At 65.4% G+C, this 113795-nt stretch carries 101 protein-coding genes (2 of these 101 only partly in view); 55 read left to right on the forward strand and 46 right to left on the reverse strand.

The window, feature by feature from the left end:
• Positions 1-298: the 3' end of a universal stress protein gene (locus AC1DIN_RS11745; RefSeq protein ID WP_476809914.1), read on the forward strand. The gene continues 593 nt to the left of window position 1, outside the view; 298 of the gene's 891 nt are visible here — the last part of the coding sequence; its start codon lies beyond the left edge, outside the window; the stop codon is at positions 296-298.
• A gap of 52 nt (positions 299-350) precedes the next feature.
• Positions 351-1157 carry an ABC transporter ATP-binding protein gene (locus AC1DIN_RS11750; protein ID WP_476810051.1) on the forward strand — a complete coding sequence of 269 codons (807 nt, stop codon included), beginning with the start codon at positions 351-353 and terminating at the stop codon, positions 1155-1157.
• A 152-nt stretch (positions 1158-1309) separates the two neighbouring features.
• Here the strand turns inward: AC1DIN_RS11750 and AC1DIN_RS11755 are convergent, their stop codons facing one another.
• From AC1DIN_RS11755 to AC1DIN_RS11765, 3 genes are read right to left on the reverse strand one after another with little or no spacing between them, the layout of a single operon-like run.
• Entirely contained in the window at positions 1310-2380 is a 1071-nt protein-coding gene (locus AC1DIN_RS11755; RefSeq protein WP_476809915.1) for a neurotransmitter-gated ion-channel ligand-binding protein, read from the reverse strand.
• The gene (locus AC1DIN_RS11760) at positions 2377-3348 is read right to left on the reverse strand and encodes a cache domain-containing protein (protein WP_476809916.1); all 972 of its coding nucleotides are present in this window, start codon (positions 3346-3348) and stop codon (positions 2377-2379) included. The genes AC1DIN_RS11755 and AC1DIN_RS11760 overlap by 4 nt, the downstream gene beginning before the upstream one ends.
• Before the next feature lie 11 nt (positions 3349-3359).
• Positions 3360-6437, reverse strand: a complete 3078-nt coding sequence (locus tag AC1DIN_RS11765; RefSeq protein WP_476809917.1) for a S8 family serine peptidase — start codon at positions 6435-6437, stop codon at positions 3360-3362.
• Between the two features lie 229 nt (positions 6438-6666).
• On the opposite strand from AC1DIN_RS11765, the gene AC1DIN_RS11770 reads away from it, so the two are divergent.
• Positions 6667-7653, forward strand: a complete 987-nt coding sequence (locus tag AC1DIN_RS11770; protein ID WP_476809918.1) for an AraC-like ligand-binding domain-containing protein — start codon at positions 6667-6669, stop codon at positions 7651-7653.
• A 28-nt stretch (positions 7654-7681) separates the two neighbouring features.
• Here the strand turns inward: AC1DIN_RS11770 and AC1DIN_RS11775 are convergent, their stop codons facing one another.
• Complete coding sequence (locus tag AC1DIN_RS11775; protein ID WP_476809919.1) at positions 7682-8452, reverse strand: response regulator; 771 nt, start codon at positions 8450-8452, stop codon at positions 7682-7684.
• A 513-nt stretch (positions 8453-8965) separates the two neighbouring features.
• Between AC1DIN_RS11775 and AC1DIN_RS11780 the strand changes: the two genes are divergently transcribed.
• Together AC1DIN_RS11780 and AC1DIN_RS11785 are read left to right on the forward strand one after the other, a co-directional pair.
• Positions 8966-10012, forward strand: coding sequence for a DUF1254 domain-containing protein (locus AC1DIN_RS11780; protein ID WP_476809920.1), 1047 nt, complete (start codon positions 8966-8968; stop codon positions 10010-10012).
• A 208-nt stretch (positions 10013-10220) separates the two neighbouring features.
• Positions 10221-11498: a DUF1254 domain-containing protein gene (locus AC1DIN_RS11785; protein WP_476809921.1), complete on the forward strand. Its 1278-nt coding sequence runs from the start codon at positions 10221-10223 to the stop codon at positions 11496-11498.
• Between the two features lie 220 nt (positions 11499-11718).
• On the opposite strand, the gene AC1DIN_RS11790 is transcribed toward AC1DIN_RS11785, so the two are convergent.
• The 8 genes from AC1DIN_RS11790 to AC1DIN_RS11825 all read right to left on the reverse strand — a co-directional run bounded on the left by AC1DIN_RS11790 (position 11719) and on the right by AC1DIN_RS11825 (position 24959).
• Positions 11719-13302, reverse strand: coding sequence for a bifunctional aminoglycoside phosphotransferase/ATP-binding protein (locus tag AC1DIN_RS11790; RefSeq protein ID WP_476809922.1), 1584 nt, complete (start codon positions 13300-13302; stop codon positions 11719-11721).
• Between the two features lie 459 nt (positions 13303-13761).
• Positions 13762-14037: a c-type cytochrome gene (locus AC1DIN_RS11795; protein ID WP_476809923.1), complete on the reverse strand. Its 276-nt coding sequence runs from the start codon at positions 14035-14037 to the stop codon at positions 13762-13764.
• 268 nt (positions 14038-14305) lie between these two features.
• A complete protein-coding gene (locus AC1DIN_RS11800) occupies positions 14306-14635 on the reverse strand; it encodes a c-type cytochrome (protein ID WP_441470184.1) in 330 nt (109 codons plus the stop codon).
• Positions 14636-14944: 309 nt separating this feature from the next.
• Entirely contained in the window at positions 14945-15274 is a 330-nt protein-coding gene (locus AC1DIN_RS11805; protein ID WP_476809924.1) for a hypothetical protein, read from the reverse strand.
• 450 nt (positions 15275-15724) lie between these two features.
• Entirely contained in the window at positions 15725-17185 is a 1461-nt protein-coding gene (locus tag AC1DIN_RS11810) for an efflux transporter outer membrane subunit (RefSeq protein WP_476809925.1), read from the reverse strand.
• 135 nt (positions 17186-17320) lie between these two features.
• Positions 17321-20596 (reverse strand): efflux RND transporter permease subunit, encoded by a 3276-nt coding sequence (locus AC1DIN_RS11815; RefSeq protein WP_476809926.1) that lies wholly within the window; start codon positions 20594-20596, stop codon positions 17321-17323.
• A 2-nt stretch (positions 20597-20598) separates the two neighbouring features.
• On the reverse strand, positions 20599-23706 hold the full coding sequence (locus tag AC1DIN_RS11820) for an MdtB/MuxB family multidrug efflux RND transporter permease subunit (protein WP_476809927.1): 3108 nt from the start codon (positions 23704-23706) through the stop codon (positions 20599-20601).
• Positions 23703-24959 carry an MdtA/MuxA family multidrug efflux RND transporter periplasmic adaptor subunit gene (locus AC1DIN_RS11825; protein ID WP_476809928.1) on the reverse strand — a complete coding sequence of 419 codons (1257 nt, stop codon included), beginning with the start codon at positions 24957-24959 and terminating at the stop codon, positions 23703-23705. Before AC1DIN_RS11825 ends, AC1DIN_RS11820 begins: the two co-directional genes overlap by 4 nt.
• Positions 24960-25219: 260 nt before the next feature.
• Between AC1DIN_RS11825 and AC1DIN_RS11830 the strand changes: the two genes are divergently transcribed.
• On the forward strand, positions 25220-26821 hold the full coding sequence (locus tag AC1DIN_RS11830) for a SulP family inorganic anion transporter (protein WP_476809929.1): 1602 nt from the start codon (positions 25220-25222) through the stop codon (positions 26819-26821).
• Positions 26822-27079: 258 nt separating this feature from the next.
• Here the strand turns inward: AC1DIN_RS11830 and AC1DIN_RS11835 are convergent, their stop codons facing one another.
• Positions 27080-28087: a LacI family DNA-binding transcriptional regulator gene (locus tag AC1DIN_RS11835; RefSeq protein ID WP_476809930.1), complete on the reverse strand. Its 1008-nt coding sequence runs from the start codon at positions 28085-28087 to the stop codon at positions 27080-27082.
• A 211-nt stretch (positions 28088-28298) separates the two neighbouring features.
• On the opposite strand from AC1DIN_RS11835, the gene AC1DIN_RS11840 reads away from it, so the two are divergent.
• From AC1DIN_RS11840 to AC1DIN_RS11870, 7 genes are all read left to right on the forward strand, one after another.
• Complete coding sequence (locus AC1DIN_RS11840; RefSeq protein ID WP_476809931.1) at positions 28299-30212, forward strand: ABC transporter substrate-binding protein; 1914 nt, start codon at positions 28299-28301, stop codon at positions 30210-30212.
• A 73-nt stretch (positions 30213-30285) separates the two neighbouring features.
• The gene (locus AC1DIN_RS11845) at positions 30286-31272 is read left to right on the forward strand and encodes an ABC transporter permease (protein WP_476809932.1); all 987 of its coding nucleotides are present in this window, start codon (positions 30286-30288) and stop codon (positions 31270-31272) included.
• A 7-nt stretch (positions 31273-31279) separates the two neighbouring features.
• On the forward strand, positions 31280-32419 hold the full coding sequence (locus tag AC1DIN_RS11850; RefSeq protein WP_476809933.1) for an ABC transporter permease: 1140 nt from the start codon (positions 31280-31282) through the stop codon (positions 32417-32419).
• Positions 32412-33479, forward strand: a complete 1068-nt coding sequence (locus AC1DIN_RS11855) for an ABC transporter ATP-binding protein (protein WP_476809934.1) — start codon at positions 32412-32414, stop codon at positions 33477-33479. The genes AC1DIN_RS11850 and AC1DIN_RS11855 overlap by 8 nt, the downstream gene beginning before the upstream one ends.
• Positions 33472-34536 (forward strand): ABC transporter ATP-binding protein, encoded by a 1065-nt coding sequence (locus AC1DIN_RS11860; protein WP_476809935.1) that lies wholly within the window; start codon positions 33472-33474, stop codon positions 34534-34536. The genes AC1DIN_RS11855 and AC1DIN_RS11860 overlap by 8 nt, the downstream gene beginning before the upstream one ends.
• Positions 34529-35362 carry a 5-deoxy-glucuronate isomerase gene (locus AC1DIN_RS11865; protein WP_476809936.1) on the forward strand — a complete coding sequence of 278 codons (834 nt, stop codon included), beginning with the start codon at positions 34529-34531 and terminating at the stop codon, positions 35360-35362. Before AC1DIN_RS11860 ends, AC1DIN_RS11865 begins: the two co-directional genes overlap by 8 nt.
• 194 nt (positions 35363-35556) lie before the next feature.
• Positions 35557-37395 (forward strand): GH39 family glycosyl hydrolase, encoded by a 1839-nt coding sequence (locus AC1DIN_RS11870; RefSeq protein WP_476809937.1) that lies wholly within the window; start codon positions 35557-35559, stop codon positions 37393-37395.
• A 245-nt stretch (positions 37396-37640) separates the two neighbouring features.
• Here the strand turns inward: AC1DIN_RS11870 and AC1DIN_RS11875 are convergent, their stop codons facing one another.
• Complete coding sequence (locus tag AC1DIN_RS11875; protein WP_441470199.1) at positions 37641-38339, reverse strand: IclR family transcriptional regulator; 699 nt, start codon at positions 38337-38339, stop codon at positions 37641-37643.
• A gap of 173 nt (positions 38340-38512) precedes the next feature.
• Here AC1DIN_RS11875 and AC1DIN_RS11880 point away from each other — a divergent pair, with 173 nt between their 5' ends.
• The 6 genes from AC1DIN_RS11880 to AC1DIN_RS11905 all read left to right on the forward strand — a co-directional run bounded on the left by AC1DIN_RS11880 (position 38513) and on the right by AC1DIN_RS11905 (position 44327).
• Positions 38513-39298: an ABC transporter ATP-binding protein gene (locus tag AC1DIN_RS11880; protein ID WP_476809938.1), complete on the forward strand. Its 786-nt coding sequence runs from the start codon at positions 38513-38515 to the stop codon at positions 39296-39298.
• 88 nt (positions 39299-39386) lie between these two features.
• Positions 39387-40151 carry an ABC transporter permease gene (locus AC1DIN_RS11885; RefSeq protein WP_441470412.1) on the forward strand — a complete coding sequence of 255 codons (765 nt, stop codon included), beginning with the start codon at positions 39387-39389 and terminating at the stop codon, positions 40149-40151.
• A gap of 42 nt (positions 40152-40193) precedes the next feature.
• Entirely contained in the window at positions 40194-41222 is a 1029-nt protein-coding gene (locus tag AC1DIN_RS11890; RefSeq protein WP_441470201.1) for an ABC transporter substrate-binding protein, read from the forward strand.
• A 23-nt stretch (positions 41223-41245) separates the two neighbouring features.
• Positions 41246-42472, forward strand: a complete 1227-nt coding sequence (locus AC1DIN_RS11895; protein ID WP_441470202.1) for a CaiB/BaiF CoA transferase family protein — start codon at positions 41246-41248, stop codon at positions 42470-42472.
• Positions 42469-43311, forward strand: coding sequence for a citryl-CoA lyase (locus tag AC1DIN_RS11900; RefSeq protein WP_476809939.1), 843 nt, complete (start codon positions 42469-42471; stop codon positions 43309-43311). The genes AC1DIN_RS11895 and AC1DIN_RS11900 overlap by 4 nt, the downstream gene beginning before the upstream one ends.
• Positions 43308-44327: an amidohydrolase family protein gene (locus AC1DIN_RS11905; protein WP_476809940.1), complete on the forward strand. Its 1020-nt coding sequence runs from the start codon at positions 43308-43310 to the stop codon at positions 44325-44327. The genes AC1DIN_RS11900 and AC1DIN_RS11905 overlap by 4 nt, the downstream gene beginning before the upstream one ends.
• 237 nt (positions 44328-44564) lie before the next feature.
• On the opposite strand, the gene AC1DIN_RS11910 is transcribed toward AC1DIN_RS11905, so the two are convergent.
• From AC1DIN_RS11910 to AC1DIN_RS11940, 7 genes are all read right to left on the reverse strand, one after another.
• On the reverse strand, positions 44565-45359 hold the full coding sequence (locus tag AC1DIN_RS11910) for an ABC transporter permease (RefSeq protein WP_476809941.1): 795 nt from the start codon (positions 45357-45359) through the stop codon (positions 44565-44567).
• Positions 45353-46309: an ABC transporter permease gene (locus AC1DIN_RS11915; protein WP_476809942.1), complete on the reverse strand. Its 957-nt coding sequence runs from the start codon at positions 46307-46309 to the stop codon at positions 45353-45355. Before AC1DIN_RS11915 ends, AC1DIN_RS11910 begins: the two co-directional genes overlap by 7 nt.
• Positions 46310-47836: an ABC transporter substrate-binding protein gene (locus AC1DIN_RS11920; protein WP_476809943.1), complete on the reverse strand. Its 1527-nt coding sequence runs from the start codon at positions 47834-47836 to the stop codon at positions 46310-46312.
• Positions 47837-47931: 95 nt separating this feature from the next.
• Positions 47932-48369, reverse strand: a complete 438-nt coding sequence (nikR, locus tag AC1DIN_RS11925) for a nickel-responsive transcriptional regulator NikR (RefSeq protein WP_476809944.1) — start codon at positions 48367-48369, stop codon at positions 47932-47934.
• Positions 48370-48472: 103 nt separating this feature from the next.
• On the reverse strand, positions 48473-49168 hold the full coding sequence (locus AC1DIN_RS11930) for an urease accessory protein UreF (RefSeq protein WP_476809945.1): 696 nt from the start codon (positions 49166-49168) through the stop codon (positions 48473-48475).
• 3 nt (positions 49169-49171) lie between these two features.
• Positions 49172-49822, reverse strand: coding sequence for an urease accessory protein UreG (gene ureG, locus AC1DIN_RS11935; protein WP_476809946.1), 651 nt, complete (start codon positions 49820-49822; stop codon positions 49172-49174).
• A 42-nt stretch (positions 49823-49864) separates the two neighbouring features.
• The gene (locus AC1DIN_RS11940; protein ID WP_476809947.1) at positions 49865-50401 is read right to left on the reverse strand and encodes an urease accessory protein UreE; all 537 of its coding nucleotides are present in this window, start codon (positions 50399-50401) and stop codon (positions 49865-49867) included.
• 262 nt (positions 50402-50663) lie between these two features.
• Here AC1DIN_RS11940 and AC1DIN_RS11945 point away from each other — a divergent pair, with 262 nt between their 5' ends.
• The 9 genes from AC1DIN_RS11945 to AC1DIN_RS11985 all read left to right on the forward strand — a co-directional run bounded on the left by AC1DIN_RS11945 (position 50664) and on the right by AC1DIN_RS11985 (position 59962).
• Complete coding sequence (locus AC1DIN_RS11945) at positions 50664-51644, forward strand: urease accessory protein UreD (protein WP_476809948.1); 981 nt, start codon at positions 50664-50666, stop codon at positions 51642-51644.
• A 29-nt stretch (positions 51645-51673) separates the two neighbouring features.
• Positions 51674-51976, forward strand: coding sequence for an urease subunit gamma (gene ureA, locus AC1DIN_RS11950; RefSeq protein ID WP_441470213.1), 303 nt, complete (start codon positions 51674-51676; stop codon positions 51974-51976).
• Between the two features lie 9 nt (positions 51977-51985).
• On the forward strand, positions 51986-52297 hold the full coding sequence (locus AC1DIN_RS11955) for an urease subunit beta (RefSeq protein ID WP_441470214.1): 312 nt from the start codon (positions 51986-51988) through the stop codon (positions 52295-52297).
• Position 52298: 1 nt separating this feature from the next.
• Positions 52299-54002, forward strand: a complete 1704-nt coding sequence (ureC, locus tag AC1DIN_RS11960) for an urease subunit alpha (protein ID WP_476809949.1) — start codon at positions 52299-52301, stop codon at positions 54000-54002.
• A 487-nt stretch (positions 54003-54489) separates the two neighbouring features.
• The gene (locus AC1DIN_RS11965) at positions 54490-54687 is read left to right on the forward strand and encodes a hypothetical protein (RefSeq protein WP_476809950.1); all 198 of its coding nucleotides are present in this window, start codon (positions 54490-54492) and stop codon (positions 54685-54687) included.
• A 69-nt stretch (positions 54688-54756) separates the two neighbouring features.
• The gene (locus tag AC1DIN_RS11970) at positions 54757-56136 is read left to right on the forward strand and encodes an L-serine ammonia-lyase (RefSeq protein WP_476809951.1); all 1380 of its coding nucleotides are present in this window, start codon (positions 54757-54759) and stop codon (positions 56134-56136) included.
• Positions 56137-56210: 74 nt separating this feature from the next.
• Positions 56211-57257, forward strand: coding sequence for a low-specificity L-threonine aldolase (gene ltaE / locus AC1DIN_RS11975; RefSeq protein WP_476809952.1), 1047 nt, complete (start codon positions 56211-56213; stop codon positions 57255-57257).
• Between the two features lie 176 nt (positions 57258-57433).
• Entirely contained in the window at positions 57434-58873 is a 1440-nt protein-coding gene (locus tag AC1DIN_RS11980) for an FAD-binding oxidoreductase (RefSeq protein WP_476809953.1), read from the forward strand.
• A gap of 234 nt (positions 58874-59107) precedes the next feature.
• Positions 59108-59962: an amino acid ABC transporter substrate-binding protein gene (locus AC1DIN_RS11985; protein ID WP_476766635.1), complete on the forward strand. Its 855-nt coding sequence runs from the start codon at positions 59108-59110 to the stop codon at positions 59960-59962.
• Between the two features lie 121 nt (positions 59963-60083).
• Here the strand turns inward: AC1DIN_RS11985 and AC1DIN_RS11990 are convergent, their stop codons facing one another.
• The 4 genes from AC1DIN_RS11990 to AC1DIN_RS12005 all read right to left on the reverse strand — a co-directional run bounded on the left by AC1DIN_RS11990 (position 60084) and on the right by AC1DIN_RS12005 (position 63198).
• A complete protein-coding gene (locus AC1DIN_RS11990; protein ID WP_476809954.1) occupies positions 60084-60833 on the reverse strand; it encodes an SDR family NAD(P)-dependent oxidoreductase in 750 nt (249 codons plus the stop codon).
• Positions 60834-61110: 277 nt separating this feature from the next.
• Positions 61111-61377: a tautomerase family protein gene (locus AC1DIN_RS11995; protein ID WP_476809955.1), complete on the reverse strand. Its 267-nt coding sequence runs from the start codon at positions 61375-61377 to the stop codon at positions 61111-61113.
• Between the two features lie 29 nt (positions 61378-61406).
• On the reverse strand, positions 61407-62117 hold the full coding sequence (locus tag AC1DIN_RS12000) for an SDR family NAD(P)-dependent oxidoreductase (RefSeq protein ID WP_476809956.1): 711 nt from the start codon (positions 62115-62117) through the stop codon (positions 61407-61409).
• Between the two features lie 145 nt (positions 62118-62262).
• Positions 62263-63198 carry a LysR family transcriptional regulator gene (locus AC1DIN_RS12005; protein WP_476809957.1) on the reverse strand — a complete coding sequence of 312 codons (936 nt, stop codon included), beginning with the start codon at positions 63196-63198 and terminating at the stop codon, positions 62263-62265.
• 386 nt (positions 63199-63584) lie between these two features.
• Between AC1DIN_RS12005 and AC1DIN_RS12010 the strand changes: the two genes are divergently transcribed.
• The 8 genes from AC1DIN_RS12010 (at position 63585) to AC1DIN_RS12045 (ending at position 71199) form a co-directional block, all read left to right on the forward strand.
• Complete coding sequence (locus AC1DIN_RS12010; protein WP_476809958.1) at positions 63585-64640, forward strand: NAD(P)H-dependent flavin oxidoreductase; 1056 nt, start codon at positions 63585-63587, stop codon at positions 64638-64640.
• A gap of 298 nt (positions 64641-64938) precedes the next feature.
• Positions 64939-65586, forward strand: a complete 648-nt coding sequence (locus AC1DIN_RS12015; protein WP_476766633.1) for a VOC family protein — start codon at positions 64939-64941, stop codon at positions 65584-65586.
• A gap of 102 nt (positions 65587-65688) precedes the next feature.
• Complete coding sequence (locus AC1DIN_RS12020; protein WP_476809959.1) at positions 65689-67068, forward strand: FAD-containing oxidoreductase; 1380 nt, start codon at positions 65689-65691, stop codon at positions 67066-67068.
• A 110-nt stretch (positions 67069-67178) separates the two neighbouring features.
• Entirely contained in the window at positions 67179-67850 is a 672-nt protein-coding gene (locus AC1DIN_RS12025) for a DUF1684 domain-containing protein (protein WP_476809960.1), read from the forward strand.
• 119 nt (positions 67851-67969) lie between these two features.
• On the forward strand, positions 67970-68845 hold the full coding sequence (locus tag AC1DIN_RS12030; protein WP_441470229.1) for a glycine betaine ABC transporter substrate-binding protein: 876 nt from the start codon (positions 67970-67972) through the stop codon (positions 68843-68845).
• A 124-nt stretch (positions 68846-68969) separates the two neighbouring features.
• Positions 68970-69599 carry an ABC transporter permease gene (locus tag AC1DIN_RS12035; RefSeq protein ID WP_476809961.1) on the forward strand — a complete coding sequence of 210 codons (630 nt, stop codon included), beginning with the start codon at positions 68970-68972 and terminating at the stop codon, positions 69597-69599.
• A complete protein-coding gene (locus AC1DIN_RS12040) occupies positions 69599-70234 on the forward strand; it encodes an ABC transporter permease (RefSeq protein ID WP_476809962.1) in 636 nt (211 codons plus the stop codon). Before AC1DIN_RS12035 ends, AC1DIN_RS12040 begins: the two co-directional genes overlap by 1 nt.
• Positions 70231-71199 carry an ABC transporter ATP-binding protein gene (locus AC1DIN_RS12045; RefSeq protein ID WP_476809963.1) on the forward strand — a complete coding sequence of 323 codons (969 nt, stop codon included), beginning with the start codon at positions 70231-70233 and terminating at the stop codon, positions 71197-71199. The genes AC1DIN_RS12040 and AC1DIN_RS12045 overlap by 4 nt, the downstream gene beginning before the upstream one ends.
• 33 nt (positions 71200-71232) lie before the next feature.
• On the opposite strand, the gene AC1DIN_RS12050 is transcribed toward AC1DIN_RS12045, so the two are convergent.
• Both AC1DIN_RS12050 and AC1DIN_RS12055 read right to left on the reverse strand, forming a co-directional pair.
• Positions 71233-72858: a B12-binding domain-containing radical SAM protein gene (locus AC1DIN_RS12050; RefSeq protein ID WP_476809964.1), complete on the reverse strand. Its 1626-nt coding sequence runs from the start codon at positions 72856-72858 to the stop codon at positions 71233-71235.
• Between the two features lie 606 nt (positions 72859-73464).
• On the reverse strand, positions 73465-74691 hold the full coding sequence (locus AC1DIN_RS12055) for an MFS transporter (RefSeq protein ID WP_476809965.1): 1227 nt from the start codon (positions 74689-74691) through the stop codon (positions 73465-73467).
• Positions 74692-75023: 332 nt separating this feature from the next.
• On the opposite strand from AC1DIN_RS12055, the gene AC1DIN_RS12060 reads away from it, so the two are divergent.
• From AC1DIN_RS12060 to AC1DIN_RS12085, 6 genes are all read left to right on the forward strand, one after another.
• Positions 75024-76061 (forward strand): ABC transporter ATP-binding protein, encoded by a 1038-nt coding sequence (locus tag AC1DIN_RS12060; protein WP_476809966.1) that lies wholly within the window; start codon positions 75024-75026, stop codon positions 76059-76061.
• A gap of 54 nt (positions 76062-76115) precedes the next feature.
• A complete protein-coding gene (locus AC1DIN_RS12065; protein ID WP_476809967.1) occupies positions 76116-77405 on the forward strand; it encodes an ABC transporter substrate-binding protein in 1290 nt (429 codons plus the stop codon).
• A 124-nt stretch (positions 77406-77529) separates the two neighbouring features.
• A complete protein-coding gene (locus tag AC1DIN_RS12070; protein WP_476809968.1) occupies positions 77530-78408 on the forward strand; it encodes a carbohydrate ABC transporter permease in 879 nt (292 codons plus the stop codon).
• Entirely contained in the window at positions 78405-79247 is an 843-nt protein-coding gene (locus AC1DIN_RS12075; protein WP_476809969.1) for a carbohydrate ABC transporter permease, read from the forward strand. The genes AC1DIN_RS12070 and AC1DIN_RS12075 overlap by 4 nt, the downstream gene beginning before the upstream one ends.
• Positions 79248-79263: 16 nt before the next feature.
• Positions 79264-80106 carry an endonuclease/exonuclease/phosphatase family protein gene (locus AC1DIN_RS12080; RefSeq protein ID WP_476809970.1) on the forward strand — a complete coding sequence of 281 codons (843 nt, stop codon included), beginning with the start codon at positions 79264-79266 and terminating at the stop codon, positions 80104-80106.
• On the forward strand, positions 80103-80927 hold the full coding sequence (locus AC1DIN_RS12085) for an inositol monophosphatase family protein (RefSeq protein WP_476809971.1): 825 nt from the start codon (positions 80103-80105) through the stop codon (positions 80925-80927). The genes AC1DIN_RS12080 and AC1DIN_RS12085 overlap by 4 nt, the downstream gene beginning before the upstream one ends.
• Positions 80928-81001: 74 nt before the next feature.
• Here the strand turns inward: AC1DIN_RS12085 and AC1DIN_RS12090 are convergent, their stop codons facing one another.
• The 4 genes from AC1DIN_RS12090 to AC1DIN_RS12105 all read right to left on the reverse strand — a co-directional run bounded on the left by AC1DIN_RS12090 (position 81002) and on the right by AC1DIN_RS12105 (position 85412).
• The gene (locus AC1DIN_RS12090) at positions 81002-81901 is read right to left on the reverse strand and encodes a metallophosphoesterase family protein (RefSeq protein WP_476809972.1); all 900 of its coding nucleotides are present in this window, start codon (positions 81899-81901) and stop codon (positions 81002-81004) included.
• Between the two features lie 68 nt (positions 81902-81969).
• A complete protein-coding gene (locus AC1DIN_RS12095; protein ID WP_476809973.1) occupies positions 81970-83535 on the reverse strand; it encodes an ABC transporter substrate-binding protein in 1566 nt (521 codons plus the stop codon).
• A gap of 45 nt (positions 83536-83580) precedes the next feature.
• On the reverse strand, positions 83581-84483 hold the full coding sequence (locus tag AC1DIN_RS12100; RefSeq protein ID WP_476809974.1) for an ABC transporter permease: 903 nt from the start codon (positions 84481-84483) through the stop codon (positions 83581-83583).
• Between the two features lie 5 nt (positions 84484-84488).
• Complete coding sequence (locus AC1DIN_RS12105; RefSeq protein WP_476809975.1) at positions 84489-85412, reverse strand: ABC transporter permease; 924 nt, start codon at positions 85410-85412, stop codon at positions 84489-84491.
• Positions 85413-85583: 171 nt separating this feature from the next.
• On the opposite strand from AC1DIN_RS12105, the gene AC1DIN_RS12110 reads away from it, so the two are divergent.
• Both AC1DIN_RS12110 and AC1DIN_RS12115 read left to right on the forward strand, forming a co-directional pair.
• A complete protein-coding gene (locus AC1DIN_RS12110) occupies positions 85584-86342 on the forward strand; it encodes an HAD-IIA family hydrolase (protein ID WP_476809976.1) in 759 nt (252 codons plus the stop codon).
• Entirely contained in the window at positions 86339-87262 is a 924-nt protein-coding gene (locus AC1DIN_RS12115) for a MurR/RpiR family transcriptional regulator (protein ID WP_476809977.1), read from the forward strand. Before AC1DIN_RS12110 ends, AC1DIN_RS12115 begins: the two co-directional genes overlap by 4 nt.
• 83 nt (positions 87263-87345) lie before the next feature.
• On the opposite strand, the gene AC1DIN_RS12120 is transcribed toward AC1DIN_RS12115, so the two are convergent.
• From AC1DIN_RS12120 to AC1DIN_RS12130, 3 genes are read right to left on the reverse strand one after another with little or no spacing between them, the layout of a single operon-like run.
• Positions 87346-89067 (reverse strand): SUMF1/EgtB/PvdO family nonheme iron enzyme, encoded by a 1722-nt coding sequence (locus AC1DIN_RS12120; protein ID WP_476809978.1) that lies wholly within the window; start codon positions 89065-89067, stop codon positions 87346-87348.
• Positions 89068-89119: 52 nt separating this feature from the next.
• Entirely contained in the window at positions 89120-89575 is a 456-nt protein-coding gene (locus AC1DIN_RS12125) for a DUF4399 domain-containing protein (RefSeq protein ID WP_476809979.1), read from the reverse strand.
• Positions 89572-90744 carry a DUF4399 domain-containing protein gene (locus tag AC1DIN_RS12130; protein WP_476809980.1) on the reverse strand — a complete coding sequence of 391 codons (1173 nt, stop codon included), beginning with the start codon at positions 90742-90744 and terminating at the stop codon, positions 89572-89574. Before AC1DIN_RS12130 ends, AC1DIN_RS12125 begins: the two co-directional genes overlap by 4 nt.
• A gap of 258 nt (positions 90745-91002) precedes the next feature.
• Between AC1DIN_RS12130 and AC1DIN_RS12135 the strand changes: the two genes are divergently transcribed.
• The 6 genes from AC1DIN_RS12135 to AC1DIN_RS12160 all read left to right on the forward strand — a co-directional run bounded on the left by AC1DIN_RS12135 (position 91003) and on the right by AC1DIN_RS12160 (position 96442).
• Positions 91003-92460 carry a caspase family protein gene (locus AC1DIN_RS12135; RefSeq protein WP_476809981.1) on the forward strand — a complete coding sequence of 486 codons (1458 nt, stop codon included), beginning with the start codon at positions 91003-91005 and terminating at the stop codon, positions 92458-92460.
• A gap of 50 nt (positions 92461-92510) precedes the next feature.
• On the forward strand, positions 92511-93689 hold the full coding sequence (locus AC1DIN_RS12140; protein ID WP_476809982.1) for an OmpA family protein: 1179 nt from the start codon (positions 92511-92513) through the stop codon (positions 93687-93689).
• A 136-nt stretch (positions 93690-93825) separates the two neighbouring features.
• Entirely contained in the window at positions 93826-94464 is a 639-nt protein-coding gene (locus AC1DIN_RS12145) for a lysophospholipid acyltransferase family protein (protein ID WP_476809983.1), read from the forward strand.
• Positions 94461-95411: a phosphatidate cytidylyltransferase gene (locus tag AC1DIN_RS12150; RefSeq protein WP_476809984.1), complete on the forward strand. Its 951-nt coding sequence runs from the start codon at positions 94461-94463 to the stop codon at positions 95409-95411. Before AC1DIN_RS12145 ends, AC1DIN_RS12150 begins: the two co-directional genes overlap by 4 nt.
• Positions 95396-95797 carry a hypothetical protein gene (locus tag AC1DIN_RS12155; RefSeq protein WP_476809985.1) on the forward strand — a complete coding sequence of 134 codons (402 nt, stop codon included), beginning with the start codon at positions 95396-95398 and terminating at the stop codon, positions 95795-95797. The genes AC1DIN_RS12150 and AC1DIN_RS12155 overlap by 16 nt, the downstream gene beginning before the upstream one ends.
• A gap of 3 nt (positions 95798-95800) precedes the next feature.
• Positions 95801-96442, forward strand: coding sequence for a CDP-alcohol phosphatidyltransferase family protein (locus AC1DIN_RS12160; protein WP_476809986.1), 642 nt, complete (start codon positions 95801-95803; stop codon positions 96440-96442).
• A gap of 98 nt (positions 96443-96540) precedes the next feature.
• Here the strand turns inward: AC1DIN_RS12160 and acnA are convergent, their stop codons facing one another.
• The 6 genes from acnA to AC1DIN_RS12190 all read right to left on the reverse strand — a co-directional run bounded on the left by acnA (position 96541) and on the right by AC1DIN_RS12190 (position 104892).
• Positions 96541-99171, reverse strand: a complete 2631-nt coding sequence (gene acnA / locus AC1DIN_RS12165; protein ID WP_476809987.1) for an aconitate hydratase AcnA — start codon at positions 99169-99171, stop codon at positions 96541-96543.
• 122 nt (positions 99172-99293) lie between these two features.
• Positions 99294-99956 (reverse strand): aspartate/glutamate racemase family protein, encoded by a 663-nt coding sequence (locus AC1DIN_RS12170; protein ID WP_476809988.1) that lies wholly within the window; start codon positions 99954-99956, stop codon positions 99294-99296.
• 10 nt (positions 99957-99966) lie between these two features.
• The gene (locus AC1DIN_RS12175) at positions 99967-101034 is read right to left on the reverse strand and encodes an ABC transporter ATP-binding protein (protein WP_476809989.1); all 1068 of its coding nucleotides are present in this window, start codon (positions 101032-101034) and stop codon (positions 99967-99969) included.
• The gene (locus AC1DIN_RS12180) at positions 101027-102712 is read right to left on the reverse strand and encodes an ABC transporter permease (protein WP_476809990.1); all 1686 of its coding nucleotides are present in this window, start codon (positions 102710-102712) and stop codon (positions 101027-101029) included. Before AC1DIN_RS12180 ends, AC1DIN_RS12175 begins: the two co-directional genes overlap by 8 nt.
• 24 nt (positions 102713-102736) lie before the next feature.
• Complete coding sequence (locus AC1DIN_RS12185) at positions 102737-103837, reverse strand: ABC transporter substrate-binding protein (RefSeq protein ID WP_476809991.1); 1101 nt, start codon at positions 103835-103837, stop codon at positions 102737-102739.
• A 140-nt stretch (positions 103838-103977) separates the two neighbouring features.
• Entirely contained in the window at positions 103978-104892 is a 915-nt protein-coding gene (locus tag AC1DIN_RS12190) for a GntR family transcriptional regulator (RefSeq protein ID WP_476809992.1), read from the reverse strand.
• Between the two features lie 141 nt (positions 104893-105033).
• On the opposite strand from AC1DIN_RS12190, the gene AC1DIN_RS12195 reads away from it, so the two are divergent.
• The 4 genes from AC1DIN_RS12195 to AC1DIN_RS12210 are packed head-to-tail and all read left to right on the forward strand — an operon-like array spanning position 105034 to position 107525.
• Positions 105034-106110, forward strand: coding sequence for an isocitrate/isopropylmalate dehydrogenase family protein (locus tag AC1DIN_RS12195; RefSeq protein ID WP_476809993.1), 1077 nt, complete (start codon positions 105034-105036; stop codon positions 106108-106110).
• 2 nt (positions 106111-106112) lie between these two features.
• Positions 106113-106889, forward strand: coding sequence for a transporter substrate-binding domain-containing protein (locus AC1DIN_RS12200; RefSeq protein WP_476809994.1), 777 nt, complete (start codon positions 106113-106115; stop codon positions 106887-106889).
• Between the two features lie 16 nt (positions 106890-106905).
• Complete coding sequence (locus AC1DIN_RS12205) at positions 106906-107139, forward strand: hypothetical protein (protein WP_476809995.1); 234 nt, start codon at positions 106906-106908, stop codon at positions 107137-107139.
• A gap of 5 nt (positions 107140-107144) precedes the next feature.
• On the forward strand, positions 107145-107525 hold the full coding sequence (locus AC1DIN_RS12210) for a methylglyoxal synthase (protein ID WP_476809996.1): 381 nt from the start codon (positions 107145-107147) through the stop codon (positions 107523-107525).
• A gap of 108 nt (positions 107526-107633) precedes the next feature.
• On the opposite strand, the gene sorB is transcribed toward AC1DIN_RS12210, so the two are convergent.
• From sorB to AC1DIN_RS12240, 6 genes are all read right to left on the reverse strand, one after another.
• Positions 107634-107954: a SorB family sulfite dehydrogenase c-type cytochrome subunit gene (gene sorB / locus AC1DIN_RS12215; protein ID WP_441470413.1), complete on the reverse strand. Its 321-nt coding sequence runs from the start codon at positions 107952-107954 to the stop codon at positions 107634-107636.
• A gap of 17 nt (positions 107955-107971) precedes the next feature.
• On the reverse strand, positions 107972-109189 hold the full coding sequence (sorA, locus tag AC1DIN_RS12220) for a SorA family sulfite dehydrogenase catalytic subunit (protein ID WP_476809997.1): 1218 nt from the start codon (positions 109187-109189) through the stop codon (positions 107972-107974).
• Between the two features lie 83 nt (positions 109190-109272).
• Positions 109273-110073 (reverse strand): anti-sigma factor, encoded by an 801-nt coding sequence (locus AC1DIN_RS12225; protein WP_476809998.1) that lies wholly within the window; start codon positions 110071-110073, stop codon positions 109273-109275.
• Complete coding sequence (locus AC1DIN_RS12230; protein WP_476809999.1) at positions 110063-110581, reverse strand: RNA polymerase sigma factor; 519 nt, start codon at positions 110579-110581, stop codon at positions 110063-110065. The genes AC1DIN_RS12225 and AC1DIN_RS12230 overlap by 11 nt, the downstream gene beginning before the upstream one ends.
• Positions 110582-110661: 80 nt before the next feature.
• Entirely contained in the window at positions 110662-111732 is a 1071-nt protein-coding gene (locus tag AC1DIN_RS12235; RefSeq protein WP_476810052.1) for a YeiH family protein, read from the reverse strand.
• A 17-nt stretch (positions 111733-111749) separates the two neighbouring features.
• Entirely contained in the window at positions 111750-111905 is a 156-nt protein-coding gene (locus tag AC1DIN_RS12240; protein WP_476810053.1) for a hypothetical protein, read from the reverse strand.
• A 218-nt stretch (positions 111906-112123) separates the two neighbouring features.
• Between AC1DIN_RS12240 and AC1DIN_RS12245 the strand changes: the two genes are divergently transcribed.
• A protein-coding gene (locus AC1DIN_RS12245) for a PrkA family serine protein kinase (protein ID WP_476766037.1) crosses the window boundary here: on the forward strand, positions 112124-113795 show its 5' portion. The gene runs 278 nt beyond the window's last position; the window shows 1672 of its 1950 coding nt (coding positions 1-1672); the start codon lies at positions 112124-112126; its stop codon lies off the right edge, out of view.

Consider the following 113795-nt stretch of genomic DNA (forward strand, 5'->3'; position numbering starts at 1 on the left):
GGCGACGCAGGTGCAGATCATTACGGTCAGGGAAGCAACGCATGGACGGCTGGGGGGCGCCGAAGTCCTTGCGGATATCACCGCTCACCTCGCGCGCCACGGTGTCGAAGCAGCCGCAAGCGTGCTGAATTCGCGGGGGTTCATCCCGGATGCCATTCTCGCGGAAGCTGAGAGGATTTCGGCAGATCTGATCGTCGCAGGTGCCTACGGCCATTCGCGTTTCCGTGAATGGGTACTCGGCGGGGTTACCGAGGAGCTCCTCGCCAGCGCATCTGTCCCGCTATTGTTCGCGCACTAAAGCAGCCGGGGATATCCCTTGCCTCCTTCGAACAGCTCGCCAGGAGTGGTCGATGGATTCTGTTGATCCGGAAGACCCCGCACAAAAGAGCGAATTCGCGGTGCGTGTCCGGGAACTGCAGGTCGTGTTGGACGGCAAGACGATCCTGGACCACCTCGACCTCGACATCATGCGCGGCGAGATTCTCGGCGTTATCGGAGCGTCCGGCTCCGGCAAGTCGGTTCTGGCGCGCACCATACTGGGCCTCGTGCCCAAACGGAGCGGCGTCATCGAGCTCTTCGGCAAGAATCTCGATGACCTGAGAGAAAGCGAGAGACGAGCCCTCGAACAGCGCTGCGGCGTCATGTTTCAGCAGGGCGCCCTGTTCTCTTCGTTGACGATCGCCGAAGATATCCAGCTCCCGATGCGCGAGCTTCTGCATCTGTCGCCAAGTTTGCTGGCCGAGATGGCCATGCTGAAGATCGAGCTGGTCGGATTGCCGCTTGATGCAGCGAAAAAATACCCGGCAGAGCTCTCGGGCGGCATGACCAAGCGGGCGGCCCTGGCGCGAGCCCTCGCTCTCGATCCCGAGATCCTATTTCTCGACGAGCCGACCTCGGGGCTCGACCCGATCGCGGCCGATGCCTTCGATCAGCTCTTGCTGACCCTCAAGGCAAGCCTGAATCTGACTGTGATGATGATCACGCACGATCTGAGCAGCCTTCACGCGACCTGTGACAGGATCGCGGCAATTGCACGAGGCAAGATCATCGTCGTGGGAACGCTGCAGCACCTGCTGGCGCACGAGGACCCATGGCTCCGGCAGTACTTCGCAGGCGAGCGTGGCCGCACCATTTTCTCCGATGAAATCACCGCATGATGCTCGGCCGACCGTGGCGGGGCGAGACCGCATGGCTCCGAAACTGCCCGTAATCGCCGCCTGGAACCATGGCGGGACGTGTTCTGTGCGCGTCACCGACCTCCGTGTGGCAGCGCGCCGCCGCCAAAATGCTCGATGGCACAACCACCATGTCATCCGGGCAAGGCGCGGACCGCAGCCCCGACGCAAATGATCAACATCATCGCAGGTAGGGCCCAACGCAGATGCCAGCGCAGTTCTGCGGCATGGCCGCGCCAACGGAAGCCGGGGTGAGCGATGGCGACCGACAAGGCGATTTCGAACATCAGCACCGCGACGAGATAGAGGTAACCAAGCGATATCATCTCGGCGACGGGGGTATTGAGTGAGATCGACCCCGGAAACGAGGACTCGAAGGTGAAGCTGATCGCGGCCAGGGCCAGTAGCGAGGAGAAGATCAGGCCTCCCTTGTCCTGCTCCTTCAAGCCCGGAGACCACAGCACGAACAAGGAGACCGCCAGCACGGCTGCAATCGGAACGAACACACGCAGAAGATAGCGCTCCGCGTAGCGCGCGATCGTTACGGTCGCGTTGAGGCGCGAGTAGGAGCGCGCGTTCCAGCCGATCGCCAGATCGTTGGTGAAGCGCAAGCCGACAGGCCGCCAGTCGACGACCGAGAGCGTGTCTTCGACACCGGAGAACGGCCGGTCGGCCTCCGTTGTCAGAACGATCGCCTCCTGCTGCGCATAACGCGGCAGCGAGAGACCGATCGTCAGGTGCTGCCGGTCGAATGGAAAGGCGTCCATGTTTATTCGAAAGCGGAAATCGCTTTCGAAGCGCTCGATCACCACCACCTCACCATTGGCGTACACCGAGAGAGCGACCGTGCGGGCGTCCTTGTCGCCGATCTGGTTGTCGAGCGAGAGTCCGGGTGACCAGATGGCCTTCAGATAATTGTCGGCCTCCTCGCCCACCCTGTCCTCGCGGGCGAGGCCATGCTCGACGGCGTCGAAAGCAAGGCGCGGGTCGCGCCAGCGCTGTGTCAATTCGAGGTGCAGCCGTCCCTGCCCGGAGACCTCCTTGATCTCAAGGACGTTGAGCACGCGTAACGCGATGTGGACCCGCACCGGCAATCCCGCTGCCTCCGGCAGCGTGGTTCTGCCACTGCTCGCCCTTTCCTCTCCCGATGCGCCCTGAGGCATACCAAGAAGGATCAAGAGAAGGAGGAACAAGCGGCAAGTCATGAAGCGAGCCGCCGCAGGCGCGAGAGCACGAGGAAGCCAACGAAAGCGAGTATGCCGCCGCAAAGGGCGATGATCCATAGCTCCGTGCTCAGGCGGCGCCAGTCCGACCCGGCGTCCTCCTTGAGCATCAGGACGGTTCCGACCAGCTTGCCGGAAAAGTCGACCAGCGGCTGGCTCATGAATGTGTAGCCGCGTTCGCCGATCTGCCTTCGACCGAACTCCACGTCTCGCTGCGGCTGCGCCGCCCGGGCACGCAGGAGGCTCAGGAACAGCTGATAGTCGGTCGACGCCATGATGCTGAGGTCGCCGGCCGAAGGCAGCTTCGGGTCGAGCGCAACGCCAACGAGGGACGCTGCGGAGATCACGGCGATTTCGCTATTGGTCGCCGTTTTGACCAGCTCGATCAACGGCCGAAGGTCCAGCCCGACCTCCATGGTCCCGAAGAGCTCGGAACCACTTTGGACGAGTGCGACACCGCGAATGCCGATGCCGGCGATGCCGATCTCGATCCCGGTCTGGGCACGCCGAAGCCGGTTGGCGGCGACGATCATGGCGCGGAAGGCGGATATGTCGTCGCCATGCTGGTCGGGGCGGTGCATGCGCAGCAGGTAGCGCAGGTCCTTGCCGTGATAGCCGAAGATCTGCACGTTCGCCTGCCGGCTGAGGTATTGGTAGGCATCCTCAGACAGAGACTGCAGTCGACCGCGATCTTCAGCCGCCAGCGCTTCGCGGATCTCAGCGTTGCGCGCAAAAGCCTCGGCGAGCGAGAGCGAGAATTTTGCGGCCTGATCGAAACTGGAACTCAGCAAGAAGCCCACGAGCCGCATCTGCTCTTCCCGGCTACGGGATGCGACGTTCTCGAGGCTGCGATGCTGGTGCCACAGCATCGCCCCGAGAATGAAGGCGATGAGAAGAGCCGGCAGGCCGGCGCCCAGCAGGCGCCTTCTGAAGGTTGGGCCGATTGGCATCTCCCGGCAGCCTACCAACGGGTCATCGCCTGGAAGGCGAAGCGATGGGTCGTGGCACCCATGCGGAGGTCGCCATCGTAGGAGCCGGTCACCTCGATCTGCGGCGTGATGAAGCCCGACAGGCTGGCACCGATGACTGCGCCGTCCCGCGCGGCCTCGGGGCTTCGCGTCAGGAAGCTCGCCCCGAGCAGGCTGGTCTGCAGAACAGCGACATTGTCGGCCAGCTCGTGAGACCAGTAGGCCTTGATGTCGAGGCGCAGCTTCGCGTCGCTCGCCAGCGGCGTCGATAGCCGGGCGCCGAGCAGGGAGCGTGCAGAGGTCTGGCTTTGGCCGCGCAGGGTCAACGCAAAAGCGCCAGCCTGGGTCTCGGTCAGGCCGTCCTGCTGGAAGTAGTTCAGGCTGATGCCGGCTTCAGGCGACAGATCGAGACCGGCAAGCGAGGCAACACGATATCCGGCGATGACGTTGCCGAAGACACCGTAGCCTTCGCCCTCCCCATGCGCGAGACGCTGGACATTGCTGAGCTGGATCGTTCGGCGGACGTCCGTTTTGCCGTAGCTGGCTCCGATCGAACCGCGCAGCGTCACGGCACCGAAGTCGGCACGGCCATAGGTTGCGAGACTGTAGTTGTCGACCGCGTCGCGGCCGGCAGCATCGGTCTTCGAGTCTCCGTTCGAGCGTGAGTACCCCAGGGCGGCGCCGACCAATCCGGTCTCGAATGCGGTCCTTTCCGCGCCGACAAGGGCACCAGCTAGGCCGAAGCTCGAGCCCGCTCCATTCGCGTCTCGGCCTGTGCGCCCGAAACCGTAGAGCGCTTGCCCCCAGAGCGCACCGTCCGCGACCGGTTGCACCCGGCCAGGCTCAGCCACGGCACCGCCAAGGCTGGAATAACCGGCAGCTCCCAGACCGGCCACCGGGTTGGAGCKAGCAGCTCCGCCAGCGGTCAGGCGCTGATCGAGTGCCGTGCCCACCGTCCTCTGCGCGTTCATCATCGCCATGCGGGCATCGGCATAGCTCTGGCCGGATAGCGAACTCAGCGAATTTGAAAGTGCGCTGGGTGCCGTGGTGTAGAGCGCATCGAACACCTCCTGCCGCGCCGTATCCGGGCGGGTACCCGCGGCCGGCCGAACGGTGTCGAGCGCCCTCGCGACGGACCAGGCATTGCCGCTCAGGCCAGCGAGGGCGGCGTAGGAGCCGGGGGTCACGATCAGCGAAAGCCCCGAGGTACCATACAGGGCGTCAAAGCGGGCGTTTCCAGGCAGGCCGCTAGCCGGCTGGTCCAGTCCGCTGAAACTGCCGCTCAAGCCACCTTCGGCCACCAACACACGGAAGGCGGTTCCGAGCGAAGGCGTAAAGACATTGCTCGCATCGCCGGTGATACCACGCAGTACCGGGGCGATCCGCCCGTCTACCGTGACATGTCCCAACGTGGTCTGGGCGACGAGGCGGGAATAATTGCCCGCACCGTTGCCTGTGCCGGTTCCATCCATGTCGAGGACGAAGCGGTTCGTGCCGCCGAAGCTCACCGGCCCCTTGACGAACAGCGTTCCCGGGGAATTGCCGGGCATGACCGTGCCGGCGCTGAACAGGCCGGCCTCGATCGATCCGGTTCCGCGCAAGGTGCCCTGCCGACCGACGGACACGGCGGAGGCAACGGAGCCGTTCAGTGCGAGCGTACCCCCGACGACGGAGGTGCCTCCACCATAGGTATTGCGGCCGGTCAGCTCGAGGCGACCTTCGCCCCGCTTGATCAGCCCGCCCGCACCGGCAATGTCATTGCCGAACGTCGCCGAATAGCCTTTCGTGTCGACGTCGAAAGTCTGCACAAACTGGCCAGGGCCGCGCACCGCCTTGCCGACATTGAGCAAACCCCAGCCGTAGATTTCGGGAGAGCCGAGATCGGTCGCTGTGGTCAGGATCGACTGGACCACCTGCGGAGCGGTCATGAACGGGAAGGCTTCGCGGACGAGGGCCGCCGCACCCGCCACATGCGGGGCGGCCATCGAGGTCCCGCTCGAGAGATTGTACGGTTGCGTGGGAGAGATTCCCTTGTCCGGAGTCACGGTCGAGAGGATGTCGACTCCCGGAGCCGCGAGGCACCAAGCGGCCGCGATGCCGCAGTAGTTGCTGAATGATGCGATCTTGCGATCGCGATCCACCGCGACGACGGCGAGCGTGTACGGCTGGAGATCAGAGTAGTTCAGGTGGCTTGAGCCGACCTCGTCGCCGTTGTTGTCGAGAAAGACGTAGAGGTTCTTGCCGGCATTCTCCGGACGGATTGCCGGGTAGAATGCGGCCCCCGTCGGATTCTGGGCGATCACCGGCTGGTCCTCACGCTCGTTGCCGGCGGCAAAGACCATGACCATGTCCGCAGCGCCGGCCTGTCGAATGGCCGAGACTTCGGCGGAGGTGCCGTCGACATGGTAGGGCTGGATCGGGACGAGGCTGTAGTCCGGGTTTGGGCTGCCGTCCGGCAGGCTCAGCGAGGGATAGGACGGGCCGTAGCTGCCGTTCAGGACCTTTGCGCCCTGCTCGCTCGCGTAGCGGATGGCGGCGGCAACGTCACCGCCGGCCGGGACGATCGCGCGCAAGGCCAGAATCTCGGCATTGTAGGCAACGCCATGCATGCCGTTGCCGTCTCTCGCAGCGGCAATGGTTCCGGCGACATGTGTCCCGTGCGACGTCCTATCCCGATCGAGGAGGTCGGCTGGATCAGGTCGGTCGAAGCCGAAATTGCGGGACAGCGGCGAAAGCCTGCCGGCAAATTCGGAATGAGCCGGGTCGATGCCGCTGTCGACCACCGCCACGAGCACGCCCCTCCCGCTGAGCCCAAGCGAATAGGCGTCAGCGGCGTTGATCTGGGCGAGTCCATAGCTGGCATTGTAGTCGGGCGTCACAAAGTACGCGGGCGCCTGCATCGTGAGGGCCGGCGGGAGGCTGCGGGCCGGGCGGCCGTAGAAGGCATCCGGCAGAGGCGTCCCGTCCGACGCCATGGCGACGAGCGGCAGGAGAGCCGCAAGCAGAGGCGCCGCGGTCGAGATGAGGAAGGCAGAACGAAGGCCGGAACGGCGCGCGGCGGAGATCGGCATAGGCAAGGCTCGTGGGCGTCGTCCACCAAGCGTGGACCAGTCGTTCGGCGCGTATCATGAAACGAAAACCGAGGAGATGGCTCGCAGGCGACGTTGCGTCCCAATCATCCGGAACGGCGTATCAGGGGGCGTCTGAATGCCTCTTGACGGTGGGCAGATCTCCGGCATCTAGAAACCTCTCTGATGCGCGGCGACCGGCAGCGCGGCGTGGGCACGGGCGGGCTCGGCGATGAAGGAAGAAGGCAGCCACGCGCGCCGGATTTTCGGCGACTGGCGCGAGACCATCGCGCCGATCTTCGATGTCCGGCCGCTCGCAGCGGACTGGGATGCCGGGTTTCATGCCGAGCTCGACCGGCATCATCTGAGCACCGCGCTGGTCGGGCGCGTGGCGACGAGCGCTCAACACTACGAACGCTCAGAAGGCCTGATCGGCGCGGTCGGTGTCGATCATCTGCTGATCCAGCTCTACGAGGCCGGTCATACGACGCTCGACCTGGACGGGGAGGAAACGCACGCCGGTCCGGGCGACGTCCTGGTTTTCGACCTGTCCCGCCCGGTGCGTTCGCACGCCAGCGACATGCGGGCGGTCAGCCTGGTGCTGCCGCGCAGCCTTCTCGCGCTCGATGCCAGCAGCCTCGACCGCGTGCACGGCACTGTGCTCTCCTCGGCGAGCCCACTCGGCTCCCTGGCGGGAGATCATCTCCGCAGCCTGCTGAAGGCGGCGCCCACGCTCGAACCGACCGCGGCACCCGATATCGCCAAGGCAAGCGCGCAGTTGCTGTCGGCCTGCCTGTCGCCATCGCTGATGGGCGACCGCGAAGCCCCTGCCACGCTGACGGCGACCGTCGCCATGATCTGTCGCTTTATCGACCGCCATATCGGCGATCCCGCCTTGGACGCCAGAATGCTCTGCAGCGCATTTGGCATGTCGCGCTCGGCATTGTACCGGCTGTTCGCACCGATTGGCGGCGTTTCGGACTACATCCGCCAGCGCAGGCTTGCGCGTGCGCGCCTCGCACTCAATGCCGCGACGCGCGGGAGGGGTGGCGTCGGAAAGATTGCGCGCCAGTTCGGCTTTTCGAGCGATGACGCCTTCTCGCGGGCCTTCAAGGCACAGTTCGGCATCGCGCCCCGGGACGCCGCGCATCTGCGCATATCGCCGTCGATCGAACCGGACGTTGGCAGCCTGGCGAACTGGCTACGACAGTTGGCGTGATCGTTAGCCCCCGAAAGGCCTGCAAAGGTCATTCGCGATGCATCAGTCCACGGCCCAGGTCGTGCGGAGCTAATGACTGACCTGTGAAGACGTAGCCAACTCCTCGCACGGCTTTGATGAGCGGGAGCGCATTCTTGTCAGCCTCGATCTTCTTACGCAGGCGTGAGATCTGCGCGTCAATCGCTCGGTCAAACGCCTCGTAATTGCGGCCTCGTGTCAAATTCATCAATGTATCTCGTGAGAAGACGCGCCCGGGATGCTTAGCCATCACCAGCAGGATGTTGAACTCTCCCGTCGTGAGATCGACTTCCGCTCCCTCCGGCGTCACCAGTCGACGTTGCTGCGCGTCGAGCATCCATCCATTGAATCGGATCACCTCCCCTTCTTCGGTATCGATCGATTGAAGGGGCCGTGAATGGTGGCGGCGCAGCACAGTGCGTAACCTTGCCAGGACTTCCCGCAGATGAAACGGCTTTGCGATGTAATCGTCGGCCCCGATTTCCAGTCCGACGATCCGATCCACAACCTCGTCGCGCCCCGTCAGCATGATGATCGGCACATCCGACCTTGTGCGGACCTCGCGCGCCAGCGCCAATCCATCCTCGCCGCCAGGCAAGATCAGATCCAGCAGAATGATGTCGATCGCGAAGCGCTGCAACGCATCGCGCATCCCCCGCCCATCCGCCACCGCGCTGACGTGATAGCCTTCCTCTTCGAAGTAGCGGGCCAACATCTGGCGGATGCGCGGATCGTCGTCCACGACCAAAATATGGGCGTTGCGGGACGCCGGTTCGGCCATGGCGGAATGTTCCGGATAGGGCCACGGGGCGGATGTTACGATCGGTAACAATTTTATGCACACGCTAACACGCAGACCGTTGCAGCGCCATTCGGCGCGCTTTCTTCCCGCCGAGCAGTTCCGCCCTCAGTTCGCCAACTGGCTGTGCCGGGACATGGTCAACGCTCAAGCGATACCGGTGTTGTTCGCCCGCAGGAATGCCGAAAAGCGCGTGTGCAATCTGGTCTGATTGCGTTTGCCGGCAGAGGCCTTTCTGCCAGTCACATTGAAACGCCCCCTCGCGGACGTTGATAGGCCCGAGACGGGTGGAAAGCGCACCTTGCAGAAAAGGCCGTGTCATGTCCGGCGTCAGAGCGCTGGCTGACCTGTCGCACGCTGCATTGCCTCCCTCGAGTGCGTCTGATCAACTCAAGCCACGACACCAGCAGAATCCATCGTCAGCAGTCAAAAACGCCAAAACCGCGATCCCGCTGTGCCGGGTCGATCCGACGGTCTGTGTGAAAGGGCTATTCCATGAAGGCGACGCTCGTATTGCATGCCACGATCCTCGCCCTCGCCACGGCAGGGATGGCCTCGGCCCAACCGGCATCGCCGGGCGGGAATTCCGGCGGTGCCATCAAGGTCACTCCGGACAACTTCGTTCGGGCCGAGTCCGATCTCTACTTCAGCAATGTCGTCAAGGACGGCGGTTTGGGTAAGTTCGTGCATCGGCGCGAGCCTGCGGCGGTCAACAATCAAACCGTGATCCGCCTGAACCGCGACACGCTGTATTCTGCGGCGGTCTTCGATCTCGATGCCGGCCCTGTCACGATCACGATCCCGGATGTCGGCAAGCGCTTCGTGTCGATGCAGGTCATCAACGAGGACCAGTACACCCCGCAGGTCAGCTACGGCTCTGGCGCCCGCACCCTGACCCGCGAGAAGGTCGGCACGCGTTACGCGATCGTCGCAGTGCGCACCCTGGTTGATCCAGCAGATCCGAAGGATGTCCAGCAGGTGCATGCCCTGCAGGACGCGATCAAGGTCAAGCAGAATGGCCCGGGCACCTTCGTTGTGCCCGCCTGGGATCCAGCGAGCCAGAAGAAGGTGCGCGATGCGCTCCTCGTCCTGGCCTCGACGCTTCCCGATGCGAACCGCATGTTCGGCACGAAAGCGCAAGTCGACCCGGTTCGTCGACTGATCGGAGCCGCCTCGGCCTGGGGCGGCAATCCCGACAAGGAGGCCATCTACCTCAACGTGACGCCAGCCCGAAATGATGGAACGACGGTCTACAAGCTGAACGTCAAGGACGTGCCGGTGGATGGCTTCTGGTCGATCAGTCTCTACAATCCGGAAGGCTATTACGAAAAGAACCCGCTCGACGCCTATTCGCTGAACAACATCACGGCAAAGAAGAGCGACGACGGATCGATCACGGTTCAATTCGGCGGCTGCGACGGCAAAATCCCCAACTGCCTGCCGATCATGAAAGGCTGGAACTACATGGTTCGCCTTTACCGGCCGCGCGCCGAAATCCTGAGCGGCAAGTGGAAGTTCCCGGAGGCGCAAATCGTTCGGTAAGCGCGGTGCGTCGGCGGCGTTCATGCGAAACGCTCACTGCTTTCAAGCAGAGCCGCCGGCTGCAGGTTCGCCGAATGGACAAAGCTCCGGCAAATTTAATCTTCACTGAGATGAGGTCAGCATGTTCCGCGCTCTCAGCATTTTCCTGATATCGGTTGTCGCTGCTCTTCCTCTGAGTGCGGGAGCACAGACTCCCTCTGCGGAGCAGGTGCGCGCCATCGCGAAGGAGGCCTACATCTACGCCTATCCGATCCTGGAAGGCTATCAGACCTGGCGGAAGCAGGCGGTCGACGACAAGGCGCCTGAATATGTCGGGGGCTTCAACAAGTTCCGGCATTATTCGGAGCCTTTCACTCCGGACAACAAGGACATCGTCACGCCGAACAACGACACGCCCTATTCGTGGGCGTGGCTCGATCTGCGGGCCGAGCCGATCGTGGTCTCCGTTCCGGCCGTGGCCAAGGATCGCTACTACGTGATGCAGTGGATCGACCTGTTCACGCAGAACTTCGCTTATATCGGGGTGAGGTCGACCGGGTTCGGCGCCGGCAGCTACATGATCGCCGGCCCGAAATGGAAAGGCACCAAGCCCGCGGGCATCAAGCGGGTTTTCCGGGCCGAGACCGACATCGTCGGCACGCTGACGCGGACCTCGCTGTCGGGACCCGAGGATGTCGCGAACCTGAAAGCGCTGCAGGCGCAGTACAAGCTCCAGCCCCTGAGCGCATTCCTGGGCCATCCCGCACCTCCGCCGGCGCCCGCATTGTCATTCCCGGCCTATGACCCCGCCAAGGCGCGCACGCACGACTTCATCGGCTATCTCAACTTCATGCTGCAACTGGCTGAGCCGCCGGACCCCAGCGAAGTGGCCTTGCGCAAGCGCTTCGCAACGATCGGCATCGAGCCGGGCAAGGCGTGGGACCCGGCGAAGGTTGCTCCGGCGACGCTCGCCGCCATCGATGCTGGTGTGAAGGACGGCCAGACCGCGATCGACGCGCTCGCGGCGAAGACTTTCGATACGAACGGCCTCTTCGGCTCGCGCGCGCAGCTCAAGAACAACTACCTCAACCGCGCCGTTGCCGCGATGAAGGGGCTCTTCGGCAACTCGATCGAGGAAGCGTGGTATGGCGGCTATCTCTGCGACGGCACGAAGCCATCCGTCGTGCACTTCACGAAAGCCAGCCTTCCGCCGGGACGCTTCTTCTGGTCGATGACAATGTACACACTGCCGGACCGGCTGCTGTATGCCAATGCGATCAATCGATACTCGATCGGCGATCGAACCAAGGGGTTGGTCTACGGCAAGGACGGTTCGCTGGATATCTACGTCAGCAATACCTCGCCGGGGGCCGGCAAGGAGAGCAACTGGCTTCCGGCTCCTGCCGGGCGATGCAGCCTCGTTGCGCGCGTGTATGGCCCCAGCAGGGCCGCCATGACGGGGAAATGGAAGCTCCCGCCATTGCAGCCCCTCGGCGCCGCACAATGATGCAGCCCGCCGGGCGACTTTTCCCGAAGCCATGCACATCGAAGGAATTAGCGGTGCGTTTGCGTTTGCTCCTCGATCGGGAGTGCCTTCCGCGACAGAAACGATCTGAGGCAGCGTTCCGGCCCCCCAGTCTCTCGACTGACCGCCGGCTCCGCAACAGGGTAGCTTTGAGCGCGATCCCTCGTCACCTGCGAGACGGCCTGCGCTGCCGGCCTCCCGCCTATCCCATGCCATGGGTTTCCGGTCGCGTGCAGACCGGATTCGGCCAGATTGCCTGCACCGTCGTGTGAGAGCCGATCTCGGCAAGGGCTGCGGTTGCGACGACGTCGACGTCGCCCCGCGCCGGGATCCACGCCCATTCCGTCGCCGCACCATGCCGGGCGATCTGAGCCATAACGACGTCCGGCGTGGCATCGGAGGGATCGCCGTGGCGGGCAGCCACGCGCTGAACGAGCATCTGTTCGGGTGCCTGAAGCCAAAGGCCGCAGAATGGCACACCGGCGCGCCGGGCAACCTCCTCGATCCGCTCGCGTTCGGCACGACGGTCGAACACGGCATCGGCGACAGCCGCGTGGCCCTGTGCCAGCGCGCTCTCCGCGAGTTGCGTCATCGCGCGATAGGTCCGGGCAGAGATCTCGTCGCTATAGGCATCGGCGGATAGCCGCGTCTCGGCGGCGACACCGCAGAGCTTCTTTCGGATCCGATCGCTTGCCGAGATCCGAGCGCCAGGCGGCGGCCCGAGCGTCGGCGCGACTTGCGCAGCGAGCGTCGATTTTCCCGAACCCGAATAGCCGCCGATGGCGACGAACATGGGCCGCCTCCCCTTCAGAAGGTCGCGGCAAAGTTGGAGATAAGCTTGCGCCTCGGACGACCGCGAAGCCGACGGTTTGCCGCTATCGATGGCGGTGACATGTGCACGCACGGCAGCTCTCACCGCCATGAAGAAGGGCAGCAAGCGGATGCCGGTCTCATCGCCCGTGGCGTCGAGATAGCGATTGAACAGGATGTTCGCGAGCGGCGCGAGCTTGCGGTGCCAGAGATCCATCAGAACGAAGGCGAGGTCGTAGAGGACATCCACGGTCGCAAGGTCCTCGTCGAACTCCAGGCAATCGAAAAGCAGCGGCTTGCCCTCGACCAGGCAGATATTGCGCAGATGCAGATCGCCGTGCCCCCGTCGGACCTTCCCTTCCCGCGCTCTCCGGTCGAGCAGCCCCGCATGGCGCGCAAGCGCTTCGCGGCAAGCGGAGATGACGGGCTCCACCTCGCTCCGTGACAGTATATCGGCATGGGCGAAGGATCGTTCGTTGACGGTGAGCACGCGCTCCATTCGCTTCGCTCCGTCGCCATCGGTCGAGACGGGCGCCGTGCGGTGGAAACGTGCGACCGCTCCTGCGAGCTCGGCCATATCGTCTGCCGTGAGACGCCCGCGCTGCGCCATTCGGTCGAACAGGAAACTGTCGTCGAAGCGCTCCATCTCCAGCACGGCGTCAACCAACTCGCCCTGACCATTCAGCGCCAGATCGCCGTTCCGCTCACGCGTGATCCTATGAACCGCACGATACAGATCTGGCGCAGTCCGGCGGTTCAGCATCAGCTCGTGCTCGCACATCGCCAATCGCCGTTCCGGCGTCGACAGATCGACGTAAGGCAACTTGACCGGACGCTTCAGCTTGAGCGCGCGGGGGCCGATCAACAGCACAATCGAAATATGGGTGGAAACCATCTCGATCCAGTCGGCGCCACCACCGAAGCCGTCGGACGATCCCAGAAAGCAGATCGTTCCGTTCTGGCTGGCAATCTGCATAACGAGACTCCGTTCGAACGAACGATCATTCTCCCGTCGCGCAAAACGGCATTGATATTCGTCAAGTTCAGCCGTCTTAAATCTCTTTCTCTCGGAAGACGCCCGAACGCCCGAACGGCGCAAAACGAAAAAGTGCGTCGGCGCAGTTCTCCAATCAGCCCGCGTGCTTGTGCCAGATCAGGGACAGCGGACGGCTCACCGCCAATTTATAGGCCGAGCGCTTAGGAAGGCCGTCGCCATGCCCGAGCGAAGCGCGGTTCGCGAGCGAATGCTGCGATGTCAGGTTGCAACCGATGGAGCCTGCCTGACACCCGAGACGGACGACTGGACTCCCACGTCGCCGTGTCTTCAGCTTTGAGCGGGCGCGTTAGCGGCGCTGGTCTGCGTCGCCATCCATGCGGTCAGAGCGCGGCGCGAGTGGGCCTCTCCTGGCGCCACGTTGCAGAACGGCGCTGATCCCTATTTCACCCGGCGCTTGATGTAAGCGACGAGATCCGCAATCTCGGAACGCGTGAGCGACAGGTTCGGCATGCGCGTGTCATGCGGGTTCGCCAGGAAGGCTGCGAGCGTCGCTTCGTTGAAGCGCCCGGTCCTGCTGATCTGGGCAAAAGTCGGGACAGCGTCGGAGGCCCGCCGCTGCCCGGGCGCAACGACATGGCACTCGGCGCACCAGCGCTCGGCAATCCGCTGTCCTCTGGCGCTATCGGCGGCCGCTCCCTCACTCGCAGGTGCCACGAGCAGAGCCGCAACGACGCCCAAATATGCGCGGCGTCCACCTGCCATCCCCATAACCATACCCTCCCCCGAGTTCCCTTCGAGTGGTTCGCCGGCAACCCCGCGCCGGCGGCGACCCTCGCAGCAGCAGGCCGAGGAAGCATGCCTGGGCGCGGCTGCCGCGCGGTTCGGACAGATCGATGGGGCGGTTACACCAGGCCCGACGCGCGGGAGGCCGCCGGCAAATTCGCCGCGCTCCGCCGTTTGACCGAGTGCTTTCGACTGCCCGTCACTGTCCCCCCTTCAAGCTGAGGATGTAGGCAGCGACATTGGCGATTTCGTCTGCCTCCAAGATCAGGTTCGGCATTGTAGGGTGAGACGTCCGGAGGAACGCATACAACGCCATCCCGGTCATGCCGCGCGTGTTCGCGATCGCGCCGAACGGCGGCGCCTGGGCGTTCGGCGAAGAAGGCTGCCCGCGCTCCACCGCGTGACAAGCAGCACAAGCCTGCCGCGCGAACGCCAGCCCCTGTTGCGTGTCACCCGTCTGCTGCGCGCTCAGGCTTGCAGGCACAACCGAAAGGACCGCACCAACCGCAAAGCCCCGCAGGCGTCCCATGACCAGACCCTCGCTGTTAACGCAGTTTATTGAATAGAACAGCAGATGGCTATACCGTCGGCGTCGCGGTTACCTTGCGTTAGATCCCGCCCCTGGATCAGCGCGCGCTGGTCTGCAGCACGTTGACCGGCCCGTTCCGACCAGGGGCATTCAGCCCGATCGGATCCGGCTCCAGTCATCTTCGTACGCCGCAATTCGTTGGGGCGCGAGACCGGAGAAAGCGATCCCGACTTCGAAAACTCGGTCTGGGAACGAACGAATGGAGCGCTGCTTCACTCCCGAGAGGATGTGCGATGACCGCCGAAAACGTCAGTTCGTTGCACCGAGAGACAGTTTTATCTCCCTGACCATCGCCATGCAGCCTTTTACATCCTGCTTTTGCGCGAGGATACKGGCTTTGGCCAAGCGATCATCGAGCTCGTTCCAAGCCTCTTTGCTGGCCTGCGCCATCGATTGCGCAGTCGGCTGCCGGTGGAGCTTGGCCTGCGCCGTTTCGTCGTACTCAGGGGTCTCTTTCCGGCTCTGAACGAGCTGTTCAATCTGCGCGATCTCGCGCTGGCATTCTCCCGTTTGGCCAAAGGCCAAAGAGCTTTGAAGGCAGAGAACTATCGGCAGCGCCACACCTAACCGTTTCATCATGACGAAACCTTCGAGGCGTTGGACCTTCCCAAGCAATGAGCGCCCAAGCGCAGGGCTGGCACCTAACAATACGGATCGATCGCATCATGGCCGCGCTAGCCGCATCCGGGGTTCGGAGCTTTCAAGATCGAGCCGCCCGGTATGCTTCTCCGGTCTTCGGCGCGACCACGGTCATATCCACGGCTCGTCCGCGAGAACGCGCGCAGTGTAGCATGAACTCATCGAGAGATTCAGTGGCCACTTGAAGCGCCGGGTTATTGACTTGGAGCTTGCGGCGACGCCGCTGAGAACGGCGCCGATCTCGACCGCGCCAGATCCGCATGAGCGCGCCGGAGGCAGATCAAGGCCGAACGCAACTGGCGCATCGGTGGACAGGAACGCGTTCCAGATCCGGCTCGGGCCTCCGAGATGCCGGATACATGCGGGGTTGCGGCAGCCGTCTGAGCATCATCAAAGAGGTGGCAGATCGCGGGTCCATCCGCCGCCCAGCGCCTGAAACAGGCTCGTCGCGGCAAGAAAGCGGTTTAATCTGACCTGCGCCAGATTATCCTCGGCGGCAAAGAGCGTCTGCTGGCTCTGCAATACGCTGATGAGATTTGCCGTGCCGCCGCGCAACTGCGCTTCTGCGACTTCGAAGGCCCGGCGCGCACTGGTGACGACCTCTGACTGAAGCCTTTCCTGCCGGGTTATCTGGGTCAGCGCCACCAGTGCTTTCTCAACATCGGCAAAGGACGAGAGAACCGACTGACGGTAGGCCTGCAGGGCCTGCAGTTGTGCCCCCCTCGCTTGGTCGAGTTGGCTCTGCAGGAGCCATCCGTCGAAGATCGGCTGCGTCAAACCGGCGGCCAGCGTATAGTACCAAGCACCCGGCCCAAACAGCGAGGACAGCGCCTTGCTTTGGAAGCCGCCAATACCTGTAAGCTGGATCTGCGGAAAGAAGGCCGCCCGCGCTGACTCGACGCTGAAATTCGATGCGGCGAGCTGTGCCTCAGCCTCCAGCACATCGGGTCTGCGGTGCAATAGCTCCGACGGCAGGCCCGGCGTCACCCGCGGCACCGAAACCTTCGCCATACCACCGCTGATCACTCTGAAATTCGCAGACGCCCGGGCGAGCAAAAGGGCCAAGGTCACATTGTTCTGAGCCGCGGCTACCTCGAGTGGCGGGACCGTCGCCTTCTGCGTCGCGACGAGTGTCTCCTGTTGGGAGAGATCGAGCTGCGACACCGTTCCGGCGTTGAATTGCTGCCGCACCAGCGTCAGTATCCGCTCGGCCGCGGCGACGTTGCTGTAGGCGATCCGCAAGCGGTCGTTGGCCGTCAGGATCTGGAAGTAGGTATTGGCGACGCTGACGGTCGTACTGAGGGTGACGACGTCGCGATTGTACCTGGCCGCTATGGCATTCTCCTGCGCGGCATATAGGGTCGCGCGGTTCTTTCCCCAGAAGTCGATCATGTAGCTCGCCGTCAGCCCGACGCCGACCTGGGACCTCGTGCTGGACCCCGAACTGCCGCTGTTCGTCGGCAGCCGTATGCGCTCTGCGTTGCCAGTTCCAGTCACGGTCGGGAGCAACGGCGCACCGGCGATCCCGGCCTGCGCATCCGCCTGGATAATCTGTGCGACTGCGACCGCGATGTCGAGGTTCGCGGATTGCGCGGCTTCGATCAGGCTCGTGAGCTCTGCAGAGCGGAAGCCGCGCCACCAGTCGAGACCGGGCAGCGCCGCGTCGGGGCTTCGGTTTCCGCCTCGGTAGCTGGCGGGCACCTCCAAATCGGCAGCCGGATGCTCGCTGCCGAGAATGCAGCCCGACAGGCCGAGCGCAATGGCGACCAATGCGCCGATGCCGCGCCAGCGGAACGAAGGCGCGTGCCTTGCCGAGATGCAAGTCGAAGCGAACGCAACGCGGTCACGCATGCATGTACTCCCCCGCCGATTCTCGAAGTTCATCCGATCGCGCCGCGAAGCGATAGACTTGGTCGGGCAACGGGGAAAGTTTCGGCATGGGGAGCCGTCGCAGAGCAGGCTCCACGGCCTCGCCGTCTTTCCGCATCATGCCGTGGCATCAGGGGCGGGCGCAGGCCGACGCCTGCGCAGCTTCCCGCACCAGGCGCGAAAGCGGTCAGCGTGGAGATAAACGACCGGCGTCGTGTAGAGCGTCAGAATCTGGCTCAGGACCAACCCGCCGACGATGGCGATGCCAAGCGGGCGCCGCAGTTCTCCCCCTTCGCCGAAGCCGATCGCGAGCGGCATCGCGCCGAGCATGGCGGCCATCGTCGTCATCATGATGGGCCGGAACCGCAGCAGGCAGGCCTCCTGAATGGCTTCGAACGGGGGCAGGCCGCGCTGGCGCTGCGCCTCGAGCGCGAAGTCGATCATCATGATCGCATTCTTCTTAACGATGCCGATCAGCAGGATCACCCCGATCAACGCCATGATGCTGAATTCGACCCCGAAAGCCATCAGCGCGAGCAATGCGCCGACCCCGGCCGACGGCAGCGTCGAGAGGATCGTCAGTGGATGCACGAAGCTCTCGTAGAGCACCCCCAGGACAAGGTAGATCGTCACCAATGCCGCCAAGATCAGATAGGGCTGGCTGCCAAGAGCGTCCTGGAAGGCGCGGGCCGTTCCCTGATAGGTGCCGTGGATGGTGACGGGCACGCCTATCCGGTTCATGGCGGCCTCGATCGACTCGATTGCCGTACTCAGCGACACATCCGCCGGGAGGTTGAACGAGATGGTATTGGCGACGAGCAGCCCCTGATGGTTGACGGCGAGCGGCGTCGCGCCCTGCTCGAAGCGCGCGATCGCCGAGAGCGGTATCATCGTCTCCTGCACGGTGCTGACAGCCGAGCCCGTCGAGACCGCTCCCTTGCCGGTCGCGCCGATGGAGTTGGTGGCGAGATTGCGGGCCGCATCCGCCGCGACGCTGCTCGCCGGGGTCGATTTGCCCGCGGCCGCGACCGTGCCGGCGACCGCATTGGTTGCCTGAGATCCTCCAACCGACCCACCGGCGGTGCTGATGAAAACCTGCTTCAGCGTTTCCGGGTTCTGCCAGAAGCGCGGCGCCACCTCCATGATGACATGGTATTGGTTGCGCGCGACATAGATCGTCGACACCTGCCGCTGGCCGAAGGCGTCGTAAAGGGTGTTGTTCACCTGCGCCATGGTGAGGCCGAGGCGCGCGGCCGTATCGCGATCGACGATGACGTTGGATTCCAGCCCCTTGTTCTGCTGGTCGCTGTTGACGTCGGCGAGCGTCGGCAGCGCCTGCAGCGCGGCGGTGATCCTCGGCGTCCATTCCGCGAGATCCTCCAGGGTCGAGCCCTGCAGCGTATACTGGTACTGGGCATTGCCGACCCGGCCGCCTACCCGGATATCTTGAACCGCCTGCAGGAAGAGGCTCGCACCGGGCACGACTGCCAGATCCCGCCGCAGGCGCGCAATCACTTGGTCGGCAGAGACGACGCGTTCGGCGAGCGGCTTCAGCGCGATGAAGACGCTGCCGGAATTGGTCTGCCCGCCGCCGGTGAACCCGACGACGGTGTCGACGGCCGGGTCGGCCTTCACGATCGAGACGAAGCGCGAAAGCTTCTGCTGCATAAGCTGGAAGGAGATGCTCTGATCGGCCTGGATGGAACCGACGATGCGTCCCGTGTCCTGCTGGGGAAAGAAGCCCTTCGGAATGGCGCCGTAAAGATAGAAGTTGAGGCCCAGCACGGCTGCGAAGACCAGCATGATCGCCCCGGGATGGCCAAGCGCGACTGTCAGCGTTCGCCTGTAGCCGCCCAGCATCCAGGCGAAGACCCGCTCGCTGCCGCGATATAGTCGGCCATGCCGAAGCTCGGAATTCCTGCGCAGGAGCGCGGCGCACATCATCGGTGTCGTCGTCAGCGAGATCAGCAGCGAGATGATGATCGCCAGCGAGGTCGTCATGGCGAATTCGCGAAACAGCCGCCCGACGATGCCCCCCATCAGCAGGATCGGGATGAACACTGCGACCAGCGAGATGCTCATGGACAGGACCGTGAAGCCGACCTCCTGCGCTCCCTGAAGCGCGGCCTCGCGCGGCTCCATCCCGCCCTCGACATGGCGCGCGATGTTTTCGAGAACCACGATGCAATCGTCGACGACGAACCCCGTCGCGACGGTCAAGGCCATCAGCGACAGGTTGTTGAGGCTGTAGCCGAGCAGGTACATCGCCGCGAAGGTGGCGATCAGCGATACGGACACGGCCACGATCGGCACAAGCATGGTCCGCCAGTCGCGCAGGAACGCGAACACCACGGCGATCACCAGCAGGATCGCGATCAGCAGCGTGCGCTCGACATCGTTGAGCGAAGCCCGGATCGTCGTGGATCGGTCGACGGCCGGCGCGAGATCGATGGCCGGCGAAATGGAGGCCCGGAGCGTCGGCAGGAGGGCCTTCACCCGGTCGACCACGCCGATGATGTTCGCGTTGGGTTGCCGGAACAACACGAGGAGAACGCCGGGCTTGCCGTCGACGAGCCCGGCATTGCGCAGATTCTCGACTGAATCCGTCATCTCGCCGATATCGGACAGCCGGATGGGCGCGCCGTCGCGATAGGCGATGGTGAGGGAGCGATATTGTTGCGCCTTTTCTGCCTGGTCGTTGGCATAGATCTGGTAACGGCGATCGCCGACATCGATCCCGCCCTTGGGACTGTGGGCGTTGGCGCTGGCTATGGCGGCGCGGACGTCCTCCAGGCCGATGCCGTATTTGTAGACGGCCTGCGGGTTCAGCTCGACCCTGACGGCCGGCAGCGAACCGCCGCCGACGATGACCTCGCCGACCCCTTCCACCTGAGACAGCTTCTGCGCGAGCACCGTGGAGGCCGCATCGTAGAGCTCGCCCCGGGTCTTCGTGTCCGAAGTCAGCGTCAGGATGAGCACGGGCGCATCCGCCGGGTTGACCTTCCGATAGGTCGGATTCGCGCGCAGGCTTGCCGGCAGGTCGGCGCGAGCCGCGTTGATCGCAGCCTGCACGTCGCGCGCAGCGCCGTCGATGTCGCGCTTCAGGCCGAACTGGAGGGTGATCCGCGTTCCTCCGACCGTGCTTGACGAGGTCATCTCCGTCACATCGGCGATCTGGCCGAGATGGCGCTCCAGCGGGCTCGCCACGGTCGCCGCCACATCTTGCGGGCTCCCGCCCGGCAACGTGGCCTGGACCGAAATTGTCGGGAAATCGACCTCCGGCAGGGGGGAGACAGGGAGCTGGAAGTAAGCGACGGCGCCCACCCCGGCAAGCCAGACGGTCAGCAGCGTGGTCGCAACCGGTCGGCGGATGAAGGTCCCCGACGGGTTCATGACTAAGGCACTTCGTGGGCCGGCGGGACAGCCGCCCCGGCACCGGTGGAGCGCACAGCCAGCCGATCAAACCAGAGATAGATCACTGGCGTGGTGAACAGCGTCAGGAGCTGGCTGACCAGCAGCCCGCCGACGATGGCGATGCCGAGCGGATGCCGGAGCTCGGAGCCCACGCCGGTTCCGAGCATCAGCGGAAGCGCACCCAGCACCGCGGCCATCGTCGTCATCAGGATCGGCCGGAACCGCAAAAGGCAGGCCTGGCGGATCGCCTCGCGCGGCGCCCTGCCCTCGTTGCGCTCGGCGTCCAGCGCAAAATCGATCATCATGATCGCGTTCTTCTTCACGATGCCGATCAGGAGGATAATGCCGATGATCGCGACGATGGTGAGCTGCTGGCCCGCCATCATCAGAGCCAGCAGCGCGCCGATGCCCGCCGACGGCAACGTCGAGAGGATCGTCAGGGGATGGGTGAAGCTCTCGTAGAGCACTCCCAGCACGATATAGACCGTCACGATCGCCGCGAGGATCAGCAGGACCTGGTTGGACAGGGACGCCTGAAAAGCCTGCGTCGTGCCCAGGAAGGTGCTGACGACGCTTCCTGGAAGGCCGATTTCGGCCTGGACCTGCTTGATCGCGCTGACGGCCTCACCGATCGAGGCGCCCGGGGCCAGGTTGAAGGAGATCGTGGCCGAGGGAAATTGGCCGAGATGGGACACCTGCAGCGGTGCGGTTCCCTCGCGGATCTTCGCGACGACCGCCAGCGGCACAGGTCCCCCGCCCACCGATGACGGCAGATAGATCGCCGATAGCGATCGTAGCGAGGTCTGCAGCAGCGGATCGGCCTCCAGGATGACACGGTACTGGTTCGCATTGGTGAAGATCGTGGAGACGATGCGCTGTCCGAAGGAGTCGTAGAGCGCGTTGTCGATTGTCGCCGGGGTGATACCGAAGCGAGCCGCCTGGTCGCGGTCGATATCGACGAAAACGGCGAGCCCTCGTGCGGAGATATCGCTGGCGACCTCGGCAAGTTGCGGAAGCTCAGCGAGCCGCTCGACGAGCTTCGGTGTCCATTCGGCGAGCTGAACCGCGTCGGCATCTTGCAGGACAAACTGGTACTGCATTCGGCTGACGATGCCCTCGACCGTCAGGTCCTGCACGGGCTGCATATAGAGCGAGATGCCCGGCAGCGAGGCTGTGCGCTGCCGCAGGCGATCCATCACCACCGCGATGTTGGACGCGCGCTCCTCATGAGGCTTCAGATTGATCAGGATCCGACCGCTGTTCAGCGTGCTGTTGGTGCCGTCGACGCCGATAAAGGAGGATAGGCTTACGACATCGGGGTCCTTCAGTATCTCGGCGGCGAGCTCCTGCTGCCGCGTGGCCATCGCGGCGAAGGAGACCGATTGCGGCGCCTCCGTGATCGCCTGGATGATGCCGGTGTCCTGTTGCGGGAAGAAGCCCTTGGGAATGACGGCGTAGAGATACCCCGTCAGCCCGAACGTCGTCAGGGCGATCAGCAGCACCATCGTCTGCCGGTCGAGCACCCAGTCCAGCATCCGGGCATAGCCGGCGATGATGCTGTCGAAGGCCTCGCGGCTCGCGCGCTGGAAGCGGTTCTCGGTGGTCTCCGCCACTGGTTTCAGCAGCTTGGCGCAGGCCATCGGGACCAATGTTAGCGAGACGACCGCCGAGATCAGGATCGTCACCGACAGCGTGACGGCGAACTCCCGGAACAGGCGGCCGACCACGTCGCCCATGAACAGCAGCGGGATCAACACAGCGATCAGGGAGACCGTCAGCGAGATGATGGTGAAGCCAATCTGCTCGGAACCGCGCAGCGCGGCCTCAAGCGGCGCATGTCCCTCCTCCAGATAGCGGGAGATGTTCTCGATCACGACGATCGCGTCGTCGACCACGAAGCCGGCCGAGATGGTCAGTGCCATCAGCGTCAGGTTGTTGAGACTGAAGCCCAGCAGGTACATCACGCCGAGCGTCCCGACGAGCGAAAGCGGGACGGACAGGCTCGGGATCAGCGTCGCGCGCGGGCTGCGCAAGAAGACGAAGATCACCAGAACGACGAGTATCACCGCGAGGCCGAGCTCGTATTCGACGTCACGGACCGAAGCCCGGATGGTGACCGTGCGGTCGGTCAAAATCGTCATGTCGACGGCCGCCGGCAGCGATGCCTTGAGTTGCGGCAACAGCGCCTTGATACTCTCGACCACCGAGATGACATTGGCGCCCGGCTGACGCTGGATGTTCAGGATCACAGCCGGCGCCGTGTTCATCCAGGCACCGAGCTTGTCGTTCTCGGCTCCGTCTACGACTTCTCCGACATCGCCAAGCCGGACCGGAGCGCCGTTCTTGTACGCGACGATCAGCGAGCGGTAGCCGCCGGCGGAGCGGATCTGGTCGTTGGCGTTGATCGTCGAAGCCCGCATCGGCCCGTCGAAACTGCCCTTGGGCGTGTTAACGTTGGCGTTGGCGAGCGTCGTGCGCAGGTCATCGATGTTCAGGCCGTAGGCGGCGAGCTTGCGGATATCGGCACGGATCCTCACGGCCGGCCGCTGGCCGCCGCTGATGCTGACAAGGCCTACGCCGGGAAGTTGCGATATCTTCTGCGCCAGCCGCGTGTTGGCGAAGTCCTGCACCTGCGTGAGGGGAACAGTGACGGAGGTCAGCCCAAGAGTCAGGATTGGCGCGTCGGCGGGGTTGACCTTCGCGTAGATCGGAGGCGCCGGGAGATCCGCCGGCAGGAGGTTGCCCGCGGCGTTGATCGCGGCCTGCACCTCCTGCTCCGCCACATCCAGCGAGATGTTCAGGTCGAATTGCAGAGTGATGACCGAGGCGCCGCCCGAACTGACCGAGCTCATCTGGTTCAGGTTCGGCATCTGGCCGAACTGCACCTCGAGCGGCGCCGTCACCGAAGAGGTCATCACATCGGGGCTGGCGCCCGGGTAGAAGGTCTGGACCTGGATGGTCGGGTAATCGACCTCGGGCAGCGCCGCCACCGGGAGAAACCGGAACGCGAGGATGCCCGAGAGCATGATTGCCACCATCAGCAGCGTCGTGGCCACGGGCCGCATAATGAACGGCCGGGACGGGCTCACGGGGCTGACCTCGCGCCCGCGCGGCGGCCAGTGCCCGCAGGCGGCGGCACCGTTGCATCGAGGGGCGCCCGCACGCTGATCCTGGCGCCTTCACGCAGCTTGTCGGCGCCGTCGATGACGACCGTGTCGCCCGACTTGAGACCCGACAGGACCTCCACATGGTCGCCATCGGTCACGCCGAGTTCGACCTTGCGAACCGAGACGGTGTCGTTCGCGTTGACGATATAGACGAAGGTACCCGGCACGCCGCGCTGGACCCCCGCGGACGGGATTTGCGTGACGCCTTTGCGCGTATCGAGCAGCAGGCGAATGTTGACGAACTGGTTGGGATAAAGCGACCGCCCCTCGTTTCCGAAGAGTGCACGCAGCTTGATCGTTCCCGTGGTGGGATCGATCTGGCTGTCGAACGTCTGCAGCGTCCCATCTGCGAGCTTCGCCGTGCCGGCGCGGTTGAATGCCTGGACCGGCAGCGTAGCGCCCGTCCGCAGGCGCGCGGCGACCGGCTGCAGATTGTCCTCCGGGAGGGTGAAGAGCACGCTTATGGGCTCGAGCTGCGTGATTACGACGATGCCGCTCGCGTCGCCGGCCGTAACGTAGTTTCCCGCGTCGACCTGACGCAAACCGGCGCGCCCGTTGATCGGCGAAACGATCCTGCAATACTGGAGATTGACTTCGGCCGCCGTGACCTGCGCGTGATCGGCGGCGACGGTTCCCTCATATTGAGCGACCTGCGCGATCTGCGTATCCAGAGTTTGGTGCGGCACGGCGTTCTGGGCTGACAGTCTCCTGTAGCGCTCCAGGTCGACCCGTGCCCCGCTGAGCAGCGCCTCGTCGCGCGCCAACTGCCCCTTCGCCTGGGCCAGGGCGGCCTCGTAGGGACGGGAATCGATCTCGGCTAGCAGATCCCCCTTGCTGAGGTCCTGCCCTTCCTCGAAATCCACCCCGAGGAGCTTTCCGGCGATCTGGGACTTGACCGTGACGGTCGCGAGCGCAGTGACGGTACCAAGCGCATCGAGGTTGATCGCGATATCGCCCTGCGTCGCTTTCGCGGACACGATCGACATCGCTTGAACGCCGCGGTTGGCTCCCGCCGGCTTCTCGGCACCGGGGCGCACCCACCACCACAATCCGAGCCCTGCCGCGACCAGAACGACCAACAGCGCGCCAAGACGGCCGCTCCGCGGCTTCGGCGAGACCGTTTGCGAACGATCTGTCACAGGAGCCACGGCTGGGAACTCGGGCTTCTGGTTCATCGCTGCACCGATGCCGCTTACAACTCCACCGGCATGCTATACGTATTTTGGCAGCGCCGCACATGAAACGGGCGTAACCTTCCGTTCATCTCGGACAGATCCATGTGCCTAAGCGTTCATAGGGCGAACTGCTATGATCGCAGCCGCATGGGCTTCGCATGCAACGACGGTGGCCGGTCATGCAAAGCAACGCACCTCTGACCGGATCGGGGCAGCACTCTCCCGGAGGCCCTGCACGTCGCGGAGGTTTTGGGCGCAATGTGCTCGCCGGCTTGACGCTTGCGGCGATCACCATCCCGGAGCAGATGGCAACGGCGCGCCTCGGCGGCTTTCCTGTGCAGGTGGGGTTGTTCGCCTTCGTTGCAGCGACGCTCGGCTTCCTGCTGCTGGGCGCCAGCCGAGTCCTCACCGTCGGAGCCGATTCGACGATCACCCCCATATTCGCCGGCGCGCTCGCCGCGCTTGCGGCCGGTGGCATCATATCCCCGGCGGCGGCGCCGACACTCGCCGTGCTGGTCGGCGTCCTGCTGCTGGGGGCCGGCTTCCTGCGCTTTGGCTGGATCGCCGATTTTCTGTCGACGCCGGTCGTGTTTGGTTTCCTGGCCGGCATCGCAGCCCATATCGTCGTGTCCCAGCTCCCGAGCCTGCTGGGGCTGAACGTGCAGGCGAGCAGCCTGCTTCCCCGGTTGGCGGAAATTTGGGCGGCGCGTGCAGCCAGCAATCCGTTCTCGGTCCTGCTGGGCCTCGGCGTGCTCGCCGTCATCGTCCTCTGTGAAAGGCTGGCGGCGTGGCTGCCCGGGGCCTTGATCGCCTTCGCCCTGGCGACGGCTGCGGTCGTGGTGCTCGGTCTGGAGAGCCGAGGCGTCGCAGTGCTCGGCTCGTTACCCAGGGGGTTGCCGCCATGGCCGGGCTTCGATCTGTCCTGGGCCGATTTGCGGTCGCTCGTCCCGCTGGCCCTGATCGTCGCGCTCATCGTGATGATGCAGACGGCGACAGTCAGCCGGTCCTTCCGCGACCCCGATGGCTGCGAGCCCGATGTCGGGCGTGACTATCTCGGACTGGCGGGCGCCAACCTGCTTGCCGGGCTGGCTGGCACATTCCCCGTCAACGCCAGCCCGCCACGAACAGCCATCGTCGTCGAGAGCGGGGGCCGCAACCCTGTCTCCGGTCTCGCCGCCGCGGCGCTGGTCCTGGGGCTCGCGCTCTTCGGCGCCGATGTTCTCGCCGATGTCCCCGAGGCTGCCTTTGCCGGCGTTCTCTTCTTCGTGGCCGGGCGGATCTTGAGAGTGGGCCTGATCGTGCAGATCGCGCGCCAGAGCCCGCAGGAATTCGCGCTCGTCCTGCTGACCGCTCTCGCCGTTGCCCTGCTGCCGATCGAAAGCGGCGTGGCCATCGGCATTGGCCTGTCCTTGCTGCACGGCATCTGGATGACGACCCGCAGCCATCTGGTCGAGTTCGGTCGTATCGCTGGCACGACGATCTGGTGGCCACCGGGTCCTGGGCAGCCGTTGACGACCCTTCCGGGAATCCTCGTCGCCGGCTTTCCAGCGCCATTGCTGTTCGCGAATGCGTCTGGTTTCCAGCAGGAACTGCTCGACCGGCTCGCGGGACAAAAGCCGAGGCTGGTCATATTGGAGGCCAGCGGCATTGCAGCCATCGACTATACGGCGGCGCAATCGCTGCTTGCCGTCGCCCGGGCCTGCGAAGAGCAGGGAACCACCTTCGCGATCGCGCGGGTGGAATCCGCACGGGCCCGCGAAGCGCTGGAGCGCTTCGGCATTGTTCGCACGATTGGTGAAGGCCGGATTTTTCACAGCGTCGACGAAGCTGTTACCCAGCTTGGCGGGGGCACTCCCTGCTGAGTGGCAAGCGGAGAACATCCGCCATATCAACGAGGTTCGAAAAGGCGCCGGAGATCAAGGGCATCGTCATCTGCGACCGCGCCGAGATTTCCATCACCGGAGCCGACATCCGGCCGCCCGAGGCTATCTTCGCCAAGGCTCGGACGCCGGCATACGGACGCTGCAGGCGCAGACGGTAGCAGGCTGGTGCCGACGGGTTGGAGTTCTACGCCGAGCTCGCAGCGTTCGATCGAGAAAAAGCGGCGTTCAAGTCTTCCCTCACAAGGTGGGCGTCGTCGCCCTCCAGATCAGATCCGGTTCGATGACGATACCTTGCTGGGCGTTGCGGCCGGCGATCCGGTCGAGCAGCATCCGCATCGCCATCTCGCCGAGATCCTGCTTGGCGATCCTGAGCGTGGTCAAAGCCGGCGACACCAGCGACGCAGCCGGAATGTCGTCGCATCCCACGATCGCGATATCGTCCGGCACCCTGATGCCCGCCTGCTCGAGCGGCTTCATCAACCCGAGCGCGATCAGGTCGTTGTAGCAGATCATGGCATCGATCCGCGCGGCCTCGGGCAGGAATCGGGCGGCGATGTCGGCTCCGCCCTGAAGGTCCGGCGAGCATGGGAGATCGAAGACGAGGGAGAGGCCGTGGCGCGCCAGAGCCGCGTCGATCCCTTCCCGCCGCTTGCGCCCGCCATGCGACGAGGCCAGCCCGGCCGCGAAGCCGAAATGCCGCCGCCCTTGGGCAACGAGTTGCGTGACGGCGGCTTCCACGCCGGAGCGGTAGTCGACTTCGATCGTGCCGGCATGGCGCTTCGTGACGGATCGGTTGATCAGCACAACGGCCCGGTGCGGCGCGACCGCGCGCAAGAGCCGCTCCTCGTCGAGGCGGGCGCTGCAGATGATGACCCCGTCGACGCGCTTGTCGAGCAGCGTGCCGAGCACCTCCTCCTCGCGCTCGGGATCCTCGACCACATTGCAGGACAGCAGCGTATAGCCGGCCGGCCGCGCCACGAGCTCGGCTCCCCGGATGATCTCGGGGAAGAACGGGTTGACGATATCCGGCACAACGATGCCGACCGTGTGGGAGCGGTCACTCTTCAGGCTCTGGGCGAAGGCATTGGGCCGGTAATTCAGAGCCTGGGCCGCCTCCAGCACGCGTTGGCGTGTTTCCTCACCGGCGCCCCCTCGGCCGTTGAGGACGCGCGAAACCGTCATCGGCGAGACACCGGCCGCCGTGGCGACATCGGTGATCGTGGACGGCCGCAGGGCTGGTTTCATCTCCATGTCGCCTTATCTCACGATAACGATATCTTTTTCCAGAGGCTTCCTTCACAGCCGAAGGCGCAATTTTTTCCAGCTCGATCGCACTATGGCGTCGGTATGGGGCACTCCTCATCGCCGACCCAAGCAGGCTTGACGCCTCGAATGAGATAACGATAACGTATCCCCATAGCGCCCGCCATGAGCAGAAGGCGCAGCGGAGGAAACGATGGCAGCTTTTCCTGGGCGCGCCCTGCGTGGCGTCGCGCTGTCCCTGATCCTTGCCCTCTCCGGCGCCGCCGCGGCCGCCGAGTACCAGGAGGCGCCGGGGCTTTCGGAGCTGGTGAAGGGCGGCAAGCTGCCGCCGGTCCAACAGCGCCTGCCCGAGAAGCCGCTGGTCCTCGCCCCGGTCGAGAAGGCCGGCAAGTACGGCGGCACCTGGCGGCAGGCCCTGATGGGCGGCAGCGACTCGCTGATCGAGCGCTCCGTTGGCTACACCCGCCTCGTCCGCTGGAACCGCGACTGGACCGCGGTCGAGCCCGACGTCGCCGAGAAGGTCGACATCAAGCCGGACGGCACCGAATACGTCTTCCACCTGCGCAAGGGCACGCGCTGGTCGGACGGCGCGCCGTTCACGGCCGACGACATCCTGTTCTGGTACCAGGACGTGCTGATGAACAAGGAACTGACGCCGTCTGCGCCGCGCTGGCTGCGCAGCGGCAACGACCCCGTCACCGTCGAGAAGATCGACGATTATACGGTCAGGTTCCGCTTCAGCGGCCCGAACGGCATGTTGCTGGAGAACATGGCGACGACCTTCGGCTCAGACATCCTCGCGGCGGCGCCGGCGCATTACCTCAAGCAGTTCCACAAGAAGTACAATCCCGACGGCGTCGACAAGCTGGTCGCCGAAGCCAAGGCAGCGAACTGGGCAGCGCTTTTCCTCAACAAGACCAGCTTCCCCGGCCGCTGGCGCGATACCGGCCGGCCGGTGCTCGATCCCTGGAAGCTGACCGTGCCCTATGGCGGCACGACCCAGGTCGTGCTCGAGCGCAACCCCTATTACTTCAAGGTCGATCCGGCGGGGCGGCAACTGCCCTATATCGACCGCGTCACCTTCGACATCATGGGAGACCAGCAGGCGATCGTGCTGAAGGCGATCAATGGCGAGCTCGACATGCAGAACCAGCGCCTCAACGGGCTGGAGACGCGCATCGTGCTCGCCCAGAACCGCGAGCGCAGCGGCTACCGGCTGTTCAAGGCGCAGCCGGCCTGGTCGAATGCGATGTGCATCTCGCTCAACCAGACCAGCAAGAACCCGGTGCTGCGCGAGGTCTTCCGCAACAAGGATTTCCGCGTCGCGCTCTCTCTCGCCATCAACCGCGACGAGCTCAACGACCTGATCTATGCCGGCCAGTCGCAGCCCTATCAGGCGGCGCCGCGCCCGGGCACCGCGCTCTATGACGAGCAGATGGCGACGCAGTACACCAAGTACGATCCCAAGGCCGCGAACGAACTGCTCGACAAGGTCGGCTTTGCCAAGCGCGATGCGCAGAAATTCCGGCTGGCACCCGACGGCAAGCGCATCTCCTTCGCCGTCGATGCCGCAACCTCGCGCCGCTACCAGATCGACGCGCTCGAGCTGATCAAGAAATACTGGGCCGCAGTCGGCGTCGAGATGCAGGTGAAGACGGTCGAGGAGTCCTTCGCCTTCGCCCGCATGCTCGCCAACGAGCATGACGCGATGGTCTGGATCGGCGGCGGCGGCTACGACTTCCTCGGCATCCTCGACCCGAAATGGTACTTCCCCTACGAGAACCAGGCGGCCTTCGCCTCGGCCTGGGGGATCTATTTCCAGAACCCGAAGGATCCCAACGCCGAGGAGCCGCCGGAGCCGGCCAAGCAGCAGCAGGCGCTCTACGTCCAGATGCAGAAGACTCCTGGCACGGCCGGGCAGATCGAGGTGATGAAGAAGATCCTCGCGATCGCCCGTGACCAGTTCTACGTGATCGGCACGAACATGGACGCCGACAATTACGGCGTCGTGAAGAACAACATGCGCAATGTGCCCGATCTGATGCCGGACACGTTCTTCTACATGACGCCGGGTCCGACCAACCCGGAGCAGTACTTCTACGAATAGTTCCGGTCATCGACACGCAGCCCGGAGCATCTGCTCCGGCCCCCTCCCCGCCCGACCGCACCGGAGGCTCCAGATGCTCCGTTACATGCTGAGACGGCTCGTCTATACGCTCGCCACGCTGGCAGCGGTGTCGGTGGTCGCCTTCCTGGTCATCCAGTTGCCGCCGGGCGATTTCCTGACCTCGTTCAGCGCCAAGTTCGCCGAGCAGGGCGGCTCGCTCGACAACGACACGCTGTCCGCCCTGAAGCTGCGCTACGGGCTCGATCAGCCCTGGTACGTACAATACTGGCTGTGGATCTCAGGCATCCTGTTCCGCGGCGACTTCGGCGAGTCCTTCGAATGGAACAAGCCGGTCTCCGAGTTGATGTGGGACCGGTTCGGCCTCACCGTCCTGCTCTCCGGCATCACCCTGGTCGTCACCTGGCTGGTCGCCCTGCCGATCGGCATCTACAGCGCGGTCCGGCGCTATTCCTGGCTCGACTATGTCGTGACTTTCCTCGGCTTCCTCGGGCTCGCCGTGCCGAGCTTTCTGCTGGCGCTGGCGCTGATGTACGTGTTCTCACGCTATTTCGGCATGAGCGTCAGCGGGCTGTTCTCGCCGCAATATGTCAACGCACCCTGGAGCCTGGCCAAGGTCGGCGACCTCGCCATGCATCTGTGGCTGCCGGTCTTCGTGCTGGCGACCCATGGCACGGCGGCGCTGATCCGCGTCATGCGCGCCAACCTGATCGACGAACTCTACAAGCCCTATGTCCAGACCGCCCGCGCAAACGGGCTCGGCGAGATGGAGCTTCTGTTCAAGTACCCGGTCCGGGTCGCGCTCAACCCCTTCGTCTCGACCATCGGCTGGGTTCTGCCGAACCTCGTCTCCGGCGCGATCGTGACGTCGGTGGTGATGAGCCTGCCGACCGCGGGGCCGCTGCTGCTCTCGGCCCTGCTGGCGCAGGACATGTACCTCGCCGGCAGCTTCATCCTGATGCTGAGCGCGCTCACCGTGATCGGCACCCTGATCTCCGACCTCCTGCTCGCGTGGCTCGATCCGCGCGTGCGCTACGCCTGAGGCTGGAATGAGCGACATCGCCGCGCCCGCCGCTCCCGAAACCGCCGCCCCGGCGGTCCGCAGGCTTGCCGAGGCCAGTCAGTGGCAGCTGATTGTCCGCCGCTTCCGCCGGCACCGGCTGGCCTATGCCAGCTTCTTCGTCGTCATCGGCATCTATCTCGTCGCGCTGCTGGCCGAGTTCTTCGCGCCCTTCGCGCCCGACGCCTACAATGCCCGCTTCACCTACGGCCCGCCGCAGGCGCTGAGGTTCTTCGGCACGGATGCGGCCGGCGAAACGCACTTCATGTATGTCAACGGCTACCGGATGAGCTTCGACCCGGTGGCGCTGAAGCGGAGCTTCGTGGTCGACGAGAAGTCGGTCCATCCGGTCGTCTTCTTCGCCAAGGGCGAGCCCTACAAGCTCTTCGGGCTGATCCCCTGGGACCGGCATCTGATCGGCCCGGCCGACCCGTCCCAGCCGATGTATCTCTGGGGCGCCGACCGGCTCGGGCGGGACGTGCTGTCGCGCACCATTCACGGCGCGCGCATCTCGATGTCGATCGGCCTCGTCGGCGTCGCGGTCAGCCTCTTCCTCGGCCTGCTGCTCGGCGGCATCTCCGGCTATTACGGTGGCTGGATCGACGAAGTCGTCCAGCGCAGCATCGACTTCCTGAAGTCGATCCCGACCATCCCGCTCTGGATGGGCCTGGCCGCCGCCGTGCCGGCGAGCATGGACCCGCTGCTGGTCTATCTCTGGATCACCATCATCCTCTCGCTGATCGGCTGGACGGATCTGGCGCGCGTGGTACGCGGCCGCTTCCTCTCGCTCAGGACCGAGGATTTCGTTCTGGCGGCGCGGCTCGACGGCTGCTCGCGCCAGCGCGTCATCTGGCGGCACATGGTGCCCTCCTTCACCAGCCATATCGTCGCCTCGGTGACGCTGGCGATCCCGAGCATGATCCTCGCCGAGACGGCACTCTCCTTCCTCGGCATCGGGCTGAAGGAGCCGGTGGTGAGCTGGGGCGTGCTGCTCAAGGACGCGCAGAGCATCATGGCCCTGACCACCGCGCCCTGGCTGCTCGCTCCCGGCGCCGCGGTGGTGATCGCGGTGCTCGCCCTCAACTTCCTCGGTGACGGAATTCGCGATGCGGCCGATCCCTATGCCTGAGCCCCGCCCTTACCCGAGCCCGGCGCCGGCGGACGGCGCCACGCCGCTCGTTGCCGTCAGGGACCTCAAGGTTCAGATCGGCACCGATGACGGGCTGGTGCGCGCGGTCGACGGGGTGACATTCGACGTGCGGCGCGGGCGCACTCTCTGCATCGTCGGCGAGTCCGGCTCGGGCAAGAGCGTCACCGGCCGCGCCCTGATGAGCCTGTTGCCGCCGAGCGGCCGCATCGCCTCCGGCAGCATCACCTATTCCGGCCGCGACGGCGAAGCGATCGACGTCACCGCGCTCGACCCGCGCGGCCGCCGGATCCGAGCTTTGCGCGGCAAGGAGATCTCGCTGATCTCGCAGGAGCCGATGGCGGCGCTCTCGCCGGTCCACACCATCGGCCAGCAGCTCGTTCCGGTGATCCGCCGCCATCTCGATCTCTCGAAGAAGGCCGCCGAGGCCCGCGCCGTCGAGATGCTCGGCCGCGTCGGCATCCCCCGGCCGGCAGAGCGGCTGAACAACTATCCCTTCGAGTTCTCCGGCGGCATGCGCCAGCGCGTCGGCATCGCGCTCGCCCTCTCCTGCCGGCCGCGCCTCCTCATCGCCGACGAACCGACGACCGCGCTCGACGTCACCACCCAGGCCAACATCATCGACCTGCTGCAGGAACTGCAGCGCGAGGACGGCCTCTCGATCCTGTTCATCACCCATGATCTCGGAGTGGTCGCCGAGATCGCCGACGATGTCGCGGTGATGTATCTCGGCAAGATCGTCGAGCGCGGCACGGTCGAGGAGATCTTCGCCGATCCGCGCCATCCCTATACGCGGGCACTGCTGAAATCCGTGCCACGGCTCGGCGCCGGGCGCGGCTCCCGGCTCGCCGCCATTCGCGGCATGGTGCCCTCGCCCTTCGACCGGCCGGCGGGCTGCGACTTCCATCCGCGCTGCGATGCGGCGCTCAAGGGCATCTGCGACGTCGCCGATCCCGGCACGGTCTCGATCGGGCCCCGGCGGGACGTGCGCTGCATCCTTGCGCGCCAGCCATCTGCCATGGAGGGCGCCCGTCATGGCTGATCCCGCTTCGCTTGCACCCGACGTGCTGCTCGAGGTGCGCGGGCTGACCAAGCTGTTCCCGCCGCGCCGGACGCTGTTCCAGCGCAAGGCCGCCAATCCCGTGCGCGCCGTCGAGGACGTCTCCTTCGCGATCCGGCAAGGCGAGACGCTGGGCCTTGTCGGCGAATCCGGCTGCGGCAAGTCGACCGTTACGCGCCTGTTGCTCGGTATCCACCAGCCGACGGCCGGCACCATGCGCTATCGCCGCAAGGATGGCGGCAGCGTCGACCTCGACCGGCTCTCGGAGAATGAGCGGCTCGCCTATTGCACCGATCTGCGCCTCGTCTTCCAGGACCCGCAATCCTCGCTCAATCCGCGCCTGCAGGTCCGCGACATCGTCGGCGAGGTGCTCAAGGTCAACCGGCTGGTGCCGCCGGGCGAGATCGAGGCCAAGGTCCGCGAGCTCCTCGCCAAGGTCGGCTTGCGGCCGGAATACGCCCGGCGCTATCCGCATGCCTTCTCCGGCGGCGAGCGCCAGCGTGTCGGCATCGCCCGTGCGCTCGCGACCCATCCCCGCCTCGTTGTGCTCGACGAAGCCGTCTCGGCGCTCGACGTGAGCGTCCGGGCGCAGACGCTCAACCTGCTGCGCGACCTGCAGGAGGAGTTCGGCCTGACCTATCTCTTCGTCAGCCACGATCTCAGCGTGATCGAGTATATCTGCGACCGCGTCGTCGTGATGTATGTCGGCCAGATCGTCGAGATCGCGAGCTCCGAAGCGCTCTTCGCCCGGCCGCTGCATCCCTACACCGAGGCGCTGCTCTCGGCCCTGCCGATCCCCGACCCCGCCCATCGCCGGCAGAACCGCCGCATCCGCCTGCCGGGCGAGGTCGCCGATCCCGCGAACCGCCCGAGCGGTTGCGCCTTCCATCCACGCTGCCGTTTCGCCACCGAGATCTGCCGCTCGACCCAGCCGCCCTTGCGCGATCTCGGCGACCGCAGCGTCGCCTGCCATCACGCCGAGACGCTCACGCTCCGCGGCGTCGACGCCATCCAGATCGGACAAGCCACACATGTCTAAGCACATCCCCGCCCGCGACAACGCCAACAGCGCCATCGTCAGCGACGATCCGGCCCTACCGCATGTCCATTTCAACCTGCTGAGACTGCAACCGGGCGAGATCGTCGAGCAGAGCCTGCCGCGGCATGAGAGCGTCCATGTCGTGCTCTCCGGTACGGTCGACATCGTCGTCGACGGGGAACGCTTCGCGGCCGTCGGCAAGCGGCGCGACATCTGGTCGGGCGAGGCGGATTCCGTCTATGCCCCGCCGGGCAGCGCGGTGCGGCTGGAGAATGCCGCCGGCCCCGTCGAGATCGCCGTCGCCGGCGGCCTCTGCGACGACGACGGGCTGAAGCCCTTCCGCATCGCGCCGGAGGCGGTCGCGATGGTCGATGTCGGCTCGCCCGACACCCATAGCCGCCGCCGCATCTTCCACATCCTCGGCCAGAACGGCCAGGGGCGCGCCGGAAACCTTCTCGTCAGCGAGCTCTATGCCGACCCCGGTTGCTGGTCCGGCTATCCGCCGCACAAGCACGATGCCGACCGCGAGGGCGAGACGGCGCATGACGAGCTCTACCATTACCGCTACCAGCCCGGCACCGGCTTCGGCGCCCAGATCATCTATGCCGACGGCCAATCAGAATGCTTCATGGTGCAGGATCGCGACACGATCCTGGTCGATCGCGGCTATCACCCGACCGTCACCTCGCCCGGCCATCGCTGCTACATCTTCACCATCCTGGTCGGGAAGACACAGCGCGGGCTGGTCCAGCATTTCGACGACCGGCACGCCCATCTGATGGCCGCGATCCCCGGCATCCAGTCGATGCGCGACAAGTTCAAGTGAGAGTGCATCCGTGACTCCCACAGGAGCTCATCCTGAGGAGCGAGCTTCAGCTCGCGTCCCGAAGGGTGTTCCAGAGCGCACTGGATCATCCTTCGAGACGCGCCTGTGGCGCTCCTCAGGATGAGGGCTGAGGTTTCGATCTCATTAAAATTAGCCGGCAACAAATTAACTCCGCTATCAGCGAAGGACCCGTCATGTCCGAAAAGACCCGCATAGACATCGACCTCGCCGCCCCGACCAAGCGGTTCCGGCGCTTCTGGCGCAGCACGGGCTTTTCACCGGCCGAGCTGCTGCTGGAGCCGGAGATGCGGCAGACGCTCGCCTATGTCGGCGCCGTGCCCAATCGCGGCATCGAATACATGCGCGTGCACTACATGCTCGATCTCGTCACCGCGTCGTCTTTCGGCCGATACGACTGGTCGCGGCTCGATGCGGCCATCGACGTCATGCTCGAGCACCGCATCCGTCCGTTCTTCGAGCTGATGGGCAATCCCTCCTACATCTACACCGACTTCAACGACGTCGCGCAGGCGCATCATTGGCGCGACTTCATGGGTGAGATGGCGGAGCGCTACCGTGCACGCTACGGCGCCGACGAACTGCGCCAGTGGTATTTCGAGACCTGGAACGAGCCCGACATCTGGTGGAAGCTCGGCGGCGAGACCGGCTTCAACAACTACTACGACGCCTGCTCGGAGGCACTGAAAGCGGTCGATCCCCAGCTCAGGCTCGGCGGCCCCGGCGTCGCCCGGCGCATCCCGCCGATCTTCAAGAGCTTCCTCGCCCATTGCGACACCGGCACCAATCTCTTCACCGGTGAGACCGGCGTGCGGCTCGACTTCATCTCGGTGCATGAGAAGGGCGCGAAGAAACATGCCGAGGATCTGACACCGAACAGCCTCGCCATCATCCGGCACGAGATGATGGCGGTCGACTATATCCGCGAGCATCATCCGCGCTTCGCCAACCTGCCTTTCGTCAATGACGAATGCGACCCGCAGATCGGCTGGCATCTCTACCATACCTGGCACGGCATGCCCTATTTCGCCGGGCTCGCCGCCAAGATCATCGACCAGCACCAGCGCCTGATGATCGATGGCGAAGGCGTCGACTACGAGGTCCTCAGCAATGACAACGGCTTCGTCGGCCACTGGGGGCACCGCACGCATCTGACCTATTTCGGCAAGCGCCCGGTGCGCGCCGCCCAGGCCGAGCACAAGACCGACATCACTGCGCTGGAAGCGCGCCGGGCAGAGCCCGAGCCGTTCGATCTGGTCAAGAAGCCGGCGCTCAGCGTCATGGAATTGCTCGGCCTGTTGAGCGAGCGCCGATTCACACTCGACGGCCAGGGCCTCGACCCCGACCGCAGCGGCCTCGGCGCGATCGCGACGGCGCTGGGAAGCGCCTCCGAGCCGTCCGGCGCGAGCGTGCTCCTCTACAACAGCGTCGACCGCATCTGGCAGTCTGGCGAGAGCACAGTGGAACTCGCTTTTTCCGGGTTGCAGCCCGGTGCCTATGCGCTCGCCACCTTCCGCATCGCCCATGGCAAGGGCGATCCCTTCACCGTCTGGGAGGATCTCGGCGCGCCCGACCTGCCGGGTGCTGAGGAGCTCGAAGCGATGCGCCTGGCGCAGGAGCCCGCCCTGACCGTCGAGCATCTCCAGATCGGCGGCGCTGCGACGCGGCACGAGGTCCAGCTCGACATGCCGCTGCCGTCGGTAGCCCTGGCCGCGCTCGTCCGACGCGTCGATGCCGCGCCCGCGGCGCCCTCCACTCCCCGCCTCCAGGTCTTTGGCGGGCTGAACGGCAGCAACCGCGTTCTGTTCTGGGAGCCGACGCCATACGAGAGCATCCAGCTCTTCGACGTGCTCTGGAGCGCGCAGGAAAGCGGCCCCTGGCAGATGATCAACCCGGCCGGTCTGCTCTCGAGCGTCTATCTCGATCCACGCGACGCGACCGGCTTCTACCGCATCCGCGCCCGCGATCTGTTCGGCCGCGTCAGCGCCGACAGCAACTCCATTGCGGCAGCCTGAGAGCGCTCGATATCGGCGAGTTCTCAGACGCGCGACCGGCAAGACGGAGCGACCTCGTCAGGCTGGCCCGACCGCGATATTCCCGGCAGAAGCGGACTCTGGTGTGCCTGAAGGCCCGCTTCCTGCCCATGAACGATAGTCTGCTTCTGGCGGATTGGGCGGGGTCCACGCCACTTGCCGAAGACAAGCGTGTCAGGCTCCTCTCGGCTCTGCAAGTTGCGCGGTGGCCGCCGGCAAAGCCCTGGTCATTCGGCCGGAAGCCGCGCCGCGAGATTTTTCGCTGCCGGCACGATGGCTTCCGCCAGCTTGTGCTGAGCCGCCTCGTCGAAGCGGCTCATCAGCGTCGAGAGCGAGAGCGCGCCGCGCAGATGGCCGGCACTGTCGATGACCGGCGCGGATACCGCCGCCACGTCGGGATCGCGCTCTCCGCGCGAAATCACCAGGCCAGCGTCCCTGATTGGTTGCAGTGAAGGGTCGTGGAGCTCGGTGAAGGCGAGCAGCACGCGCCCGGCGGCGCCGCGGCCTAGCGGCAGCCGCACGCCCTCATCAAGGTGATGGCGGGCCGAGCGCGGCGAGTTGAGCCGGTAGAGGCAGATGCGCTGATCGCCGTCACGGATGTAGAAGGAGGCCGTCTCCTGCGTTGCCTCGACCAGGGCGCGCAGCGTCGGGCGGACATATTCGCCGAGATCGAAGCTGCGCCGGTAGAGCGAGCCTAGCCGCCAGAGCTCGGGCCCCAGGCGAAAGGTACCGTCACCCCCGCGCGTGAGGAAACGGGTGTGCTCTAGCGAGGCCGCCAGCCGCAGGATCGTGCTCTTGTAGAGCCCCGTCCGCCGGGCCAGCTCGGCAAGGCTCAGCTCCTGGGCCTGCTCGCTGAAGGCCGAGAGAATGGCCAGCGCCCGCTCCACCGCGTCGACTCCCTCCCGTTTCGTGCCGGGTTCGGACATGTCTACCTCGTCATCAAGATCGTTCTGTCTAGTAGAACGCAGTTTGCATCATCATGCAAGAAGCCAAGGCTCACGCGCTTTTTCCGTTCTGTTGAGTGAAACCATCTTGACGCGACCGTCCAGGCCCTGCTAGAAGCGCGACAAAATAGAATTATGTTCTATCAGGAGGAACGATGACAGAGGGGACAGCAGCTGTTCGGCTGCACGACGTCGCTGTGCGCTTTGGCGCCTTCACCGCCGTCGGCAACATGAATCTCACCGTGGGCGACACCGAGTTCGTGGCTGTGGTCGGGCCGACCGGCTGCGGCAAGTCGACCATCCTCAACGTGGTCACCGGGTTGCTTCGGCCGGCCGCCGGTGAGGTCACCGTGTTCGGCAAACCGCTCCAGGGCCTGAACGGCGACAGCGGCTATATGCTCCAGCAGGAAGCGATCCTTCCCTGGAAGACCGCCGAGGACAATGTCGCGCTGGGCCTGATCTTTCGCGGAATGAACAAGGAAGAGGCTCGAGCCAAGGCGCAGATCTGGCTGGCCCGGGTCGGCCTGAAGGGCTTCGAGAAGCGCTATCCTCACCAGCTCTCGGGCGGGCAGCGCAAGCGCGTCGCCATGGCGCAGACGCTGATCATGGAACCGCGCATCGTCCTGATGGACGAGCCATTCTCGGCTCTCGACGTGCATACCCGTCGCCTGATGCACCGGATCCTGCTGGATCTGTGGCAGGCGGATCGCCGCTCGCTTGTCTTCATCACCCACGATCTCGACGAGGCGATCACCCTTGCAGACCGGGTCGTGGTCATGTCGGCCGGCCCCGCCAGCCGCGTGATCGGAGAGGTCAACATCACACTGCCGCGGCCGCGCGACGTCTCGGCGCTGGCGACCACCGACGCCTTCGTCAGCCTTTACCGAGAGATCTGGAATCTCCTCGGTGCCGAAGTGGAGAAGAGCTATGTCGTCCAGTAAGTCGCAGACGCTCGCCTTCGCGCCGCCAGTGGACACCGCTGAGGATGCCATCGAGGCGCGCCGGCGCAGCGCCGCTTCCGCCTATCGCATGAAGATCAGGCTGACCCGGCTGGTGCTGATCGGTGGCTTCTTCGCCGCCTGGGAAGCGGGCGCCAGAAGCGGCATGATCGACCCGTTCTTCTTTCCGGCCCCCTCGGCAATCCTCGGGCGCATCGCGCAATGGTTCGCGGAGGGCGACATCTGGCGCGACCTCGGCATCACCCTGCTCGAGACCGTCCTGTCGTTCGTGCTCGGCGTCACCGGCGGTACGGCGCTCGGCATCTGGCTCGGCCTCTCGCGCTTCGCGGCCGACGTCATCCAGCCGATCATAAAGGTCTTCAACGCGATCCCGCGCGTGCTGCTGGCGCCGATCTTCGTGATCTGGTTCGGCCTCGGGCTCGCTTCCAAGGTCGCGCTCGGCATGACGATCGTGATCTTCATCGCCTTCTTCAACACCTATCAGGGTGTGCGCGAGGTCAATCCGGTCGTGCTGGCCAATGCCCGCCTGCTGCGGGCCAGCAAGCTCTCGCTGCTGCGGCACGTCTACATCCCATCGGCCATGAGCTGGATCCTGTCATCGCTCCGCGTCTCGGTCGGCATGGCGGTGATGGGAGCGGTGGTGGCCGAGTATCTCGGTTCCTCGATGGGCCTCGGCCATATCATCGCGCAGGCCGAGGGCGTGATGGACGCCACCGGAGTCTTCGCCGGCATCGTCGTGCTTTCCGTCTTCGTGGTGTGCCTCGATCTCGTGGTCGACCGCCTCGAAAAGCGGCTCCTCGTCTGGCGTCCGGCCCCGTCGCTCGACGACGCCTGACCCGCATCGCAACGACAAACATAATCGAGCAGGAGGAAACAGATGACATCGTTCGCAAGCCGGGCTGCGGCCCTCGCCCTCGCGCTGCTTCTCCCGGCGGGCGCTACGCGCGCCGCCGACCCCGAGAACAAGGCGGTTAGCCTCGCCGTCGGCTCCGCCATTCTCAACTACATGCCGCTGGCGCTCGCCGACTCCCTCGGGAACTTCAAGAAGGAAGGCCTCGACGTCACGATCCAGAACTTCCAGGCCGGTGGTGCCAAGGCGCTGCAGGCACTGGTCGGCGGCTCGGTCGACGGCGTGGTCGGCTTCTACGACCATACCATCCAGATGCAGGCGAAGAAGAAGGATATCTCCTGCGTCTTTCTGCTCAACGACGTCCCCGGCATCGTGTTCGGCGTCCGCGCCGATCTCGGGGACAAGGTGAAGAGCGGCGCCGATCTGAAGGGCATGAAGGTCGGCATCACCACGCCGGGCTCGTCGACCGACATGATCGCCCGCTACTACGCCAAGGTGAACGGGCTTGGGCCCCGTGACGTCGAGTTCATCGGCGTCGGCAGCGGCGCCCCGGGCATGAAGGCGCTCGAAAGCAAGGCTGTCGACGTGTTGGGTTTCTACGACCCGACCGCGACCATCCTGACCCGCAAGAACGCCGTGAAAATCCTGTTTGACGGCCGCACCGAGGAAGGGTCGAAGAAGGCCTTCGGCGGCGTCTATCCGACGGCCTGCCTCTATCTCAACCAGAGCTACATCGACAAGAATCCGGAAACCGTGCAGCGCCTCGCCAACGCCATGTTGCGGACCGTGCGCTGGATTCATTCGAACAGCCCGGAGGCTGTCGTCGATGCGATCCCGGCGGCGTACAAGCTCGACGATCGCCAGCTCAACATCGAGATCATGCGCGCCTCGACCGGGCTGTTCTCCAAGGATGGCCGGTTCGCGCCGGAAACCCTGAAGACGCCGCTGTCGGTGCTCACCGCCTATGATCCGGCGATTGCCGCCGCCGGTATCGACCTCTCCAAGACCTACACGAACAAGTTCGCCGACGAAGCCGCAAGGCGTATCGGCAAATAATCCCGCGCAGCCGGAGACAGAAGATGACTATGCCACTTGCGGGCGTGCGCGTTCTCGATCTCTCGAACGTGCTCGCCGGCCCGTTCTGCGGGTACAACCTCGCCCGCCTGGGCGCCGAGGTGATCAAGATCGAGAAGCCGGACGGCGGCGACCTCGCCCGCAAGCTTGGCGCCGATCCCGAGATGGCAGCGCGCCTCTCCGGCCTTTCCTTCGTCGCGGTCAATGCCGACAAGCAGTCGATCGCGCTCGATCTCAAGGCGCCGGAGGGTCGCGAGGTCTTCCTGCGGCTCGTCGCCACCGCCGACGTCGTCCTCGAGAACTTCCGCCCCGGCGTCATGAAGAGGCTGGGCCTCGCCTATGACGACCTGTCGCAGGTCAATCCGCGCCTGGTCTACTGCGCGATTTCCGGCTTCGGCCAGACCGGGCCCTGGGCGGGGCGCCCGGCCTACGACCAGATCGTGCAGGGTCTCTCCGGCGTCATGAGCGTGACCGGCGATGAGGAGAGCGCCCCCCTGCGCACCGGCTTTCCGATCTCCGACACGATCTCCGGGTTGACCGCTGCCTTCGCGATCTCGGCGGCGCTCGTCGATCAGAAGCAAAGCGGGCGGGGCCGCTTCATCGACGTGTCCCTGCTCGAATCGACGCTCGCCGCGATGGGCTGGGTCGTGTCGAACCATCTCAATGCCGATGTCGATCCGCAGCCGATCGGCAACGAAAACTTCACCGCCGCCCCGTCCGGGACCTTCCGGACAGCGAACGGGCCGCTCAACATCGCGGCCAACGAGCAGAAGCAATACGAGGCGCTGTGCCGCCTGATCGAACGGCCCGAGCTGATCGACGATCCGCGCTTCGCATCCCGCCAGGCCCGCAAGGACAATCGCCGGGCGCTGACCGCAGCGCTGGAACAGGCGCTCGCCACGCGCCCGGCACGCGAATGGGAGCGTCTGATGAACGCTGCCGGCGTGCCGGCGGGCTGCGTCCTCACCGTGCCGGAGGTGATGGCGGAGCCACAGGTGGCGCAGCGCGGCTTCGTGGAGCCCGTCGATGCCCAGGGCCGCGGCGGCCGCCCGCTGCGCGTGACCCGGCCAGGTTTCCTGCTGGACGAGCCGTTCGCGCCGCCGGCACACCCGCCCGCACTTGGGGCGGACACGACCGCCTGGCTGCGGCGCCTCGGCTATGGCGAAGACGAGATCGAGAGCCTGATCGCGCGCCGGATCGTCGGCTGCGAACGGCACAGGAGCGCAGCATGAACGGTGAAGCTCCGTCCTCGGATCGTGACAAGATCGCCGAGTACTGGTCGACAGGGATCGCGGACATCGCGCCGGGCCGCATCGCCTTTCGCGGCTATCCGATCGAGGAGCTGATCGGCGCCGTCTCCTTTCCGGCGATGATCTGGCTGATGCTGCGCGGCGAGCTGCCGAGCCCGGAGCAGGAGCAACTGCTTCAGGCCGCGCTCGTCGCCTCGGTCGACCACGGCCCGCATGCGCCCTCCATCGCCATCTCGCGCATGGCGGTGTCCTGCGGGCTGCCGCTGAACGGAGCGCTGGCCTCCGCGCTCAACACCCTCGATGACGTGCATGGTGGAGCAGGCGAGCAGGCGCTCGAACTCTATGACGAGCTGCTGGCGAGATGTGCGGCGGGCTCCGGCATGGACGATGCGGCAGCAGCCGCGATCGATGCCTTTATCGCGACGCGCGGCAAGTACCTGCCCGGCTTCGGACACCGCTTCCACCCGGTCGACCCACGCTCCGGCCGCCTGCTGGCACTCGTCGACGCCACGGTCGGCAAGGGCGGCATCACCGGCCGCTATGCAGCGGCCGCACGAGCGGTCGAACGCTGCCTGGAGCGGCGCAAGGGGCGGCTGATCCCGATGAACATCGACGGTGCCACCGCGGTGATCTATGGCGAGCTCGGCTTCGCCGCGCCGCTCGCGCGCGGCGTGTTCTGTCTGTCGCGGGCGGTCGGCATCCTCGCCCATGCCTGGGAGCAGAGCGGACGCGGCGAGCGCAACAAGGGGCCGATCCCGCGCAGCTTCGCCTATCGCTACGACGGGCCGTCACGACGGCCGGTGCCCAGCCGCGAGCCATGAACGCGCCTGTTGCCAATTATCTGCCGCTGCGCCCCGACTGGCTGGCGCAGGCACCCGAGGCTGTGCTCGAACCAGAACTGCCAATCGTCGACGCCCATCACCATCTCTGGGACCGGCCGGGCTGGAGATTCCTGATCGACGATTACAAGGCAGAGCTCGCCGCGAGCGGCCATCGCATCGTCGCCTCCGTCTTCATGCAATGTCAGACAGCCTATGATGCAACCCAGCCGGTGCATCTGCGCCCGGTCGGCGAGACCGCCTATATCGCGGCCGAGGCGGAGCGGCTCGGCCCGGACCAGCCTGCCCTGTGCTCCGGCATCGTTGGCCATGCCGATCTGCGCCTGGGCGCGGCGGTCGAGGACGTTCTCCTCGCGCATCTGGAGGAGGGGCGCGGCAGGTTCCGTGGCATCCGTCACATCACGGTGTGGGACGCCGACCCGACCTTGATGAACCCGCTGAGCGCCGGCCCGCCCGGCCTGCTCGGCGACGCCCGTTTCCGGGAAGGGTTCGCCCGGCTGGCACCGCTCGGGCTAAGCTTCGACGCCTGGCTGTTCCAGCCGCAGCTCGACGAACTGACGGCGCTGGCGCACTCCTTCCCGGAGACGACGATCGTACTCGACCATCTCGGCGGCATCCTCGGCGCCGGTGCCTATCAGGGGCGGCGTGACGATCTGTTCCAGGCCTGGGAGCGCGCGATCCGCAACCTCGCCCACTGCCCGAACGTGGTCGCCAAGATCGGCGGCCTCGGGATGCGGATCAACGGATTCGGCTTCGAGCGAGGGACGCAGCCGCCCGATTCACGCGCGCTCGCCGACGCGTGGCGGCCTTATGTGGAAACCGCGATCGAGGCCTTCGAACCGAGGCGCTGCATGCTGGAAAGCAACGCACCCGTGGACCGTGGCTCTTACGCCTGCGCGGCAGGCTGGAACGCCTTCAAGCGCCTGACGGCGGACCTCTCCGCCGACGACAGGTCGTCGCTGTTTTCGGACACGGCCACGCGCATCTATCGCCTCTAGCGGGGCGGCGCGCCTGTCTGCCTCAAGAACGCCCTCCCCTATAGCTGGCGAAATCACCCGCAGAAGCACAGAAATTCCACGACTCGCCAAAGCCACTCCAAGTATTGCGGTGGATTTCTTCAACGCAATTTGCCTATATCGGGCACCTGGTGCGTCCACTTACGGGAAGCGCGATGATCTCTGTCGCTCCGAGCCCGTCGGTTCGACCGCGAGGGCGTACGATCCTGGCGGCCGATACTAGGACGCCAGACGCCTGTTGACGCTGCGTGCGATCGAGAGGGCGAAAGCAGTCAGCAGGAAAAGAAACACGCCGGGCGCGATCGCGAGCCAGGGAGCACGCGAGAAATACGGTCTTGCGTCGGCGATCATCGCTCCCCATTCCGGAGTCGGGGGAGCGACACCGATGCCGAGGAATCCGAGCGCGGCAATGTTCAGGATGTTGTGCCCGAACTGTAGCGGAAGCAGGCCGGTGAAGACAGGCAGGAGCTGGGGAAGGATATGCCTCCTGAGGAGATAGAGGCGCCTCCCCCCTGCAGCCCGGGCGGCGGTGACGAACTCCCGCTCCCGGAGCGAGTACGTCGTGGCCCGGGCGATCCGCGCATATTTCACCCATCCGACCAGGGACAGGGCGAGAACGAGCGACAGCGCTCCACCGCCAAGATAAACGGATAGGATCAGCGCGATCACGATCTGCGGCAGCGCGATCAGCACGTCCATCGCAAAGGTCAGGGCGCGGTCGAGCCGCCCGCCGATCGCGGCGGCCAGCATGCCGATGCCCAGGCCGATCGCGAATGACAACGCCGCGATGGCCAGCGACAGACAGACATCGAGCACGAAGCCATGTGCGATGCGGGCGAGCACGTCGCGGCCGAGATGGTCGGTCCCGAGCAGGAATTCCGCCCCGGGCGGCCGCAGGCTGGCGCGGAGCGAGCCGTCGAGAGGATCGAGCATCAGCCCGTAACCGATCGGCACCAGCAGGAGCGCCGCCAGCAGGATGCGCGCCCGCCCCGCCCGCCAATGCCGTTTCACCACGCGGGCCTGTCGAGCCTGATGCGCGGATCGATCCGCGCGACGGCCAGATCCGCGGCGAGATTGACCGTGGAAACCGTCAGCGCAATGACGCCGATCGCGCCGAGGAAGGCCGGGCCGTCATGGCTGTCGAGGGCGTCGGTCATGTAGCCACCCAGGCCGGGAATCGAGAACAGGCGCTCGACCACCACCACGCCGCCGATCAGGAAGGCGAATTGCAGCGCGAGATAGGGGATCAACGGCACGAGCGCGTTGGGCAGGGCGTGGACGAATAGCACCCTGCCCTCGTCCAGCCCCTTCGCTCGCGCGGTCGCAATATGAGGGGCGCCGAAAGCGTCGCTCAGGGCATCGTCCAGCAGAATGGCGTTGAAGCCGAACTGGCCTAGCGCCAGGACAGCGACTGGCAGGACGAGATGCGTCCAATCCGCGAAACCGCTGACCGGCAGCCAATCAAGTCCGATGGCGAAGACGATAATCAGGAGCGCGCCGAGAAAGAAGGTGGGCAGCGCAACCGAGCCGACGGCGAGAAGCTCGAGCCCCCAGGTGGCGAGCGGTGTCGCAACCGCGCGTTTCAAGGCGACGAGGGCGATGGTCAGCGCGAGCGACAGAAGCGTCGCGAAGAAAGCGAGGAGCCCGGTCGCGGAGAGCCGCCAGCCGAGTTCGACCGCGACCGGGCGACCGGTCCGGATCGAATGGCCGAGGTCCCCGCTCATGGCGCCGAGGAGCCAGCGCCCGTATTGCACGACCAGCGGAGCGTCGAGCCCGAAGCGCCCGGCAATGGCTGCGACGTCCGCCTGCGAGACGGCCGCGGTCTGGTCCTGGATAAAGACCCGCGTGAGGATCACCTCCGCCGGCTCTCCCGGGACCAGACGCAGCAGCACATAGGTCAGGAAGGTGGCGCACAGAACGATCGCAACCGCCAGCGCCAACCTCCTGAGGACATAGGCCGTCATCTAGTGGGCGACCTTCATGCGCGGATCGAGCATGTAGTCGTGGGCAATCGGATTGAAGGCGTAATTGGCGATGCCGGGCTTCATCACGACGTTGACGCCATAATGAGCGATGGTCAGGCACGGCTCCTCCTCGGCCACGATGCGCTGAACGCGCTTATAGGCGGCCGTGCGCTCGGCTTCGTCATGCGTCGAAAGCACTGTCGCGAGGTCGTGGTCGACCTGCGCATTGGCGTAGCCCCAGCTGTTGATCGCCCCCCGCGAATGATAGGTCTGGCGCAGGTAGAAATCCGGATGCGGATACATGGCCGTGGCCAGGGCGGCGAGCCTGGCGTCGCCGGGTTTCATCTCCCTGGCGATCGCGGAGAAGGTCGTCACCTTGATCTCGACGGGCACCCCCAGCTTGCGGAGCTGGTTCTGGAGCGCCCCGGCGATCGGCACGAGCCCCGGCCGCTGCGCATAGGTGTAAAGGGTGAAGCCGAGCGGCTTGCCGTCCTTCGTCATGACGCCGCCCGGCCCAGGCGCATATCCGGCGTCCGTCAGGAGCCTTCGGGCTCCCGCCAGATCGGGCTTCGGCACGACGATGGACCTGTCGGCGAAAGCCATGGTGTCCGGGAAGGCACCGATGCCGGCGCGGCCCATGCCGAACAAGACGTATTGCGCGATCTCCTCCCGATCGATGGCGAGCGACAGGGCCTTGCGGACACGGAGATCGGCGAAGGGCGTATCCTTGAGGCTGCCGAAGCTCAGCACATAGTTGCGGGCGGTGACGTTGCGCGAGACGGTGAAACCCTTTCTCGCAAGCACGTCGAGGTCGCCGTAAGGGACCTCCGAGGCGAAATCGACGCTGCCCTTCTGCAGTTCGAGCGACCGGGTGGTCGGGTCGGGAATCCCGCGGAAATTGATCGCGGGAATCGAGGGCTTCTCGCCCCAATAGCCGTMGAAGCGCTCGACGGTGAAGCTCTGCGCGGCCGGTTGCCAGGCCGTGATCCTGAAGGGGCCGGTGCCGATCGGACGCTCGATCGCGCCGTCGTCCGACCGGGGTGACGTTGGAGATACGATCGCCGCGCTGGAATACACCAATGCCGCGGGCAGCGCCGGGAACGGCTCGGAGGTGGTGATGGCGACGGTGCCGGCGTCGCGCGCCTCCAGATCGGCGATCTTGGTGTAGCTCCTGACGGAGCCGCTGCGCTTCAGCGTGTCGGACAGGCTCGCGACCACCGCCCCGGCCGTCAGCGGCGAGCCGTCATGGAAACTCACGCCCGGCCGCAATTTGAAAAGCCAGACTGTGTCGCTCTCGCGCGTCCATGACAGCGCCAGCCCTGGACCGAGAGTGAAATCCGGATTGCCGGCCACCAGCGTCTCGGTGACCATCGCCTTTTCCTTCATCAGGGTGCCGTCCTGAGAGGGATCGAGCGTCGGAATCTCCCAGATCTCGGCCACGCGCAGCGGCTTCTCCTGCGCCGCAGCGAAGGAAGCGGCGAGCAGGGTCGCGGCCAGAGCAAGGGTGCGCAGATGGGCACGAAGCATGACGCATCGATGTATGAGGTTTTGATAGAAAACTCATACGATATGCGCGGAAGGCTGTATCGCCGAAATGTTGAGCAACGGGACGCCCGGAATGCTCAGTGATCGTGCTCGTGAGGATGCTTGTCGTCGGCCGCGGTCGCATCGGGCACGATCTGAAGATGGCCATGCCGGACGCCGCGCTGGCTGGTGACGCTGTCGGCGAAGGCGCGGACCTCGCCGCTGGAACCGCGGAGCACCGAGACTTCCAGGCATTCATGCCGGTCGAGATGAACATGCAGGGTCGCGACCGAGAGATCATGATGGTCGTGCTGCTGGTTCGTCAGCCGGCGTGCGAGATCTCGCGTCTCGTGATCGAAGACGTAGGCAAGCGTCGCGAAGCAGGGTGCGTCGGGATCGGCGTTGGCCTCCACGCGGGCCGCCTGTCGCAGAATGTCCCTGATCGCCTCGGAACGGCTGGCATAGCCTTTCGAGGCGCTCAGCGTATCGACGAATGCGAGCAGATCCGCATCGATGGTAATCGTGATCCGTTCCACCTTCACCCCAATTCTGACCCAGCGGATCGGCTGCAAAGTAGAGCGAGCACCGGGCAATTGCGAGACGCAGATCGTTCGCGTCAGACGCCCGTCTTGCCGTGCGCTAGGATTGAAACAGGCGGCTATACTGCGTCTCGTGCCAGGCACTTGCCATGGCCAAGGCCGGGGACAGGCTGCCGACCTCGTCGTCGCTGAGCGATCGGGCGCGGGTGCCCGCCTGCTCGATCGCATCGACGGCCTCGACGAGGATGCGCTGTCCCGCGGTATGGCCGAGCGGGACCAGCCGGATCGCCGCGTTCACCTGTCCCTCGACATAGACCCACAGCAATCCGCTCAGCGCCGCAGCAGGAGCGATGCGCCAATGATGGGCGGCCAGCGCAAAAGCGCCCGAAAAGGTCAGTTCGCCACCGCGATGGTATGAGGCGGCGGGGACCTCGAGATCGACGAGGAGGCGCAGGAGCGCCTCGCCCAGGCGTCTGTCCTCCAGTTGGAACTCGCGGCTTTCTCGCCCCGCCGCGAGCCAGGCATTCGCCGCGCGGAAGCCTTCCCGGTCGCCGGCTTCCAGAGCATTCGCCATGCGCCAGAACAGGGCGCCGTCCAGCTGCGCGACACTCGTCCGGAGCGTGCCGAGGATCCAGTCGCGCGCCGTTGCCTCGTTAGAGACCCAGCCGGCCTGAACGGCAGCCTCAAGGCCGCGCGAATAGGAGAAGCCGCCGACGGGCAGGCCCTGACTGACCAAGCGCAGCAGATGCAGCGGGATCGTATCCTGGCCGGCTGGTGAAGTTGAAGCCGAGTCCATCGATCAGCTTTCTGCCAAGCCATGCTCCTTGCGACGGCTTTCCGACAGGCCGCCATATTCGACGATGAAGTCTATGATGTCTTCGAGCCCCTTGCCGCGGGAGAGGTCGGTGAAGCCGAAGGGGCGCGTTCCACGCATCCGCGCCGCGTCCGCGCGCATCACGTCGAGGTCGACATTCACATAAGGCGCGAGGTCGCTCTTGTTGATGATCAGGAAGTCGGAGCGCGTGATCCCCGGCCCGCCCTTGCGGGGGATCTCCTCACCCTGGCAAACCGAGATGACGTAGAGCGTCAGGTCGGCGAGATCGGGTGAGAAGGTCGCCGCCAGATTGTCCCCGCCGGATTCGATGAAGACGATATCGAGACCGGGAATCCTCCGGTTGATCTCGGCAATCGCCTGCAGGTTGATCGAAGCGTCTTCGCGGATCGCGGTATGCGGGCAGCCGCCGGTTTCGACGCCGACGATCCGGTCCTCCGGCAGCGCCTGCCGGCGTGCCAGGATCATCGCATCTTCCTTGGTGTAGATGTCATTGGTGATGACGGCGATGGAGAACTCCTCCCGCATCGCCTTGCACAATTTCTCCGTCAGCATCGTCTTGCCCGACCCGACGGGGCCGCCGATACCGACGCGGAGGGGGCCGTTCTTGGATGTCATCGGTGCAAATGCCTCGGCTTGCGGGATCGGCGCTCCACGGCTTCAGCCGTGATGGCGACCTTGCTCCCCGTGAGTATGGGGATGGGATTGGTGCTCGCCATCCCCATGATGATACCCCGAACCGCCATGCGAGTGGCCGTGACCGGAATAGGCGCCGCGAGCCGGATTGAACTCCGCCACGATCTCCTCGACCCTGGCGCCAAGTCCCTCGAGCATCGCCTTGATGACATGATCGCGCAGGATCAGGATTCGGTCCGCCTCGATGGCCGCGGCGAGGTGACGGTTGCCGATATGCCAGGCGAGCTCCGTGACATGGACGGGATCTTGGCCGCGGATGGCGTAAAGGGGCTCGCTCGCGGCCGCGATCTCGATGACGCCGCTTCCTTCCAGCAGCAACTCGTCACCGGCCGTCAGCACGACCGTCTCGGGGAGATCGACCAGGATCTTCCGGCCATCGACCAGTTCGATCGCCCGGCGACGCAGGTGACGCTCGTCGTGCTGAAGCACCGCCCTGCCAAGCACCGGCTCATGGCTCGTCCCCACCTGCGATGCGCGCCTGACGGCTACCGCTTTCAACATTCGACATCCCGCCCTGGCTGATGTGGTGCCCGGCCTTCAGCGAAATGACAGGAGGGGCTCCAGTGACGCTTCCGCAATGAAGGCTCGCTAGGAGTTAACGCAAAGAGCGCAGCTGCACTAGTATCCAGCCGGGAACCATTTCGATGCTCGACGGAGCGGCAGTCAGGCACCGTGAAGTAGACTGTATTAAAATCGAGCTGTGGGCAATTTTTGAGCTATCTGGCCACCGGTTGCCGCTTTTATTTGCTGCTCTGCCGAATCCATGCGACGCAACCCGGCTTCAATTGAGCTTTTTTTTGATCCAAAACACTTGAACGATTTGGCTGAAGAGCGGTTCATGAATGCGACCATGTCAGTTCCGCCTTCGGAAGCTGCGCGGTTACCTGCCGATATGAACGAGCGTGCACGCTATGTCGCGCAGCCGAGCCATTGGCTTGCCGAGCTGGAGTTGTGGTTCGCGTCGAATGCCGGCAAGAGCCGCCTCATGCGCCGCCGCCATCTCGGCCCGCTCGTCGTGCAGCGCCCCTTCCATCCGGAAAAGGATGGAACCTGCCATGTCTATCTGCTGCATCCGCCGGGCGGCGTTGCGGGCGGCGACAGGCTCGACCTGCGTTTTCATCTCGATGCCGAAGCGCGCGTGGTGCTGACGACGCCCGGTGCGACGAAATTCTACCGCAGCGACCAGGACAGCAGCACGCAGTCGACCTCCATCGAGGCCGGGGCCGGGGCGGTCTGCGAATACCTGCCGCAGGAAACGATCCTTTTCGATGGTGCCGATGCCTGCATCGAGACCAAGGTGTCGCTCGCGGCCGACGCCACCTATGTCGGGTGGGACTTTCTCTGCCTGGGCCGTCCTGCCGCCGATGAGCGTTTCGAGACGGGAAGACTCAGGCAACGCGTCGAGATCACGCGGGACGGCAAGCCGATCTGGTTCGAGCGGATCGAACTCGCCGGCGGATCCGCCCTCCTCCGCGCAGCATTTGCGCTGGCCGGGCAGCCGACATGGGGCACGATGGTCTATGCCGGGGCAGTTCCTAACGACGCGGCGGAGCAGGTACAGGCCGCCATCGGCGAAAGCGCCCCGGGCACCTTTTCAGTCAGCCAGCTCGAACAGGTGGTGGTGTGCCGCTACCTCGGGCCACGGGTCGCGGACGGCAAGGCGCTGTTCGTCCGTGCATGGGATAGGCTGCGGACGCTGGGCCAAGGCAAGGCCGCGAGCGCGCCGCGCATCTGGGCAACCTAGACACTCTAGCCGCTGAGCGAGGGAAGGCGATGGAACTTCTTCCACGTGAAAAAGATAAGCTCCTCCTCTTCACGGCAGCGTTGCTGGCGGAACGAAGGAAGGCGCGCGGGATCAAGCTGAACTATCCCGAAGCGGTTGCCTATATTTCGGCGGCCATCCTCGAAGGCGCGCGGGAAGGCCGCACGGTGGCGGATCTGATGTCCTATGGCGCGACCCTGTTGACGCGCGAGGACGTGATGGAGGGCGTCCCCGAGATGATCCACGACGTCCAGGTCGAGGCCACCTTCCCGGACGGAACCAAGCTGGTCACCGTCCACAGCCCCATTCCGTGAGGTTGCGACATGATCCCAGGTGAATTCTTCATCGAGGACGGCGAGATCGAGCTCAATGCCGGGCGCGAAACCCGGTCGATCGACGTCGCCAATTCCGGCGACCGGCCGATCCAGGTCGGTTCGCACTATCATTTCTACGAGACCAATGCGGCGCTGCACTTCGACCGCGAGGCGGCGAGAGGCTTCCGGCTCGACATTCCCGCCGGCACGGCCGTGCGCTTCGAGCCCGGACAATTGCGGACCGTCCGGCTCGTGGCGCTCGCTGGCGACCGGATCGTCTACGGCTTCAACGCCAGGGTCATGGGAAAGCTGGAGGCCTGAGATGGTGCGCATCACCCGCGAAAACTACGCGTCCCTCTACGGCCCGACCAAGGGCGATCGCATCCGCCTCGCCGACACCGAATTGGTGATCGAGGTCGAGGAAGACCGCACCGTCTATGGCGACGAAGTCACCTTCGGCGGCGGCAAGGTCATCCGCGACGGCATGGGCCAGGGCCAGCGCAATGCCGCCGAGGTCGTGGACCTCGTGATTACCAACGCGGTCATCCTCGACCATTGGGGGATCGTGAAGGCGGATGTCGGCATCAAGGACGGGCGCATCGCCGCGATCGGCAAGGCTGGCAATCCCGACATCCAGCCCGGCGTCGACATCGTCATCGGCCCGGGCACCGACGTCATCGCGGGCGAAGGCAAGATTCTGACCGCGGGCGGCATCGACAGCCATATCCATTTCATCGCGCCGCAGCAGGCGGACGAGGCGCTCAACAGTGGCACGACCACGCTGGTCGGCGGCGGCACGGGGCCTTCCGTCGGCACGCTCGCCACCACCGTTACGCCGGGGCCCTGGTACATCCACCGCATGCTCGAAGCGATCGAAGACCTCCCGGTCAATGTGGGCCTGCTCGGCAAGGGCAACGCCAGCCTGCCGGAGCCGCTGCGCGAGCAGGTTCGGGCCGGCGTCATCGGCCTCAAGCTGCACGAAGACTGGGGCACGACCCCGGCTGCGATCGACAACTGCCTGACGGTTGCCGACGAGATGGACGTCCAGGTCGCGCTGCATTCGGACACGCTGAACGAGAGCGGATTCGTCGCCGATACCTTCGCGGCGATGAAGGGCCGCGCCATCCACTCCTTCCATACGGAAGGTGCAGGTGGCGGCCATGCACCGGACATCATCACCGCGGCGGGGCAGGAGAACATCCTTCCGTCCTCGACCAACCCGACCCGCCCCTACACGATCAACACCATCGACGAGCATCTCGACATGCTGATGGTGTGCCACCATCTCAGCCCGCAGATTCCGGAGGATGTCGCCTTCGCCGAGTCGCGCATCCGCAAGGAGACGATCGCGGCGGAGGATATCCTCCACGATCTCGGCGCCTTCTCGATGATGTCGTCGGACTCGCAGGCCATGGGCCGCATCGGCGAGACGACGCTTCGCTGCTGGCAGACTGCGCACAAGATGAAGGTCCAGCGGGGACCGCTGCCCGAGGACAGCGAGCGCAACGACAATTTCCGGTGCAAGCGCTATGTCGCCAAATACACGATCAATCCCGCGATCACGCATGGCTTCGCCCATGAGGTCGGCTCGGTCGAAATCGGCAAGCGTGCCGACCTCGCGCTCTGGAAGCCGGCCTTCTTCGGCGTCAAGCCATCGCTGGTCCTGATCGGAGGCATGATCGCCACCGCGCCGATGGGAGACCCGAACGCCTCGATCTCGACGCCGCAGCCGGTGCATTACCGGCCGATGTTCGGCATCCTCGGCCGGGCGCGCGGCAAGACCGGGGTCACCTTCGTCTCGCAGGCGGCACTCGACGACAAGATCGGCGACAAGCTCAATCTGCAGAAGCAGCTGGTGGCGGTGAAAGGCACGCGCGGCGTCCGCAAGAAGGACATGATCCACAATTCGCTGACGCCGAAGATCGAGGTCGATCCGCAGAACTATCAGGTGCGCATCGACGGTGAGCTCATCACCTGCGAGCCGGCGGCTTCGCTTCCCATGGCCCAACGCTACTTCCTGTTCTGAAGTCCCCACGGGCTCGGCATGGCCGCCTCGCCGTGCCAAGCCGGGCCCCGAAGCCGCCGCTTTGAACCTGCCGCGTCCCTCGCTGGCAGGACCATCCAGCCGCCTAGCGCTGCAATCAGGCCGACTTTCGCCCGCGCTCGCTGTCGGAAGGATGGCCGCGCATATTCCTGCATCTACGCGCGATGTGCCTGCTGGGCGCGGTCGTCGAGCCGCATCCCGATTGGACGGGAATGTTCCCGCATGCCGAGAGCGTCGAACGATCGATCCGGCGCCGGACGGTGTCGTTTCGTCCGCCGCGACGAGAAGAGCGGACGATACCGCGTTCGATCCATGACGACCCCACCTAAAGGGACACCCCGATCGCTTCGTCTGCAGCGAACAGCCGTGCATTGACGGCCAAAGGCGAACGGCCGCTTCTGCAATTCCAGAGCATGCGCCGATCAGATCGCGGTCCGATCCGATTGGATTCCGCGTTCTCTATCGGATCATGGCCGTTTCGAACGCGATCGGCATCTCCAACGACATTCGCCGCAGCGTCAGCACCGAACTCACCGGCGCCGGATACGACGTCAGGCGTTCGGCCCGGACATTCCCTTTCGCCGCACTCCATGCGATCGGGATCGTCGATGGTATGTGTTCGGGTGGAGCCGATCCGCAGCGCGACGGTATGGCGATCGCTGTCTGAGGTCAGGCGACGGCCGCGGATCCTCGTTCGCGCGCATCGCGCAAGATCGGGTTCGACAGGAGGCGCAGAATGTTTCTGAGCGTTTTCGACGTCTTCAAGATCGGCATCGGCCCTTCGTCTTCGCACACGATGGGTCCGATGACGGCGGCGGGGCATTTCTTGGACCTCCTGCGCCGATGCCCCGCTCGTGGTCGCGCGGCGGCAGTCGGGGCGACGCTGTACGGCTCGCTCGCATTCACGGGAAAGGGCCATGCCACGGACCGTGCCGTGACGCTCGGCCTTCTCGGCTGGACGCCGGCCGAGTTCGATTTCGACGCGGTGGAGCGTCAGTTCGAGGCACTCGGTCGCAGTCATCTCCTGCACCTCGAGGGACTGCCGCCGCTCGCGTTCGATCCAGCCACCGACATCGTCTTCGACTACGGGCCGCCCTTGCCCGGTCATGCAAACGGGCTCGTTCTGTCTGCTCGCGATTCCACCGGGGCGGTGGTGTTGAGCGAGACCTACTATTCGATCGGCGGCGGCTTTGTGGTGACGGCGCAGGAGCGCGAGGCGCCGCCGTCCGCGACGGAGGCGGCATCCTGGCCCTATCCCTTCGCGAACGCGGCGACGATGCTGCGCATGGCACAAGAGAGCGGGCTGTCCATCGCGGAGATGAAGCGCGCGAACGAGATCCACCTCCAACCACCCGAAGAGGTCGAACGCGGTCTCGCCCGCCTCTGGTCGGTCATGAATGGGTGCATCGAACGCGGCCTGAACAAGGACGGCGAACTGCCGGGCGGGCTGCGCGTGCGGCGGAGAGCGGCGAGAATTCATCGGCAGCTCATTGCCGAGCGGCAGGCCAATCGCTCCCAGCCTCACGCGGCCGCGGACTGGCTCAGCGTCTACGCAATGGCCGTGAACGAAGAGAATGCGGCCGGCGGCAGGGTGGTGACCTCCCCGACCAACGGCGCCGCCGGCGTCGTGCCCGCGGTGCTGCGCTATTATCTGGATCATTGCATCGGGGCGGAACCCGAGAAGATCACCGATTTCCTGCTCACGGCTGCGGCGATCGGCGGATTGATCAAGCACAACGCTTCGATCTCCGGAGCCGAGGCAGGTTGCCAGGGCGAAGTCGGTTCCGCAGCCGCGATGGCAGCCGCCGGCTTCTGCGCCGTGCTGGGTGGATCGCCGGCACAGATCGAGAATGCCGCGGAGATCGCCCTTGAACACCATCTCGGCATGACCTGCGATCCTGCGGCGGGCCTCGTCCAGGTGCCGTGCATCGAACGCAACGGAATAGGCGCCATCAAGGCCGTAGCGGCGGCATCGCTCGCCCTGCGCGGCGACGGCTCGCATTTCATGCCGCTCGACAACTGCATCGAGGCCATGCGCCAGACCGGCGAAGCCATGAACGAGCGTTTCAAGGAAACCAGCCTCGGCGGCCTGGCGGTCAATTTGCCCGAATGTTGAGCCGCGTCTTTTCGCATACCGCCCGCAGCGGGGCCCTCGCTGCGGCAAACTCACAGTCAAAAAGGATCTGATCGATGCTGGTGGATGACTTCCGTTCGGATACGGTCACGCGCCCCGACAAGGGGATGCGTGCTGCCATGGCTGCGGCTGAGGTCGGCGACGCCGTCTATGACGACTGCCCGACCACCAGGCGCCTGGAGGCCATGACCGCCGAGCGATTGGGGAAGGAAGCCGCCCTCTTCTTCCCCACCGGGACGCAGGCGAACCTCGCCGGGCTGATGGCCCATTGCGGCCGCGGCGAGGAGTATCTCGTCGGCCAGATGGCCCACACCTACCGGCTGGAAGGCGGCGGCGCGGCCGTGCTGGGCTCGATCCAGCCGCAGCCCCTGCCCAACGAGCCGGACGGAACGATCGCGCTGGAGGCCATCGCCAACGCGATCAAGCCGAACGACTTTCACTTCGCGATCACCCGGCTGCTGGCGCTGGAGAACACCTTCAACGGCCTCGTCCTGCCCGATGCCTATCTGGAGGCTGCGACAGGGCTCGCCCGCTCGCGCGGCCTTGCGACCCATCTCGACGGCGCCCGCCTGATGAACGCAGCCGCGGCGAGCAACCGCGATGCCGCCTGGATCGCCGGGCAGTTCGACACCGTGTCCCTGTGCCTTTCCAAGGGCCTGGGAGCGCCGATCGGCTCCATCCTCGTCGGCCCGAAGGAGTTCATCGAAAAGGCCCGCCGGATCCGGAAGATGCTGGGCGGCGGCATGCGCCAGACCGGCGTGATCGCTGCGGCCGCGATCTACGCGCTGGAGCACAACGTCACACGGCTCAGCGAAGATCATCGGCGCGCCGCGGATCTCGCGGCGGTGCTCGCGCGTTTCCCCGACCTTGGCGCAGGATCGGCACGCACGAACATGGTGTTCATGACGCCCAAGGGGCTCGACGTCGGGGCCTTCGTCGAGTTTCTGCGCAGTCGCGGTATCGCGGTCAGCGGGCGCTACGGAACGCTGCGCTGGGTCACCCATCTGGACGTCGATGACGAATCCGTAGGGCGCGTCGCCGAGGCCTGCGAGCTCTTCTTCGACAGGCTGAAGCTCACTTTCGACTCCAGATTACACGCTTAAATCTCTGTAAAAGATAAGTTTTTGTGATTTCTGAAGCGGAGTCTGTGGAGATCGTCGGTTGTCGCTTTGCAGCTCGCGGCTGTGTGACCTGCATCACGGAGAGGAGCCACGAATGGACGCACATTCCCGATAGCCGGGGGGCCGAAACCTAGTGCACCCGCTCGGGAGGAGCCATCATGCCTGCATACAGCCTCACGACGCTGACGGCCGGAAAGACGAGCATCGCTACCTCGGTCATCGAAGCGCTTGCCGCGCAACTGAGCGGCAGCATCCTCGACACGAGCGACGCAGGCTACGATGACGCGCGCGCAATCTGGAACGGGATGATCGATCGCAGACCCGGGCTGATCATACGCTGTATGTCCGCCGCCGATGTCGTCAGCGCGGTTCGCTTTGCGCGCGACAACGGCCTGCTCGTCTCGGTGCGGGGCGGTGGCCATGGCATCGCCGGGAATGCCGTCTGCGATGGCGGCCTGATGATCGATCTTTCGCAGATGAAATCAGTCCGCATCGATGCGGCGGCACAGCGTGCCTGGGTCGAACCGGGTGCAACCCTTGCCGATGTCGACAAGGAGACGCAGGCCGCCGGGCTGATCGTGCCGACGGGTATCAATTCGACCACAGGTATCGCCGGGCTGACGCTGGGAGGCGGCTTCGGCTGGATCACGCGGAAGTTTGGCCTGACCCTGGACAACCTCGTGTCGGTGGAGATCGTTACTGCCGATGGCGAACTCCGGCGGGCCAGCGCGACGGAGGATCCGGACCTGTTCTGGGCTCTTCGCGGCGGCGGCGGCAATTTCGGCGTCGTGACGGGGTTCGAGTTCCGGCTTCACAGGTTTGGCCCCAACGTCCTTTCCGGCCTCGTCGTGCATCCGCTCGACGATGCCGAGCTGGTCCTGAAGAGCTACCGCGCGGCGCTCGAAACCGCCCCCGACGAGCTGACTTGCTGGGCTGTGATACGGCAGGCACCGCCTCTCCCGTTTCTGCCGGCGGAGTGGCACGGCAAGGAAGTGCTGATCCTCGCGATGTGCTACTGCGGCGACATCGCCGAGGGCGAAAAGGCGACTGCCAGGCTGCGCTCGATCGGGAAGCCGATCGCCGATGTGGTGGGAGCCGCCCCCTTCACCGCATGGCAGCAGGCGTTCGATCCCCTGCTCACACCGGGCGCCCGCAACTACTGGAAAAGCCACGATTTCACCGATCTCTCGGATGCGGCTATCGAAATCCTGATCCGTGCGGCGCGCCAGCTGCCGGGCCCGGAGTGCGAGATCTTCATCGCTCATGTCGGCGGCGCGGCAGGCCGCGTAGCCGCCGCCTCCACGGCGTTTCCCCAGCGCAGCTCGCATTTCGTGATGAACGTCCATGCGCGATGGCGTGAACAGAGCATGGATCGGGCCTGCATCGGCTGGGCGCGAGACCTATTCGAAGCCGCAAGACCGCTTTCTGCCGGGACGGCCTATATCAATTTCATGCCGGCCGACGAGGCGGATCGTGTCCAGGAGGCTTACGGAGCCAGCTATCATCGCCTCGCCATGCTGAAGCAGCGTTACGATCCGTCGAACCTGTTCCGCATGAATCAAAATGTGACGCCGATGACGAGTACAAAAGCTGCCTGAGCCTGGAGCATTTCCGCGTTTCTCCGAAACGTGGAAATGCTCCATCACTTTACGTCGTCGCATTCTTACGCGGACCGGCGTCCGCTTCGCTCGAAAACGCTCCAATCGCGCTTGCCGAACGGCCGCGCGCCGGAGGTCTGCGATCGCGTCGATACGCAAGCGTCGCAAGCCACTGCCGCCAGAAACGACGTTCTTCGATTTATCCTGCCGGCCTAGTGTGCGCATATCTGCCAGATGACGGGGGCGATTATGCGGGCGTTTTTGATCGCGTTTCTTTGCACGGCGATATCGACGGCAAGCGCGGCGGCTGACACCCTGGCACGGGCTCGCGAGACCGGTACATTGCGGCTTGGCTTCCGGGCCGATGCGCCGCCCTACTCCTATCGGACGACCAGGGGGGAGCCATCCGGATATATCGTCGACCTCTGCCGCGAAGTCGCTGCCGGCGTGAAGAAGACGCAAGCCATCCCAGCCCTCAAAATTGAATATGTCGAGGTCTCCTCAGCGGATCGCCTGGAAGCGCTGCGTGATGGCAAGATCGATCTTCTGTGCGACCCGACTTCGATGACGATGTCGCGCCGCGCAATCGTCGATTTTTCGCTCCCGACCTTCATTGACGGCGCCGGGGTTCTCCACCGGAGCAGCGAAATCGTCCGCCTCGAGGATCTGCGCGGCAAGAAGATCGGCGTATTGCGGGGCACGACGACAGAGGAAGTCCTGAAGGCGACTTTGGCGCAACTCGGAATCCAGGCCGAGATCATTCCGATGCCGACTCATCCGGACGGTGTGCGGAGCCTATCCGCGGGAAGGGTCGACGCCTATTTCGCCGATCGCGGGATCCTCAGCTACCATCTGCTGAACAGCCCGAACCGCTCCGGCATGAAGCTCTCCGACCAGTATTTCACGTTCGAGACCTACGCGCTGGCTCTGCCGCGTGGCGACGAAAAGCTGCGTTTGCTCGTCGACGCCACGCTTGCGGAGCTCTATCGCACGGATCGTGTGAAGGAGATCTATGCCCGTAGCTTTGGAAGCTTCCCGCCCGATCAGTTCACGCGCGCCCTCTTCGTGATCAACGGCGTGCCGAAATGAGCGCGGATTGAAGAACTTTACATCTGCGGACGTCGCGCGTCCGCTAGCGGGCAACGATCCAGCGCTCGCGCTTGGCGCGGTTGCTGCGCGCCAAGGTCATAGCCGCGACGACGGGCGGAGGTCAGGGTCCGACAAGTTGGCCGCCGTCGACCACGATGCTTTGGCCGGTGACCCAGCTGGCCTTGCCCGAAGCGAGGAAAAGCACGACCTCGGCGACCTCCTCGGGCTTGCCCATCCGTCCGAAGGGGATATTGGCCAGCGTCGCCCGGTAGAGCTCGGGGTTGGACGTCTTGCGATTTTCCCACGAGCCGCCCGGGAACTCGATCGAGCCCGGCGCGACGCAGTTCACCCGGATGCCCTTCCGCGACAGCATCTTCGCCTGACTTGCCGTGTAGTGCATCACGGCCGCCTTGATGGCGCCGTAAGGCGCCGAACGCGAGGAGGCCCGCAGGGCTGAGATCGACGAGATGTTCACGATCGACGAGCCCGGTTCCATATGCGGGATCGCGGCATGGCTGCCCCGTACAACGGCCATCATGTCGACGCTGAGCGAGGCCGCCCAGCCCTCCTCGTCATCCGATTGGCCGAAGCCGGAGGCGTTGTTGATGAGGACGTCCAGCCCTCCGAGAGCCTTCACCGCCTCGGGCACATAGGTCGCAATCGCATCCGCGTCAGCAAGGTCGACGCTGGCCGCATGAGCTGTGACGCCGAGCGCCTCAATCTCCCGGCGCGTCGCCTCGAGCGGTCCCGCGCCCCGCGCACAGATGGAAACGGATGCGCCGCCCGCCGCGAAGCCGAGCGCGATGGAGCGTCCGATGCCACGGCTGCCGCCCATCACGATCACTCTCTTGCCGGTGAATTCCTTGGCCATGCGGGCACTCCCCTTCCGACTGCGTCTTGGCGCCCTTATTGCTGCGGTCAAAGGCTCGGTTTCAAGGCCCGTCAACGCGCGGGCTGGGTTGCGCAACCGGCGGGCGAGGATGGCCGGGCTCCCGCCGGTTTGACGGCAGATGAGGCCACCGGACCAAACGCGGGCCCCTCAAGAAGGACCGCGCCTGGCGCCCTCACCTGCGTAATCGCCACCTCGGCGCCGGGCAGATCGAACGACCGGGACTGGCCAGCCCCGGTCATGGCAGTCCTTTCGGACATCACGCGGATTGCCGGCCTGAGCTCGCTGCGGCGGACTCATTTGCCGCTCGTCGCCTGCGGTATTCCGGGACAGGCAGGCCACCCCAGCCCCAGTTGTCGAGATCGACTTCCTCGATCACCACGAAGGTGGAGTCGAGCGGCTTGCTCAGCACGTCGAGCAGGAACCGGCTGACGCCGGCGATGAGCTTGGCCTTCTCCTCGGCGGTTGCCGCGGTACGGCCAGGGCCGGAGCCCTCCCGCGTGACCTGGATGGTGACGATCGGCATGAAAGCCTCCTTCTGGTTCGGCTTGCGCTTTAGTGGCCGGCGCTCTGTCCGCCATCGACATGCAGGATCTCGCCCGTGACGAACGGGGCGCTCTCCAGGAACAGCACGGCGTCGACGATGTCCTTGATTTCGCCCATGCGCTTGACCGGGTGGAGATTGGCCAGGAACTCGTGCGTCTGCGGCGCGTGCATCGGCGTCTTGATCACGCCCGGCGAGACCGCGTTCACGCGGATGCCGCTCTGGGCGTATTCGATCGCGAGCGCCTTGGTCGCCGAATTGATGCCGCCCTTGGTCAGATTGGCGAGTACGGTGGGGACGCCGGCGATCGCATGGTCGGACAGGCTCGTGGTGATGCTGACGATGTGGCCCGAGCCCTGCGTCAGCATCGCCCCCGCGGTCTTCTGGGTGATGTGGAAGAAACCGGCGAGGTTGGTCGCGATCTTGCCGGCAAAGTCTTCGGCCGTGTAATCGGTGAAGGGCTTGGCGATGAAGATGCCGGCATTGTTCACCAGCGTGTCGATCCGTCCAAAGCGGGCGAGTGCTTCGCGGACGACCGCTTCGGCCGTCGCGGGATCGGCGATATCGCCGGGAACCGCGAGAATGTCGGGGTCAGTGCCCTGCTTGATGGAGCGCGAGGTCGCGACGACGCGATAGTTGCGATCGCGGAAACCCTTGACCAGCGCGGCGCCGATGCCCTGCGAAGCACCGGTGATGATCGCCACCTTCCGTTCGTTGCTCATGATGATCCTCGTCTCTTCGACAGCGCGCGGAATGCACGCCGCCTGGCCGGCTCGGCCTGGTGACCACCATTTTGGGAATTTCATCGTTCGACTGAATGCGCGACGCTCGGCAGTCATTCTTCCATGAATCGGAAGAATGATGGTCTCAGCGCTGCATCGCCACCGACTCGGCCGAAAGCCGGGCGAAGTCCGCGCGCAGCCGGGGCACCGCGAAGTCGAGGAACGCCCTGACCTTCGGCACGCTCGAACGCCCCTGCGGCAGCACCAGATTGACTGGGCGTGCCGGTGGCTCGGCGTCCCGCAGCAGGAGCTGGAGCGATCCATCCTGCACGCGCTCGGCGACGTGATAGGTGAGGAGGCGGGTGACGCCCAGCCCGCCGACGGCCGCGCCGAGCGCCGCCCGCACGCTGTTGACGATGAGTCGCGGCTTGAACTGGACGGAGCGGGGAACCGAGCCGCCCTTCGCGGGCGGGAAGACCCAGGCGTCGCGCCCGAAATCGGTGCAGGCGACGATGCTGTGCCTGCTGAGATCGCCGGGCTCGGCGATGCGCGGGTGCTGGCTGAGATAGCGCGGCGAGGCCACGATCACCGGCCTGACGCCGCCGCCGATGCGGATCGCCGTCATCGCGGAATCCGGCAGCTCCAGGATTCGCAGGGCGATGTCGATCCCCTCCTCGATCAAGTTCGCGCCCCGCACGAGCAGGACGAGATTGACCGAGACGGTCGGGTAGGCCTCGACGAAGGCGTCGATGATGGGCCGCAGGATCTCCTCGCCGCTGATCGGCGGCGCCGTGATGGTCAGGGTGCCATGCGGCGCGACGCGCTCGCCGGCCGCCACGGCTTCGGCTTCCTGCAATTCGGTGAGGACGCGGCGGCACGCGGTGGCATAGCGCTCGCCGATCTCGCTCAGTCTGATCGCCCGGGTGGTACGGTGGAGCAGCGTCGCGCCGACCTGCTGCTCGAGGAAGGCAATCGCCCGACTCACAGCTGCCGGAGACCGCCCGAGCTGGCGCCCCGCCCCGGCGAGGCTCCCCTCGTCCAAGGCGGCTATGAACACCTTCATCGCGTCGATGCGATCCATGCAGTGCCAGTAGCCTCGTAACGCCCAACCTTCGCGGTTTCAGCAGCTTGTCAAGCGCGGAGCCTCGGCGACCGGATGGCACACTTGCCCTCGTCGACGCGCGCAGCCGGTATCAGCCGGGCGCGACATCCGGGTCGTCTCGTCAGAGCCATGCGCATCAGTGCAATGGGATCCAGAGCGGCCGCCGCCTAAGGGCTTTCGTTCCTCTTCTCGTTCAGCGGCGGAAGCTACCGGCTGCTGTTCGTGATCGGCGCCGCAGCGATGATCCTGGCTTTGACGATCGACCTCGTCGCAAACCGATCGCCAAAGAGCTCCCAGCGGAGGCCTATCGCGGCTAAGCTCCGTCCCGCCCGCCAACAACCGGGCACCAATCGAAGAGGTTCACCGTGAACGCGACAGGAAACACGAGACTCCTGGATCTCCTGGGCATCGATCTGCCGATCATCCAGGGCCCGATGGCTCTCGCGACGACACCGGAGATGGTCATCGCCGTGAGCGAGGCCGGGGGGCTCGGCTCGCTGGCGGGCGCGCAATACAACGAGGCGGGCCTCAGGGCCGCGCTCGACAAGGTGCGGGCCGGCACGCGCCGGCCGATCAATGTCAACTTCTTCTGCCACACGCCCCCGAGCGACGATCCGGCACGGCAGGCAGCCTGGCTCGCACGGCTGTCCGGCTATTACGCCGAGGCCGGCCTCGATCCGGACATGCCGAAGACGCCGAGCGGCCGCACGCCCTTCGACGCAACCCTCGCGACTGTCATCGAGGATTATCGGCCCGAGGTCGTCAGCTTTCATTTCGGCCTGCCCGCTCCCGAATTGTTCGAGCGGGTGAAGCGCGCCGGCGCCAAGGTGATCGCCTCCGCCACCACCGTGCCCGAGGCGCGCTGGCTGGCCGAGCACGGCGTCGACGCCGTCATCGCCATGGGCGCCGAAGCCGGCGGCCATCGCGGCACTTTCCTGACCGACCGGATCTCCGAGCAGGTTGGCACCTTCGCGCTGGTGCCGCAAATCGTCGACGCCGTCTCCGTCCCGGTCATCGCGGCCGGCGGCATCACGGACAGACGCGGCGTCAGCGCCGCTTTCGCACTTGGCGCCGCGGCCGTCCAGGTCGGCACCGCCTATCTGTTCACGCCCGAGGCGAACATCTCGCCGATCTACCGCAAGGCGCTCGGCATGAGCGAGCGGCCGACTGCGATCACCAACCTGTTCACCGGCCGGCCGGCGCGCGGCATCGTCAACCGCGTGATGTCGGAACTCGGACCGCTGTCGGAGCTGTCGCCGGCCTTTCCGACTGCCGGCACGGCGCTGGGGCCGCTACGCAGCGCGGCCGAGGCGGCAGGTCGCGACGACTTCACCCTGCTTTGGGCCGGCCAAGCCTTCCCGCTCGCAAGGCCGATGTCGTCCGCCGCTCTGACACGGATGCTGGCGGGCCTGGACGCCTGACGGTGTCAGCCGGGGCCAAGGGCGCAGAGCTGTGTCGGATCAGGCGGATATCGACATCGATGTTGCGGCGGATCGCCCTTGAATAGGGGCGGATCTCATGCGCATCATCGACGATCGCCTGCCGAGGCGGTGTGGGCGAAGCCGGGACTTCGCTCATCCTGCTGTGTCCATGCCATCCTCATGGCAATCAATACGCAGCTGAAAAACCGCTTCGCATTGCAGCTGCCGACATGACCCGGCCCCGGCCGATATGAGCACAGGACCACTTTCAGGACATTCGCAAAGCGAGGAGTCCGATATGAGCGACACTCAGGAACATAGCGAAACTGCGGGTGGAGCGGCCAAGGTGCCGGGCGTCGACCTGAAGCTCGAGGTCGTCGCCATTCCCGTCGCGGATGTCGATCGTGCGAAACGGTTCTACAGCGGATTGGGCTGGCGGCTGGATGCCGACTTCCCGGTTGGTGCCAGCTTCCGCGTCGTCCAGTTTACGCCGCCTGGCTCGCCCGCCTCGATCCATTTCGGCACCGGCATCACCTCGGCTGCGCCCGGCTCGGCCAGCGGTCTTTATCTCGTCGTCTCCGATATCGAGGCCGCGCGCACCGAACTCGTCAAGGGCGGCGCCGAGGTCAGTGAGGTATTCCATCGGACGGGGCCGGGCCAGCCGGCACTCAGCGGCCGGGATCCGCAGGGGCGCAGCTATCTTTCATACGCGACCTTCACCGACCCGGACGGCAATGGCTGGCTGCTGCAGGAGATCACCCAACGCTTCCCCGGACGCGTGGACAGCGGCAACACCGCATTCGCGTCGTCGGACGACCTCGCTGCCGCGCTCAAACGCGCCGCCGCCGCGCATGGCGAGCACGAAAAGCGCACCGGCGAGCACGACGAGAACTGGCCGGAATGGTATGCCGACTTCATGGTAGCCGAGCAGAGCGGCGCGCCATAGCCGAGCTGACCGGCATCGGCGCGGCGAGCCGCTGGCGCAACGAGACGTCCGCCGACAGCCACGACCGTAGTTCCCGTCCCAGCATGGATGGAGGCCCACGCCATGGAGCTCAGCTTCGACGCCATCATCATCGGTGCCGGACAGGCTGGCCCTCCCCTCGCGGGGCGGCTGACTGCTTCAGGGATGAAGGTGGCCTTCGCCGAGCGTCACCTGTTCGGCGGGACCTGCGTCAATACCGGCTGCATGCCGACCAAGACGCTGGTGGCAAGCGCCTATGCCGCGCATCAGGCCCGTCGCGGCGCCGAGTACGGGGTCGGGATCGACAACCCGATCCGCATCGACATGGAGCGGGTCTCGGCCCGCGCCAATACCGTCGCGACCAATGCCCGCACGGGTGTCGAGAGCTGGCTGCGAGGGATGGAGGGTTTGACCGTCTTTCTTGGGCATGCGCGTTTCGAAGGCCCTGACCGCGTCCGCATTGGAGAGACCCTGCTGAGCGCGCCGCGCATCTTCATCGATGTCGGCGGGCGCGCGAGCGTGCCGGACATGCCGGGCATCGCCGAGGTCGACTACCTGACGAACACCTCCATTCTCCGGCTCGACACCGTGCCGAAGCACCTGGTCGTCGTGGGCGGGAGTTACATCGGGCTCGAATTCGCGCAGATGTATCGCCGCTTCGGCGCGCAGGTCACTGTCGTCGAGAAGGGGCCGCGGCTGATAGCCCGTGAAGACGAGGACGTCTCCGAGGCTATCCGGGAGATCCTGACGGAGGAAGGGATAGCGGTTCGCACGAACGCGACCTGCATCGCGTTCAAGCCGCAGCAGGACGGCGTGGCTGTCGGCGTCGACTGCACCTCCGGTGATCCTGAGGTGGTCGGCTCGCACGTCCTGCTGGCGGTGGGACGCCGGCCGAACACCGATGATCTCGGCCTCGACCAGGCCGGCGTCGCGACGGACGCCCGCGGCTACATCACCGTGGACGATGGCCTCGCCACCTCCGTTCCCGGCATCTGGGCGCTGGGCGATTGCAACGGTCGCGGCGCCTTCACCCACACCGCCTATAACGACTTCGAGATCGTCGCCGCCAATCTCCTCGACGGCGCGAGCCGCCGCGTCAGCGACCGCATCCCCGCCTATGCGCTCTATATCGACCCGCCGCTCGGCCGAGTCGGGATGACCGAGACCGAGGCCCGCAAGAGCGGGCGCCCCCTGCTGGTCTCGAAGCGACCGATGACGCGGGTAGGCCGCGCCGTCGAACGGGCCGAGACCAAGGGTTTCATGAAGGTCGTGGCCGATGCCGATACCAAGCGGATCCTCGGCGCCGCGATCCTCGGCGTCAGCGGTGACGAAGCGATCCACGGCGTCCTCGACATGATGAATGCCGACGCCCCCTACCCGACCCTGCAATGGGCCGTGCCGATCCACCCGACTGTCTCGGAGCTGATCCCGACCGTGCTCGGAGATCTCCGGCCGATCGCGTGAGCCAAGTACCCACTGACATGATGTGACGCTGAGTCATCGCTTCTGTGATCCGCCCATGGCGGCAGATCGGCCGGGGCGGCCGCAGCGGTCCTAACGAGGAAGGTATCTCGATGGCCGAAGCATTCCAGGAACCGGGTCGTCTCAGGTCAACGACCGGCTCGCTGCAGCATTTCTCCAGCCTGCACGAATGGCGGCGGCAGGTCGCCGATCTCTATGCGACGATCCGCTCCATGCCGGGGCACGAAGGATGGGAGCTTTGGCGCAGCACACGCGAGCGGCTGTTTCGGGAGCACGTCCAGTCGCCGCTTCCGCCGGAACGACGCGCCCGCTTCCGCGGGATCGATTGCTTCCCCTACGATCCGGCACTCCGCTTTGATGTCGCCCTGCAGAGTGTCGGTGCTCGCGAGGCCATCGATATCAGCCTCGGCGAGGATGAGGCGGTCCGGCTCGTCCCGTTCGCGCTCACCGATGGGCTCGGTGCCGCGCTCGGCAAGGAACTGACGCTGTACTGGATCACCGGCTATGGCGGCGGCGTCTTCCTGCCCTTCGGCGACCTGACCAACCGCGACGAGACCTATCCCGCCGGGCGCTATCTCCTCGACACGATCAAGAGCGCCGATCTCGGCACGAGCGGTGACGGCCGGCTGATCCTCGACTTCAACTTCGCCTACTTCCCATCCTGCGCCCATTCCGACGCCTGGGTCTGCCCGCTTTCGCCAGCCGAGAATCGCCTGCCGAAAGCGGTCCGAGGCGGCGAACGGAACCCGCTGCCCACCGGATAGTTCGAGCATGAGCCGATCGGGCGCCGGCCAACGCGGCAGGCCAGCTTCCCGCCCCGTCGCTTGCACCGGCCGCCCCGCTCGCTAGCCTGTCACCCACCGACGCTCAGGAGCTTACCGCCATGCGTCTCATCTCCATGCTCTTCGCGGCTGCTGCGCTCATCGCCTCTTCCGTGACGGCCGTTACGGCACAGACCATCAAGATCGGCTCGAAGAACTTCACCGAGCAGTTCATCGTGGCGGAGCTCTATGCCGCCGCCCTGGAGAAGGCCGGCTTCAAGGTCGAGCGCAAGATCAACCTCGGCGGCACGCTGGTCGCGCACGAGGCTCTGAAGAGCGGCGCGATCGATCTCTATCCGGAATATACGGGCACCGGCTTCAACGCGGTGATGAAGGCGACGACGACCGAGACCGACCCAGAGAAGGTGCGCCAGATCGTCAAGGCCTACTACGAGAAGGAGTTCAACCTGACCTGGCTGAAGCCGTCCAACATCAACAACGGCTATGCCATCGTGGTCCGGCCGGAGACGGCCAGGGACTACAACCTCAAGACCCTCAGCGATCTCGGCAAGGTGGCGAACAAGCTCAGCCTCGGCGCCGGCACCGAGTTCGTCGACCGGCGTGACGGCATCGCCGGGCTGAAGGAGGTCTATGGCGCCGAGTTCCGCGAGTTCAAGCAGTTCGCCGCACTGCGCCTGCGTTACGACGCGCTGACGCAGAAGCAGATCGACATCGCCAACGGCTTCTCGACCGACTGGCAGATCGCAGCCGAGAAGTTCGTCGCGCTCGATGACGACAAGGGCCTGTTCCCGCCCTATTTCCTGGCGCCCGTCGTCCGCCCCGACATCGCGAAGAACGAGAAGGTCGTCGCGACCCTCGAGAAGGTGAACGCCCTGCTCGACAATCCCGTCATGCAGGAGCTCAACCGGCAAGTCGAGGTCGACAAGAAGGAGCCACGCACCGTCGCGGCCAGCTTCCTGAAAGCCAAGGGGCTGTGAGCTTCAGCGCTCGAGTATTTTCGTATTTCGATTCAAGAGAACGCCCTATCTCTCTGTTTTGTCGTATTTTCTTCACGCGAACCGGCACCCGCTTCGCTCGACAGCGCTCTAGGCGATCGCTCTCATGACCTGGACGTTCGAGAACTACGACCGCCTGCTCGTCGCTCTCTGGGAGCATATCCAGCTCGTGGGCACGGGCCTTCTCATCGCGCTGGCGATCGGCCTGCCGCTCGGCGTCTTGTCGGCGCGGCGCCCTCGCCTCGCGCTCGGCGTCCTGCTGGTCGCCGGCGCGCTCTACACCGTGCCGGCCCTGGCGATCTTCGCGCTGCTCATTCCCTATCTCGGCCTCGGCTTCTGGCCGGCCATCGTCGCGCTCGTCGCCTATGCGCTCCTGATCATCATCCGCAACACCGCGACGGGTTTGCGCGAAATCCCGCGGGATATCCTCGATGCCGCAGATGGCATGGGCTACGGCCCATGGCGCCGCCTCTTCGCCATCGAACTGCCGCTGGCGCTGCCCGTGATCATCGCCGGCATCCGCATCACCGTGGTGACGCAGGTCTCGGTCGCCACCGTCGCCGCATTCATCAATGCCGGCGGGCTCGGCGACATCATCTTCCAGGGCATCACCCAGGACTTCGGCGAAAAGGTCTTTATCGGCGCCGTCGTGACCTCGGCGCTGGCCGTATTCTGCGACGAGAGCTTGCGTAGGTTCGAAATCCGTCTGCGCGCCCATCAGGCGGAGCAGGCCTGATGTATGGCTGGATCTCGGCTCATCCGGAGACCTTCGTCACCGCCCTCCGGAACCATCTCTGGCTGAGTGCGGCATCGCTCGCCGCCGTGCTGTTGATCGCCCTGCCCGCCGGCCTCGCCCTGACGCGTCATCGCAGCTGGGCTCAGCCCGCCATTGCGCTCGCCAACATCCTTCGGACTATTCCTTCGCTGGCGCTGCTCGTGCTCCTGCTCCCTGTTCTGGGAACAGGCTTCCTGCCCTCGGTGGTCGCGCTGACGCTCTACGGTCTGCCGGCCCTGCTGCTCAACACCTATACCGGGGTGAGCGAGGTCGATGCCGACATCGTCGACGCCGCGCGCGGCCAGGGCCTGTCCGATGCCCAACTGCTGACGAGGATCGAGATTCCGCTGGCCCTGCCCGTCATTTTCGCCGGCATCCGCACCGCCGCCGTCCAGATCGTATCGGCGGCAACGCTGGCCGCTTTCATCGGCGGCGGCGGGCTGGGCGAGCTGATCACCAGCGGCATGGCCAATTTCAACTTCCCGCAGTTGATCGCCGGGGCTGTCGCGGTCGCGGCCCTGGCCTTCGCGACGGAGATCATCTTCGCGGGCCTCGAAAGGCTGGCGACCCACCGGATGCAAACGAAACCAGCATGACGATCCGCCTGGAACAGGTCACCAAGCGCTTTCCCGGCACTGCGCAGCCGGCCGTCGAAAGCCTCGACCTCACGGTCGAGGCCGGCAAGCTCTGCGTGCTGATCGGCCCGTCCGGCTGCGGCAAGACCACGACGATGCGCATGATCAACCGGCTGATCGAGCCCAGTTCGGGCCGCATCCTCGTCGGTGACCGCGACATCGCCCAGGGCGATGCGGTCGAGCTCAGGCGCCATATCGGCTACGTCATCCAGCAGGTCGGCCTGTTCCCGCACATGACGATCGCCGAGAACGTCGCGACCGTGCCGAGGCTGCTCGGCTGGGATGCCGCGCGCATCCGGGTGCGTAGCGAGGAGATGCTGGCGCTCGTCGGCCTCGACCCGGCGCAGTACCTGCCGCGCTATCCGCGCCATCTCTCGGGCGGGCAGCGCCAGCGCGTCGGCGTGGCGCGGGCGTTGGCGGCCGACCCGCCGGTGATGCTGATGGACGAGCCCTTCGGCGCCGTCGATCCGATCCTCAGGAGCCGCCTCCAGGAGGAGTTCCTGGCGATCCAGAAGCGCCTGAGAAAGACAGTGATCTTCGTCACCCACGACATCGACGAGGCGATCCGCATGGGCGACGTCGTCGCCATCATGCGCGACGGCAAGCTCGTCCAGTACGACACGCCCGATCGTCTGCTTGCCGCACCGGCCGACGATTTCGTTGCCGATTTCGTCGGCGCCGACCGTGCGCTGCGCCGACTCTCACTGGTGAGCGCCGCCGACGCCGTCGAGCCGGGCCATGCGCTCGATGGCTTCGAACTTCCCGGCTCCCTCCAGCTTCGGGGCGTGCTGTCGGCGCTGCTCGCGGAGGGCCGCGATGCCGCGACCATCGTCGACGAGCACGGTCGGCCCCTTGGCCAGATCACGCTGGCGGCGCTGCGGGCGCGCAGCGCCGGTCGCGCCACGGCCGGGAGCGACGTGGCCTGACTCAATGCGGCGCGGCCGCATCGTCACGCGCGCTCAGCTTGCCGCTGCCGTTCTGGCCACAAGGGAGCTTGCTGCGTACGGACTGGAAGGGGCTTTCGGCGAATGGTCGATCTGTCGTTGGACCTGAGCGATGACGTGCCGGGAGAACGGCCCGAGATGGAGATAGAGCGCGACCATCATCATCACATAGGGCAGCGCCTGGCGGTTGTGCGTGAGGCAGTCGACCACGGTCTTCCAGAACTCGCGACGGACGCCTCCCTTCGCCGTCGTCATTCGCCAGATCAGGCGCCAGGAAGACTGCAGCTCTTGCCACTCCATCGATTTCGGCAGCTCCAGGCGACGATTGCTGCAGTCGAGCATGCGCCCGACCCGCCGAACGCGGCCGAAGAACGCCTGAGGCGCGTAGACGGCTTCCAGCACCGCCTTGTAGTCCTCCAGAATAGCGCGGCGCGGGCGGCTGGTCATGAAGTTGAGCCCCGCGGTGCATTGGTCGCCTAACCCCTGCGCATGGACGGCATCATTGGGGATGGACAGGCGGCCTTCCCGATCAAGGCGCCGGGTCAGCTGGGTGTTGGGCAGCGCATAGAGAAGGCCGACCATGCAAACCGGAATCGCCGTGTCCTCGATGCAGTCGATCATGCCCCGCGCGACACTTCCCTTCTCGCTGTCGAAGCCGAGGATGAAGCCGGCATTCACGAACAGGCCGGCCCTGTAGATCCGATGAACGCTTTCCTCGAGGCTGCGGCGGGTGTTCTGCTTCTTCTGCGTCGAGATCAGCGTATCGGTATCCGGGCTCTCGATGCCGACGAAGATCGTGAAGAAGTTGGCCTCGCTCATGGCCTGCATCAGGGCAGGATCGTCCGCTAGATTGATCGAGGCCTCGGTCGAGAACTCGAAGGGGAAATTCCTGTCCCGAATCCACTGGATCAGGACGGGCAGGAATTGCTTGAGCGCCTTCTTGTTGCCGATCAGGTTGTCGTCGACGAAGTCCACATGGCCGCGATATCCGAGGGCGTAGAGGGTCTCCAGCTCCCTGACGATCTGCGCGCTCGTCTTGGTGCGGGGCACGCGCCCATAGAGCTCGATGATGTCACAGAACTCGCAGTTGAACGGGCAGCCGCGCGAGAACTGCACGCCGATGTGCAGGTAATGCGCGAACTTCAGGAGGTCGAAGCGCGGTGTCGGGCTCTTGGTGACGTCGGTCTTGCCCATCTCGGAACGGAAGACGCCGCTCCGGGTCCCCGCGCTCCAGGCCGAGACGAAACCGTCCATGATCTCCTCTGCCTCGCCCAGCACCAGAAAATCGGCGGCTTCGTAGATCTCGGGAGTCGAGGTTGCGTCGGGGCCACCGACCACGACCGGCTTTCCCAAGGCGCGACACTGCGCGATGACGGCGAGCGTTCCGTCCTGCTGCGGCAGCATGCCACCGGTCATGACGAGATCCGCCCAGGCAAGGTCCGGCTCGCCCAGCTCCTCCGCGTTCAGGTCGACGAGCCGGATCTCCCATGTCGCGGGAAGCAGGGCAGCGACGGTGATCAGGCCGAGCGGCGCGGCCGGGTGGCGCGCACCGGCCAGTTCGCAGGTCGCCTTGTAGTTCCAGAAGGAGTTCGGGTTGAACCGCGGATAGATCATCAACACTCGGCAGCGATCGCTCGACATGTCATCTTCCCTGTTCGTGCGCAGCGGGGCGATGCAGGGCGCGTGGACCCTGCCTCCGGTCACGACGAGGCAACCGCTCCCGCCGGACCTGATGCCCGGCAGGCGTAGAGGACTTCGCCGCTTCGGGTTGCAAGGCCTATGCCCGGAAGTCTGGAGTGCGATTTCCCTGATCGAACAATGCGTTGGGTGAATCGGCCCCCTTTGGGGACCTCCAAAGATGTGGCGGCACGACAAAATTTGGGGGAAGCTTACGAATAGCCGACGCAGCCGGCGTGCGCGTCGACGGCCGCCGCCAGGATCGCGGGAGAGTTCATTCCAGCGCTTGCGGGCGCCCTGGTTGCTTGGCCTGCTCGCAGCGATATGCCGAGGCCGCAGCACCATCCACGATGGGCTGACCCGGGACGGAAAGGTTGTTTCAGGGCCGGCATGATGCCGCCAACCAAATTGTCGGAGCTGCAGCCCTGGCTTACCTAAGGGCTGGCCGATCAAAAATCTGAAGGGCTCTGAACCAACTCAACGCGGAACCTCTGGGACAGCAAGCGTCACAGCGCGGATTGAGGCGCACTCTTCCGGCATCCCTGAGCGAATAGCGTTGCTCAAGCTGTATCAATGTGCCGGGCGCGCTCCGGCAGCAGTGTCGTTGAGTCGGGGCAGGAACCAGGCGAGGAGGCCGACCATCGGGATGAACGAGCAGATCCTGTAGACGGTCTCAATGCCGAGCAGGTCCGCGAACTCGCCGAGCAGCGCCGCCGCCAAACCGCCGAGTCCGAAAGAAAGCCCGTAGAAGAAGCCGCCGACGAGCCCGACGCGGCCGGGGAGCAATTCGAGCGCATAGATCAGAATCGCGGCAAAGGCGCTCGACATGATCAGGTTGATCACGATGGTCAGCACGCCCGTCCAGAACAGATCGGCATAAGGCAGGATCAAGGTGAAGGGCAGCGCGCCCAGGATCGAGAACCAGATGATCTTGTTGCGGCCGATCCGATCGCCCAGCATGCCGCCGCCCAGCGCGCCCACCGCCGAGGAGGCGAGGAACAGGAACAGCATGACCTGCGAATTCTGCACGGAGATGCCGAATTTGCCGATCAGATAGAAGGTGTAGAACGAGGTGAAGCTGGCGGTGTAGGCGTTCTTCGAAAACAGCAGCACGATCAGGATCGTGATCGCGAAGGCGACCGAGCGACGGCCCGGCCGCGCGGGCGCTGCGCTCCTTGCTGCGGCGGCCTTGGGCGGACGAGCGCGGTCCAAACGGGCATAGCTCGATGCCGTCCAGATCATCAGCATCATCGCGACGAGCGCCGCGACCGAGAACCAGGCGAGGCTTCCCTGCCCGCGCGGCACGATGATGAAGGCAGCAAGCAGCGGCCCGAGCGCGCCGCCGGTCTGCCCCCCCACCTGAAAGATGCCTTGCGCAAAGCCATGCTGTCCGCCGGAGGCATTGCGCGCCATCCGTGTTGCCTCCGGATGGAAGATCGACGAGCCAATTCCGACGCAGGCCGCCGACAGGAGCAGGAGCCCGTAGCTCCCGGCATAAGAGAGACCGATGAGACCGGCGAGCGTGAAGCCCATGCCGACGACCATCGAATAGGGCATCGGATGCTTGTCGGTATAGAGCCCGACCGCAGGCTGCAGCAGCGAAGCCGAAACCTGGAAGGTCAGCGTGATCAGGCCGATCTGGCCGAAATCGAGGCGATAAGCTTCCTTGATGATCGGGTAGGTCGCCGGGATCAGCGATTGGATCATGTCGTTGAGCAGATGCGTCACGCTGAGCGCGATCAGCACCGGCATCATGGCACGCTGGGGCAAGGAGGCGGTCTGTGCGCTGGTGGTCATCGCGGAGCCTTCCAGCACGCCCGGCCGGAACGATTCCCACCCGGCATGCAGAAAGCGCTCTCTAGACGATCTCCTGGGCGCAAACAATTTCGTGAGCCGGCGCCACGGCGATGCAAATAATGCATGCGCTGGCCGTAAACCGGCCGTTCGACCCGGCACCCGGACCGCCAGCACCGTGCGTCCTTCGCTCATCGGCGCAGGAACGTGTGGTCAGGCGTGGCCCCGCTCTTGTCTCCGCACCGATTTTATCTTCAAGTTCGCCCGTCACATAGCCGACAGTCGCAGCGTCCAGCGTCGGCACGATATGGATTGCTTGGACGGCCGGGTTGCGAATGGTTTCGGTAGAGCTCAAGACCGTTTCGAAGAGCTGGGGCGGAGCCGCGGCCGTCGATGCCATCAGCTTCACCGTCGAAGGCGGCAATCTCGTCGCGCTGCTCGGCCCGTCGGGCTGCGGCAAGTCGACCACGCTGAGGCTGATCGCCGGGCTGGAGGAGACCAGCAGCGGCACGATCGCGATCGGCGGGCGAGACGTCACCCACTCCTCGCCCTCGCAGCGCGGCATTGCCATGGTGTTCCAGAACTATGCTTTGTTCCCGCATCTGAGCGTGGCCGAGAACATCATGTTCGGGCTCAAGGTCCGCAAGGTCTCGCGTGCCGAGCGCGACGAACGCCTCGCCCGCGCTGCCTCGATCCTCGGGCTTTCCGCCCTGCTCGAGCGCAAACCGTCGCAGCTTTCCGGCGGCCAGCAGCAGCGCGTTGCGCTCGGTCGCGCCATCGTCGCCGAGGCGCCGGTCTGCCTGATGGACGAGCCGCTCTCCAACCTCGACGCCCAGCTGCGCGTCGAGATGCGCCGCGAGATCCGCGAACTGCAGCAGCGCCTCGGCATGACCATGGTCTACGTCACGCATGACCAGGTCGAAGCGATGACGATGGCCGATCAGGTCGTGCTGATGCGCAACGGCAAGATCGAGCAGGATGCTCCACCCGACGTGCTCTACGAGAACCCGGAGACCATCTTCGCGGCACGCTTCGTCGGCACGCCGCCGATGAACGTGCTCCCCCTCGCCACCGTGCAGGCGCGCGGCGGCACGCTGACCCCGCCCGCCGGCCTCGACCCGGCGGGGCTCGCGGTCGGCATCCGTCCCGAGATGATCGAGATCGCCGACAGCGGTGTCGCCGCCGATGTCGTCGCGGTCGAGTATCTCGGCTCCGACACGCTGCTCGAAACCCGCATCGACGGCCATTCCTTCATCATCAAGCGGCCCGGAAAAGTCCGGGCCACAGCCGGCGAACAGGTCTACATCACGTTGTCACAATCGGCGCTGCACTGGTTCGATCTGGCGTCGGAACAGAAGGTGGTTCGGGACTGAACCGGCCGAGAGTGTCGGACGCTCGAACCATCCCAGCAAGGGAGAGAGGATATTATGGACAGGCGTGAATTTCTCGGCGGCACGGCCGCCCTCGCGGGCGCGACCGCCCTGCCCGGCATCGCCCGGGCGCAGAGCACGGAGCTTTCGTTCTTCTACCCGGTCGCCGTGGGCGGGCCGATCACGAAGCTGATCGACGCCTATGCCGCCGGCTTCGAGAAGGAGAACCCCTCGGTCAAGCTGAAGCCGATCTATGCCGGCACCTATCAGGAAACGATCGTCAAGGCGCTCACCGCGCACAAGAGCGGCAGCCCGCCGGTGCTCTCGGTGCTGCTCTCGACCGACATGTTCACCCTGATCGACGAAGAGGCGATCGTGCCCTTCGACGACTTCATCAAGACCGACGAGGACAAGAAGTGGCTCGCCAGCTTCTTCCCCGGCTTCATGGAGAACAGCCAGACCGGCGGCAAGACCTGGGGCATCCCGTTCCAGCGCTCCACCGTGGTGCTCTACTGGAACAAGGAGCTGTTCAAGGAGGCCGGCCTCGATCCCGAGAAGCCGCCGAAGACCTGGGCCGAGCAGCTCGAATTCGCGCAGAAACTGACCAAGCGCGACGCCGCCGGCAACGTCACCCAATGGGGCATCCAGATCCCCTCCTCCGGCTTCCCCTATTGGCTGTTCCAGGGGCTATCGACGCAGGCCGGCGCGATCCTCGCCAATCCGGCGGGCGACAAGACCGATTACGCCAACCCGGGTGTGGTCGAGGCGCTGCAGTACTGGGTCGACCTCGCGCAGAAGCATAAGGTCCACCCGCCTGGAATCGTCGAATGGGGCACCACGCCGCGCGACTTCTTCGAGAAGAAGGTCGCGATGATGTGGACCACCACCGGCAACCTCACAAATGTCCGCGCCAACGCCAAGTTCCCCTTCGGCGTCGCGGTGCTGCCCGCCGGCAAGAAGCCGGGCAGCCCGACCGGCGGCGGCAACTTCTATCTCTCGAAGAAGGCGACCAAGGCCGAGCAGGAAGCGGCCTTCAAGTTCGTGCGCTGGATCACCACGCCCGAGCGCGCCGCGCAGTGGAGCGCCGATACCGGCTATGTCGCGGTGACACCGGCCTCCTACGAGACCGAGGCGATGAAGAAATACGTCGCCGACTTCCCGCAGGCGCTGGTCGCGCGCGACCAGTTGCCGAGCGCAGTGGCCGAGCTCTCGACCCATGAGAACCAGCGCGTCACCAAGGCGCTGAACGACGGGCTGCAGGCAGCGCTGACCGGCACCAAGACGCCGCAGAAGGCGATGGAAGATGCGCAGGCCGAGGCCGAGCGCATCCTCAAGCCCTACCGGTAGAGTATGTCGATGAAGTTCAGCCGTCATTGCGCGCGCAGCGAAGCAATCCATGGGAACGTCAAGCCCTGCCGTCCCTGGATTGCGTCGTCGCTCGCGCTACTCGCATTGACGGGGCGGTAAGCCAATGACGAACCGCGCGACCGCGACACTCCATGGCTGGCTGCTCCTGCTGCCGGCCATGGCGTGCCTGGCCCTGTTCACGCACTGGCCCGCGGTCGCGAGCTTCATCGAGAGCTTCTACTCGACACCGAAGGCGCGCCGCCCGGCGCGTTTCGTCGGGCTCGAAAACTATCAGCAGATGCTGGCCGACCCGATCTTCTGGAAGGCGCTGAGCAACAACTTCTGGTTCGCGCTCGGCACCATCCCGACCTCGATCGCGCTGGCGCTGCTGATGGCGGTCTGGGTCAATGACAGGATTGCGGGGCGAACACTCGTCCGCATGGCCTTTTTCACGCCGACGATCCTGCCGATGATCGCGGTCGCCAATATCTGGCTGTTCTTCTACACGCCGCAATACGGCCTGCTCGAGCAGGTCATCGGCCTGTTCGGCGGTCGCTCGACCAACTGGCTGGGATCGCAGGACACGGCGCTCTACGCCATCACCATCGTCGCGATCTGGAAGGAAGCCGGCTTCTTCATGATCTTCTACCTCGCGGCGCTGCAGGCGATCCCGCCCAGTCTCGGTGAGGCCGCGGCGATCGAGGGCGCCTCGCGCTGGACCTTCTTCCGGCGCATCCAGTTCCCGCTGCTGATGCCGACGACGCTGTTCGTACTGATCAACGCCGTGATCAACGCCTTCCGCATGGTCGACCATATCGTGGTGATGACGCGCGGCGGCCCGGACAACGCGACCACCCTGCTGCTCTACTACATCTACCAGGTCGGCTTCGGCTTCTGGGATACGGCCTATGCCGCGACGCTGACCTGCGTGCTCCTGGTGCTGCTCGCGCTGGTGGCCTTCGTCCAGTACGGCTGGCTCGAACGCAGGACGCACTATCAATGAGCGCCCCGACGCGCACAGACCCTTACGCGCCCAAAGGCTTCTCGCTCACGCTGGAATCCATCGGCGCGATCCTGCTCGCCCTCATCTGGGTGCTGCCGCTGGCCTATGCCGTCTGGGCGGCGTTCCACCCGGCCGAATACACGACGCGCTTCGTGCTGACCGCGCCGCTGACGCTGGACAATTTCACGCGGGCCTGGGCCGCGGCGCCCTTCGCCCGCTATTTCCTCAACACCTTCATCCTCGTGACCATGATCCTCGCCTTCCAGCTCGTGCTGGGGACGCTCGCGGCCTATGCGCTGGCACGGCAGGATTTCTGGGGCCGTGACATCGCCTTCGTGCTGATCCTGGCGCAGCTGATGATCATGCCGGACGCGCTGATCGTCGAGAACTACCGCACGCTCGCCAAGGTCAACCTGATCGACACGATCCCGGCGATCGCCCTGCCCTACATCGCCTCGGCCTTCGGCATCTTCCTGCTGCGGCAGACCTTCAAGACCGTGCCGAAGGAACTCGACGACGCCGCCCGCGTCGAGGGAGCGAGCCCGCTGCAGGTGCTGATGAAGGTCTATGTCCCGCTCGCGAAGCCGACCTACATCGCCTATGGCCTCGTTTCGGTCAGCTACCACTGGAACAACTTCCTCTGGCCGCTGCTCGTCACCAACTCGGTCGAGTCGCGGCCGCTGACGGTGGGCCTCCAGGTCTTCTCCTCGGCCGACCAGGGCATCGACTGGGCGGTGATCTGCGCGGCGACGCTGATGACCTCGGCACCGCTCCTCGTCGGTTTCCTTCTGTTCCAGCGCCAGTTCGTGCAGAGTTTTATGCGCGCGGGCATCAAGTAGGGTCGAGGCCGGCTCAATGAAGCTGATCACCTGGAACATCCAGTGGGCACGCGGCGTCGACGAACGCGTCGATCCGCGCCGCATCATCGACCACGCCAGGCAGATGGCCGATTTCGACGTGCTCTGCCTGCAGGAAGTCGCGGCCAACTTCCCCGATCTCGACGGCAACGACCGCACAGACCAGTTCGCCCTGTTCGGCGAGTTGCTGCCGGGCTTCACCGCCATCGATGCGATCGGGGTCGACGTCTCCGACAGCCAGGGCGGGCGCAAGCGCTTCGGCAACCTGCTGCTGACCCGGCTGCCGGTGGCGCAGGCGCTGCGCCACACCCTGCCCTGGGAAGCGGCGGCCACGCGCAACATGCCGCGCGTGCTGGTTGAGGCCATGGTCGAGACGCCCTTCGGCCCGATCCGGCTGATGACGACGCATCTGGAATATTCTTCGTCCGTGCTGCGCGCCGCCCAGGTCGAGGGCATCCGGCAGGTCCACCGCATGGCCGCCGAAAGGCAGGCGACGCCGCGCGCATCCGGCCCGCACACCTACGCGCCGACGCCGAACTCGGCCAGCGCGATCCTGACGGGCGACTTCAACATGCGGCCGGACGACGCCGGGCTGGCGCAGCTACTCGCGCCGTTCGACGGGGATGTGCCGCCGTTGGTCGATCTATGGCCGGTGCTGCAGGGCGTTGCGCCGCATCCGCCCTCGGCCTTCATCTGCGATCAGACCTATGGTCCGCCCGGCTGCCTCGACTATGTGCTGGCGACGCCGGATCTTGCCGCGCGGGCACGCGCCATCGTCTACGACATCGAGACGCGAGCCTCCGACCACCAGCCCATCCTGGTCGAGTTCGGCCTCGGATGATCTTCACCCGGCAGGACCATGACCGGCTCGACGCCATCCTGAGCGAGGCGGCCCGACGCGAGGTGATGCCGCGCTTCCGGCGCCTCGCCGATAGCGATATCCGCGAGAAACAGGCACCGGGCGATCTGGTTACGGAAGCCGACGAGGCCGCCGAGCGCTTCATCTGCGCCGAGCTGGCGAAGGCCTTTCCGGGTGCCGCGCTGATCGGAGAGGAGGCCGTGACGCGCGAGCCCGCGCTGCTCGGCCAATTGGGCGATGCCGATCTCGCCTTCGTCATCGATCCGATCGACGGCACGCTCAACTATGCCTGCGACCTGTCGCTCTTCGCAGTGATGGCGGCCGTCATCGTCAGGGGCGAGATCGTCGCCTCCGTGATCCACGATCCCGTTGCCGGAGACAGCGCCATGGCGCTACGCGGCGAAGGCGCCTGGCTTCGTCGCGCCGATGGCTCCAGCCGCGACCTGCGAGTCGCCCCGGCCGTCGCGACGCGCCACATGAACGGCATGGCGAGCTGGCAGTATTTCCCGGAGCCGCTGCGCAGTTCGCTTCCCAGCCGCTTCCCCGCCTTCCTCGAAGTCGGCTCGCTGCGCTGCTGCGGGCAGGAATACCGGCTGGCGGCGGCAGGACGCCTGCAATTCCTGCTCTACGGCATCCTCAATCCCTGGGACCACGCACCGGGCGTGCTGCTCTACAGCGAGGCCGGCGGCCACGCACGACTGCTCGACGGCCGCAGCTATTCCCCGGCCGAGCGCCCGGCCGGGCTGCTCTGTGCGCCCGACGCAGAAAGCTGGAAGGAAATCCGCGGAATTCTGCTCAATTGAACAGCGCCCGCCGCCCGAACCCGGACCTCTGACCGAACCCTTCACTCCGAATCTCTCACGGCCTTGAATCCCGATCAGGCCACCGCCGCCATATCCGTCTGGACGGCGGAGACAAGACGCCTTTGCCGCAACTCGGGGTGCTCTTCGAACGGCTGGAGCGGCGTCATCCAACGCTTCACCGTCTGCGCCGTTGCGATGCGAGCTGAGAACGGGTCGGCGCCGTGGACCGTCCAGGCGATGGTCTCACCGAGCTCGAGAAGAGCGAAGGCGCCGGCAGGCCCGGGCATCGTCGTGAAGCTCTCGGTCAGAGACTGCAGCGTCAGGTGCGGGATGCCGTCGACCGTGGTCAGCGTGTTCCAGTGGACATGGCCGGCGATGCAGATCACCGGCACTTTCGCCCGGGCGAGCACAGCACGGACGCGCTCGGCACCGGGATAGGTCGAGGATGCCGGATTACGCTCGAAGTAGTAGTTGCCGGTCTGGGCGTGGCCGGAGACCGGAACATGGCTCATCACGACCAGCGGCCGGTCGGCGGCCTCGATGGTCGCGGCGAGCCAGATGAGGTCGGCCTCGCGCAGCACGAAGCCGCCTGGCCGGTGGATGCGTGAATCGGCGGCCCAGAGCACGAAGCGCCAGTCGCCGAGGTCGACGGTGCGATGGCCAAGCGCTTGGCCGAGGATCTCTTCGTTCTCGGCGACGCTGAGATGATCGCGATCATGGTTGCCGCAGAGATGGAAGCGCGGCGCCGCGATCGGCGCGAAGGCTTCCGCGACCTCCCGCTCCAACCTGAGGTCGGTGTCATGGTCGATATCGGAAATGCGATCTCCAAGGTCGATCACGGCGTCGGGCTGCGCCTCAGCAACGAAGCGGCGGAACTCGTCCATCAGCGGCAGGGCTGCGGTGCCGATCTTGGTGAAGCTGTTCCTGCCGTGATGGATGTCGGCGACGAAGGCGAGGCGAAGGGATCGGGTCATGGCGTGGCTCGTCGAGCAGGGTCGGAAATAGGAGGCGGGAGCCGGCGATACCGGCTCCCGCAATTGCATCAGCGCGCTGCGAGCGTCGCGCGGCCGGCGCGGAAGTCGAGCACATAGGGGATGTGCCCCTGCAGCGGCCGCCAGGCGAGCGAGCGCTTCATGCCGTAGGACTCGTAGGGCTGATAGAACGGCAGGACCGGCGGGTCGTTCTTGATGGCCTGCATCAGCGAGACATAGGCCTGCTTGCGCTCGGCAAGGTCGGTCGAGAAGCGGAACTTGTCCCAGAGCGCGATGTAGGCGTCGTCGGCCTTGAAGCGCCCCTCCGAGGCGGAGTTGCCGGTCGGGGCCCACATGATGCCAAAGGCGCCGGCGGGATCGGGGAAGTACATCGGGTTCGACCAGCCGCGGGCCATCATGGTCGGATCGGAGCCCGTCCACTGCTCGGTGACGTTGAGCTGCATCTTGACGCCCACGGCGCCCCACATCTCCTGGATCGCCTGAGCCGCGAGCAGGCCGTTGGTGTAGTAGGCCGCCTGGATGTCGTATCGGATCGGCGTGCCGTCATAGCCGGCTTCCTTGAGCAGCGCCTTGGCCTTGGCCGGATCGTATTCGAAGGTGTTGAGCTCGGGCATGTAGAGCGGGCCGAACTGCGCGAATGTATGCGAGGTCGGCACCTTCGCCTTACCGAACCAGAGCGCATCGTTCAGCGTCTTGCGGTCGATGGCGTAGGAAAGCGCCTGGCGCAGCTTGGGGTTGGCCATCTTCGGGTTCTGGGTGTTGAAGATGACGACGTGGAAGAGCGGCGTCTGCATGCCCTCGACCTTGAGCTTCGGATCGGCGGCGATCGGCTCGAGCTGGTCCGGCGGAACGTTGGTGATCAGATCGACTTCGCCGTTCTTCAGCGCCGTCAGGCGGCCGGAAAGCTCGGGGATGCGCGTCACCGTGACCTTCTGGAACGGAGCCTTCTCACCCCAGAAGCCATCGAAACGCTCATAGACCAGGCGCTGGTTCGGCACGAATTCGGCGATCTTGTAGGGGCCGGTGCCGACCGGCTTCAGCGCGAAGGCCTCGAAATCGGAGGCTTCCGAAACGTTCGGATCGCCGGTCAGGGCCATCACGTATTTCTTCGGCACGATCATGCCCTGCTGCACGTTGAGCAGCGTCTCGAACAGCGGCTCGGGCCGGGTCGCGGTAATGCGGACCGTCTCGGCATCGACGGCCTCGACCTTGGCCATGTTGGGCAGCGTATCGCGTTTGCGCACGCCATAGGGCGGGAAGGTCGCGTTGATGATGCGGTCGAAGGAGAAGACGACATCCTCGACCGTCATCGGGTCGCCATTGTGAAAGGTCACGCCCTGCCGGATCTTGAGCTCGATCACGGTCGGCGAAACCTGTTTCCAGCTCGTGGCGATGCCCGGCTGCCAGACGCTCTCGGCGCGGGTGGCGTCCTTGCCGATCAGCGGATCGAAGGCGTTGAAGTAGAACTGCGAGCCGACATTCGAGAAGTCGCGGCCGGGATCGAGCCAGGGCGCCATGTTCTGGACACCGACCTTCAGCTCCTGCGCCTGGGCGAAACTGACGAGAGCGGTCGCCGACAGCGCAGCGATCGTCATTATTTTCAAGATCTTGAACATGTTTCTAATTCCTTTGGATGAACAGCACGAATGGCGAGCGGGCGTTCAGCGCCCGCGCAGGCGCGGATCGAGGCGGTCGCGCAATGCATCCCCGAGCAGCATGGCGACGAGGCTGACCAGCACGATGACGACAGCCGGAACGGCGACGATCCAGGGCGCGGAGGCCATGTAGTCGCGCCCCTGCCCGACCATGGAGCCGAGCGTCGCCGTCGGCGGCTGGACGCCGAGGCCGAGGAAGGACAGCGCCGATTCCAGCAGGATCAGGTTCGAGAAGTTGAGGCTCGCCATGACCACGACCGGCGAGATCAGGTTCGGGATCATATGGACGGTGGCGATGCGCCAGGGGCCGGCTCCCGCCGCGCGGGCCGCCTCGACGAAGGGCATCTCGCGCAGGCTGAGCACCTGCGCCCGGATCAGCCTAGCGAAATGCGCCCAGTAGGCGATGCCGAGCACGCAGATCAGCACCGTCACATCGGTCCCGGCGAGCGCCACGACGAAAAGCGCGACGAGGGTGAACGGAAGCGACATCATGATGTCGACGAGGCCCATGATCAGCGCATCGGCCCAGCCGCGCAGCAGCCCCGCCGCGAGGCCGAGCGCCGCACCGATGGCGAGGCCGAGCAGGGTCCCGAAGAGCGCGAGTGAGAGAGTCAGACGCAAGCCATGGAGGCAGCGTGAGAGGAGATCACGCCCGAGCTGGTCGGTGCCGAGCCAATGGAGCGGGTTGGCGCCGGCGATGCCGATCGGTGGCTTCAGCCGTGCGAGAAGCCGCTGCTGGTCTGGCTCGAAGGGCGAGACCAGCGGCGCCAGCAAGGCGAGCGCGACCAGGAGAAGCCCGAGCAGCGCGGCGGCTACGACCAGCGTATCGAACCTGCCTGCCCAGGCAAACCTGATCCGCAGCAGCCTGCGGGGCGGAAGCATCAACTTGGCGTCAGCGATCTCGGCCATGGCGGTCAGGCTCCGACGAGGCGCACGCGCGGATCCGACGCCGCATAAGCGAGGTCGATCGCGAAATTGACGAGGATGACCGCACCGGCGACGACGAGGACGCCGAACTGGAGGACCGGGTAGTCGCGCCGCAGCGTCGCGCCGACGAGCAGGTCGCCGACCCCGTTCCAGGCGAAGACGGTCTCGACCACGACGGCGCCGGAGACGAGCGTGGTGATCTGCAGGCCGAGTACCGTAATGACCGGGATCAGCGCATTGCGCAGCCCGTGCCGCAGGATGATGGCGCCTTCGGACAGGCCCTTGGCGCGGGCCGTGCGCATATAGTCCTCCGAGAGGACGTCGAGCATGGCGTTGCGCGTGTAGCGGGTCAGCGCCGCGACGAAATAGGCGGCCAGCGCCACGGTCGGCATCGCGTAATGCAGCAGGGTGGCGGAGCCGGCGCTCGGCAGCCAGTGCAGCGTGTAGGAGAAGACGAGCAGCAGCAGGATGGCGAGGACGAAATTCGGGACCGCGTAGCCGAGAAAGGCGATGAAGAGCACACCTTGGCCGCGCGGCTGCCCACGCCAGAGCGCGGCGAGGATACCGAGCGGCACGCCGACCGCGACGGTCAGCGCCAGGGTCGCGACCAGGAGCGAGGCGCTCTGCCAGAGCCGCTCGCCGAAGATCACCGCGACCGGCCGGCGCTCCATCAGGCCGAGGCCGAAATCGCCCGAGAGCAGCGACTTCCAGAACAGCAGGTATTGTTCTGCGATGGGCCGGTCGAGGCCCCAATAGGCGATCATCTCGGCGCGGGAGGCGGCGTCGAGCCCTTCCGGCATCAGGAAGTCGATCGGATTGCCGGTCAGCCGCGTCGCCAGAAAGACGGCGGTGACGATCGCCCAGAGCGTGATCGTCATGCGCAGGAGACGGCTGCCTAGGAATACGAGCATGGCGTCCTCTGGGACGGGCTGCGGGGCGCTGCGCGGCCGCTTCAAGCGGCGGGAGCCCGAGCCTTCTGGCAGCCTTCCATGACAGGCTCATGAATATAATTTAGGTCGACGACTGTTTGACACTGAGACAATCTCAGTTCATGCCTGCCGCGATCCGAGACGGAGTTTGCAGTGCGCGCAGCGGACGATATTCGTGGCTGGCTGATCGATCTCGACGGCACATTGGTGTGCGGCGACCGGGCGATGCCTGGCGCCAGCGCCTTCCTCGACGCCTGCGCCGGCCGTTTCGTCGTGGTTTCGAACGATGCCGAGCATACGCCGGCAGAGTTGAGGCGCGGCCTGCGGCGGATGGGGCTCGACATTCCGACTGACCGTATCGTGCTGGCGGGAGCGGTCGCGCTCGACGATATCGCCGCGCGCCGTCCCGGAGCGCGCGTGCTCATGCTGGCGAGTCGCAGCCTGATGCGCCATGCGCGCCAGCGCGGCCTCGTGCCGGTCAGGGAGCAGCCGGATGTCGTCTTTCTCGGCCGCGACCGGTGGTTCAGCCACGCGCGGCTGGCGCTGGCGGCCAATGCCGTGCGGATGGGGGCCGAGCTCGTCGTCGCCAATCCGGACCTCGTCCATCCGGGCGCCGACGGCTCGGTCGTTCCGGAAACCGGCGCGTTGCTCGCCGCGCTGCTCGCCTGCACCGGCCCCGTGAGCTACCGCCTCATCGGCAAGCCGGAGCCTACCCTGTTCGCCGCCGGGCTCGCCTTGCTCGGCCTGCCCAAGCGGGCTGTCGCGATGCTCGGAGACAATCCCAGGACCGATGGCGAAGGGGCGCGCCGCTTCGGCCTGCACTATGTCGAGGTCACAGACGGGGTGCTCCCGCAACTCTATATCGAGACGACTTGCCCGCACGAGCAAGACATGATCGCCTTGCCGGCATGAGCTCATCTCATCGAAAGCCGGATGCCGACGTCATGGCGGAAAGCCCCGACAAGGCGCGCACTGGCGGCAAAGACGGCTTCGATGGCGTGATCGAGCGGCTGACGGCGCTGCGCGCGACGCTGCCGCCGACCGCCGCACGCATTGCCGACGTCTTCCTCGCCCATGCGGCCGAGGTCGTGCACATGTCGGTGACGGAGGTGGCCGAACGGGCGGAAGCGAGCGAGGGCAGCGTGATCTCGCTCTGCCGCCAGCTCGGCGCGCGCGGCTTCCAGCAGGTCAAGATCGCGCTGGCGCGCGATCTCGTGCAGCCGGTGCAATTCATCCACGAGGATCTCGCGCGCGCCGACGACACCGGGACGGTGATCGAGAAGATCTTCGGCAGCGACCTGCAGGCGCTCCACGACACCATGAAGGTGCTCGACCGCGGCGCAATGGAGCGTGCGGTCGCCGCGATCCGTGGGGCGCGCCGCGTCGAGCTCTACGGCATCGGCAGCGCCGCCCCGATCGCGGAGGACGCCAATTACCGGCTCCTACGCATCGGCGTCGAATCCAAGGTCGTGGTGGATTCCCACGTCCAGGCGATCAGTGCCTCGCTGACCGGCCCGGACGTCGTGACGATCACGATCTCGCATTCGGGATCGACACATGAGACTGTCACCGCGACTAGGCTTGCGCGAGAAGCCGGCGCAACCACGATCTGCATCACCAATTTCGGCAAATCGCCGCTGCTCGCCTATGCCGACATCGTGCTCAACACCATGGCGCGCGAGACCCAGTTCCGCACGGAGGCGATGACGAGCCGCATCGCCCAGCTCGCCGTCATCGACGCCCTGATCGCCTGTCTTTCGCTGGCCGATTACGACAAGGCCGTCGCGACGATCGGCAAGACCTTCGACGTGCTCTCGACGAAGCGGTTCTAGTCGTCCGGGGCCGGGACCTTGCTCTCACTCGCGTCGCGGATGCCGCGACGGCATGGCGGCCGTTCTCTGAATGCACGCGGTCGTCAGGGCTCGCGCGCGACGCGGAAACCGTTGGTGTAGAAGCGCACATCGGCTTCGTATTTGAAACGGGCGGCCGAGCGCAGATAGCGCGGGTCGTTGTTGAAGGAGCCGCCGCGCAGCACGCGCTCGCGGCAGCCGGGCGCCACATAGGCGCTGCCGTCGCGCGGGGCGCTGCGATAATTCTCGCTCCAGCAATCCGCGACCCATTCGGCCGCGTTGCCAGCCATGTCGTAGAGGCCGAAGGCGTTGGGCGGAAACTGGCCCGAAGCGACGGCGCTGCGGCGCGGCTGGTCGTTGCAGCCCAGGCAGTTCGCGCGGTCCTTCTCCACGGTTTGGCCCCAGGGATAGGTCGTTGTCGTGCCGGCACGCGCGGCATACTCCCATTCGCTCTCGCTGGGCAGCCGATAGCGCTTCCCCGTCTTGGCAGAGAGCCAGGCGAGATAGGCGTTGGCGTCGTTCCAGTGAATATCCGTGACGGGGCGCTTTCCGCGCCCGAGCCCGCGATCGTCAGGCCGATAGTTGCAGCCGCCCTCGGTCACGCAGCGATCCCATTCCTCGAGGCTCACCTCCCGCATACCGAGATAGAAGCCGCGCACCGCAACGGGGTGAACGGGCTTCTCGAACTCGTAAAGATCGTTGGAGCCCATCTGGAAGGAGCCGGGCGGTATCGCCACCAGCTCGGGGCAGTCGCTGCAATCGCGGATCGGAGCCGTCTTGGACGCTGCTGCAGCGGGCGTTGCAGTGACCGGAAGCGGAGTGGCCGAGGCTGCAGCCGCAGCCGCCCCGGGCTTGCCGCGGTAGAGCTGCTCGCGGGTGCGCGCCAGCGCCGAGAAACGGCCATTCGGATAGGCGTCGAGATAGGCGCGGTATTCGCTGGCATTCTGGCTGTTGCGGATCGATTCCCAGAAGGCGAGTTCGAAGGCGTCCGGCGAGGCGTCGGGGCCGCTCGGTGGCAGGATGACGGCGCGGTTCGCCTGCGCGACCGCAACGGGCTGGCCGACAGGCGTCACCACGAGCCCCTTCGGCGGCTCGGATGAGAGCCAGATTTGCTGGCTGCGCCGGCTCGCCCGTGCCACCGCATCGCGCACACGGACGATTGCGGCCGTCATGTCGAGACCGGGCGTGCGGATCGCCTTCAGCCATTCCTCGACCACGGGATTGCCGCGCGGCCCGGAATCCGCGACCGTTTTTCCCGGCGAGGCCGTGAACATCACGGCAACGGTCTCGAGCGGCTCGGTCGCGCGCAGGCCCCTCCCCCGCGCCTGCCAGGGATTGTCCCGGCTGGCGTCGATCAGCACGAGGGCACTGGATGGCCTGGCAATGATCAGCGGATCGATCACCTCGTCGAGATCGACCGCGTCCTGCACCGGGTTGGACGAGATCGGCACGAGGAAGTCGCGGTCGCGCTGTTGCACGGCGTGGCCGGAATAGAAGACCACCGCCAAGGCGCTGGGGCGCAGCTTGCCGGCAAACTCGGCAATGGCCTGCCGCATCTCGGCACGGCCGCCATTTTCCACCGCGATCACCTCAAAGCCGCCTTCGCGCAGAGCCGCGGCAACCGCGCGCCCCTGTGTCGGCGCCTGTGCGACGGCCGCGTCGGGGTAGGCGCCGTTGGCGATCACCAGCGCAACCCGGGCGGGCGGCGCCGCCTCCTGCGGCAGTGCAGGCATTGCCGCGAGCGCAACGAGCGGGACGGCGAGGAGGAAAGAGCGCAACCAGTCCATGCTAGCGACCATTCGTCATCGGCGGCGTGTCGGGGCGCGGGCCGCCGCAGTCTCAGCGCACATAGATCGTGATCTTCTTCGACATCACGGGTGGATCATGCGGCGTATGGGTATGGTCCCCGACCAATAATTGCAGCGTATGAGGCCCTTTCGGCAAGGTGACGACAACCTCCGTTTGACCGTTGCCAAGATGGATATTGTTGTAATCGGACGGAATCGGCTGGTCGGGCGGGCTGGGATCAGTGTCGATCAGCAGATGATGATGGCCGGTCGCCGCGTGGTCGACGCCCGCCGGCGCGACACCCATGTTGTGCAGCCCGATCCGGACGGTGAAGCGCTCCGGCACGCGCAACCCGTCGAGGGGGTAATGGAAGTAGACCTGCGCGCCGGGCGGCGCCTTCTGCCGCTTCGCGGCCTGCGCCAGCGCATCAGTCGGCCGGAAGGGACCAGCCGTCGCACAGGACCAGACCGCCAGGAGGACAGCCACGCTAAGGCGCAAAACGCTCATCGACGCCTCACCGGTTTGCGGCCGCCCGGCATCACCATGACCGTGATGCGCTCCGACATGACCGGCGGATCGTGCGGCACGTGGTTCTCGTCCGCGAGCAGGAGCTGCAGCGTGTGCTTGCCGGGCGGCAAGGTGATGCGCCGCTCCGTCTGGCCACCGCCGAGATGGATGTGGTTGAGGTCGGACGGGATCGGCTCGTCGAGCGCCGGCGTCGCCACATCGACCAGCAGGTGATGGTGCCCGGTGTTCGGCTTGGCGACGCCGGCCGGTGCGACGCCCATGTTGCGTAAGCCGAAGCGGATCGTCGAGTTCGGGAAGATCGTCTCGCCATCCTTCGGATAGATGAAGTAGACGGCGGCGTCATTGGGCGAAGCTGTGCGCGGGCGCCCCGCTCCCGCCGCGGGGGCAGCGGGCGCCGCAGGGCCGGCCTGCGCGGTATCGACGACGCGCACCCGGATCCGCTCGGACATCACCGGAGGGTCATGCGGGACATGTTCGTGATCGCCCAAGAGGAGCTGCAGCGTGTGCTCGCCGGGCGGGAGCGAGAGTTCGACCTCGGTCTGGCCGCGCCCGAAATGCAGATGGTTGAAATCACTGGGGATCTCGCGGTCGAGCGCTGGAACCTCCGTGTCGACCAGCAGGTGGTGATGGCCGCCATTGGGGCTCATCGTGCCGGCGGGTGTGATGGCGATGCCCTCGATGCCGAAGCGGATCTTCGCGCGGGTCGGAATCGTGGCGCCGTCCTTGAGGTCGATGAAGAAGACCCGGGCGCCGGGAGCTGCGGCGGAGCGCGGCTTCTCGGCCGGATCGGCCGCGACCTCGACGGTGATCCGCTCCGAGACGACCGGCGGATCATGCGGCACATGGTTATGGTCGGCGAAGAGAAGCTGGAGCGTGTGCCGGCCGGGCGTCAGCGCGATCTCGGCCTCGGTCTGCCCGCCGCCGAAGTGGATGTGGTTGAAATCGCTCGGGATCGKCTGGTCGAGCGGCGGGAGCTCAGTGTCGATCAGGAGGTGATGGTGCCCGGCATAGCGCCTGGCCTGCCCGGCGGGCGCGATCTCCATGCCAGTGATCGCAAAGCGGACGGTGAACTTGCCGGGAACGCGGTCATTGTTGGCGAGGCCAACGAAGCTGAGCTTGGCGGTAGCCGGGGCCGGGCTGCGCTGCATCGCGCGCGCCTGGGCCGCAGCCTCCCCGATTGGAAGCGCGATGGCGATGGCGCATGCCAGAGCCGCCGGTACCAGGGCGGGTATGAGGCGAAGCGCCCTCGATGGCATCGACGTCCCCCATCCACGAGACGGATACGGGCAGGCTACCAGCGCGGCTGCTCCCCTTCAAGCGGAACACCTGGTGCTGACACAGCTGGAGAGGCTTTGTTCTGGAGTCCGGCGAAGTCCTGCGGTAGCCTTCCCCCAAGGAAGGGGGCCATGATCCTCGTCGCCAGACTCTGCGGGCTGATCATGCTCATGCTGACGGGCCTGGCCATGGCGGCGCCGGCTCCAGAGCGCCGCGTTGCGCTCGTCATCGGCAATTCCAGCTATCGCAACGCGCCGGCCCTGCCGAATACGGTTAACGATGCCCGCGACATGGCCGCGGCGCTGCGCAAGGTCGGATTCGAGGTGATCGACGGTGTCGATCTCGACAAGCGCGGCATGGATGCGGCGCTGACCCGCTTCGCCCGGCTGGCGCAGGACGCCGATTCCGCCATGTTCTATTTCGCCGGCCACGGCTTCCAATTCAACGGCGAGAACTATCTCGTGCCGGTCGAGGCCAAGATCGAGGACGAGGTCGGCGTCCAGTACGAGACGACGCGGCTGAACGACGTCGTCACGGCCCTGAACTTCGCCAAAGGCGTCAAAATCATGGTGCTGGACGCCTGTCGCAACAACCCCTTCGTCAACCAGCTCGCCAAAAGGCAGGCGACACGCGGATTCTCTGTCGGCTCCGGCCTCGCTCCCGTGGCGCGGGCGCAGGGCATGGTCATCGCCTATGCGACGCAGGCCAACGACGTCGCAGCGGACGGTGCTGGCCGCAACAGCCCGTTCACGGCGGCGCTGGTGCGCGAGATCGACCAGCCGGGGTTGGAAGTGGCGACCCTGTTCCGCCGCGTCCAGAAGAGCGTCTACGACGCCACTTCCGGCCGGCAGACCCCCGAGCTCTCGCTGTCGCTGCTCGGCGATTTCTACCTCAACCGCGAGGAGACGGACGCGGATGTCTGGCAGCGCATCCGCTCCAGCGACGAGCCCGGCGTGCTCCGGGACTTCATCCAGCGCTATCCGACGAGCTTCTTCGCCATCGATGCACGCACGCGGCTCGACCTGATCGAGCGCCGCTCGCTCGCGACGAACGAACGCGACAAGCTGGTGCGCGAGTTCGCAGAGCGCGAGCGCGCGCTGCTGGAGCGGCTCGAGCGGGCCGAACAGGGGCGCCAGCAAGCCGCGACCGATCTTGCCCGGCAGGAGCGCGACGATACGGTCCCGCCGCCGCCACCCGCGAGCGGGGATAGCACGCGGGCGAAGCCGGCTCCTATCCAGCCTAAGCCACCGACCGGGGACGCGGCCGAGCGCTCCCGTCTCGCCGACGAACTGGCCCGGCGCGAGAAGGAATTGGCCGCGCTCGAAACCGAGAAGCGGCGCTTGGCCGAGGAACGCCGCAATGTCGAGCAGGCGCTGGCGGCGCGGCTCGGCACTTTGGCGCCCTCGCCGCCCGATCGCTCGACGCAACCTCAGGCCATGCCGGCGAGCGCGGCGCGCCCGGGCGAGCGCCGCGCCGAAACTCCGGCTGCCGGGGCGCCGGCCAAGGCGAATTGCAGCGAGCTTCTGCTCCGGGCCCAGCTCGGCGAGCTGACGCCCGCAGCGCGCGAGCAGCTTCAGCAATGCCGCTGAGCGGCATGGGACCGAGTGAGGCGAGAGCCCGGCACGAGGAGGAATGAAGCATGTCGATCGTCACGCGCCTCGGCCGCATTCTGACTCCGCTGGCGCTTCTGGCGAGTGCCGCTACCGCATGGGCACAACCGGCCCCCCCGCCCACGCCAGTGCCTTTCCCGCAGGCTCTGCAGAAGGCGGCCGACGACCTCTTCGGCAAGGCCACGCTCACCGAAGAGCAGGTCGATCTCGTCATCGACCCGCTGATCGACGCAGCCTCCGGCTCGCAATCGAGCGCCACCCGCTCGATGCAGCAGACGCTGATCGAGATCGTCCGCAAATCCTATCCGCGCTTCGCCGTGCGCGCCTTCGATAGCGAGGCGCTGGCGCGGAAGCCCGTCGTGTTGGTCGGCACCTTCACAGCCGTCAACAACCAGGGGACGGCCGACGGCCCGAGGGACGCCTATCGGATCTGCCTGACGCTGGCGGATCTGAAAACGAACAGCGTCGTCTCTAAGGGCGTGGCGCGCGCTCAGATCGAGGGCGTCGACGCGACGCCGACCCAATTCTATCGCGACTCGCCGCTCTGGGCGCAGGACCAGGCCACCAACGCCTACATCAAGACCTGTCAGGGCACGAAGCTCGGCGAGGCGATCGATCCGGCCTATGTCGAACGACTGACGGCGAATGCCTTGGTCAATGACGGCATCCTTGCCTATGAAGCGCAGCATTTCCGCGAGGCGCTGGCCTATTATCGGGCTGCGCGCAAACTGCCGGGCGGCGAGCAGCACCGGGTCAGGATTGGGACCTACCTCGCCGCCAGCAAGCTCGCGCGGCGCGACGACATGGTCGATGCCTTCGGCGACCTCGTCGATTACGGGCTGGGAAGCAACCAGCTGATGGTGAAGCTGCTGTTCAAGCCCGGCACCACCCAGTTCATCGACGATCCGCGGATCACCGAACCCTATCCGATGTGGCTGAGCCAGATCGCGACGCATGCCCGTCAGAAGGGAGCTTGCCTGGAGATCGTCGGGCACACCTCGCACACCGGGCTACCGCAGGTGAACGAGCGCCTTTCGACGCTGCGCGCTCAGTTCGTCATGGATCTGCTGCTGACCGGAGCGCCGGATAACCGCAACCGCATGATCGCGACCGGGCGCGGCTTCAAGGAAAACCTCATCGGAACCGGCAAGGACGACAGCAGCGACGCGCTCGACCGGCGGGTGGAATTCAAGGTGATCGGCTGCTGACGACGTCCTTGCGACCTCAGATGTTCGCGAGGTTGATCCGTGCGCTCCTGCGAAGCCGTTTTCGGACTTCGAACAATATCGACAGCGCCGGAATTGAACGCTACCTCAGCTGTGGGGCGACAATCGGGGCCAAGATATGCGTGGAGCATGGATCAGAGTGGCGGGCACGCTGATCCTGTTCTTTGCCCGCTTCCTGACTGCCGTTCGCGGACGGTGGGCAGGCGCGGCCCCGGCTGCCGAGCAGCGGATCTATTACGCCAATCATGCAAGCCACGGCGATTTCGTTCTGATCTGGACCGTTTTGCCGCGCCGCATGCGATTTGAGACCAGGCCAGTGGCAGGGAGCGATTACTGGCTGAAGAGCCGCATGAGGCGTTTTATCGGTTGCGACGTCTTCAACGCCGTTCTGATCGATCGCGATCGCGCGAGCCGCACAAGTGACCCTATCGTCCAGATGACGGAAGCGTTGGATGCCGGCTCGTCCCTCATCGTCTTCCCGGAAGGCACGCGCAACACCACGGAGGCCCCGCTTCTGCCGTTCAAGAGCGGACTGTTTCACCTTGCAAAGGCGCGGCCGAACGTCGTCCTCGTGCCAGCCTGGATCGACAATCTCAACCGGGTCATGCCCAAGGGCGAGTTCGTGCCGATCCCGCTAATCTGCACGGTTACCTTCGGCGCACCGCTTCGTCTTGCCGATGCGGAGACTAAGCAGGATTTCCTGGCCAGGGCGGAGGCGGCCCTGCTCGCCCTGTCACCGAAGGCGAACGCGTCATGACGATGCCGCATCCCGATCTGGTGGCAGTGCTCCTCGGCCTGCTCGCCGTCCTGATCGTGGCCTCCGCCGTCGGTTACGGGCTGCAGCGCAGGCTGTCGCCCGACGGCTCGCATGCCGTGGTCGAAAACCTGAACGACCGCATCCGGGCCTGGTGGGTCATGGTCGTGCTGATGGGGCTGGCGCTGGTCGGCGGCAAGACCGGAGTGACGCTGCTCTTCGCCTTCTGTTCCTTCGCGGCCCTGCGCGAGTTCATCACGCTGATCGATACGCGCCGGGCCGACCACTGGGCGCTGGCGGCCGCCTTCTTCGTCGTGCTGCCGGTTCAGTACTACCTGATCTGGATCGAGTGGTACGGGCTCTATTCGATCTTCATCCCGGTCTACGCCTTCCTGCTGATGCCGATCATCGCGGCGCTGCGCGGCGACACCGACCATTTCCTCGTGCGCATCGCGGAAGTGCAGTGGGCGCTGATGATCTGCGTCTTCAGCACCTCGCATGTGCCGGCGCTGCTGAGCCTCGATATCGCCGGTTATCAGGGACGCAACGTCCTGCTGATCGCCTTCCTCGTTATCGTCGTGCAGATCAGCGACGTCCTGCAATATGTCTGGGGCAAGCTCCTCGGCCGCACCAAGATCGCGCCGAGGCTCTCGCCCTCGAAGACGGTCGAGGGCTTCGTCGGCGGCGCGCTCAGCGCCACCGCCGTCGGTGCCGGCCTGTCCTGGATGACGCCGTTCACGCCGCTCCAGGCCGCCTTCCTCTCGCTGGTCATCGTCCTCCTCGGCTTCTGCGGCGGGCTCGTCATGTCCGCGATCAAGCGCGATCGTGGCGTCAAGGATTGGGGGCATCTGATCGCCGGCCATGGCGGCTTCATCGACCGGCTCGACTCGGTCGTGTTCTCGGCCCCGATCTTCTTCCATCTGGTCCGCTACGGATGGTCGGCCGTATGATCCGGCCGCTCGCACGCTTGATGCGCAGCAGCATCGTCCATGTCGCCTTCGCCTTCCTCGCCATGGGGAGCTGGGCGGCATTCGCCAACCGCGCCCATCCGATGCCGGCGCCGCTCCAGGCGGGGCTACTGCAAGGCGCGATCTCGGCCACGATCACGCTGGTCCTGAAGCGCTCGATCGAATATCTCGCCAGCCGCTTCTCGGGCCTCGCCGCGCTTCTGGCGCCCCCCGCCATCGCCGGGCTCGTCTCCGCAAGTGTGCTGACCGTCATCCACACGATCGGCGGCACGCCGGAAATCGGCAGGACGATCGCCGTCCCCCTCACGGTCGCGACCAGCTATGCGGCTCTCTACAATCTCTCGCTCTGGCGGAGCAGGAAGGCCTGAACCGTGGCGCAGGACGACAATCGACGCCCGCTGGCGAGCCGCGATTCCGGCTGGGCCCGGTCCATCGCCCGCCGGCTGAGCGCCGCGGCCGTGACGCCGAACCAGATTTCGATGGCGAGCATGGTGATGGCGGCTTTCGCCGGCATCGCCTTCTGGCAGGCGGGCGCGGCGGAGGCCTGGCCCCGCGCCGCCATGCTCCTCGCCGCCGCCCTGTTCTGTCAGCTCAGGTTGCTTTGCAACCTGTTCGACGGAATGGTGGCCATCGAAGGCGGCAAGCAGGAGCCCGATGGGCCGTTCTGGAACGAATTCCCGGATCGCGTTGCCGATATCCTCATTCTCGTCGGCGCCGGTTACGGGGTTGGCGTGCCGGCCTTGGGCTGGGCGGCTGCCGGTTTTGCCGTGCTGACCGCGTATACGCGCGAACTTGGCCGGGCCTGCGGGCTGCCGGCCGATTTCTCAGGCCCGATGGCCAAGCAGCACCGCATGGCGACGATCACTGGGGCAGCCCTGCTGTCACTGCTGGAACCGCTTTGGCGCGGCCACGACGAGGTACTGACGATCGCTCTCTGGCTCATCGCCGCCGGAGCCGCCGTAACCACCCTCAGGCGGGCTAGGAATATCGCACGAGGTTTGCGCGCGCGCTGAGTGCTCGCAAACATCGGCGCAGGAGCGGAAAAGCTTTCGGGCGGCCCGAACGGATGAACGTGACAGTCGCATGCACCCGGGGGCTTGGCCCTCGGCGCTCACGCGACGCCCATTACGGCTGGCGCGGGCCTCCCGAGAAGTCCACTCAGGACCTGCGGGATAAGCCCACCGGATTTCAGCAGGGTGACCTCGAGCGACGTTTCGATCGCGGCRCGCAAAATGAACTGGATGGGTTTGCCGTGAGAGCGGACGATCGTCAGCGGGACCGCGCAGCGGGGCGTCAAACGGTCCGGGCAGAGGTCGATCGCGAACAGGTCGTCTGAGCGAATATCAAGCGCGTCCGGATGGATGCCCTTCGGAAGCAGAAGCGGCAAAATCCCCATTCCAATCAGGTTTGTCCGGTGGATCCGCTCGATACTCGATGCAATGACGGCGCGAACGCCGAGCAGCGCCACCGCCTTTGCCGCCCAGTCCCGCGAGGAACCCATCCCGTACCGTTCGCCCGCAACAAGGACGAGGGGCGTCTTCTCCCGGGCATAGCGTTCGGCGGCCTCGATCAAAGGCACGATGCCCCCAGAAGGCTCGTGACGAGTGAAACCTGCTGGCACATCCGTCGGCACCAGCCGATTGACGGCCTGCCGGTTCGTGAAGGCGCCGCGGATCATCACCTCGTAGTTGCCTCGCCTAGAGGCGAAGACGTTGAGGTCCGCAGGGGCGCCGCCTTGCGCGATGATGTGCCGGCCGGCAGCACTGTCCGGGCGGATCTGATTGGCAGGCGAGATGTGGTCGGTGGTGACGTCGTCACCCAGGACGATCAGGGGCCTGGCATGCCCTTCTGTTGGAGGCAGCCCGCAAGTCCGGACGAACGGAGGCCTTCTCAGATAGGTGGAGGCCGGATCCCATGGAAATTGCGGTCCAGCCGGCGCATCCAGATCGACCCAAAGCGGGCGAGTGGCCGCCTCGTGATAGGCTGCATCGAAGTCCGCGACGTCCCAACCGGAGGCCACGGCAGCGTCGATTTCGGCACCTGTCGGCCAGATCTCGTGCAGCATCACCGGCCGACCATCGGCCTCAAAACCAACCGGTTCCCGCGTGATGTCGATGTTGACCGTGCCGGCGAGCGCGAAGGCGATGACAAGCGGAGGCGAAGCCAGAAATCCGTTTTCGAGATCGGGGTGGACGCGACCCGGGAAATTGCGGTTGCCGGAAAGGACCGCCACGGGCCGGAATCCTGGCCTGCCGAGCTCGCTTCGCACGACATCGAGCAAAGCTCCCGAGTTGCCGATGCAGGTCGTGCAACCGTAGCCGACGATGCCGAACCCCAGTCCCTCCAGATCGTCCAGCAGACCGGCACGACGCAGGAAGCATTCAGCGGTCGGTGACCCCGGCGCCAGGGAGGTTTTGACGTAACCGGGCGGCTTCAATCCGCGGGCGCGCGCCTTCCGGGCCAACACGCCGGCGGCGGCGAGCAGGCTGGCGTCGGATGTGTTCGTGCAACTCGTTATGGCTGCGATCACGACAGCCCCGTCCGGTATAGTAACGTCGCCCGGAGCCGACAAAGGTGGCTTGAAGGCGGAGCGAGTGCCGCCGGCAGGCAGCCTGTCCTGCGGACGACGCGGACCTGCCACGCTTGCTTCGATGGCGTCGAGGTCGACTGTGATCGTTCTTGTGAAGCGCGGTTCAGCGTCGGGATCAAACCAGAGATCGCTGGCCTTCGCATAGGCCTCGACCAGGCTGCAGTCCCGGGGCGAGCGGCCTATCCGCGCGAGGTACGCCAGAACCCTGCCGTCGATGGGGAAATAGCCGGTCGACGCCCCGTACTCCGGCGCCATATTGGCGATAGCAGCGCGCTCTCCAACCGAAAGCGTCGAGGCACCCCGACCGAAGAACTCGACAAAATCGCCTGTGACGCCGATGGCGCGCAGCGCGCGGGTCACCTCGAGTGCGAGGTCAGTGGCCAGCACGCCATCCCGCAGTCGCCCGACGAGTTTCACGCCGATCACATCAGGGATGCGCAGGACGACCGGGACGCCAAAGAGAGCCCCCTCGGCCTCCAGGCCGCCGACGCCCCAACCGAGCACGCCGAGACCATTGACGGTGGGTGTGTGGCTATCGGTTCCCAGCAGAACGTCAGGGAAGGCACGGCATTCGCCCTGGTGCATCTCGCTGGCGACGACCTTGGACAGTCGTTCAAGATTGATCGTGTGCATGATGCCCGATCCCGGGGGGTGAACCCGGATGCCTGGCATGGCCGAAGCCGCCCACTTCATCAGGCGATAGCGCTCGGCGTTGCGCGCAAATTCCTTCTCGAGATTCCGCTGGAATGCATCGGCGCGGGCGAAGAAGTCGACGCCGGATGAATGATCCGTCGAGACATCGACGGGAATGCGCGGCGTCAGGAGATCCGGGTCGCGCCCGCTTTCGGCGAGGACATCACGCATCGCGGCGATGTCGACCAGCGCCGGGCCGCAGGTCGTATCGTGCATCATGATCCGGTTTGGCAGGAACGGGATTTCGACAAGACTGCTGCCGCCTGCGAGCCACTCCCGAAGCGCCTGCGGAAGATGCGCGGTCTCCTCTGCGGGAGCCGACCGCATCGCATTCTCGAGCAAAATGCGCAGAACATGCGGCAATCGCCGAAAATCCGCCCCGAGGAGCGATGCAACGTCGAGGCGGCGGAACGTCTCGCCCGCCGCCTCGAAGGACTTCCATTCGGCTTTCTGTCTCAACTGCACGTTCTCACTCGGGCTTGAAGCCCGCCTTGTTCAAGATGTCGGCTCGAGGGTGGAACCCGGCCGTCAGCAGCTTCTGCATGGCGGCGCCGGCCAGGCTTGCCCTTGAGCGATGTTGTTCAGCCACCCAGCAGGCGCCGAAGTTTTCTGACGGCGGCATCCGGCGACGAGAGAACCGGCCGTGACGTCAGCGCCCGGCAGGCCGCGCCTGCACGCGACGTCGAAAAATGAGCGAGCAGGATCGCGTCCCGCTCGCCGAGTTCGGCCACGCCTTTGGAAACGCGCTGATCATGCGTTTCGGCGTCGCCGGCCCTGAGCGCCTCGATGGCACCGGAGGCCAGGTACGAGGTCAGCCGGGCACTCGGCCTGAGCCGCTTTGCTTCTTCTGCAAACTCCTGCTCCATCATGGCGACGGCCGGACCGAAGGTCGCGACCATCCCGATGTTTTCGCCATAGCCGAGGGCCTCCTCGAACATCGCCGCATTCGGCTTCAGGACTGGAACCGGCAGGATGCGAGCCGCCTCCTCGATGGCCGGCCCGAAGGCCGAGCAGGTGAAGAGGATCGCGCTTGCGCCGGTCGAGAGGCCGTACCGAGCCAGCGCCGCAATGCGGCGCGACAAGGCCTCGGTGAGCTCCCCAGCGGCGGCCCGATCCAAGGCCAGGCCATCGTCCAGGACACCGATCGTATCGGCCTCAGGCCAGATATGCCGAAACGACTGGGCGATCGGATCGACGGCCACCGGCGTCGCGTGGACGAGCGCAATGCGGATGCGGTCGGACATTGGTCCACCCTCAGGGATTGTACAGCCAGGTCGCCGAAGCCGGGATCCGGCAGTGCGCGACTGCCGCGCTCAGCGGCTCGTGACCTTGTGCGCGCAGACGCAGATCCCCCCGCTTCAGCCGGTACTCCCATTTCTCTCCGAGATAGATGCAGCCCTCGACATCGAACGGCGCGCTGCCGGAGCTCGCCTCCGGCGAAACCGAGATCGCCTCCATCCGGATGACGGCACGCACGGCGTTCGGGTCCGCGGGAGCCTCCCTGTCCTTCCAGACACCCGGCAGGGACAGGCCAGCGCAGGTGATTGCATCGGCCTGCCCTGACGCCCTTACAAGCTGACCGCTCAAGACGTTGTTCGTGCCCATGAAGTCGGCGGCGTAGAACGTCTCCGGCTTGCTGTAGATGTCGAGCGGGGTTCCCGACTGGACGATGCCGCCGCCCTTCAGCAGCAGGACCTGGTCAGCGATGGCCAGGGCTTCGGCCTGGTCATGCGTGACCATGATGGCACAGATCTTCAGATCGAGGATCAACTTGCGGATCCAAAACCTTGCTTCCTCACGCAGTTTTGCGTCGAGATTCGAGAGAGGCTCGTMGAGGAGCAGGACCTTCGGTTCGTAGACCAGGGCGCGGCAGATCGCGACGCGCTGCTGCTGACCGCCCGACAACTGGTCGGGATAGCGTKCCGCAAGATGCGCAAGGCCGAGCTTCTCCAGGATGGCTTCGACCTTGGCCTTGATTTCGCTCGCACCGACATTCCGGAGCTTCAAGCCATAGGCAACGTTCTCGAAAACGGTTCTGTGCGGCCAGAGCGCATAGGACTGGAAGACGAGACCGATCTGCCTCTGCTCGGGCGGCAGCGCGACACCGGCCTTGTCGTCGAGAACGCTAGTGCCACCGATCTTGATAACACCGATCTCGGGCTGCTCCAGGCCGGCGATGCAACGCAACAGCGTGGTCTTGCCGCTGCCCGAGGCGCCGAGCAACGCGACGATCCTGCCCTTCTCCGCGGTGAAGCTCGCCCCGGACAGGATCTGGAGGCCGCCCAGCCACTTCTGGACGTTGTCGACGACGAGGTCAGTCATGGATCTTGGCTCCCAGCCGCAGGGCCAGCGTCAGGCCGACCGCGGTCAGCAGGATTGAGATGAAGGAGAGCGCGGCGATCTGGTCCATCGCGCCCGACGTCAACAGCGACACCATCAGCGAGCCGATCACTTCGGTTCCGGCGCTCATCAGATAGACGCCCGTGGCATACTCCCGCAGGAAGACGATCATGATCATCGCCCACGCGCCGGCCAGTCCCGGTCGAACCAGCGGGATCACCACGTCCCGCCAGGTGTGGAAGGTCGTGGCACCGGCGGTGCGCGCCGATTCCTCGAGCTCCGGCGCCACCTGCAGCAACGTCGCCTGGATGATGCGAAGGCCATAGGACAGCCCGACGATAACGTAGGCGATCAGCAGGCTGAACAGCGTCGTCCGCAGCGGCACCAGGAAAGGCACGAACAGGAACAGCCAGAAGAAGGCGAGACCGACGATCAAGCCCGGCAGCGCCCGCGGGATCAGGACGGAGTAATCCAGGAGCGTGCCGGTCCGGCCGTGATTGCGGTGCCCCGCAAGACCGACCAGCAGGTAGAACGCGACCGCGAGCGCACCGCCGACGGCCGCCAGCAGGACCGTATTGACGATACCGCGGGACAGGCTCTGGATCTCGAAGACCGCGCGGAAATTGGCGAGCGTCCATTGCTCGGAAAGCCGGATGCCCTCGCCCCAGTTCTCGACGAAGGCGCGCAGCACGACCCCGCCCACCGGCAGGACCACCGAAACCAGCAGCCACAGCCCGATGATCGAGAGCGCGATCAGTTGCCCCGCGCCGCCGAGCTTGAGGAGATTGGTGCGCGCCCCCTTCCCGCCCACGGCCGCGAAGCGGCGGGCATGGCGCAGGAGCCGGCGCTGGATGAAGACCAGCGGCAGGGTGATAAAGATGAGGAAGACCGTCACGGCCGCCATGACCTGATAGGTCGGCGCGCCGAAGATCGTATTGACCTTGTAGATGTAGGTCGTGAGCATCAGGATGCCATTCGGGTCTCCAAGCACCAGGGGGATGCCGAAGGTCTCGAAACCCAGCAAAAGATTGAGCGCCGCGCTGAAGACCAGTGCCGGGAGCACCATCGGCAGCGTGACGTCGAGAGACACACGCCAGATGCTGGCCCCCGCCGTTCTGGCAGCCTCTTCCAGGTCGCTGGGCAGGCGGCGCATCGCTGAAGCGACGTAGAGATAGACGGTCGGGACGTGGCTGAGGCCGCCGATCAGGATGATGCCGGGGAGCGTGTAGATGCTCCAGGGAGCTGATCCGAAGATGTTCCGGAACGCGATCGTGACGAAACCGGACGGCCCGACGGCTACCGTATAGCCGAAGGCGAGCACGATCGAGGACAGGAACATCGGAACCAGGACGAGCGGCTCAAGCCAACCCCGCCCCTTGAGATCGGTGCGCGTGATCAGGAAGGCCAAAAGCCCTCCCAGCGGCACGGCGACGACGACCATGCCGATGGCGTAGAGGGTCGTCGTCCAGAGAGCCCGATAGAATTCGGGGTCTGTCAGAATGAACTGATAGGCTTCCAGGCTGGGTCGAGCCGCCTCGTCAAAGAACGGAGCGCTGAGAAAGCTCTGGTAGATGATGAGAGCGGCCGGCGCCGCGACCATCGCGAACAGGGCCAGAATAACCGTGGCCCTGAAGCGGGGTGCTTGAGCTGCGAGTGACATTGGATCCCTCGGAGGACTGACGGCTCAGCCGCGTAGCGCCTCTTTCCAGCGGCGGAAGAAATCCGCGCGGTTCTTCGGCTCGGTTGCCTCGAGGAGCGCGGCCGTGACCGGGATCGGCTTGAGGTTACCCTTGGCCATCTCGGTCAGCTTGGTCAGATTGAGACCGCTGGTGACGTCGGTTCGGATCGAGGGCGCACCCACCGACGCCAGCGCCGACTGACCCGTGGCACCTATCAGGAAGTCAAAGAAGACCCTGGCCGCGTTGGGGTGCGGGGCGCCCTTGGAGATATTGGCAACGCGCGAAAACGCTGCGGTGTGGTCAGAGGTCAGGATGTAGCCGAGCGCCGGATTCTTCGCCGCCCACTCGATGGCGTAGGACCCGATGACGTTGAACGCGAGCCAATGCTCTCCGGACACGATTTTTTCGCGCATCGCACCGGAACTGCCGTAGGTCTTGCCCTCGGTTGCTCCGAACGCGCGAACGAGGTCGAACGTATCCGGCATGTTGCGGGCATCGTTGCTGAAGAACAGGAAACCCGTCCCGCTCTTTTCCGGATCGAACGTTGCGAGCTTGCCCTTCAACGCATCCTTGTTGTCACGCATGAACGCCAGCAGTTCCGGCCTGGTCTGCGGCAGCTTGAACTGGGCCAGCTGCGCCTTGTTGTAGAGGATTCCGACCGGCTCGACCGTGGTGCCGTAGAGGGTGTCGTTGAAATTGGCCCAGCTCGGCAGATGGCTGGCTTCGGGCGACTTGTAGGCCTCGGCAAGCCCCTTCTGGACAAGCACCATCTGGAGGTCCATCGCCGAGGTCCAGACGACATCCGAGCCGACCTGCTTGGCAGCCGCTTCGGAAATGATGCGGTTGTAAGCGCCGTTGGTGCCGAGATCGTTGTAATCGACGCGAATGCCGGGAAAGGCCTTCTGGAAAGCCTCGACGATCGGGCGCCCTTGCACGTCGTCGGTCGAGGTGTAGATCGAAACGACACCTTCGGCGCGCGCCTTTTCGATGACCGCCTTGTAGTCTGCCGGATAGCCGGCGGGCAGTTCCTGGGCACGGGACGGCGAACCACAGCCGAGCGCCCCAAGGCCCGCAGCCGACGCGAGCACGAATTGCCGGCGATCCATCATTGCTACCCTCCCGTTGCTTTTCATTGTGGGGAGGAGCCTATCTTCGCAGATTGGCTTTATCAAGATATAAAACCATTTTCCTTTTGACGCGCATTTAGGCGCCTCGAAGGCCCCTCGCGCCTCGCCGGGAAGCGGAGCTAGGCGGCGCGGTCGGCGTCGCCCGATTTCGGATGCACGACCGGTGACTTGGAAGCCAATGCGCCGCTGAGATGCCGGCGCATCAAATGGGCCGCCTCCAGATTATCTCCCTTGGCAAGGAGATCGAGGATCTGGAGGTGTTCAGTGCTCTGAACAGCAATGCGCTGCGGATTCACTTTCAGGCGGTATTCCGCCAGGCGCCGGAGCTGGTTCGCCCGCTCCAAAGCATGGAAAAACATAGGATTGCCCGACATTTTGATGATGCCCTCGTGGAACTCGGCACCGGCAGCGGTCATGGCCGCGGGAGCCAGCCCCTCGAGATTGCCTGAAGCGAGGCGTTCCTGGGTTCGACGGAGCGACGCCGCCACGGCCTTGTCGAAACGGAAGCTTGACTCGAGTAGCGCTGCCGGCTCGATCACCGCCCGGAAGCGATAGATTTCCTCGAACGCCTCGGCGGTTTTGGCGACCTGGCGCAGCTTCCAGCCATATCCCGGCTTCGGTTCCGCCCAGCCTTCGCGAGCGGCACGGGACAGAAGATCCTGAGCCTGCGAGCGCGTGAGATTGTATCGCTCCCGGACGGCCTGCTCGGTCTGTTCCGCGCCGATCCGGTCTTTCAGCCAGTCTTCCGCCAGCTGGTAATAGGGATCGCTCTCCGCAGGACCGAATGGTTCCAGCGCGCCCTCCCCGCCCTTGCGGCGCTCCGTCGCGAGCACGAAGAATCCGCGATTACGCCGATTCTCTATAACCCCCTGATCGCAAAGGAGAGCAAGCGCCTCGCGAACAGGCGAACGCGAAACCTCGAAGCGCTTGGCGAGCGCTTCGGTCGCGAGGTGCGAACCTGTTCCAAACTCTCCCATCCCAATGCGCGCGATGATGTCGTTGGCGATGCGAAGAGCGAGAGGGCTATTGGGCATGACGGGCGCCGATTGAACTCCACGAGTGATCGCAGGTCGCGTGGGCGATGGCAATCACCCCAGGCCACCTTGACCCATTATTGGTTTTATTACATTCAATAGCCAATTCAAAGACCGTGACGATGCCCGAGGAAAGCCAAAATGAAAATTCTCGTCCTGCCCTGCGACGGCATCGGCCCGGAGATTGTCTCCGCCTCGATGGCTGTCCTCGAAGTCGCGAGCGACCGCTTCGGTCTCGGCCTCCAGTTCGAATACGACGATGTCGGCTTCAAGAGCCTCGAGAAGCACGGCACCACGCTGCGCGAAAGCGTGCTTGATCGGGCGCGGTCGGATTTCGATGGCGTGATCCTCGGCACCCAGTCGCACGCCGACTACCCGGCGCCCGAGAAAGGCGGACGCAACGTTTCCGCCGGCTTCCGCATAGGCCTCGATCTCTACGCCAATGTGCGCCCGGCCCGCACGCGCCCCTTCATCGAGTCCAACATGAAGCCCGGGAAGACGATGGATCTCGTCATCATGCGCGAGGCAACCGAGGGGTTTTATCCGGATCGCAACATGCATCTCGGCTGGGCGGAGTTGATGCCCTCGCCGGACATGGCGATCTCGCTGCGCAAGATCACGGCTCACTGTTCGAACCGCATTGCGCGGCGTGCCTTCGAGCTCGCCTCCAAGCGCCGCAAGAAGGTGACGGCCGTCCACAAGGTGAACAGCTTCCATCAGACCGACGGCCTTTTTCTGCGTGAAGTGCGCAAGGTCGCCGCGGAGTTCCCGGATGTGAAGCTCGATGACCTCCTGATCGATGCCTCGACGGCGCATCTGGTTCGGAGCCCCGAGCGGTTCGACGTCATCTGCGCAACAAACTTCTATGGCGACATCATCTCGGATCTGGCCAGCGAGCTGTCCGGCAGCCTGGGTCTTGCCGGCTCGATGATGGCCAGCGACACGCATTGCTGCGCCCAGGCCCAGCATGGTTCCGCCCCGGATATCCAGAACCAGGACAAAGCGAACCCGGTTTCGATGATCCTGTCTTGCGGCATGCTCCTGCAGTGGTTAGGCGAAAAGCGCAATCTGCCGGCTTTCGAGCAGGCGTTCCATGCCATCGACAAGGCCATCGACACCGTGCTGACCGATCCCGCCTCACGCACTCCCGATCTTGGCGGCAAGGCCGGCACGAAGCGCTTCGGCGAACTCGTCGCCGAAACCGTGCGGACGGCCTGACGATGGGCGAAGAGGCAAAGCTCATCAGCCAGATCGTCGGCGCTCCGCCGGATGCGGTTCGCCACGTACTATCGCGTCATGGCGTGCTGCGAGCCGGCATCAACCTGTCGAACTTTCTGCTTGTTTCGAGCCGGACAGCCGATGGTGGTCCGGCCGGCGTCTCGCCCGACATGGCGGCCACCTTGGCGGCCTGCCTGAGCCTGCCGCTGAAATACGTCCCCTATGAATCGCCCGGCAAACTCGCAGATGCGGCTGAGCGAGACGAGTGGGACGTGGCGCTGCTTGGAGCAGAACCCCAGCGCGCCGCCGTCATCGACTTCACCCCGGCCTATGCCGAGATCGAGGCGACCTATCTGGTTCCTCCGGGATCGTCTCTGCAATCCCTGGCAGAGGTGGACATGAAGGGGCGGCGCATCGCCGTTGCCGCCCGCACGGCGTATGGCCTGTGGCTCGAACGAAACGTCCGCGAGGCCGAACTCGTGACCGGGCTGAATTTCGACGAGGCTTATCAGCATTTCGTCGACGGCAAGCTCGATGCTCTGGCGGGCCTGAGGCCGAAGCTGATCGAGGACGAAAAGAAGCTGCCGGGTTCGCGGATGCTTCCCGGGCGCTTCATGGCCGTCCAGCAGGCGCTCGGCACCCCCAAGGCGTCCGGCGTCGCGCTCGATTATCTTCGCAGCTTCGTCTCAGCGGCCATCCAAACGGGACTCGTTGGTCAGTTGATCGCCAGACACGGCGTGGTCGGGCTCTCCGTCGCCGGGACCAACACCGACAGCTGAAGCGACGAAAGGCCGGATGAACCCGGCAAAATCGGGCTCCTTCCGACAGGTGGATTTCTTCGCCCTCGCGCTCGCCACCCTCGAAGGCTTGGCGCGGGCGGTGGTTTCCGGGAAGGATCTCCGAAGCGCTGTTTACGCGGCTGACGGGCTCGACCAGATTGCGAAGCTCCTGATCCTCAGCTCCGGCCGCAGCGACAAGCTTCGAGGCGAGACCGAAGTCGAGGAACTCAAGTGCGTCTTCGGGGGCTGAGCGCGATGTCTCTCACGATCGGTATGGTGGCCCATGACAGCAAGAAGCCGGATCTCGCTGCCTGGGCCGTGCAGCACGCAAACTTGATCGCGCATCATACCGTCATCGCGACGGCGACGACGGGTGGCGTGCTGAAATCCTCGCTTCCCGATCTCAATATCCGCCTGGTCAAAAGCGGCCCTCTGGGAGGCGACCAGCAAGTCGGCGCGATGATTGCGCAAGGCGAATTGGACGTGCTTCTGTTCTTTCCCGATCCCCTCGCCGCCCAGCCTCACGACGTCGACGTCAAGGCACTGCTGAGGCTGGTCCTCGTATACGACATCCCCGCGGCCTTCAGTCCCAGCACCGCGAGCGCCCTCGCCCGATCAGGCCTTTTCGATCGATAGACACGGCATGACGCGACGCTGGCGGCCCCGCCAAGGGCCGCCACGTCTCAAAAGAGGGTCCGTGGCTGGAGACAGGCCCCTGGCAACATGGCGCCGGCCCCAGTCCGGTCAGTAGGTCTGGCCGAGGTACTCCGCGATGGCCTTGGCGTCCTTCTCGTCGATCGGGGCCTTGTAGACCTTGATCATTTTCTGGACCTCGGCATCCCAGAAGGCCTGCCCCTTCCTGCTCGGCTGGTAATTGATGTAGTCGACCGAGTGACAGGCCGTGCAATTGTTCTTGGCGGCCTCGAAGCCCGGCTCGGAGCCGGGCTTGAGCGTGGCCGTCTCGTCCGGGAGCTTATAGGTCTTCGGAGCGGCGAGCGCGGTTCCGGCAAGGGCAAACGCCAGGATGAATACGGCGCCGAACGTGCGGGGGCGGCAAGTGGTCATCGTCATGACAATCTCCCTCACGCTGCCGTGACGCGCGTCGTCTCGACGACATTGCGCAGGTAGCCGGACGGGTTCCAGAGCGGTTGCATCGGCTGGGTCTGGCCCTTGGCGTTGGTGGCCTTGACCATGAGCTTCTGCTCGCCGGCTGCCACGGGGACATTCGCCTTCCATTCGCGGAAGGAGTACTTGCCGAGATCCTGCCCCAGACCGGCCTTGACCCAGGACTGCCCGCCATCGCCGGAAACCTGGACTTCGGCGATGCCGGCGCCCCCATCGAAGGCGATGCCGCGCAGCGCCAGTTGGCCCGCCTTGACCTTCGCGCCGTCCAGCACGTTGGTGATGAAGGAGCGAACGGTGAAGCGGTTGATCGGGATCGTCGCCACGGGCGCCTTTCCGGGCTCGACGCAGGCGCAATCATTGTCGGGAATCCGGTAGGCCGTCTTCATCCAGAAGCTGTCGAGCTCCTTGTCCAGCACGGTGATCTCGTTCAGGTGCTTGACCCAATAGGTGCCGTAATAGCCGGGCACGACGAGGCGCAGCGGATAGCCGTTGAGCCAGGGAAGATCGGTCCCGTTCATGGCATAGGCCAGCATGACTTCACCGTCGCGGGCATGGTCGAGCGCGAGCGCCTTCGTGAAGTCGGGCGTATCGGGCGAAACCGGGCCGTCGAGCCCCCCGAAGGCCACCTGCACGGCTCCCGGCTGGACCCCGGCTCGTTCCAGCACAGCCTTGAGCGAGACGCCGCGCCAGCGCGCATTGCCCATGGCACCGTTGCCGAGCTGGCCGCCGGCGACCCGCGGCTCGACGAAGCCGCGGCTATTGCCGGAGCACTGGTTGACCGCAACGACCTCGATCGCGGGGAAGCTGCCTTTCAGTTCGCGCAGCGACAGCGAGAGCGGCTTGGATACCTTGCCTTTCACCTCGAGCCGGAAGGTTTCGGGATCGATCTCCAGCGGAATGTCGGCGAGATGGTAGCGAACGAAGAAGGCGTCGTTCGGCGTGATGACACCATCGTTGAAGACAGAGAACGGCGTCTCAAGCTGCGGCGGGCGAGCTGTCTGCTGGATCAGCGGGCGTTTTCCCGGCACTTTGACGAGTTCGCGCTCGCCGTTCTCGAAAGGCAGTTTGACGGTTTCGGCGGCCAGGACCGAGAAGCGCGATCCAGAGATCGCGACGGCTCCCACCCCCAATGCGGCACTGCCGGCAGATGTCAGCATCTGTCGTCTGTTCAACATGGCGTTTCTCCCGAGGACACATTCCTCGGGAGATTGAGACGCATGAGAGCGTCGATTTATTCCATATCGAGGAAAGAACGTGGTCAGGCGCCGCAAGGCTGGCCGATATTCGGCACGTCCCGGAGAGCCGCAACCTGCTCGTCGGTCGGCGCCTGCTTCTGACGGGTCAGCTTGGCGATGACGTCGGCGAGGCGGTCGAGACGCGCTGGATCCATGCCCTGGCTGAGTAGCGCATAATCGGCTCCCACCGCACTCCACGCGCGAATGCGCAGCCCATCGCGGTCGGACGCGGCCGGCACGGCGTCCCAGCGTCCAGAATGCGGTGCCATCCAGAGCCCGAGCCGGCAGCCATGTGGGCCGCGATAGCCGGCCAGCAGGCCTCCATCGCCCGACGTCGGATCGAGCGAGAGATAAGTGAGCTCCAACGCGGAGGCACGCAAATCGGGAAGGTGTCCGCTCTGGGCGGCAGCGAGATCGATCCGGACGCGCTGCTCCGGCGCCTCCGCCTGGCGTCCTGCGATCCAGTGGCGATGAGCCGCGACCGCTGCGGCGAGCACTCCGTCAGGTGCCTTCGCCGGGCCGGAGGGGCGCAGGGCGAGGAAACCGATGCATGCTGCGAGCGCCAGAGCGGCCGCGATAGGCAGGGCCGCGCTGAAACGACGCCTGCGCGGCAGCATGAATGCCGGCGGCGCCATCTCGGGAGGCAGGCGGCGTGTGACGGCGCGCAGCCGCGACAGCGTCGCCACGCGCTCGGCCAGCCGTGGGTCACGGGCGATCGCGGCCGCAACATCGGCTGCTTGCTCGGGCGAGAGCTCGTCGTCGACATAGGCATTCAGCCTGTCGAGGGAAACTCTGTCTCCCCCAGCCGATTTTTCACCGTGCATGTCGGTGCCTCGACTGGAGCGGGCGCAGGTTCTCGCGCTCGATGACTGCCAGCAATGCCTGCCTGGCCCGGCTCAACCGGCTCATGATCGTCCCTTGCGGCATGCCCAGGATAGATGCGACCTCGCCATAGCTGAACCCGGCCAAATCAACCAGTTCGATGATCTCGCGGTGGTGGGGCGGTATTTGCTTCAAGGCCTGCCGAACGGTGATTTCAGCAATTATGCTGTCATCGTAGCGATAGTCGAAGCCGGGCCCCTCCTCCACAGCTCCGTTTTCAGGCTCGTCATGGATGTGGCGGGTGCGGCGATAATTGTCGATCCAGGCATTGCGGACGATCTTGAACAACCAAGCGCGCACGGCTTCAGGGCGGGGCTGAGCACCCGAGCTCCCGAGAGCCTTGAGAGCGCAGGACTGGACCAGGTCCGCAGCAGCGTCGGCATTGTCGGTCAGGCGGAGCGCATAGGAAAAAAGGCTCTTCCAGTTGCTGCGCAACGCTTCTTCGATCATCGCTCGCAGGGCAACACCTCTCGAACCTGATGCTGTCTTGCTCCGGTGGCGGCGCCTCTGCCGGGAGCCCGGATACAAATTTACGAGATGCCCAGCAGTCGGATCAGGCCGACGCTGACCGCGGCGAGCGCAAGCAGAGAAAGGAAAACCGCCGCCGTTACGCTCCGACCAGCCCTGGCAATCGCGCGAATGTCGACGCCAAGCCCCAACGCGGCCATCGAGATGATCGTCAGGATCGTCGCAGCTTGAGCGATAGGTGCAAGAGCAACTGCCGGGATACCGCCGTGCGAACGGAGCGCCGCCATCGCCAGGAAGGCGATGATGAACCATGGGACGAGCTTATGCACGGGCAAGCGGCTACGGGGCTGGTTCGCTCCGGCGAAATTGTCGGCCTTGGCCTGCGCCCGGCTGCTCAGAATTGAAAGGATGAGAACGACCGGCCCAAGCATCAGCACACGCACGAGCTTCACGAGCGTTCCGATCTGGACACTGGCGGCCGCAACCGGCGCCGTTGCCGCGAGAACCTGCGGGACCGCGTAGACGGTGAGGCCCGCCAGCACGCCGTATTGGATATCCGACAGGTGCAGCAACGGCACCAGCAGCGGAAGGCCCAGCACCACCAGGACGCCCAGCACCGCGGTGAATGCGATGGATGCCGCCACGTCGTGACCGCTTGCGCCGATCACGGGCGCCACCGCCGCGATGGCCGAGTTGCCGCAGATCGAATTGCCGCAGGCAACCAAGACGGCCATGCGCTTGGGCAGGCCCAGCACGCGTCCGATCAGAAAGCTGACGGCAAGCGCGACTGCGACGACCGCGGCGATGCCAACGATCAAACTTGGCCCGGCCGCGATGATGGCCTCGGCATTCAGGGACGCTCCGAGGAGCACGATCGCGATTTCGAGAACCATCTTCGATGAAAACGCGATCCCCGGCAGCCAGAACGTCGAAGGGCGCCAGAAGGTCCGCACGGCGGTGCCGAGCAGGATTGCCAGTACGAGAGCCTCCAGCCACGCACGGCCCGTCAGATGTGCTTCCAGCACTTCGAGGCCGTAGGCCGCGGCGCTGATGAGCACGCAAAGCCCAAAGCCAGGCAGGAGTTGCCCGGCTCGCTGGATTGGCGAACGGAAGATTGCGGAAACGTCACTCATGGATGGGGCGCCAGGGATTAGAATAACTCTTTCTTTCTGGCACCATCTTTTAGGAAAATCATCCAATCAAACGCATTGAATCGAACGTTCTGATCTGCTTTGCCGAACGCTTCCTGCTGGCCTCGGCCGATGGCGGACACCCGGCTCATCGCGCTCCGGGCGGCGTGCATCATCAGCCGGAACTGCGCGGCAAGCGCTTTTCTTCTCCGACACGCCGCCACCTAGGCGCGAGGCCGCATCCTGTGGCGGCGAGGTATCTGCCGCCGGACACATGGCTGCCACGAGGACGCCGCAGAAGACGTTCATGCATTGGGCAGGAACTTGCGATACTATCGTCGGTTGAGTGTTGAGAGCCGTCGTCGAGGAGACCACCGATCGGTGGATGGCTGCCATGATCGAGAGAGACAGCGAGGTATTCCGCTTATTCTCCGAGGATTACCGGAGCTACTCACAGGAGGAGATGAGCCTGCAGGAATACCTGCTGGCGTGTCGCGAAGATAAATCGATGTATGCCTCCGCGGCCGAGCGGATGGTCGACGCTATCGGGAAACCGACATTGTTCGACACCAGCAAGGACGAGCGGCTCGGCCGGATTTTCGGTAACAGGACCATCAAGATCTATCCCTCCTTCGCCGATTTCTACGGCATGGAAGATACGATCGAGCGGATCGCCGGCTATTTCCGCTATGCCTCGCAAGGGCTGGAGGAGCGCAAGCAGATCCTCTATCTCCTCGGCCCGGTCGGCGGCGGCAAGTCCTCGCTGGCGGAGCGGCTGAAGAAGCTGGTGGAGGAGCGGCCGTTCTACACGCTCAAGGTGGGCGGCAAGATCAGCCCGGTGTTTGAATCACCTTTGGGCTTGTTTCACCCGGACCGCATGGGCGGTCTCTTCGAGGACAAATACGGCATCGCACGGCGGCGCCTCTCCGGCCTGATCTCGCCATGGGCGGCGAAGCGGCTCGACGAATTGTCCGGCGACATCTCCAAGTTCAGCGTCGTCAAGCTGATGCCGTCGCGGCTGCGCCAGATCGGCATCGCCAAGACGGAGCCGGGCGACGAGAACAACCAGGATGTCTCGACGCTCGTCGGCAAGGTGGACATCCGACAGCTCGAGAATTTCAGCCAGTCGGACCCGGATGCCTATTCCTATAGCGGCGGGCTGAACCGGACGACGCAAGGCCTGCTCGAATTCGTCGAGATGTTCAAGGCGCCGATCAAGGTTCTGCATCCTCTGCTGACCGCGACCCAGGAGGGCAGCTACAACGGCACCGAGAATTTCGGCGCGTTTCCCTACCAGGGCATCGTGCTGGCTCACTCCAACGAGTCGGAATGGCTCCAGTTCAAGAACAACAGGAACAACGAGGCGTTCCTTGACCGCATTCTGGTGATCAAGGTGCCTTATTGCCTGCGCGTTACCGAAGAGCGGGAGATCTACGAAAAGCTGCTGCGCGAGAGCGAACTCGCCAACAGCCCCTGCGCTCCCGAAGTGCTGGACATCCTCAGCCGGTTCTCGGTCTCGACACGGCTGACCGAGTTCGAGAATTCGCCGCTCTACACAAAGATGCGCGTCTATGACGGCGAGAATCTCAAGGAGCTGGAGCCCAAGGCGAAGGCAATCCAGGAATACCGCGACGCCGCCGGAGTCGACGAAGGCATGACCGGCGTGAGCACGCGCTTCGCCTTCAAGATCCTTTCGCAGACATTCAACTACGATACCCAGGAGCTCGCCGCCGATCCCGTGCACCTGATGTACATCCTGGAAGGGGCGATCAAGCGCGAGCAGTTCCCCAAGGAGACGGAAGCGGCCTATCTCGACTTCATCAAGTCGGAGCTTGCCACACGCTACGCCGAGTTCATCGGGCACGAGATCCAGAAGGCCTATCTCGAATCCTATGGCGAGTACGGCCAGAACCTGTTCGACCGCTATATCGCCTATGCCGATGCGTGGGTCGAGGACCAGGACTACAAGGATACCGATACCGGCCAGATCCTGAACCGCCAGGTTCTGGACAACGAACTATCCCAGATCGAGAAGCCGGCGGGCATCGCCAATCCCAAGGATTTCC

It is taken from the genome of Allobosea sp. 05T438, from assembly GCF_056396025.1.

Bases quoted from the DNA above. Each gene is read 5' to 3' on its own strand.
- AC1DIN_RS12125 (WP_476809979.1), bottom strand. From the start codon at position 89,575: ATGAGCGTTTTGCGCCTTAGCGTGGCTGTCCTCCTGGCGGTCTGGTCC.
- AC1DIN_RS12185 (WP_476809991.1), bottom strand. From the start codon at position 103,837: ATGGATCGCCGGCAATTCGTGCTCGCGTCGGCTGCGGGCCTTGGGGCG.
- AC1DIN_RS11840 (WP_476809931.1), top strand. From the start codon at position 28,299: ATGGCAGCTTTTCCTGGGCGCGCCCTGCGTGGCGTCGCGCTGTCCCTG.
- sorB (WP_441470413.1), bottom strand. From the start codon at position 107,954: ATGACCACTTGCCGCCCCCGCACGTTCGGCGCCGTATTCATCCTGGCG.
- AC1DIN_RS11985 (WP_476766635.1), top strand. From the start codon at position 59,108: ATGACGGGGGCGATTATGCGGGCGTTTTTGATCGCGTTTCTTTGCACG.
- AC1DIN_RS12170 (WP_476809988.1), bottom strand. From the start codon at position 99,956: ATGTCCGACCGCATCCGCATTGCGCTCGTCCACGCGACGCCGGTGGCC.
- AC1DIN_RS12070 (WP_476809968.1), top strand. From the start codon at position 77,530: ATGACGAACCGCGCGACCGCGACACTCCATGGCTGGCTGCTCCTGCTG.
- AC1DIN_RS11870 (WP_476809937.1), top strand. From the start codon at position 35,557: ATGTCCGAAAAGACCCGCATAGACATCGACCTCGCCGCCCCGACCAAG.
- AC1DIN_RS11965 (WP_476809950.1), top strand. From the start codon at position 54,490: ATGGCCGTTTCGAACGCGATCGGCATCTCCAACGACATTCGCCGCAGC.
- AC1DIN_RS11860 (WP_476809935.1), top strand. From the start codon at position 33,472: ATGGCTGATCCCGCTTCGCTTGCACCCGACGTGCTGCTCGAGGTGCGC.
- AC1DIN_RS12095 (WP_476809973.1), bottom strand. From the start codon at position 83,535: ATGTTCAAGATCTTGAAAATAATGACGATCGCTGCGCTGTCGGCGACC.
- AC1DIN_RS12140 (WP_476809982.1), top strand. From the start codon at position 92,511: ATGTCGATCGTCACGCGCCTCGGCCGCATTCTGACTCCGCTGGCGCTT.
- AC1DIN_RS12190 (WP_476809992.1), bottom strand. From the start codon at position 104,892: ATGCCCAATAGCCCTCTCGCTCTTCGCATCGCCAACGACATCATCGCG.
- sorA (WP_476809997.1), bottom strand. From the start codon at position 109,189: ATGTTGAACAGACGACAGATGCTGACATCTGCCGGCAGTGCCGCATTG.
- AC1DIN_RS12240 (WP_476810053.1), bottom strand. From the start codon at position 111,905: ATGATGCACGCCGCCCGGAGCGCGATGAGCCGGGTGTCCGCCATCGGC.
- AC1DIN_RS11755 (WP_476809915.1), bottom strand. From the start codon at position 2,380: ATGACTTGCCGCTTGTTCCTCCTTCTCTTGATCCTTCTTGGTATGCCT.
- AC1DIN_RS11815 (WP_476809926.1), bottom strand. From the start codon at position 20,596: ATGAACCCGTCGGGGACCTTCATCCGCCGACCGGTTGCGACCACGCTG.
- AC1DIN_RS12195 (WP_476809993.1), top strand. From the start codon at position 105,034: ATGAAAATTCTCGTCCTGCCCTGCGACGGCATCGGCCCGGAGATTGTC.
- ureC (WP_476809949.1), top strand. From the start codon at position 52,299: ATGGTGCGCATCACCCGCGAAAACTACGCGTCCCTCTACGGCCCGACC.
- AC1DIN_RS11770 (WP_476809918.1), top strand. From the start codon at position 6,667: ATGAAGGAAGAAGGCAGCCACGCGCGCCGGATTTTCGGCGACTGGCGC.
- AC1DIN_RS11810 (WP_476809925.1), bottom strand. From the start codon at position 17,185: ATGCGTGACCGCGTTGCGTTCGCTTCGACTTGCATCTCGGCAAGGCAC.
- AC1DIN_RS11865 (WP_476809936.1), top strand. From the start codon at position 34,529: ATGTCTAAGCACATCCCCGCCCGCGACAACGCCAACAGCGCCATCGTC.
- AC1DIN_RS12155 (WP_476809985.1), top strand. From the start codon at position 95,396: ATGGTCGGCCGTATGATCCGGCCGCTCGCACGCTTGATGCGCAGCAGC.
- AC1DIN_RS11890 (WP_441470201.1), top strand. From the start codon at position 40,194: ATGACATCGTTCGCAAGCCGGGCTGCGGCCCTCGCCCTCGCGCTGCTT.
- AC1DIN_RS12055 (WP_476809965.1), bottom strand. From the start codon at position 74,691: ATGACCACCAGCGCACAGACCGCCTCCTTGCCCCAGCGTGCCATGATG.
- AC1DIN_RS12065 (WP_476809967.1), top strand. From the start codon at position 76,116: ATGGACAGGCGTGAATTTCTCGGCGGCACGGCCGCCCTCGCGGGCGCG.
- AC1DIN_RS11955 (WP_441470214.1), top strand. From the start codon at position 51,986: ATGATCCCAGGTGAATTCTTCATCGAGGACGGCGAGATCGAGCTCAAT.
- AC1DIN_RS11780 (WP_476809920.1), top strand. From the start codon at position 8,966: ATGAAGGCGACGCTCGTATTGCATGCCACGATCCTCGCCCTCGCCACG.
- AC1DIN_RS12235 (WP_476810052.1), bottom strand. From the start codon at position 111,732: ATGAGTGACGTTTCCGCAATCTTCCGTTCGCCAATCCAGCGAGCCGGG.
- AC1DIN_RS12005 (WP_476809957.1), bottom strand. From the start codon at position 63,198: ATGGATCGCATCGACGCGATGAAGGTGTTCATAGCCGCCTTGGACGAG.
- AC1DIN_RS11875 (WP_441470199.1), bottom strand. From the start codon at position 38,339: ATGTCCGAACCCGGCACGAAACGGGAGGGAGTCGACGCGGTGGAGCGG.
- AC1DIN_RS12225 (WP_476809998.1), bottom strand. From the start codon at position 110,073: ATGCACGGTGAAAAATCGGCTGGGGGAGACAGAGTTTCCCTCGACAGG.
- AC1DIN_RS11945 (WP_476809948.1), top strand. From the start codon at position 50,664: ATGCGACGCAACCCGGCTTCAATTGAGCTTTTTTTTGATCCAAAACAC.
- AC1DIN_RS11825 (WP_476809928.1), bottom strand. From the start codon at position 24,959: ATGAACCAGAAGCCCGAGTTCCCAGCCGTGGCTCCTGTGACAGATCGT.
- ureA (WP_441470213.1), top strand. From the start codon at position 51,674: ATGGAACTTCTTCCACGTGAAAAAGATAAGCTCCTCCTCTTCACGGCA.
- AC1DIN_RS12145 (WP_476809983.1), top strand. From the start codon at position 93,826: ATGCGTGGAGCATGGATCAGAGTGGCGGGCACGCTGATCCTGTTCTTT.
- AC1DIN_RS11835 (WP_476809930.1), bottom strand. From the start codon at position 28,087: ATGAAACCAGCCCTGCGGCCGTCCACGATCACCGATGTCGCCACGGCG.
- AC1DIN_RS12100 (WP_476809974.1), bottom strand. From the start codon at position 84,483: ATGGCCGAGATCGCTGACGCCAAGTTGATGCTTCCGCCCCGCAGGCTG.
- AC1DIN_RS12135 (WP_476809981.1), top strand. From the start codon at position 91,003: ATGATCCTCGTCGCCAGACTCTGCGGGCTGATCATGCTCATGCTGACG.
- AC1DIN_RS11775 (WP_476809919.1), bottom strand. From the start codon at position 8,452: ATGGCCGAACCGGCGTCCCGCAACGCCCATATTTTGGTCGTGGACGAC.
- AC1DIN_RS12050 (WP_476809964.1), bottom strand. From the start codon at position 72,858: ATGTCGAGCGATCGCTGCCGAGTGTTGATGATCTATCCGCGGTTCAAC.
- AC1DIN_RS11750 (WP_476810051.1), top strand. From the start codon at position 351: ATGGATTCTGTTGATCCGGAAGACCCCGCACAAAAGAGCGAATTCGCG.
- AC1DIN_RS12060 (WP_476809966.1), top strand. From the start codon at position 75,024: ATGGTTTCGGTAGAGCTCAAGACCGTTTCGAAGAGCTGGGGCGGAGCC.
- AC1DIN_RS11930 (WP_476809945.1), bottom strand. From the start codon at position 49,168: ATGGACTCGGCTTCAACTTCACCAGCCGGCCAGGATACGATCCCGCTG.
- AC1DIN_RS12115 (WP_476809977.1), top strand. From the start codon at position 86,339: ATGAGCTCATCTCATCGAAAGCCGGATGCCGACGTCATGGCGGAAAGC.
- AC1DIN_RS11895 (WP_441470202.1), top strand. From the start codon at position 41,246: ATGACTATGCCACTTGCGGGCGTGCGCGTTCTCGATCTCTCGAACGTG.
- AC1DIN_RS12045 (WP_476809963.1), top strand. From the start codon at position 70,231: ATGACGATCCGCCTGGAACAGGTCACCAAGCGCTTTCCCGGCACTGCG.
- AC1DIN_RS12035 (WP_476809961.1), top strand. From the start codon at position 68,970: ATGACCTGGACGTTCGAGAACTACGACCGCCTGCTCGTCGCTCTCTGG.
- AC1DIN_RS12075 (WP_476809969.1), top strand. From the start codon at position 78,405: ATGAGCGCCCCGACGCGCACAGACCCTTACGCGCCCAAAGGCTTCTCG.
- AC1DIN_RS11885 (WP_441470412.1), top strand. From the start codon at position 39,387: ATGAAGATCAGGCTGACCCGGCTGGTGCTGATCGGTGGCTTCTTCGCC.
- AC1DIN_RS11940 (WP_476809947.1), bottom strand. From the start codon at position 50,401: ATGTTGAAAGCGGTAGCCGTCAGGCGCGCATCGCAGGTGGGGACGAGC.
- AC1DIN_RS12085 (WP_476809971.1), top strand. From the start codon at position 80,103: ATGATCTTCACCCGGCAGGACCATGACCGGCTCGACGCCATCCTGAGC.
- AC1DIN_RS12120 (WP_476809978.1), bottom strand. From the start codon at position 89,067: ATGGACTGGTTGCGCTCTTTCCTCCTCGCCGTCCCGCTCGTTGCGCTC.
- AC1DIN_RS11980 (WP_476809953.1), top strand. From the start codon at position 57,434: ATGCCTGCATACAGCCTCACGACGCTGACGGCCGGAAAGACGAGCATC.
- AC1DIN_RS11880 (WP_476809938.1), top strand. From the start codon at position 38,513: ATGACAGAGGGGACAGCAGCTGTTCGGCTGCACGACGTCGCTGTGCGC.
- AC1DIN_RS11915 (WP_476809942.1), bottom strand. From the start codon at position 46,309: ATGACGGCCTATGTCCTCAGGAGGTTGGCGCTGGCGGTTGCGATCGTT.
- AC1DIN_RS11760 (WP_476809916.1), bottom strand. From the start codon at position 3,348: ATGCCAATCGGCCCAACCTTCAGAAGGCGCCTGCTGGGCGCCGGCCTG.
- AC1DIN_RS12180 (WP_476809990.1), bottom strand. From the start codon at position 102,712: ATGTCACTCGCAGCTCAAGCACCCCGCTTCAGGGCCACGGTTATTCTG.
- AC1DIN_RS12015 (WP_476766633.1), top strand. From the start codon at position 64,939: ATGAGCGACACTCAGGAACATAGCGAAACTGCGGGTGGAGCGGCCAAG.
- AC1DIN_RS12040 (WP_476809962.1), top strand. From the start codon at position 69,599: ATGTATGGCTGGATCTCGGCTCATCCGGAGACCTTCGTCACCGCCCTC.
- AC1DIN_RS12025 (WP_476809960.1), top strand. From the start codon at position 67,179: ATGGCCGAAGCATTCCAGGAACCGGGTCGTCTCAGGTCAACGACCGGC.
- AC1DIN_RS11790 (WP_476809922.1), bottom strand. From the start codon at position 13,302: ATGCAGATTGCCAGCCAGAACGGAACGATCTGCTTTCTGGGATCGTCC.
- AC1DIN_RS12080 (WP_476809970.1), top strand. From the start codon at position 79,264: ATGAAGCTGATCACCTGGAACATCCAGTGGGCACGCGGCGTCGACGAA.
- AC1DIN_RS12020 (WP_476809959.1), top strand. From the start codon at position 65,689: ATGGAGCTCAGCTTCGACGCCATCATCATCGGTGCCGGACAGGCTGGC.
- AC1DIN_RS11905 (WP_476809940.1), top strand. From the start codon at position 43,308: ATGAACGCGCCTGTTGCCAATTATCTGCCGCTGCGCCCCGACTGGCTG.
- AC1DIN_RS11800 (WP_441470184.1), bottom strand. From the start codon at position 14,635: ATGGGACGCCTGCGGGGCTTTGCGGTTGGTGCGGTCCTTTCGGTTGTG.
- AC1DIN_RS12105 (WP_476809975.1), bottom strand. From the start codon at position 85,412: ATGCTCGTATTCCTAGGCAGCCGTCTCCTGCGCATGACGATCACGCTC.
- AC1DIN_RS11990 (WP_476809954.1), bottom strand. From the start codon at position 60,833: ATGGCCAAGGAATTCACCGGCAAGAGAGTGATCGTGATGGGCGGCAGC.
- AC1DIN_RS11855 (WP_476809934.1), top strand. From the start codon at position 32,412: ATGCCTGAGCCCCGCCCTTACCCGAGCCCGGCGCCGGCGGACGGCGCC.
- AC1DIN_RS11995 (WP_476809955.1), bottom strand. From the start codon at position 61,377: ATGCCGATCGTCACCATCCAGGTCACGCGGGAGGGCTCCGGCCCTGGC.
- AC1DIN_RS11900 (WP_476809939.1), top strand. From the start codon at position 42,469: ATGAACGGTGAAGCTCCGTCCTCGGATCGTGACAAGATCGCCGAGTAC.
- AC1DIN_RS12210 (WP_476809996.1), top strand. From the start codon at position 107,145: ATGTCTCTCACGATCGGTATGGTGGCCCATGACAGCAAGAAGCCGGAT.
- AC1DIN_RS12000 (WP_476809956.1), bottom strand. From the start codon at position 62,117: ATGAGCAACGAACGGAAGGTGGCGATCATCACCGGTGCTTCGCAGGGC.
- AC1DIN_RS12200 (WP_476809994.1), top strand. From the start codon at position 106,113: ATGGGCGAAGAGGCAAAGCTCATCAGCCAGATCGTCGGCGCTCCGCCG.
- AC1DIN_RS12205 (WP_476809995.1), top strand. From the start codon at position 106,906: ATGAACCCGGCAAAATCGGGCTCCTTCCGACAGGTGGATTTCTTCGCC.
- AC1DIN_RS11850 (WP_476809933.1), top strand. From the start codon at position 31,280: ATGAGCGACATCGCCGCGCCCGCCGCTCCCGAAACCGCCGCCCCGGCG.
- AC1DIN_RS12230 (WP_476809999.1), bottom strand. From the start codon at position 110,581: ATGATCGAAGAAGCGTTGCGCAGCAACTGGAAGAGCCTTTTTTCCTAT.
- AC1DIN_RS12090 (WP_476809972.1), bottom strand. From the start codon at position 81,901: ATGACCCGATCCCTTCGCCTCGCCTTCGTCGCCGACATCCATCACGGC.
- AC1DIN_RS12030 (WP_441470229.1), top strand. From the start codon at position 67,970: ATGCGTCTCATCTCCATGCTCTTCGCGGCTGCTGCGCTCATCGCCTCT.
- AC1DIN_RS11970 (WP_476809951.1), top strand. From the start codon at position 54,757: ATGTTTCTGAGCGTTTTCGACGTCTTCAAGATCGGCATCGGCCCTTCG.
- ureG (WP_476809946.1), bottom strand. From the start codon at position 49,822: ATGACATCCAAGAACGGCCCCCTCCGCGTCGGTATCGGCGGCCCCGTC.
- ltaE (WP_476809952.1), top strand. From the start codon at position 56,211: ATGCTGGTGGATGACTTCCGTTCGGATACGGTCACGCGCCCCGACAAG.
- AC1DIN_RS11845 (WP_476809932.1), top strand. From the start codon at position 30,286: ATGCTCCGTTACATGCTGAGACGGCTCGTCTATACGCTCGCCACGCTG.
- AC1DIN_RS12150 (WP_476809984.1), top strand. From the start codon at position 94,461: ATGACGATGCCGCATCCCGATCTGGTGGCAGTGCTCCTCGGCCTGCTC.